111 protein-coding genes, 1 pseudogene and 1 other annotated feature are annotated in these 115,343 nt (G+C 39.9%); of the genes and pseudogenes, 108 read left to right on the top strand and 4 right to left on the bottom strand.

Features of this window, described 5'->3' with window-relative positions; translation table 11 throughout:
- Positions 1-346 precede the first annotated feature (346 nt).
- From sigG to pyrE, 20 genes are all read left to right on the top strand, one after another.
- Complete coding sequence (sigG, locus tag QYB95_RS11490) at positions 347-1,129, top strand: RNA polymerase sporulation sigma factor SigG (protein WP_036202775.1); 783 nt, start codon at positions 347-349, stop codon at positions 1,127-1,129.
- Positions 1,130-1,291: 162 nt separating this feature from the next.
- On the top strand, positions 1,292-1,528 hold the full coding sequence (locus tag QYB95_RS11495) for a PRC-barrel domain-containing protein (protein ID WP_301138473.1): 237 nt from the start codon (positions 1,292-1,294) through the stop codon (positions 1,526-1,528).
- A 79-nt stretch (positions 1,529-1,607) separates the two neighbouring features.
- Positions 1,608-2,276 carry a YggS family pyridoxal phosphate-dependent enzyme gene (locus QYB95_RS11500; RefSeq protein WP_301138474.1) on the top strand — a complete coding sequence of 223 codons (669 nt, stop codon included), beginning with the start codon at positions 1,608-1,610 and terminating at the stop codon, positions 2,274-2,276.
- A 15-nt stretch (positions 2,277-2,291) separates the two neighbouring features.
- Positions 2,292-2,768, top strand: coding sequence for a cell division protein SepF (locus QYB95_RS11505; RefSeq protein ID WP_301138475.1), 477 nt, complete (start codon positions 2,292-2,294; stop codon positions 2,766-2,768).
- 125 nt (positions 2,769-2,893) lie between these two features.
- The gene (locus tag QYB95_RS11510; RefSeq protein WP_301138476.1) at positions 2,894-3,169 is read left to right on the top strand and encodes a YggT family protein; all 276 of its coding nucleotides are present in this window, start codon (positions 2,894-2,896) and stop codon (positions 3,167-3,169) included.
- 130 nt (positions 3,170-3,299) lie between these two features.
- Entirely contained in the window at positions 3,300-4,085 is a 786-nt protein-coding gene (locus QYB95_RS11515; RefSeq protein ID WP_301138477.1) for a YlmH family RNA-binding protein, read from the top strand.
- A gap of 95 nt (positions 4,086-4,180) precedes the next feature.
- On the top strand, positions 4,181-4,732 hold the full coding sequence (locus QYB95_RS11520) for a DivIVA domain-containing protein (RefSeq protein ID WP_301138478.1): 552 nt from the start codon (positions 4,181-4,183) through the stop codon (positions 4,730-4,732).
- A 60-nt stretch (positions 4,733-4,792) separates the two neighbouring features.
- Positions 4,793-5,042: a binding site (T-box leader), on the top strand.
- Between the two features lie 349 nt (positions 5,043-5,391).
- Positions 5,392-8,151, top strand: coding sequence for an isoleucine--tRNA ligase (ileS, locus tag QYB95_RS11525; RefSeq protein WP_301138479.1), 2,760 nt, complete (start codon positions 5,392-5,394; stop codon positions 8,149-8,151).
- A 379-nt stretch (positions 8,152-8,530) separates the two neighbouring features.
- Positions 8,531-9,007 (top strand): signal peptidase II, encoded by a 477-nt coding sequence (gene lspA / locus QYB95_RS11530; RefSeq protein ID WP_301138480.1) that lies wholly within the window; start codon positions 8,531-8,533, stop codon positions 9,005-9,007.
- Complete coding sequence (locus QYB95_RS11535) at positions 9,007-9,918, top strand: RluA family pseudouridine synthase (RefSeq protein WP_301138481.1); 912 nt, start codon at positions 9,007-9,009, stop codon at positions 9,916-9,918. The genes lspA and QYB95_RS11535 overlap by 1 nt, the downstream gene beginning before the upstream one ends.
- A 464-nt stretch (positions 9,919-10,382) precedes the next feature.
- Positions 10,383-10,928: a bifunctional pyr operon transcriptional regulator/uracil phosphoribosyltransferase PyrR gene (gene pyrR, locus QYB95_RS11540; protein WP_301138482.1), complete on the top strand. Its 546-nt coding sequence runs from the start codon at positions 10,383-10,385 to the stop codon at positions 10,926-10,928.
- A 22-nt stretch (positions 10,929-10,950) separates the two neighbouring features.
- The gene (locus tag QYB95_RS11545; protein ID WP_301138483.1) at positions 10,951-12,243 is read left to right on the top strand and encodes a solute carrier family 23 protein; all 1,293 of its coding nucleotides are present in this window, start codon (positions 10,951-10,953) and stop codon (positions 12,241-12,243) included.
- Positions 12,244-12,434: 191 nt separating this feature from the next.
- Positions 12,435-13,310: an aspartate carbamoyltransferase catalytic subunit gene (locus tag QYB95_RS11550; protein WP_301138484.1), complete on the top strand. Its 876-nt coding sequence runs from the start codon at positions 12,435-12,437 to the stop codon at positions 13,308-13,310.
- Between the two features lie 2 nt (positions 13,311-13,312).
- The gene (locus QYB95_RS11555) at positions 13,313-14,587 is read left to right on the top strand and encodes a dihydroorotase (RefSeq protein ID WP_301138485.1); all 1,275 of its coding nucleotides are present in this window, start codon (positions 13,313-13,315) and stop codon (positions 14,585-14,587) included.
- On the top strand, positions 14,587-15,687 hold the full coding sequence (locus tag QYB95_RS11560) for a carbamoyl phosphate synthase small subunit (RefSeq protein ID WP_301138486.1): 1,101 nt from the start codon (positions 14,587-14,589) through the stop codon (positions 15,685-15,687). The genes QYB95_RS11555 and QYB95_RS11560 overlap by 1 nt, the downstream gene beginning before the upstream one ends.
- Positions 15,680-18,877: a carbamoyl-phosphate synthase large subunit gene (carB, locus tag QYB95_RS11565; protein WP_301138487.1), complete on the top strand. Its 3,198-nt coding sequence runs from the start codon at positions 15,680-15,682 to the stop codon at positions 18,875-18,877. The genes QYB95_RS11560 and carB overlap by 8 nt, the downstream gene beginning before the upstream one ends.
- Positions 18,877-19,650, top strand: coding sequence for a dihydroorotate dehydrogenase electron transfer subunit (locus tag QYB95_RS11570; protein WP_301138488.1), 774 nt, complete (start codon positions 18,877-18,879; stop codon positions 19,648-19,650). The genes carB and QYB95_RS11570 overlap by 1 nt, the downstream gene beginning before the upstream one ends.
- Positions 19,647-20,558 carry a dihydroorotate dehydrogenase gene (locus QYB95_RS11575; protein ID WP_301138489.1) on the top strand — a complete coding sequence of 304 codons (912 nt, stop codon included), beginning with the start codon at positions 19,647-19,649 and terminating at the stop codon, positions 20,556-20,558. Before QYB95_RS11570 ends, QYB95_RS11575 begins: the two co-directional genes overlap by 4 nt.
- A complete protein-coding gene (gene pyrF, locus QYB95_RS11580; RefSeq protein ID WP_301138490.1) occupies positions 20,559-21,266 on the top strand; it encodes an orotidine-5'-phosphate decarboxylase in 708 nt (235 codons plus the stop codon).
- Positions 21,267-21,908, top strand: a complete 642-nt coding sequence (gene pyrE, locus QYB95_RS11585) for an orotate phosphoribosyltransferase (RefSeq protein WP_301138491.1) — start codon at positions 21,267-21,269, stop codon at positions 21,906-21,908.
- Between the two features lie 486 nt (positions 21,909-22,394).
- On the opposite strand, the gene QYB95_RS11590 is transcribed toward pyrE, so the two are convergent.
- A complete protein-coding gene (locus QYB95_RS11590; protein WP_301138492.1) occupies positions 22,395-26,219 on the bottom strand; it encodes a S8 family serine peptidase in 3,825 nt (1,274 codons plus the stop codon).
- 590 nt (positions 26,220-26,809) lie between these two features.
- Positions 26,810-28,492 (bottom strand): Rqc2 family fibronectin-binding protein, encoded by a 1,683-nt coding sequence (locus tag QYB95_RS11595; RefSeq protein WP_301138493.1) that lies wholly within the window; start codon positions 28,490-28,492, stop codon positions 26,810-26,812.
- Between the two features lie 193 nt (positions 28,493-28,685).
- Between QYB95_RS11595 and QYB95_RS11600 the strand changes: the two genes are divergently transcribed.
- The 15 genes and pseudogenes from QYB95_RS11600 (at position 28,686) to spoVM (ending at position 42,933) form a co-directional block, all read left to right on the top strand.
- Entirely contained in the window at positions 28,686-29,567 is an 882-nt protein-coding gene (locus QYB95_RS11600) for a YicC/YloC family endoribonuclease (RefSeq protein WP_345783716.1), read from the top strand.
- Positions 29,568-29,785: 218 nt separating this feature from the next.
- Entirely contained in the window at positions 29,786-30,403 is a 618-nt protein-coding gene (gene gmk, locus QYB95_RS11605; protein WP_301138495.1) for a guanylate kinase, read from the top strand.
- Positions 30,404-30,409: 6 nt separating this feature from the next.
- Positions 30,410-30,634 (top strand): DNA-directed RNA polymerase subunit omega, encoded by a 225-nt coding sequence (gene rpoZ / locus QYB95_RS11610; protein ID WP_301138496.1) that lies wholly within the window; start codon positions 30,410-30,412, stop codon positions 30,632-30,634.
- Positions 30,635-30,880: 246 nt separating this feature from the next.
- Positions 30,881-31,426: pseudogene (coaBC, locus tag QYB95_RS11615) on the top strand (bifunctional phosphopantothenoylcysteine decarboxylase/phosphopantothenate--cysteine ligase CoaBC); the annotation flags it as partial.
- Between the two features lie 5 nt (positions 31,427-31,431).
- Entirely contained in the window at positions 31,432-33,846 is a 2,415-nt protein-coding gene (gene priA / locus QYB95_RS11620) for a primosomal protein N' (protein WP_301138497.1), read from the top strand.
- A 71-nt stretch (positions 33,847-33,917) separates the two neighbouring features.
- On the top strand, positions 33,918-34,409 hold the full coding sequence (gene def, locus QYB95_RS11625) for a peptide deformylase (RefSeq protein ID WP_301138498.1): 492 nt from the start codon (positions 33,918-33,920) through the stop codon (positions 34,407-34,409).
- 2 nt (positions 34,410-34,411) lie between these two features.
- A complete protein-coding gene (gene fmt, locus QYB95_RS11630; protein WP_301138499.1) occupies positions 34,412-35,353 on the top strand; it encodes a methionyl-tRNA formyltransferase in 942 nt (313 codons plus the stop codon).
- Positions 35,350-36,708: a 16S rRNA (cytosine(967)-C(5))-methyltransferase RsmB gene (gene rsmB / locus QYB95_RS11635; protein ID WP_301138500.1), complete on the top strand. Its 1,359-nt coding sequence runs from the start codon at positions 35,350-35,352 to the stop codon at positions 36,706-36,708. Before fmt ends, rsmB begins: the two co-directional genes overlap by 4 nt.
- 27 nt (positions 36,709-36,735) lie before the next feature.
- Positions 36,736-37,875, top strand: a complete 1,140-nt coding sequence (gene rlmN / locus QYB95_RS11640; protein WP_301138501.1) for a dual-specificity RNA methyltransferase RlmN — start codon at positions 36,736-36,738, stop codon at positions 37,873-37,875.
- 13 nt (positions 37,876-37,888) lie between these two features.
- Positions 37,889-38,635, top strand: coding sequence for a Stp1/IreP family PP2C-type Ser/Thr phosphatase (locus QYB95_RS11645; protein WP_301138502.1), 747 nt, complete (start codon positions 37,889-37,891; stop codon positions 38,633-38,635).
- A 2-nt stretch (positions 38,636-38,637) separates the two neighbouring features.
- A complete protein-coding gene (gene pknB, locus QYB95_RS11650; RefSeq protein WP_301138503.1) occupies positions 38,638-40,611 on the top strand; it encodes a Stk1 family PASTA domain-containing Ser/Thr kinase in 1,974 nt (657 codons plus the stop codon).
- Between the two features lie 4 nt (positions 40,612-40,615).
- Positions 40,616-41,497, top strand: coding sequence for a ribosome small subunit-dependent GTPase A (rsgA, locus tag QYB95_RS11655; RefSeq protein ID WP_301138504.1), 882 nt, complete (start codon positions 40,616-40,618; stop codon positions 41,495-41,497).
- Between the two features lie 2 nt (positions 41,498-41,499).
- The gene (gene rpe, locus QYB95_RS11660) at positions 41,500-42,165 is read left to right on the top strand and encodes a ribulose-phosphate 3-epimerase (RefSeq protein WP_301138505.1); all 666 of its coding nucleotides are present in this window, start codon (positions 41,500-41,502) and stop codon (positions 42,163-42,165) included.
- Positions 42,165-42,815: a thiamine diphosphokinase gene (locus QYB95_RS11665; protein WP_301138506.1), complete on the top strand. Its 651-nt coding sequence runs from the start codon at positions 42,165-42,167 to the stop codon at positions 42,813-42,815. Before rpe ends, QYB95_RS11665 begins: the two co-directional genes overlap by 1 nt.
- Before the next feature lie 16 nt (positions 42,816-42,831).
- Entirely contained in the window at positions 42,832-42,933 is a 102-nt protein-coding gene (spoVM, locus tag QYB95_RS11670) for a stage V sporulation protein SpoVM (protein WP_301138507.1), read from the top strand.
- A 496-nt stretch (positions 42,934-43,429) separates the two neighbouring features.
- Here spoVM and rpmB read toward each other — a convergent pair whose 3' ends face one another.
- Positions 43,430-43,618, bottom strand: coding sequence for a 50S ribosomal protein L28 (gene rpmB / locus QYB95_RS11675; RefSeq protein ID WP_036202868.1), 189 nt, complete (start codon positions 43,616-43,618; stop codon positions 43,430-43,432).
- Positions 43,619-44,350: 732 nt separating this feature from the next.
- Here rpmB and QYB95_RS11680 point away from each other — a divergent pair.
- The 23 genes from QYB95_RS11680 (at position 44,351) to ylqF (ending at position 69,078) form a co-directional block, all read left to right on the top strand.
- Positions 44,351-44,713 carry an Asp23/Gls24 family envelope stress response protein gene (locus QYB95_RS11680; protein ID WP_036202871.1) on the top strand — a complete coding sequence of 121 codons (363 nt, stop codon included), beginning with the start codon at positions 44,351-44,353 and terminating at the stop codon, positions 44,711-44,713.
- 18 nt (positions 44,714-44,731) lie between these two features.
- A complete protein-coding gene (locus tag QYB95_RS11685; RefSeq protein WP_301138508.1) occupies positions 44,732-46,384 on the top strand; it encodes a DAK2 domain-containing protein in 1,653 nt (550 codons plus the stop codon).
- A gap of 940 nt (positions 46,385-47,324) precedes the next feature.
- Entirely contained in the window at positions 47,325-47,987 is a 663-nt protein-coding gene (gene sdaAB, locus QYB95_RS11690; protein ID WP_301138509.1) for an L-serine ammonia-lyase, iron-sulfur-dependent subunit beta, read from the top strand.
- Positions 47,988-47,999: 12 nt separating this feature from the next.
- Positions 48,000-48,893 (top strand): L-serine ammonia-lyase, iron-sulfur-dependent, subunit alpha, encoded by an 894-nt coding sequence (gene sdaAA / locus QYB95_RS11695; protein WP_301138510.1) that lies wholly within the window; start codon positions 48,000-48,002, stop codon positions 48,891-48,893.
- The gene (gene recG, locus QYB95_RS11700; RefSeq protein ID WP_301138511.1) at positions 48,886-50,931 is read left to right on the top strand and encodes an ATP-dependent DNA helicase RecG; all 2,046 of its coding nucleotides are present in this window, start codon (positions 48,886-48,888) and stop codon (positions 50,929-50,931) included. Before sdaAA ends, recG begins: the two co-directional genes overlap by 8 nt.
- A gap of 306 nt (positions 50,932-51,237) precedes the next feature.
- Positions 51,238-51,828 (top strand): transcription factor FapR, encoded by a 591-nt coding sequence (gene fapR / locus QYB95_RS11705; protein WP_301138512.1) that lies wholly within the window; start codon positions 51,238-51,240, stop codon positions 51,826-51,828.
- The gene (gene plsX / locus QYB95_RS11710) at positions 51,812-52,804 is read left to right on the top strand and encodes a phosphate acyltransferase PlsX (protein WP_301138513.1); all 993 of its coding nucleotides are present in this window, start codon (positions 51,812-51,814) and stop codon (positions 52,802-52,804) included. The genes fapR and plsX overlap by 17 nt, the downstream gene beginning before the upstream one ends.
- Positions 52,805-52,855: 51 nt before the next feature.
- Positions 52,856-53,806 (top strand): ACP S-malonyltransferase, encoded by a 951-nt coding sequence (fabD, locus tag QYB95_RS11715; protein WP_301138514.1) that lies wholly within the window; start codon positions 52,856-52,858, stop codon positions 53,804-53,806.
- Positions 53,799-54,545, top strand: coding sequence for a 3-oxoacyl-[acyl-carrier-protein] reductase (gene fabG, locus QYB95_RS11720; protein WP_301138515.1), 747 nt, complete (start codon positions 53,799-53,801; stop codon positions 54,543-54,545). Before fabD ends, fabG begins: the two co-directional genes overlap by 8 nt.
- Positions 54,546-54,674: 129 nt before the next feature.
- Positions 54,675-54,911 (top strand): acyl carrier protein, encoded by a 237-nt coding sequence (gene acpP / locus QYB95_RS11725; protein ID WP_036202894.1) that lies wholly within the window; start codon positions 54,675-54,677, stop codon positions 54,909-54,911.
- A 267-nt stretch (positions 54,912-55,178) separates the two neighbouring features.
- Positions 55,179-55,940 carry a ribonuclease III gene (rnc, locus tag QYB95_RS11730; protein ID WP_425609202.1) on the top strand — a complete coding sequence of 254 codons (762 nt, stop codon included), beginning with the start codon at positions 55,179-55,181 and terminating at the stop codon, positions 55,938-55,940.
- A gap of 1 nt (position 55,941) precedes the next feature.
- Complete coding sequence (gene smc / locus QYB95_RS11735; protein WP_301138516.1) at positions 55,942-59,502, top strand: chromosome segregation protein SMC; 3,561 nt, start codon at positions 55,942-55,944, stop codon at positions 59,500-59,502.
- 89 nt (positions 59,503-59,591) lie between these two features.
- The gene (gene ftsY / locus QYB95_RS11740) at positions 59,592-60,833 is read left to right on the top strand and encodes a signal recognition particle-docking protein FtsY (RefSeq protein WP_301138517.1); all 1,242 of its coding nucleotides are present in this window, start codon (positions 59,592-59,594) and stop codon (positions 60,831-60,833) included.
- 880 nt (positions 60,834-61,713) lie between these two features.
- Positions 61,714-62,901 carry an MFS transporter gene (locus QYB95_RS11745; RefSeq protein WP_301138518.1) on the top strand — a complete coding sequence of 396 codons (1,188 nt, stop codon included), beginning with the start codon at positions 61,714-61,716 and terminating at the stop codon, positions 62,899-62,901.
- 133 nt (positions 62,902-63,034) lie between these two features.
- On the top strand, positions 63,035-63,370 hold the full coding sequence (locus tag QYB95_RS11750; RefSeq protein WP_301138519.1) for a putative DNA-binding protein: 336 nt from the start codon (positions 63,035-63,037) through the stop codon (positions 63,368-63,370).
- A 10-nt stretch (positions 63,371-63,380) separates the two neighbouring features.
- Positions 63,381-64,739 (top strand): signal recognition particle protein, encoded by a 1,359-nt coding sequence (gene ffh, locus QYB95_RS11755; RefSeq protein WP_301138520.1) that lies wholly within the window; start codon positions 63,381-63,383, stop codon positions 64,737-64,739.
- A gap of 107 nt (positions 64,740-64,846) precedes the next feature.
- The gene (rpsP, locus tag QYB95_RS11760; protein WP_036202915.1) at positions 64,847-65,119 is read left to right on the top strand and encodes a 30S ribosomal protein S16; all 273 of its coding nucleotides are present in this window, start codon (positions 64,847-64,849) and stop codon (positions 65,117-65,119) included.
- Between the two features lie 18 nt (positions 65,120-65,137).
- On the top strand, positions 65,138-65,371 hold the full coding sequence (locus tag QYB95_RS11765; RefSeq protein ID WP_282989821.1) for a KH domain-containing protein: 234 nt from the start codon (positions 65,138-65,140) through the stop codon (positions 65,369-65,371).
- A gap of 143 nt (positions 65,372-65,514) precedes the next feature.
- Complete coding sequence (gene rimM / locus QYB95_RS11770; protein WP_301138521.1) at positions 65,515-66,033, top strand: ribosome maturation factor RimM; 519 nt, start codon at positions 65,515-65,517, stop codon at positions 66,031-66,033.
- On the top strand, positions 66,033-66,758 hold the full coding sequence (gene trmD / locus QYB95_RS11775; protein WP_301138522.1) for a tRNA (guanosine(37)-N1)-methyltransferase TrmD: 726 nt from the start codon (positions 66,033-66,035) through the stop codon (positions 66,756-66,758). Before rimM ends, trmD begins: the two co-directional genes overlap by 1 nt.
- 208 nt (positions 66,759-66,966) lie before the next feature.
- Positions 66,967-67,311 carry a 50S ribosomal protein L19 gene (gene rplS / locus QYB95_RS11780; protein ID WP_036171707.1) on the top strand — a complete coding sequence of 115 codons (345 nt, stop codon included), beginning with the start codon at positions 66,967-66,969 and terminating at the stop codon, positions 67,309-67,311.
- 193 nt (positions 67,312-67,504) lie between these two features.
- Positions 67,505-68,068 (top strand): signal peptidase I, encoded by a 564-nt coding sequence (gene lepB / locus QYB95_RS11785; RefSeq protein WP_301138523.1) that lies wholly within the window; start codon positions 67,505-67,507, stop codon positions 68,066-68,068.
- Positions 68,069-68,199: 131 nt separating this feature from the next.
- Complete coding sequence (gene ylqF / locus QYB95_RS11790) at positions 68,200-69,078, top strand: ribosome biogenesis GTPase YlqF (RefSeq protein ID WP_301138524.1); 879 nt, start codon at positions 68,200-68,202, stop codon at positions 69,076-69,078.
- Between the two features lie 125 nt (positions 69,079-69,203).
- Here the strand turns inward: ylqF and QYB95_RS11795 are convergent, their stop codons facing one another.
- Positions 69,204-69,752 (bottom strand): PCYCGC motif-containing (lipo)protein, encoded by a 549-nt coding sequence (locus QYB95_RS11795; protein ID WP_301138525.1) that lies wholly within the window; start codon positions 69,750-69,752, stop codon positions 69,204-69,206.
- A gap of 174 nt (positions 69,753-69,926) precedes the next feature.
- Between QYB95_RS11795 and QYB95_RS11800 the strand changes: the two genes are divergently transcribed.
- The 50 genes from QYB95_RS11800 to frr all read left to right on the top strand — a co-directional run bounded on the left by QYB95_RS11800 (position 69,927) and on the right by frr (position 115,213).
- A complete protein-coding gene (locus QYB95_RS11800) occupies positions 69,927-70,715 on the top strand; it encodes a ribonuclease HII (protein WP_301138526.1) in 789 nt (262 codons plus the stop codon).
- Complete coding sequence (locus QYB95_RS11805) at positions 70,712-72,619, top strand: hypothetical protein (RefSeq protein WP_301138527.1); 1,908 nt, start codon at positions 70,712-70,714, stop codon at positions 72,617-72,619. The genes QYB95_RS11800 and QYB95_RS11805 overlap by 4 nt, the downstream gene beginning before the upstream one ends.
- Positions 72,616-72,903, top strand: coding sequence for an EscU/YscU/HrcU family type III secretion system export apparatus switch protein (locus QYB95_RS11810; RefSeq protein ID WP_301138528.1), 288 nt, complete (start codon positions 72,616-72,618; stop codon positions 72,901-72,903). Before QYB95_RS11805 ends, QYB95_RS11810 begins: the two co-directional genes overlap by 4 nt.
- 159 nt (positions 72,904-73,062) lie before the next feature.
- Positions 73,063-74,223 (top strand): ADP-forming succinate--CoA ligase subunit beta, encoded by a 1,161-nt coding sequence (sucC, locus tag QYB95_RS11815; protein ID WP_301138529.1) that lies wholly within the window; start codon positions 73,063-73,065, stop codon positions 74,221-74,223.
- Between the two features lie 18 nt (positions 74,224-74,241).
- A complete protein-coding gene (gene sucD / locus QYB95_RS11820; RefSeq protein ID WP_301138530.1) occupies positions 74,242-75,144 on the top strand; it encodes a succinate--CoA ligase subunit alpha in 903 nt (300 codons plus the stop codon).
- A 116-nt stretch (positions 75,145-75,260) separates the two neighbouring features.
- Complete coding sequence (gene dprA / locus QYB95_RS11825; protein WP_301138531.1) at positions 75,261-76,139, top strand: DNA-processing protein DprA; 879 nt, start codon at positions 75,261-75,263, stop codon at positions 76,137-76,139.
- Between the two features lie 135 nt (positions 76,140-76,274).
- On the top strand, positions 76,275-78,353 hold the full coding sequence (gene topA, locus QYB95_RS11830; RefSeq protein WP_301138532.1) for a type I DNA topoisomerase: 2,079 nt from the start codon (positions 76,275-76,277) through the stop codon (positions 78,351-78,353).
- Between the two features lie 409 nt (positions 78,354-78,762).
- Positions 78,763-79,659 (top strand): tyrosine recombinase XerC, encoded by an 897-nt coding sequence (gene xerC, locus QYB95_RS11835; protein ID WP_301138533.1) that lies wholly within the window; start codon positions 78,763-78,765, stop codon positions 79,657-79,659.
- A gap of 17 nt (positions 79,660-79,676) precedes the next feature.
- A complete protein-coding gene (hslV, locus tag QYB95_RS11840; RefSeq protein ID WP_301138534.1) occupies positions 79,677-80,225 on the top strand; it encodes an ATP-dependent protease subunit HslV in 549 nt (182 codons plus the stop codon).
- A complete protein-coding gene (hslU, locus tag QYB95_RS11845) occupies positions 80,222-81,616 on the top strand; it encodes an ATP-dependent protease ATPase subunit HslU (protein WP_301138535.1) in 1,395 nt (464 codons plus the stop codon). The genes hslV and hslU overlap by 4 nt, the downstream gene beginning before the upstream one ends.
- An 88-nt stretch (positions 81,617-81,704) precedes the next feature.
- Positions 81,705-82,484 carry a GTP-sensing pleiotropic transcriptional regulator CodY gene (gene codY, locus QYB95_RS11850; RefSeq protein WP_301138536.1) on the top strand — a complete coding sequence of 260 codons (780 nt, stop codon included), beginning with the start codon at positions 81,705-81,707 and terminating at the stop codon, positions 82,482-82,484.
- A 328-nt stretch (positions 82,485-82,812) separates the two neighbouring features.
- A complete protein-coding gene (gene flgB / locus QYB95_RS11855) occupies positions 82,813-83,205 on the top strand; it encodes a flagellar basal body rod protein FlgB (protein WP_301138537.1) in 393 nt (130 codons plus the stop codon).
- A 2-nt stretch (positions 83,206-83,207) separates the two neighbouring features.
- Entirely contained in the window at positions 83,208-83,663 is a 456-nt protein-coding gene (flgC, locus tag QYB95_RS11860; RefSeq protein WP_301138538.1) for a flagellar basal body rod protein FlgC, read from the top strand.
- 24 nt (positions 83,664-83,687) lie between these two features.
- Positions 83,688-84,002, top strand: a complete 315-nt coding sequence (gene fliE / locus QYB95_RS11865; RefSeq protein WP_301138539.1) for a flagellar hook-basal body complex protein FliE — start codon at positions 83,688-83,690, stop codon at positions 84,000-84,002.
- A gap of 102 nt (positions 84,003-84,104) precedes the next feature.
- Entirely contained in the window at positions 84,105-85,691 is a 1,587-nt protein-coding gene (gene fliF / locus QYB95_RS11870) for a flagellar basal-body MS-ring/collar protein FliF (protein ID WP_301138540.1), read from the top strand.
- Between the two features lie 15 nt (positions 85,692-85,706).
- The gene (gene fliG / locus QYB95_RS11875) at positions 85,707-86,720 is read left to right on the top strand and encodes a flagellar motor switch protein FliG (RefSeq protein ID WP_036202975.1); all 1,014 of its coding nucleotides are present in this window, start codon (positions 85,707-85,709) and stop codon (positions 86,718-86,720) included.
- Entirely contained in the window at positions 86,704-87,495 is a 792-nt protein-coding gene (gene fliH, locus QYB95_RS11880) for a flagellar assembly protein FliH (protein ID WP_345783717.1), read from the top strand. The genes fliG and fliH overlap by 17 nt, the downstream gene beginning before the upstream one ends.
- A gap of 4 nt (positions 87,496-87,499) precedes the next feature.
- Complete coding sequence (gene fliI / locus QYB95_RS11885; protein ID WP_301138542.1) at positions 87,500-88,825, top strand: flagellar protein export ATPase FliI; 1,326 nt, start codon at positions 87,500-87,502, stop codon at positions 88,823-88,825.
- The gene (gene fliJ / locus QYB95_RS11890) at positions 88,825-89,274 is read left to right on the top strand and encodes a flagellar export protein FliJ (protein ID WP_301138543.1); all 450 of its coding nucleotides are present in this window, start codon (positions 88,825-88,827) and stop codon (positions 89,272-89,274) included. Before fliI ends, fliJ begins: the two co-directional genes overlap by 1 nt.
- 4 nt (positions 89,275-89,278) lie before the next feature.
- Positions 89,279-89,869, top strand: a complete 591-nt coding sequence (locus tag QYB95_RS11895; RefSeq protein ID WP_301138544.1) for a MotE family protein — start codon at positions 89,279-89,281, stop codon at positions 89,867-89,869.
- A gap of 29 nt (positions 89,870-89,898) precedes the next feature.
- On the top strand, positions 89,899-91,224 hold the full coding sequence (locus tag QYB95_RS11900; RefSeq protein ID WP_301138545.1) for a flagellar hook-length control protein FliK: 1,326 nt from the start codon (positions 89,899-89,901) through the stop codon (positions 91,222-91,224).
- A gap of 3 nt (positions 91,225-91,227) precedes the next feature.
- Positions 91,228-91,893: a flagellar hook assembly protein FlgD gene (gene flgD, locus QYB95_RS11905; protein ID WP_301138546.1), complete on the top strand. Its 666-nt coding sequence runs from the start codon at positions 91,228-91,230 to the stop codon at positions 91,891-91,893.
- Positions 91,894-91,906: 13 nt separating this feature from the next.
- Complete coding sequence (locus tag QYB95_RS11910; RefSeq protein WP_301138547.1) at positions 91,907-92,284, top strand: TIGR02530 family flagellar biosynthesis protein; 378 nt, start codon at positions 91,907-91,909, stop codon at positions 92,282-92,284.
- A 125-nt stretch (positions 92,285-92,409) separates the two neighbouring features.
- Entirely contained in the window at positions 92,410-93,213 is an 804-nt protein-coding gene (flgG, locus tag QYB95_RS11915) for a flagellar basal body rod protein FlgG (protein WP_301138548.1), read from the top strand.
- Positions 93,214-93,288: 75 nt separating this feature from the next.
- Positions 93,289-93,513, top strand: a complete 225-nt coding sequence (locus tag QYB95_RS11920) for a flagellar FlbD family protein (protein ID WP_301138549.1) — start codon at positions 93,289-93,291, stop codon at positions 93,511-93,513.
- Positions 93,500-93,934: a flagellar basal body-associated protein FliL gene (gene fliL / locus QYB95_RS11925; protein ID WP_301138550.1), complete on the top strand. Its 435-nt coding sequence runs from the start codon at positions 93,500-93,502 to the stop codon at positions 93,932-93,934. Before QYB95_RS11920 ends, fliL begins: the two co-directional genes overlap by 14 nt.
- Before the next feature lie 36 nt (positions 93,935-93,970).
- Positions 93,971-94,966 carry a flagellar motor switch protein FliM gene (gene fliM, locus QYB95_RS11930; protein WP_301138551.1) on the top strand — a complete coding sequence of 332 codons (996 nt, stop codon included), beginning with the start codon at positions 93,971-93,973 and terminating at the stop codon, positions 94,964-94,966.
- Complete coding sequence (fliY, locus tag QYB95_RS11935; RefSeq protein WP_301138552.1) at positions 94,959-96,227, top strand: flagellar motor switch phosphatase FliY; 1,269 nt, start codon at positions 94,959-94,961, stop codon at positions 96,225-96,227. The genes fliM and fliY overlap by 8 nt, the downstream gene beginning before the upstream one ends.
- Positions 96,228-96,248: 21 nt before the next feature.
- Positions 96,249-96,611 (top strand): response regulator, encoded by a 363-nt coding sequence (locus QYB95_RS11940; protein ID WP_301138553.1) that lies wholly within the window; start codon positions 96,249-96,251, stop codon positions 96,609-96,611.
- Positions 96,612-96,615: 4 nt separating this feature from the next.
- On the top strand, positions 96,616-97,293 hold the full coding sequence (locus QYB95_RS11945) for a flagellar biosynthetic protein FliO (RefSeq protein ID WP_301138554.1): 678 nt from the start codon (positions 96,616-96,618) through the stop codon (positions 97,291-97,293).
- Positions 97,293-97,958, top strand: a complete 666-nt coding sequence (gene fliP, locus QYB95_RS11950; RefSeq protein ID WP_301138555.1) for a flagellar type III secretion system pore protein FliP — start codon at positions 97,293-97,295, stop codon at positions 97,956-97,958. Before QYB95_RS11945 ends, fliP begins: the two co-directional genes overlap by 1 nt.
- 12 nt (positions 97,959-97,970) lie before the next feature.
- Positions 97,971-98,240 carry a flagellar biosynthesis protein FliQ gene (gene fliQ, locus QYB95_RS11955; protein ID WP_301138556.1) on the top strand — a complete coding sequence of 90 codons (270 nt, stop codon included), beginning with the start codon at positions 97,971-97,973 and terminating at the stop codon, positions 98,238-98,240.
- Between the two features lie 4 nt (positions 98,241-98,244).
- Positions 98,245-99,021, top strand: coding sequence for a flagellar biosynthetic protein FliR (fliR, locus tag QYB95_RS11960; protein WP_301138557.1), 777 nt, complete (start codon positions 98,245-98,247; stop codon positions 99,019-99,021).
- A 3-nt stretch (positions 99,022-99,024) separates the two neighbouring features.
- Positions 99,025-100,113 carry a flagellar biosynthesis protein FlhB gene (gene flhB / locus QYB95_RS11965; protein WP_301138558.1) on the top strand — a complete coding sequence of 363 codons (1,089 nt, stop codon included), beginning with the start codon at positions 99,025-99,027 and terminating at the stop codon, positions 100,111-100,113.
- Between the two features lie 21 nt (positions 100,114-100,134).
- Positions 100,135-102,174: a flagellar biosynthesis protein FlhA gene (gene flhA / locus QYB95_RS11970; protein ID WP_301138559.1), complete on the top strand. Its 2,040-nt coding sequence runs from the start codon at positions 100,135-100,137 to the stop codon at positions 102,172-102,174.
- On the top strand, positions 102,171-103,316 hold the full coding sequence (gene flhF, locus QYB95_RS11975; protein WP_301138560.1) for a flagellar biosynthesis GTPase FlhF: 1,146 nt from the start codon (positions 102,171-102,173) through the stop codon (positions 103,314-103,316). The genes flhA and flhF overlap by 4 nt, the downstream gene beginning before the upstream one ends.
- A complete protein-coding gene (locus tag QYB95_RS11980; protein ID WP_301138561.1) occupies positions 103,313-104,185 on the top strand; it encodes a MinD/ParA family protein in 873 nt (290 codons plus the stop codon). The genes flhF and QYB95_RS11980 overlap by 4 nt, the downstream gene beginning before the upstream one ends.
- Positions 104,186-105,325, top strand: coding sequence for a protein-glutamate methylesterase/protein-glutamine glutaminase (locus QYB95_RS11985; RefSeq protein ID WP_301138562.1), 1,140 nt, complete (start codon positions 104,186-104,188; stop codon positions 105,323-105,325).
- 15 nt (positions 105,326-105,340) lie between these two features.
- The gene (locus QYB95_RS11990; RefSeq protein WP_301138563.1) at positions 105,341-107,410 is read left to right on the top strand and encodes a chemotaxis protein CheA; all 2,070 of its coding nucleotides are present in this window, start codon (positions 105,341-105,343) and stop codon (positions 107,408-107,410) included.
- Positions 107,411-107,436: 26 nt separating this feature from the next.
- The gene (locus tag QYB95_RS11995) at positions 107,437-107,874 is read left to right on the top strand and encodes a chemotaxis protein CheW (RefSeq protein ID WP_301138564.1); all 438 of its coding nucleotides are present in this window, start codon (positions 107,437-107,439) and stop codon (positions 107,872-107,874) included.
- Between the two features lie 45 nt (positions 107,875-107,919).
- Positions 107,920-108,552, top strand: a complete 633-nt coding sequence (locus QYB95_RS12000; protein ID WP_301138565.1) for a chemotaxis protein CheC — start codon at positions 107,920-107,922, stop codon at positions 108,550-108,552.
- A 1-nt stretch (position 108,553) separates the two neighbouring features.
- Positions 108,554-109,057 (top strand): chemotaxis protein CheD, encoded by a 504-nt coding sequence (locus QYB95_RS12005; protein ID WP_301138566.1) that lies wholly within the window; start codon positions 108,554-108,556, stop codon positions 109,055-109,057.
- Positions 109,057-109,431 (top strand): hypothetical protein, encoded by a 375-nt coding sequence (locus tag QYB95_RS12010; RefSeq protein WP_301138567.1) that lies wholly within the window; start codon positions 109,057-109,059, stop codon positions 109,429-109,431. The genes QYB95_RS12005 and QYB95_RS12010 overlap by 1 nt, the downstream gene beginning before the upstream one ends.
- 424 nt (positions 109,432-109,855) lie before the next feature.
- Complete coding sequence (locus tag QYB95_RS12015) at positions 109,856-110,623, top strand: FliA/WhiG family RNA polymerase sigma factor (protein ID WP_301138568.1); 768 nt, start codon at positions 109,856-109,858, stop codon at positions 110,621-110,623.
- A 27-nt stretch (positions 110,624-110,650) separates the two neighbouring features.
- Entirely contained in the window at positions 110,651-110,953 is a 303-nt protein-coding gene (locus QYB95_RS12020) for an RNA polymerase subunit sigma (protein ID WP_301138569.1), read from the top strand.
- A gap of 9 nt (positions 110,954-110,962) precedes the next feature.
- Positions 110,963-111,550 (top strand): hypothetical protein, encoded by a 588-nt coding sequence (locus tag QYB95_RS12025; RefSeq protein WP_301138570.1) that lies wholly within the window; start codon positions 110,963-110,965, stop codon positions 111,548-111,550.
- Between the two features lie 156 nt (positions 111,551-111,706).
- Complete coding sequence (rpsB, locus tag QYB95_RS12030) at positions 111,707-112,429, top strand: 30S ribosomal protein S2 (RefSeq protein WP_301138571.1); 723 nt, start codon at positions 111,707-111,709, stop codon at positions 112,427-112,429.
- Between the two features lie 379 nt (positions 112,430-112,808).
- Positions 112,809-113,693, top strand: a complete 885-nt coding sequence (gene tsf / locus QYB95_RS12035) for a translation elongation factor Ts (RefSeq protein ID WP_301138572.1) — start codon at positions 112,809-112,811, stop codon at positions 113,691-113,693.
- 237 nt (positions 113,694-113,930) lie between these two features.
- Positions 113,931-114,656 carry a UMP kinase gene (gene pyrH / locus QYB95_RS12040; protein ID WP_301138573.1) on the top strand — a complete coding sequence of 242 codons (726 nt, stop codon included), beginning with the start codon at positions 113,931-113,933 and terminating at the stop codon, positions 114,654-114,656.
- On the top strand, positions 114,656-115,213 hold the full coding sequence (frr, locus tag QYB95_RS12045) for a ribosome recycling factor (RefSeq protein ID WP_301138574.1): 558 nt from the start codon (positions 114,656-114,658) through the stop codon (positions 115,211-115,213). Before pyrH ends, frr begins: the two co-directional genes overlap by 1 nt.
- Positions 115,214-115,343 lie beyond the last annotated feature (130 nt).

The following is a 115,343-nucleotide window of genomic DNA, read 5'->3' on the forward strand; positions in this document are numbered from 1 at the left end:
AGTGCTGCCTAAAGGGCAAAGAGCACCCTTTTGTCAGCGCCTCCAGTTGTATTCGGAGCTAAGCGGGCGTTCTCCGCTTTTTTGGATGAAATTGGACGAAAAATTCGTGCATATTCTTTTTTATTCCGGACAAACTTAAAAAACAGTTCAGAGATAGATATGTGAAACTTTCTTCAAGACTCTTTGGAAAGTTGAAGACCACATATGTGGTTTCACGGAAGAGAGCCACACTTGCCTGTGCTCATTGACTGTTCACATAGAAATTCAAGCATTGCTACTGTTTAGTTCCTTTGGATTTTACAGCAGTCAATGCGGGGAAAAAAAAGACAGTTCGGAGGAAAAGAAGATGGTTCGTACTAAAGTAGAACTTTGTGGTGTAGATACTGCTTCTTTGCCAGTGCTAAAACATGAAGAGATGAGAGCGCTGTTCGTTCGCTTACAAGCAGGGGAAGAATGGGTAAGAGATGAACTGGTCATTTGTAATCTTAGACTTGTGCTAAGTATTGTCGGAAGGTTTTCATATCGGGGCGAACAAGCAGACGACCTATTCCAGGTAGGGTGCATCGGTTTGTTAAAAGCGATTGATCATTTTGATCTTAAGCATAATGTTCGATTTTCAACATATGCTGTACCAATGATTATTGGTGAAATTAGAAGACATTTGCGTGACCATCATGCATTACGTGTCTCAAGGTCCTTACGTGACATCGCTTATAAAGCAATGCAAGCAAAGGAAAAGTTTATTTCCGAGAATCTGCATGAGCCGACAATTGAACAATTGGCAGAAGCCATTGAAATGAAAAAGGAAGATGTATTGTATGCCTTGGATGCAATCCAAGATCCGCTATCACTGCAGGAACCAATCTATTCAGATGGCGGCGATGCCGTTTATATTATGGATCAATTAAGAGACGATGATGTATCCGAAGAACAATGGGTTGCGTATGTTAGCGTTAAAGAAAGTATGCAAAAGTTGGATGAAAGACAGCAAATGATCCTTTCTAAACGATTCTATTACGGCGAAACACAAACTGAAATTGCAAAATCACTCGGCATTTCTCAAGCACAAATTTCTCGATTAGAAAAGAATGCAATTGAGACGATGCAAAAAGACTATAAATTAGGATAAAACATGCAGCGCACTTATTTTTAAGTGCGTTTTTATTTGCAGATTAAATGGTAATAGAATTTATGCGGAAATTATTTCTTTGCGTATAAATTTCGCTTCAGTCAGCATAAGTGTTATTAAAGAGTAAAGCATGATGACTATGTATACGAAAGGAGAGCGGATTTGCGTTTTTCAGATGTCCAGCAAAAGGAAATCATCGAAGCAGGGAATGGTCGATTTATCGGGTATATCGTTGATGCGGAGGTCGATGAAAAAACAGGAAGCATCGTTGCATTTTTAGTTTCCGAACCCAAAAAGTTCATGTCCTTTATGCAAAATGAAGAACAAGTGAGAAAAGTACCAATTAGTGATGTACTCGTTGTAGGAAAAGATGTCATTTTGGTAAGAGAACTTGGTTGATGTAAGTCGCTTATGCATTGAAATATGGCATGTAGATTGATACAATGAAAGAAACTATTGATGTAAAGTTGGGTTTAAATTGGCAGAAATACTAAAAAACTTACAAACCATAAATGAAAAGATAGAGCAGGCAAGAAATCGCTCCGATGCGAATCAGGAAGTAACGGTAATTGCTGTTACTAAACAAGTATCTACAGAAAGAGCGATTGAAGCAATAGAAGCAGGGTTAATTCATCTTGGTGAAAACCGGCCAGAAGGATTATTAGGAAAAAAAGGCGAAATTAATAATAGAGCAAATTGGCACTACATTGGCTCACTGCAATCTAGAAAAGTTAAACAAATTATTAATGAAATAGACTATCTCCATTCTTTAGATCGTTTTAGTTTAGCCGAAGAAATAAATAAGCGAGCACAAAAAACGATTAATTGTTTTGTACAGGCAAATGTATCTGGTGAGGAATCAAAACATGGACTTAGCAAGAATGAAGTTATTTCTTTTATCGAGAGTCTAGAGCAATTTGAAAATATACGTATAGTTGGTTTAATGACGATGGCTCCAAATACAGAAGATGAAGCGATTATTCGTAATGTATTTCGTGAATTAAAAAATCTACAACAGGAAGTTGTTAATCTCAACTTGCCATTTGCACCTTGCCAGGAACTTTCAATGGGTATGTCGAATGACTACGAAATTGCAGTAGAAGAAGGTGCAACATTTGTAAGAATTGGAACGGCTCTTGTTGGATAGAAATGAGGGATACTGATGAGCATGAAAAATAAAATCAAAAATTTCTTTTACTTAGAGGAAGATGAAGAAACTGTTGAAGTGCAGACAGCAAATCCAGTAAATCTTCCAAAAGAGCAACCCATAGCCAAATCACGCATCAAAAAGGAAAGAAAAGTTCTGGAGGTAGAAACGCCTTCAGCACAACAACCTCGAAATGTTGTCAGTTTACAAGCAGCAAATTCGCTGAAAAATTCAAAGGTGGTAATTGCGGAGCCGCGTGTCTATGCAGAAGCACAGGATATTTCCGAACATTTAAAAAATAAACGTGCAATTATTGTGAATTTACAACGCATTGACCGTGAGGCTGGAATCCGAATTATTGATTTCTTAAGTGGGACAGTTTACGCACTGGGTGGAGATATTCAGCGGATCGGAACTGATATATTCTTGTGTACTCCGGAAAATGTAGAGGTCTCTGGTGAAATTTCTAATTATTTTTCTGAGGAATCCTAACTTCATTCCTTATCAGGGATGGAGTTATCCTTTGTTTTAAAGTACATAATTATCAGCTGCCTTGGGTATTTATTCTCCTTATATTTTATAGGGAAATCTAAATTTAGAGAGGGTTATCAATTTAAATGTACTCCATCATATCAGTGGTATCAATTGCATTTTCGATCTATTCGTTTATGCTCATTATCTATATTTTAATGTCTTGGGTCCCGGCTGCTCAAGAATCTTCATTTGGCAAGTTATTGGCTAAATTATGCGAACCGTATTTAGGCTTCTTTAGAAAGTTTATTCCACCAATTGGAATGATTGATTTTTCGCCAATTATCGGAATCTTATTATTAAACTTTATTGAACGCGGTGTTACAATCGTACTTCTTAATATCTCAAAGATGATTGCATAGGACAAACCCCTACGGAAAGTGGGGGTTTTTTTATCAGAGAAAAATGGTGAACTTGTACTATAAAAAACTAAGTGTTTGGCATAATAACAGCATATACAAGTATATTAAGTAAAGAGTGAGGCTTTTAGGGATGGAGCATTTAATACAGCACTTCAGGAAAGATGAACAAACGTTTATAGAAAAAGTGATTGGCTGGCAACGTGAAGTAGAGGATCGTTTTGCCCCAAAGCTAACGGATTTCCTTGATCCACGGGAACGATTTATTGTTTCATCTATTATCGGTCAGCAAAATGATTTGCAGATATGCACCTTTGGCGGATTTCAAGAAGCCGAGCGTCAACGTCTTTTTATTTGTCCAAGCTATTTTAAACCAACGATGGAAGATTTCCAAGTCTCGATATTTACAATTAACTATCCTGCTAAGTTTATGCAGCTTAGGCACCCGGATGTTTTAGGAGCACTATTATCTTTGGGTATTGGACGCAACAAATTTGGGGACATACGGATAGAGGGAGACACGATTCAATTTGCAGCAGTAGGGGAAGTGCAAGACTACATTGTAGCCAATCTGACGTCAATCGGGAAATCAAAAGTTAGACCCGAGAAGCTAAAAGCGAATGATCAGTTAATCACATTAACAGAAGAATGGTTTGAAAAATCCTATACCGTTTCCTCAATGAGGTTAGATGTGGTATTAGCAACAGTTGTGAATATATCGAGGCAAAAGTCTCAAAGTTTAATTAAAGCTGGAAAAGTAAAAGTGAATTGGACGATTAGGGAAGATACATCCTTTGAGGTACAAGAAGGCGATGTACTATCCGCAAGAGGGTATGGACGAATCAAAGTCATCATGACTGAAGGACGGACAAAAAAGGATAAAATACGACTGCAGGTAGGACGATTAGAGCAAAAATAGTAGAATCTAATGAAAACTTACGAAAACTTGATGTCAAGTGGCGAGTCGACCTGTATAATAGAGTAAGATATTTCAAACGAGAAGGAGTGTAGACCATGCCATTATCACCTCTTGATATACATAACAAGGAATTTACCAGAGGCTTCCGCGGTTACGCCGAGGATGAAGTGAATGAGTTTCTGGACCAGATTATTAAAGACTATGAAATTATTCTTCGTGAAAAGAAAGAGCTGGAAGAGAAGATTAAAACAATGACTGAACAAATGAGTCATTATAATACACTTGAAGAGACGCTGCAAAAATCGATTGTAGTTGCTCAGGAGGCAGCTGAAGAAGTGCGTCGCAATTCTCAGCAAGAGTCGAAGCTCATTATAAAAGAAGCAGAGAAAAATGCAGATCGTATCGTTAATGAAGCGTTGGGAAAAGCTCGTAAAATCGCAATTGAAATCGACGAGCTGAAAAAACAGTCAAAGGTATTCCGCAATCGTTTTAAAATGTTGGTCGAAGCTCAACTGGACTTGTTAAGTACGGATGATTGGGACCACTTAATGGAATATAATGTGGGCCTGACTGAGATTCAAAAACATGCAAGAAAAGAAACAGATGAAATGGAATTGACGCCTGAAGAGTTAAATAAACTTTTATAGGGCAGATTTACTTGACGAACATTATTTGTTTCCATATACTGATAACACGAGATTTAATAAATATGTGCATTGACGGAGACAGTATTTTTTGAAAGTGGCTATAGCGATTCGAGGATGGTGAAAGCTCGAACGAAACATCAAAAAAGAACATCACTCCTGAGCAAAATTACTGAACTTAAGACCTAAATTTGTCTTTTTTAAGTAAGTAATTTCGTATACACTTGCGTTAAAGTGTCTAAGAGGTAATCTAAACCTTGGTTTGGATTGCAAATTAGGGTGGTACCACGAGTTATAGCTTCTCGTCCCTTTACCGGGGATGAGAGGCTTTTTTTATTTGCAAATATTATTTAAAGCATTGCTGTAGATATACGTTCTTCCGTATTTTTTTCCGAAAAACATACAACTACAGAAGGCGCAGACTACTAAGTAAGCTGCGCTACAATTCCAGAAGTTACAGAAGAATACAATATAAGCGAGCCCTTTTTCAAAGGAGGGTGACAAAAACGCGACGTCCTGTCGCATTGTTACCATGACCAACTTCGTGTTGAATCTAGCCTTCTCGAGAATTTCTATTAGGATTTACTAACTTTGTGTATTCTTATTATCAAACATACTGGTCATTTTATAATTAAGAAATATTAACTTTAGGAGGACTTAAAATGGTGGAGTACAAAGATACGTTATTAATGCCGAAGACAGATTTTCCGATGCGCGGAAATCTACCTGCAAATGAACCAAAAATGCAAGAAAAATGGAACGAAATGGACATCTACAAAAAGGTGTTGGAGCACACAAAAGACCGCCCTCATTACGTATTACATGATGGCCCTCCATATGCTAATGGAGATATCCACATTGGGCATGCATTAAACAAAGTGCTAAAAGATATGATTACGCGCCACCGTTCAATGACTGGCTACCATGTACCTTATGTACCGGGTTGGGATACGCATGGTTTACCGATCGAGCAGGCCCTTACAAACAAGGGTGTAAAACGTAAAGAAATGACAGTAGCCGAGTTCCGTGAGCTATGTGAGAAATATGCGTACGAGCAAGTAGAAAACCAAAAATTACAATTCAGCCGTCTAGGAGTTCGCGGTGATTGGGAAAATCCTTATATCACGCTTAAACCGGAATTTGAATCACGTCAAATCGAAGTTTTCGGTAAAATGGCTGAAAAAGGCTATATCTACAAAGGCTTAAAACCGGTTTATTGGTCTCCTTCTTCAGAATCAGCCTTGGCAGAAGCGGAAATTGAATATAAAGATATTAAATCTCCTTCGATTTATGTAAGCTTTGGTATTAAAGATGCAAAAAGTGTTGTGCCGGAAGACGCAAAATTCATCATCTGGACGACAACTCCATGGACAATTCCAGCAAATCTGGGGATCTCATTAAATCCTGAAATCACTTATGCAGTCGTAGCTGTAAATGACAATAAATTTATCATTGCAAAAGATTTACTGCAAACTGTAACTGAAACACTTGAATGGGAAAACCCAGAGGTAATTCAAGAGGTTAAAGGTGCGGAACTAGAATATATCGTTGCAAAACACCCATTATATGATCGTGATTCACTAATTATGGTTGGAGATCATGTAACAACTGATGCAGGGACAGGATGCGTTCATACAGCTCCTGGTCACGGGGAAGATGACTTCAACGTAAGTAAGAAATATGGCCTGGAAGTTTTAAGCCCGATCAATGACCAAGGCTGCTATACTACTGAGGCGCCTGGATTTGAAGGTTTATTCTATGATGATGCCAATAAAGTAGTTACAGAAAAGTTAAAAGAAGCAGGTGCTCTAGAGAAGCTTTCCTTCTTCACACACTCATACCCACATGACTGGCGTACGAAAAAACCGGTTATTTACCGTGCAACACCGCAATGGTTCTGTTCAGTGGATGCGTTCCGTGACGAACTATTAAAAGCTGTTGAAGATACGACATTCACACCGGCCTGGGGTGAAACGCGACTTTATAATATGATTCGTGACCGTGGAGACTGGTGTATTTCCAGACAACGTGCATGGGGTGTTCCAATTCCAGTATTCTATACTGAAAATGGCGAAGAAATTATTACACCTGAAACAATCGCCCATGTTTCACAATTATTCCGTGAACACGGCTCGAATATTTGGTTCCAATGGGAAGCAAAAGATCTACTTCCAGAAGGATTTACACACCCAGGAAGTCCAAACGGAAAATTCTCAAAAGAGAATGACATCATGGACGTATGGTTCGATTCTGGTTCATCACACCAAGGAGTGCTTGTTGAACGCGGAATGAAATATCCTGCCGACCTATATTTGGAAGGTTCCGACCAACACCGTGGATGGTTCAACTCTTCATTAATTACATCTGTTGCAATTAATGGCTATGCACCATACAAAGGTCTTTTAACACATGGTTTCGTATTGGATGGCGAAGGCCGTAAGATGAGTAAGTCTTTAGGAAATGTCATCATTCCTGAAAAAGTAATGAATCAATATGGTGCAGATATCCTTCGTTTATGGGTAGCTTCAGTGGACTATACTGGGGATGTACGTATCTCGATGGATATGTTGAAGCAAATCTCGGAAGTATATCGTAAAATCCGTAACACACTTCGTTTCTTGCACGGAAATGTTTCTGATTTCAATCCAAAGACAGACCGTGTAGCGTACAACGATTTACGTGAAATGGATCAATACATGTATATGCGTCTGCAGGATGTATTGAAAGCGGTTCGTAATGCATATGATCGTTATGAATTTGTATCCGTTTACCATACAATCAACAATTTTGTTGCAGTGGAGCTTTCTGCTTTCTATTTGGATGTGGCAAAAGATGTTGTGTACATTGAAGGAAAAGATAACCATGACCGTCGTGCAATGCAAACAGTAATGTATGATACTCTTCAAACTTTATTAAAAGTGTTGACACCAATCTTGCCGCATACAACAGATGAATTATGGTCTTACCTAAACGAAGAGGCAGAGTCAGTACAGCTAACAGACTTCCCAGAGGTTGACGAGCATAGCAACTTCCCAGAGCTGCGTGCAAAATGGGAGAAAGTAATTGCCGTGCGTGACGAAGTATTAAAAGCTCTTGAAGAAGCCCGTAATGCAAAAACAATCGGAAAATCATTGGAAGCAAAACTTACAATCTTTGCAAATGAAGATGTTACCGCATTATTGAATGATCCAGCTGTTAACTTTGCACAAAGCTGCATCATCTCTCAACTTGAGGTAGTAACAGGTAAAGAAAATGCACCTGAAAGTGCCCTTGAGTTGGAGAAAACTTCAATTGTTGTTGAAAAAGCAAGCGGAGAAAAATGTGAACGTTGCTGGTCATACTCTGAAACAGTAGGGCAGAACGAGGCGCATTCCACTTTATGTACTCGCTGTGCTGAAGTTGTGGAAAAACACTACGTTTAATTTGCTATTCTTTTCGAGTTGCCGGATATTTTCGAAAAAGTGACAGAAATATTGAGTGAACTGTCGGATATAAGACAAAAAGTGGCTGATTTATCACCAATACCGGCGGATAAATGAAATCACTCCATTACACAAATATATAAGTCGAAGTTCTAAAAGCCTTATACGGTGCAAATAAATAACCGCTCTCGTTATCGGGAGCGGTTGTTTTTCGCACTGATCGAAAAACGCTTCAAATGTGTTAGTGTTTAGTTCCTACTACCAAGGCGTTCGTGTTAGGATAGTATAGGATAAATCTTTAATCTTTGATCTTTAATCTTTGCCTTTAGATATATTTGAAGAGAAAAAAGTAAAGATTATGGGCAAATGGGGGAATACTGTGTATAAATACTATGGTATCGCTGCAATCGTTGTAATATTAGATCAGTGGACGAAATGGCTGGTTGTGAAAAATATGGAGCTTGGAGACCGAATCGCTATTTGGGATCCATGGTTCGGGCTTCTTTCCCATCGCAATCGTGGGGCTGCCTGGGGAATGCTGGAAGGGCAAATGTGGATTTTTGCGATTGTCACATTGATCGTGATTGCGGGCATTATTTATTACTTCCATAAAGAAGCAAAAGATAAGCCAGCCTTTGGAATCAGCTTAATGATTCTGCTTGGTGGGGCTTTAGGTAATTTTATCGACCGGATTTTCAGAGGCGAGGTTGTTGACTTTGCCGATGTACTAATCCCAATTATCAATTATGATTTCCCTATTTTTAATATTGCTGATGCAGCTTTAACGATTTCAGTTATCATGCTTATTTTAGTAATGCTTAGAGAAGAACGGAATGAAAAGAAAAAGGTGAAATAATGACAGTTGTTACAATTACAATTGAGCAGGAAAATGCAGGAGAACGTATTGACAAAGCACTTTCGACAATACAGGAAGAATGGTCCAGATCTCAAATCGCTGCATGGATTGCAGACGAAATCATCAAAGTTAATGGTGAAGATGTAAAAGCGAAGTATAAAGTCAAAGAAGGCGATATCATTGAAGTGGACGTGCCGGAGCCGGAAAGCCTTGAAGTAATTCCCGAGAATCTAGATTTGGAAATTATTTATGAAGACAAAGATGTGTTGGTTGTGAATAAACCAAAAGGTATGGTGGTTCACCCGGCACCAGGACATATGACAGGCACATTGGTGAATGGCTTAATGCATCACTGTCAGGACTTATCAGGCATCAATGGTGTTTTAAGACCTGGGATTGTGCATCGTATCGATAAAGATACATCAGGACTTTTGATGGTTGCTAAAAATGATCATGCGCACCATTCACTTGTTGACCAACTTGTGAAAAAAACGGTTACTCGTAAATATACGGCTCTGGTTCATGGTCATATTGCCCATGATAAGGGTACAATTGATGCACCTATTGGACGAGACCCGAAAGACCGTCAAAAGCAAGCAGTAGTTGATAATGGAAAACATGCTGTTACTCACTTTACTGTCATGGAACGACTTGGCGATTTTACACTTGTAGAATGCCGTCTTGAAACAGGTCGTACACATCAAATCCGTGTCCATATGAATTATATTGGCTATCCACTTGTAGGGGATCCAAAATATGGTCCAAAGAAAACGATTGATTTTGGCGGCCAGGTTTTACATGCTGGTATATTAGGATTTGTACATCCAGCAACGGAAGAATACTTGGAGTTCGAAGTACCGCTTCCAAATGACTATGTGGCATTATTGGAAGAATTACGCCAAGGAAAATAATTGTTCATCGATATAGCAAAAGAAATCCTGTACCTCGACTGATTGATATTGGTCGAGGTATTTTTTTAATAATTTTCAAAATAAGGTTGACGAATAACTTTCGGAAGACTATACTAACAACAGTGAATAACCCACAGAGATGGGTAACTAAGATAAAATCGAATAATTCACCTTTAATGGCAGTCCAGAGAGGCTGAGAAGGTACTTGTAGAAATGTTATGGAATTTTTATGCACTTTTCTAAACGCATCGGAGAATAGTTATTGACTATTTAGTACGAGCAATGAAAAGGCAGTGTCACCATATGCTTATGGTGCAAAATTTGTCCAAACATGTAATTTCAACACGTATATCCAACCTCTTAAAGCCTATGCTTTAAGAGGTTTTTTAATTGGACTTTTGAAAACTACATCCCTCATGTGACTGTTTCGAGTAGCAAATGCAATTAGGGAAGGAGGAAAAAGGATGGGACAAATTACGGAACTATTAGATGGCCCTTCAATGAATCGTGCTTTAACAAGAATTGCTCATGAAATCATCGAGAAAAACAAAGGAATCGACGAATGTATTCTAGTGGGGATTAAGACACGCGGTGCTTTTCTGGCAAAAAGATTGGCAGAAAAAATCGAGAAAATCGAAGGCAAACCAATTCGTACAGGAGAACTTGACATCACTTTATACCGAGATGATCTTTCTGCAAAAAACGCAAATGGTGAAGCACTTGTTCAACAAGTTGATATTGATTATGTTGTAACAAATCAAAAAATAATCCTGGTAGACGATGTTTTATATACAGGTCGTACAGTACGCGCAGGATTAGATGCAGTAATGGATTTGGGACGTCCGTCAAATATTCAACTGGCGGTGCTGGTAGATAGAGGACATCGCGAACTGCCGATTCGTGCGGATTATGTTGGGAAAAACATTCCAACGTCCGGTACCGAGAAAATCGTCGTTCGTCTAACGGAAGTCGATCAAGAAGATAACGTAACACTTCATAAAGTAGATTAACAGATAAAAGAGGGAATAGAAAATGTCAAAAGCGGTTTTGGACATCAACGAAAAACCAACAGCTGGTCAACTCGTTACATTAAGTTTTCAACATATGTTTGCAATGTTTGGTTCAACAATTTTAGTTCCTCAATTAGTAGGATTAAGTCCTGCCATCGCATTACTGACAAGCGGGATTGCAACGATCATCTTTTTACTCATTACACAATTTAAGGTACCAGCCTATCTAGGTTCATCCTTTGCCTTCATAACACCCATTCTAATTGCTGCCGGCGGATTGGATGGGAATGGAGCAAGCGTGAATCCAGGAAATGCAATGATCGGCGCAATGGCGGTCGGGCTTGTATATGGAATCGTATCCTTATTAATCTGGAAAACGGGCTATAAATGGTTAATGCGCTTATTGCCACCAATCGTAGTAGCACCGGTTATCATCGTAATCGGACTTGGATTAGCTGGAACTGCCGTAGATATGGCAATGAACGTTAATGGAGAATATAGCTTCAAACATTTTACAGCAGCACTGGTTACTTTGTTTGCAGCCATCATTTTTAACGTATACTTCAAAAATATCTTAAGTACAATGCCGATCCTTTTAGGACTGATCGTCGGATATATTTACTCGGCAATCATCGGAATCGTGGATTTTACTCCAGTAACACAAGCAAACATGTTTTCTCTACCGGAGTTCTTGATTCCGGGAGTGGATTATGAATTTAAAATTACATCTACTATTTTACTAGCGATGGTACCTATTGTTATCGTAACCATTTCAGAACATATCGGTCACCAATTAGTATTAGGAAAAGTAGTAAACAGAAATTACATAAAAGACCCAGGATTACATCGATCACTGCTTGGTGATGGACTGGGGACATTTGTAAGTGCCCTGATTGGCGGACCTCCGAAAACAACATACGGAGAAAACATCGGAGTACTTGCAATCACAAGAGTATTTTCAGTGTATGTCATCTTCGGTGCAGCAGTATTGGCCATTTTATTCTCCTTCCTGGGAAAAGCAATGGCCCTGGTACAAACAATACCTACCGCAGTACTTGGAGGGATCTCCATCCTGCTCTTCGGGATAATTGCTTCAAGTGGTCTGCGTATGCTGGTTGAAAATAACATCGACTTTGGCAACAGCCGCAACATGGTAATCGCATCTGTCATCCTGGTTGTAGGAATAGGTGGAGCAGCCCTTCGTTTCAATGAGTCATTCTCAATCGAAGGAATGGCACTGGCAGCCATTGTCGGAGTGATACTAAACCTTGTATTACCAGGAAGAGATAAAAAAGATACATTATTAGATGAATAATATTACCTTTTAATGAATTGTCCAGAGAGGCAAAGAAGGGGAATCGGCAAGTGGGTACATCAATTTTGGGGTGCCTTGGCTTGTCATACCTCCTAGCCTCGCGAATCGACATTTGCGAGGCATTTTTTCTACTAAGAAGCATTTAGTAAACGTGTTTTCCTGGAAAATACGAGAATTAGGAGGAACAGTAAATGAGAAATTTATTATCAATGGAACACTTGTCAAATGAAGATGTGATGATGATTATAGAACGTGCCGCACAGTTTGAAGACGGTGAATTGTCCAGGTTAACAAAACCCTATCATGTAGCAAACCTTTTCTTTGAGCCAAGTACAAGAACGAAAACAAGCTTTGAAATGGCTGAAAGAAAAGTCGGCTGTACAGTAATCCCGTTTGATGCTGATTTTTCAAGTGCCTTAAAAGGCGAAACAATGTACGACACTGTTAAAACGCTTGAAATGATCGGCATGGATGCGGTCGTGATTCGTGCAAAAGAAGACGAATACTACAACGAACTTCTGGAAGGCATCAATGTAGCGGTAATCAATGCAGGAGACGGAGCAGGCCAGCATCCATCACAAAGTTTGCTTGATCTATACACGATACATAAAGAATTTGGTTCATTTGAAGGGCTAAATGTAACAATCGTAGGGGATATCTCTCATAGCCGTGTAGCAAAATCAAATGCAACAGCACTGAAACGTTTAGGTGTTAACGTTCGATTCTTGTGCCCACCGGAATGGGCAGGAGAATTTGAAGCCTATCACTCTTGGGATGGACTGATCGAAGACAGTGACGTGGTCATGCTTTTGCGTATCCAGCATGAACGCCATGTGGTCAATAAAAGCTTTTCAAAAGAGAGTTACCATGAACAATATGGACTTACTTTTGAACTGGAAGCAAAAATGAAGAAAAACGCGATTATTATGCATCCTGCCCCAGTCAATCGGGATGTGGAAATCGTATCGGAGCTGGTTGAGTGTAGACGCTCAAGAATATTTGATCAAGTTCGAAATGGTGTTTTTGTCAGAATGGCAATACTAGAAACCCTCCTGAAAGGAAGATAGACATGAAAAAATATATTAAAAACGTACAACTACTGAACGAACAAAGTGAATTGGTAAATACAACGGTAACAATCGTTGAAGGCCGAATTACTGAAATTGGTGGTGAACAACCGAACGTCGCAGAGATTATAGACGGAAACGGAAACCTACTAGCTCCAGGATTTGTGGATGTGCATGTCCATCTGCGTGAGCCCGGCTTTGAACATAAGGAAACAATCGCAACAGGCACGGCATCTGCTGCAAAAGGTGGGTTTACAACAATTTGTGCAATGCCTAATACGAAACCGGTGCCTGACTCGGTTGAAAATTTGGAATTAATAAATAGCTTAATCGAGCAAAGTGCAAAAGTACGCGTATTGCCATACGGATCACTAACGGTTGCACAATCTGGTGACGAACGAACTGACTTAGCTGCTCTTAAAGCGAGTGGTGCGGTAGCATTTTCAGATGATGGGGTTGGTGTCCAGCTTGCTTCAACAATGTACGAACAGATGCAGGATGCCGCTAAGCTTGACATGGTCGTTGTGGCTCACTGTGAAGATAACTCCTTAATCTATGACGGCGTTATGCATGAAGGGAAGCGAAATAAAGAGCTTGGTTTACCGGGCATCCCATCAATCTGCGAGTCGGTGCAAATTGCACGTGATGTCCTGCTGGCTGAAGCAGCAGGTGCACGCTACCATGTCTGTCACGTTTCGACGAAAGAATCGGTTAGAGCAGTAAGAGATGCGAAGGCTGCTGGTATACGCGTCACTGCCGAGGTTTGTCCGCACCATCTTTTATTGGAAGAGATGGACATTCCAAGCGATGATGCAAACTGGAAAATGAATCCACCGCTTCGCGCTGCTGACGATAAAGATTCATTGCATGCAGCATTACTTGATGGAACAATCGATTGTATCGCAACCGACCATGCACCTCACACAGTCGAGGAAAAATGCTGTGGAATGGTTGGGGCTCCATTTGGAATCGTCGGTTTTGAAACAGCATTCCCGCTTTTATATACAAGATTCGTAGAAACAGGGAAATGGACATTGAAGCAATTAATAGATTGGATGTCAGTAAAACCCGCACAAATCTTTGACCTTCCTTATGGAACGGTTGAAGTAGGGGCAGCAGCTGACCTAGTAATAATTGATTTAAATAAAGAACAAACGATCAATCCAGATGAATTTGCAACAAAAGGACGCAACACGCCATTTACTGGCTGGTCTGCAAAAGGCTGGCCGGTACTGACAATGGTAGAAGGCAACATCGTTTATGAGGAGGCAAAATAATGAAAAAGCGATTATTGATTTTAGAAGATGGAACAGTTTTCAACGGCTACGCATTCGGCAGCGAAAGAGCGTCACAAGGTGAAGTGGTATTTACGACAGGAATGACTGGTTATCAAGAAACTTTATCAGATCCTTCCTTTTACGGACAAATTGTTACGTTCACTTATCCATTAATCGGAAACTACGGCATTAATCGTGATGATTTTGAATCCATTACACCGGCAATTCGTGGGATGGTATGCCGCGAGCTTGCAAAGGAACCATCTAACTTCCGAAGCGACCTCTCACTAAATGATTATTTAGTATCGCAAGATATCCCGGGCATTGAGGGAATCGATACACGTAAATTAACAAGAATCATCCGTTCAAAAGGTGCTGTAAAAGCGATGCTGACAGCTGCTGATGAAGATGTGAATGTAGAAGAAGTGGTTGCAAAATTACAGGCAACACCACTGATCACAAATCATGTAAAAGAGGTTTCTCCAAAAGCGGCATATCCTAGTCCAGGGCGCGGAAAACGAGTTGTGTTAATGGATTTCGGTATGAAGCATGGTATTTTACGCGAGTTAAACAAACGTGATTGCGACGTACTTGTGGTACCTTACAACACGTCTGCACAACAAATTTTGGCATGGCATCCAGATGGCATCATGCTTTCAAACGGACCTGGGGACCCAGCAGATGTGACAGAGGGTATTGAAACAATCCGTAATTTAATCGGAAAAGTTCCAATCTTCGGCATTTGCTTAGGACACCAATTGTTTGCCTTAGCCAGCGGAGCGAAAAGCTTCAAACTTCCATTCGGACACCGTGGAGGAAACCACCCGGTAAAAGACTTGCGTACGGGTCGTACAGAGCTAACTTCGCAAAACCACGGTTATGCAGTAGATGAAAGCTCTTTGGAAGGCACGGATCTAGAAGTAACACATATCGCTTTAAATGACGGTACAGTCGAAGGATTACGCCATAAAAAACATCCAGTATTCACGGTGCAATACCACCCAGAAGCATCTCCTGGGCCAGAAGATTCCAATCACTTATTTGACGAATTTATTGAATTAATGGAATCACATGTAAAGGAAGGGAAACAACATGCCTAAACGTACAGATATTGAAACTATTTTAGTAATCGGATCAGGACCAATCGTAATTGGTCAAGCAGCAGAATTTGACTATGCAGGGACGCAAGCTTGTCTCTCTTTAAAAGAGGAAGGCTACAAAGTAATCTTGATTAACTCAAACCCTGCTACAATCATGACAGATACAGAAATTGCGGACAAAGTATATCTTGAACCAATTTCACTAGAATTTGTGTCACGTATTTTACGTAAGGAACGTCCAGATGCAATCCTTCCAACACTTGGAGGACAAACAGGCTTAAATATGGCCATCGAGTTAAATGACTCCGGCATTTTAGATGAGCTGGGAATTGAAATTCTAGGTACAAAACTGGATGCCATCCATAAAGCAGAAGACCGTGATTTATTCCGTAACTTAATGTATGAATTAGGTGCTCCTGTACCTGAATCGGATATCATCCACAACCTGGAGGAAGCGAAAAACTTTGTTGCGCGAATCGGCTACCCAGTAATCGTACGTCCTGCATTTACTCTTGGCGGTACAGGCGGTGGTATTTGCTCGAATGATCAAGAATTGGAAGAAATCGTAGCAAGCGGTCTAAAGTACAGTCCTGTAACGCAATGTTTACTTGAAAAATCGATTGCTGGCTATAAAGAAATTGAATATGAAGTAATGCGTGACTCAATCGATAACGCGATTGTTGTATGTAACATGGAAAATTTCGATCCAGTTGGGATTCATACGGGGGATTCTATCGTAGTTGCTCCTTCCCAAACATTATCGGACCGTGAATATCAAATGCTGCGCAATATTTCATTGGATATTATCCGAGCCCTAAAAATTGAAGGTGGCTGTAACGTACAGTTGGCGCTGGATCCACACAGCTTCAACTACTATGTAATCGAAGTAAACCCGCGTGTATCTCGTTCATCTGCATTAGCTTCTAAAGCAACAGGTTATCCAATTGCTAAGCTTGCAGCGAAAATAGCGGTTGGCTTAACTTTAGATGAAATCGTAAATCCTGTAACTGGTTCAACGTATGCAGATTTCGAGCCGGCTCTAGATTATATTGTTGCGAAAATCCCTCGTTGGCCATTCGATAAATTCGAATCAGCAAAACGTAACCTGGGGACGCAAATGAAGGCAACAGGCGAAGTAATGGCACTTGGCCGCAATTTTGAAGAAGCAATTCTAAAAGCTGTGCGTTCACTAGAAACAGGGCATACTCATATCGAGTTAAAGCATGCTGAAGAAAATAGTGATAACTGGATTGAAAAACGTATCCGCAAAGCTGGTGATGAGCGTTTATTCTTTATCGCAGAAGCGATGCGCCGCGGTGTAACTATAGAGAAAATCCATGAATGGTCAGAAATCGATCTTTGGTTCTTAAACAAATTGCAAAATATCGTCAAAATGGAAGCAACATTAGCGGACAACGTAAATAATGCAGAAATTTTACGCCAAGCTAAACGTATGGGCTTTGCTGATAAGAAGGTAGCTGAACTTTGGAATACCGACGAAAGTGCAATTTACGCTTATCGTAAAGAACAAAACATCATTCCTGTCTATAAAATGGTTGATACATGTGCAGCAGAATTCGAATCAACAACACCTTACTTCTATGGAACATATGAAGAAGAGAATGAATCAATCGTTACTGAGAAACCGTCTGTAATAGTGCTAGGTTCCGGTCCGATCCGCATCGGTCAAGGAGTTGAATTTGACTACGCAACAGTTCACTCCGTATGGGCAATTCAGGAAGCTGGTTATGAAGCAATTATCATTAACTCAAATCCAGAAACGGTTTCAACGGACTTCTCGATTTCCGACAAGCTTTACTTTGAACCACTTACAATCGAAGATGTAATGCATATCGTTGATTTAGAGAAACCAATCGGTGTAGTAGTTCAATTTGGTGGCCAAACTGCTATTAACTTAGCCGATAAATTAGCGGCAAATGGCGTGAAAATCTTGGGAACAAGCCTGGAAGATATTGACCGTGCAGAAAACCGCGATAAATTCGAGCAAGCATTGCGTGAATTGGAAATTCCGCAACCTGCCGGTGAAACGGCTGTATCAACGGAAGAAGCGATTGCAATCGGTAAAAAACTAGGCTTCCCAGTGTTGGTTCGTCCTTCTTATGTACTTGGTGGGCGTGCAATGGAAATCGTTTATAACGAGCAAGAATTGGAGCATTATATGGAAAATGCGGTAGAAGCTTCACCAGATCATCCGGTCCTTGTTGACCGTTACTTAACAGGTCAGGAAATTGAAGTAGATGCAATTTGCGATGGCGAAAATGTGTTGATTCCAGGTATCATGGAGCACGTTGAACGAGCAGGAGTCCACTCCGGTGACTCAATCTCTGTCTACCCACCACAAAAACTAACAGACGCACAAAAAGCAACAATAGTAGATTACACAACTCGTCTGGCTAAAGGATTAAATATTGTAGGGTTAATGAACATTCAGTACGTACTTTCAAAAGGTGAAATCTTTGTCATTGAAGTAAACCCACGTTCAAGTCGTACAGTACCGTTCCTAAGCAAAATTACAAACATTCCGATGGCCAACATCGCGACAAAAGCAATTCTTGGCCAATCAATTTTAGAGCAAGGGTATCCAACAGGCTTGGCAAAAGAGCAAAAAGGTGTGTTTGTAAAAGTGCCGGTATTCAGCTTTGCAAAACTTCGCCGTGTAGACATTACACTGGGACCTGAAATGAAATCAACAGGGGAAGTAATGGGGAAAGATGCGACTTTCGAAAAAGCATTGTACAAAGGCTTTGTTGCAGCCGGTATGGAAATTAAAACTCACGGAACTGTATTATTTACAGTATCGGATAAAGATAAAAAAGAAGCCATCGAGTTGGCAAAACGCTTCAACACAGTTGGCTACCGCATCATGGCTACAGAAGGTACGGCACAAAGCTTTGCGGAAGCTGGTGTTCATGCCGATGTAGTAGGAAAAATCGGATCAAAAGAAAAAACATTGCTTGAAGTAATTCAAAACGGCCAAGCACAGCTTGTTGTCAATACTTTAACAAAAGGAAAACAGCCTGCTCGTGATGGATTCCGAATTCGTCGTGAATCTGTAGAAAATGGTGTTCCATGTTTAACTTCATTGGATACAGCAGAGGCAATGTTAGAAGTGATTGAGTCAATGACATTTACAGCAGAAGAAATGCCCAAAGCGGAGGTAGTACATTAATGATTCAACAAGAGCGAATGATTGTCGTTCGTCAAAGTGAAATTGCTCATCATATTTTTGAACTTACATTACAAGGCAAAATTGTTCAGGACATGAATCCTGGACAATTTGTCCATATTCGTGTGTCAGATAGTTTTGAGCCACTTCTTCGACGACCAATAAGTATTGCAAATATTAACAAGGAAGCTAATGAGGCAACTGTTATCTATCGTGCAGAAGGAAGGGGTACACAAATACTCTCTCAAAAGCAAGTAGGAGATGAAGTTGATGTCCTTGGTCCACTAGGAAATGGCTTCCCGGTAGAGGCAGCACCTGAAGGCGGAACAGCGCTTCTAGTTGGTGGAGGCATTGGAGTACCACCACTTTATGAGCTATCGCAGGCATTAAACGCTCGTGGAATCCGTACGATTCATGTGTTCGGCTTTGCTACGGAAGATGTGTGCTTCTATGAAGATGAATTCTCTACTTTAGGCGACACTCATTTCGTGACAGTTGATGGGACAAAAGGGACAAAAGGCTTTGTTACGGATTTACTCGATGAGCTAAAGCCTGAATTTGACGTATTTTATGCTTGTGGGCCACTACCAATGCTGCGTGCTTTAGAAGGGTTTTATCCCGAAAAAAAAGGTTACCTTTCTTTTGAAGAACGGATGGGCTGCGGAATTGGTGCATGCTTTGCTTGTATTTGCAAAACAACCGATCAAACGGAAAAAGATTATGTAAAAGTTTGCTCAGACGGGCCAGTATTCCCGAAAGGAGTTGTAGAGCTATGAGTCGATTAAGTATCCAACTCCCAGGATTGGATTTGAAAAATCCAATCATGCCGGCTTCGGGCTGCTTCGGTTTTGGTAAAGAATTTGGAAATCTCTATGATTTATCAAAACTGGGTGCCATTATGATCAAAGCTACAACAGTGGAAACGCGTTTAGGCAATCCTACACCGCGTGTTGCGGAAACAGCAGCTGGAATGTTGAACGCAATTGGTCTGCAAAATCCTGGTTTAGAAAAAGTGATGAATAGTGAACTGCCATATTTGGAACGTTTTGATGTGCCCATTATTGCAAACGTTGCTGGTACAACGACTGAGGATTATGTTGAAGTGTCCGAAAAGATTTCAACTGCTCCAAATGTAAAGGCATTGGAATTAAATATCTCCTGCCCAAACGTAAAACATGGCGGCATCACCTTTGGAACAGATCCGGTTATCGCAAGGGAACTGGTTGAAGCTGTTAAAAAGGTTTCAAAGGTACCGGTTTATGTGAAACTTTCACCGAATGTGACGGATATCGTGGAAATTGCGAAAGCAGTTGAAGCAGGTGGAGCGGATGGCATTACGATGATTAATACATTGGTTGGTATGCGTTTGGATGAACGTACCGGAAAACCTGTAATTGCAAATGGAACTGGTGGATTATCAGGTCCTGCAGTAAAACCAGTAGCCATTCGTATGGTATATGAAGTGTACAAGGCCGTTAACATTCCGATTATCGGTATGGGTGGAGTGACAAATGCACAAGACGTAATCGACTTCATGTCTGCTGGTGCATCAGCGGTTGCTGTTGGAACTGCTAACTTTGTGGATCCTTTTGTTTGCCCGAATATTATCGAAGAACTTCCGGCGAAATTAGAAAAGCTGGGAGTAAAACGCATTAATGAAATTATCGGAAGGAGCCATCTGTAAATGAACACAAAACCAATCGTAGCACTGGATTTTCCCGGCGAAAAAGAAGTATTCCAGTTTTTGAAACATTTTAACGAATCAATCTTCGTAAAGATTGGAATGGAGTTATATTTGCAGGAAGGTCCGAGCATTGTTCAAAAAGTAAAGGAACAAGGGCATGATATTTTCTTAGATTTAAAGCTTCATGATATTCCCAATACTGTAAAGTCTGCCATGAAGGGACTGGCTCGCCTTGGTGTTGATCTAGTCAATGTTCATGCAGCAGGTGGTATCGAGATGATGAAAGGAGCTCTTGAAGGCTTGGAAGCTGGGACACCAGCCGGCAAAGAAAGAGCGAAACTAATTGCTGTCACGCAGTTAACTTCCACAACAGAAGAACAAATGAAACAACAACAAAAGATTAACCTATCTTTACTAGATTCTGTCTTGCATTATGCAAGTATTACCAAGGAAGCCGGATTAGATGGAGTTGTTTGCTCCGTGCACGAAGCGGGTCAAATCGGTGAAACTTGCGGCCAAGATTTTCTGAGAGTAACACCTGGCATTCGTTTGCCTGGTGGAGATTCTCATGACCAAAAACGTATTGCGACACCGGATGGAGCGCGTGTTGGTGGTTCATCATTAATCGTTGTAGGTCGTGCAATTACCGCGGCAAAAGATCCGGTAGCAGCATATAAAGAAGTTTGCGAATTATGGGAGGAAAATTAAATGTCAGTACAAAAAGAAATTGCACATGGAATGTTAAAAGTAGGAGCCGTTGAATTAAATCCAACTGATTTATTTACATGGGCATCAGGCATCAAGTCTCCGATCTACTGTGATATGCGTTTAACTATTTCTGATGTAACAGTTCGTAAACAAATTGCCCAAGGTCTAGCACAGAATATCAAAGAGTTTTTCCCTGAAACGCAAATTGTTGCCGGTACTGCAACAGCTGGTATTCCGCACGCTGCATGGGTAGCGGATGTATTGGAAAGTCCAATGGTTTATGTTCGCTCCAAAGCAAAGGAACATGGTCGAGGCAATCAAATCGAAGGAAAAATCGCACCAGGTCAAAAAGTGGTAGTAGTAGAGGACATCATCTCAACGGGTGGTTCATCGATAACGGCGGTGGAAGCCTTACGTGCTGCCGGGTGTGAAGTAGTAGGTGTTGTGAGTGTATATACATATAATTTGCCACTTGCGGAACAAGCATTTGAAGAAATAGGCGTGAAATATGTTTCATTAACAAACTTTGACTACCTAGTAGAAGCTGCCAGCGAAACAGGAGCAATCAAAGAACAAGATATTCCGTTTTTGAAGGAATGGCACGCGGATTTGAAGGCAGGAAAGTTATCAACTAATAAATAAACATTAGATGTGTTGCGGCTGCTTATTTGAAAATCAAGCTGCGCCGAAAGCTTGCGGCAGGCGCACTGCGAAGTTGAAAGCGGGAGAGTTATAATTCTTGAATTTTAATATAATCGAGAAGCTTCTATTAATTAGAAGAGAGCTGTGACGAAAGCCTGCGTCAGTCACACTGCGGATTTGAAGGCAGGAAAGTTATCAACTAATAAATAAACATTAGATGTGTTGCAAATGCTTATTTGAAAATCGAGCTGCGCCGAAAGCTTGCGACAGGCACATTACCGGTCTGAAGGCAGGGAAGTTACCACGATTATAAAGACCTCAAATTGATGAAAGTGGCAATTTGGGGTCTTCTATTTTTGCAAACCTTCCACGGGTAATCCATCCTTGGGAGAGGGCAGCCCTTTTGTGATCTTTCGTTAATTCACTAATAAAAGAAGGTAGACGTCGGAATTTAAAATTCGAACGTCTACCTTTTCAATTAATTTTCTATTGTAGTCTTTCGGATGCTGCGCCAGTTTCTTCACTTACATCAACAGCATCAGTCAATTCGCTATTTTCTTCCTCACCCACAGTATTTTCCTCTACACCACCGGGCTCGGTCTGAACGGGTACGTTTCCTTTACCAGGTTTTTCATTTGATTTCCCGGTCTTTTTAATTTGAATCGTTTGAGTTGTCATATTGCCGGCCAAGTCTTCGGCTTCAATAACAAATTCATTTGTACCGTCAGCCAATTGAAGTTCTAATTCAATTTGTTGTTCATAGCCGTTCATTGCAAATGGCTCAGAAAGTTCGTGCATAAATCTTTCATCACCGTTGACAGTTAATCTTAGCTCATCAAAGTTATCCTTCAATGTCACTACTACAGTTGCTGTATTTTCTTTTGTATTCTTAGGATACTTACCAACCTTAATAGTTGGTGCTTGCGTATCTACGAAGATTTTACGTGCGATTTGCATTTCGTTATCAAATTCATCAATTGCTTTCACGCGTATATCTTGAACCCCATCTTCCAGATTTAAAGTATGAGAGAATTTCACGCCGTCCATTGCTGCTTCTTCGTTGTTTACTGTAACAGACTTGATATTGGAACTATCTTCTATTGTTCCAAATACATCTACTTCATGTGTATTATAGACATCGAAGAATCCAGGTGCTTCGATATAAATTACAGGTGGTGTTGTTTCTTCTTCGCTATCAGCTTGAAGATCATATGCTGTTGTATTTAGCGCTGCATCTACTACGTGAACCGAAATTTTGTCTTTGTTTGTTATTTCGCCTTCAATTGTAAATGTAGAAGTTGTTGTTGGCAGCACTTCAGAGATGGCCTGGTCATTTACAAGCACCTGCCAGTAATCCACACCTGTTCCGTTCTTGGCATCCAGGAAGTTTTCTGCTGATACAGTTTTTGTTTCATTATCAAAAGTTACTTCTGCTGTCGGTGCAGCCGTGTCAACTTTTACAGGGAATTCAATTGATTGCCATTCCGCGCCTTCATAATCGATGACACCGCTTAGGCGAAGGATGTAATCTCCATCAGCAGCCGGGGCATTATTAATTTTCCCATCCCAGCCATAATCTAAATTGTACGTATAAGGTAGTACTGTAGCTGAAGATATATAATGCTTTGTTAGATTATTTGCAGTTCGAATTGTACGTAATACATTGCCTTCAGTATCTACAACTTCCACTTTAAATTGCTTTGCATTACGGAAGAGGGAGAATACAGGAATGGCTAAATCACGAACACCGTCCTCGTTTGGCGAGAATCCAAAGCGATCTGGATTAAATCCTTCTGTATCACCAGTAATAAACATTCCCTGTTCATCAGCTAAAGCTGTATAACCCCAGTAAGTTAAGCTGTCCCAAGCAAAATAGTCGAAAATAGGGGAATCTCCCCAGTTCCCGTTAAAGCCAAAGAATGGTATAGATAATGGAACATTATCGCTAATTTCTTCATTGGGATCAACTAAAGTAACAAAGCCATCTACAAAGAACCCGTTTGAATAAATCGCACGAATATCGGCTGGAATAGCTGAAACATCTGCCGAGATAGTAATTGTTGCTGTACCATTAGCAGGAACAGTAACGGATTCAGGAGCGTCAATAGTAGCTTCATCTTCAGTTAATACGTATGACCCGATTTCGTTTGGTGCTGTAACGTATAAACCACCGCCAACATCTGCAGGGTAGTCTATTTGAAGCTGTGTATTTACATCGTAGATAATGTCTTCACTTGAATAGTTTTTCGCTTGTAATGTAAAGGTGAATTGATCATTGGAAATTTCATTTAATGCAACTTTACCTTCATTTGAACTGCTATTTGTTACTACTACATCTGTGGAAAGTGCGTTTGCAAGCTGCATTAAACCAGCGCCTTGTCTACGAGGTGAAACATATTCACCATCTGCAAGTTCCACTGGAATGGCAGTATTCATCAACAGGTTTTTGGCAAGCTGAATTCTATCAAAACCGGATAGATTAAATTCGGAGTCAACCCGCTCTAAAACTAGGGCACCACCACCGGCAACATGTGGAGCTGCCATGGATGTACCGCTCATTAAACCGTATTGATCATCATTTAAAGTGGAGAAAATATTGCCTCCTGGTGCCGTAATTTCAGGTTTGAAATCCAGGTTTGGGGTTGGTCCCCAAGATGTAAAGCTGCTCATTTGACCGGCACTAGGATTTTGTATCTCGACAAAATTGCCTTCAAAGGAAACTGTAACTGCTTGACCACTATCAAGAGCTGCCTTTAATGCTAGTCCATCTGACTGTAAAGCGGACATAAATGGAATTGTAATGGCCGGATCAGATGCCATATTGATTGTGCCGGCAGCATTATTGTAGACAATCACAGCCACTGCTCCGGCATCTTGTGCATTTAATCCTTTTTCAACGAAAGAAATGCTTCCACGTGAAATCAGGGCTACTTTCCCTGTAAAGTCTTTGCCTTGGAAATCCTCCGGTGTCCCCAATCCTGCATCCATTACCTCAATCTGTCCTGATAATACAGTTTGTGGATCTGCACCGTTTGCTAGAAGATATAGTGCACCTCCCGCTTTTTCACCATCAAATTGATAATCAAAGCTATAGGCAGTAATCATGCTATTTTCTATCGATGCTACACTGATTGAATCATCAGAAATGCCAGGTGAGCCTGTTACACCATAATCTTGGTTTTCAGCATATGGGTAAAACGTACCTGACCCATACATATCAGAGTTTCCTGATGAAATGGCAACCATGATCCCGTTTTCAGTTGCTCTCGAAACGGCTTGTTGTTCAGGGCTATTCTCATCAACAAAGCCAGCTGGTGAACCTAAAGACATATTAAGTACATCAGCATCCAGTTTAATCGCGTCATCGATCGCCTTAATGTAAATATCTCCATAAGTAGAAGAGAATAGTGGATCATTCCCGAATACTTTAAGAGCCAGTAGCTGTGCTTCAGGAGCTACACCTTTAATGCCGTTGTTTTCCTCATCGCCGTTCGCTGCAACAGTTCCACCAACGTGCATTCCATGCATGGAGGCATCCGGACCTAAATCTAGAATAATATCATTGCCATCCATATAGTTATAGCCGAAAGGAACCTTTTCCGTATAGAATTGTCCACTCTCGATTGCTCCGCCTGCCAATAATGAGTTAACTTCACTTTGTGTTAGCTCAGCTGTGTTGTTATCTGATAGGATCATATCCTTATGGCTTGGGTCAATCCCTGTATCGATGATGCCGACAACCATTCCTTCGCCTTTGAAGCCATAATCATTCCATGCTTGCTGCGCTTGAACCAATTCTTTTGAATGCACCATATCCGGAGTGTATTCAGGTCTCTCATATTCCATAGCTTCATAGACAGCTTTGACACCTGAAGTGGAAGCTATTTCTTCGATATCTTTTGCCTCAACTTCAGCTGAGAATCCGTTGAAGACAACAGTGAAGTTTTTTAGGTACTTCATTGAAGGAGTTTTCGATTTTAATTTAGACTTAACATTTTTTTGTTCATTCTCTATTGTTGCTTCCAAAGACTTTTTTTCTGCTGCTTTTAATTCCTTGTATAAAAGGCCTCTATTTGTAGCTTTTTGAATGGCTGGTTCTCCCTCAAGCTCGACAACCACCCTGACTATTTCTTCAGGATTTTGCCGATCCAGCAGCGATTGCGAGATGTTAACATCTGGTTTTTCCTTTTTGACAGTAGGCAAGTTTTGTAAGCTTTTACCACTTGCACTTGCTGCACTAACATTGACCAGTGCTGTGCTTAGAGACAAAATAAAAATAATTGTCACCAGTAAGGTCTTCCTTAGCCTCATTAAATTTCCCCCTTGTTTCATATAAAAGTAATTTAGAATAAACATCTCTTAAATCTGGTAGTCTTAGTAAGATTTAAGAGAGTCGAATCTAACTTCTCTTATTGGATACATAGACAAAATATTCCTCTAATAGAAAATTAATTGATTCGAAAGAATGGGAGGCCCGAATATTTCTTATATCGAAATACTTAACGCTAAATGGATGTGCAAGAAATTTGGGGAGAAAGCTGTCGAAAAACCAGGGCTATAAAAATGAGTTTTGGCAGAAGACTAATTCTAATGAAGTACTTGTTTTCTAGAAAATAAAAGCAGAATGTTCGCAAACAAAAAAGAGGCTGGGACAGAAGTAAGAATTCTTTGAATGATGGAAGAATCTATATTAAGAAATTGATACTGTATAAATTGATTGAAGTGGAGGGGCGACTCCTGGGGGAACAGCACGAGGGAGAGACTACAGGCTCGAGCCGTGCCCGAGGATGCGCGTCCCCGCAACGGAAATCAATTTTAGCTATATCAAAAAAACATCATTTTCCTACTCGAGGAAAATGATGTTTTTGGGTTTTGTCCCAGCCTCAATGAAAATAAAGATGCTAGCTTTTCAATTTCATCACAAGCTCTTCATCCGGTGTTACATAAAGCGTTTTTTGCTCAAAGTAAATGACAAAACCGGGCTTAGCTCCGTTAGGCTTTTTCACTTGTCGAATTTCGGTATAGTCTACAGGGACCGAAGAAGAATCCCTTGCCTTACTGAAGTAGGCACTTAAGGCAGCTGCCTCAAGCAAAGTTGTTTCATCCGGTTCACTAGAATGAATGACTACATGGGAACCAGGGATATCTTTTGTATGTAGCCAGATATCCGTTTTTTTAGCCAGTTTAAAAGTTAGATAATCATTTTGCTTATTATTTTTACCGACGGATATAGCGACTCCGGTAGATGAAACGAAAGATTCCGGGGAAGGCTTGGTCGGTTTTTTCTTCTTTTTGCTTGCGCGCAGGCGAAGATAGCCTTGCTCTGCCAATTCCTCGCGTATTTCTTCGATATCGGCAGGGGAAGCCTGGTTCACCTGGGCCATTAGCATTTCAAAATATTGAATTTCACCTTCCGTTTTCTCGAGCTGGTCTTTTACCATTATTAGAGCATTTTTTGCTTTGTTGTATTTACTATAGTAGCTTTGGGCATTTTCGACAGGTGTTTTTCTTTCGCTTAATGGAATTGTAATTTGCTCACCAGTTTCGCTATAGTAATTTGTAACAGTAACCTCTTTCATCCCTTTTTCGAAAGAGTAAAGGCTGGCCATTAATAGTTCGCCATAGAGCTGGAATTTATCCAGTTTGGAAGCCTGTTCCAAATCTTTGTTTAGCTTTTTGATTTTAAGCTTTAGTTTATTTAGCTCATTTTGAAGCCAACGCTCCAAATCTCCTGCCTGCTGTTTTACTCGATCTCGTTCTGCCCGGGCATAGAATGTGCGGTCCAGCAGAATGCTTAAAGTTTCATAACTTGTAACAGTACCATCTAAATGGGTTAGTTTTGTAGGCGAAAAGTATATTTTTCGGTCCATCTCGATGTAGGTGGGACTCTCACTGTTGACAATCTCATCCAGGAAAGAACGGAAGGATTGTACCTCGTTTTCTCCTTGTAGCCGATATAATAATTCATTGGCATGTGTGGGTGAAAATCCCTTGAAATGTTCGACAATTTCCTTTGTTGTTTTCTCTTCATTGAAGAAGTTCTTGATTTCTTCATCACTGACAGTTAAGGGATTCACTTTATTTTGCTCAGGCGGAGTGATGTAGATTTGTCCTGGCAATACTGTACGATAGCTGTTAATCGATGGAGGCAAATGCTTTAAGCTATCGAGAATTTTATTGTTCTCACTATCAATCAGGACAATATTGCTGTGCCGTCCCATGATTTCGATTGTTAGCTTACGAAAAACTTGGTCCCCAATTTCATTTTTACTTTCAATATTTAATGTAATAATTCGTTCAAATGGATCTGTTTCAATTGTATGAATAAAGCCGCCTTCGATATGTTTGCGAAGGAGCATACAAAACATTGGTGGTTCAGAAGGATTATCAATCGAATGTTGAGTCAAATGTACTCGAGCGTATGAAGGGTGGATAGAGCTTAATAGTTTAAAGTTTCCACCTTTTGCACGAATATGAAGGACGATCTCAAGGGCATTCGGTTGATGAACTTTCGTAATCCGACCAGTTTCCAACTTTTTTAATTCATTTGCCATTGCAAATGTAAATAATCCATCAAAAGCCATGATTGTGTTCCTCTTTTCTAAAAAAAATCAATTTAAAAATAGTAATAGTTATTTTTATTTGAAGGTTAAAATCTATTTCACATTATACTATAGTTCAGACGGCTTTCCTCCAATATTTACTTTTTCTATTACTCAAAGATTAAAATTTTCCTCCGGTGTGTTATACTTGGAATAGTATGCAAAGAAAGGTGTGATGACCTTGGTGCGTAGTATGACCGGTTTTGGCAGGGGTGTCACAGCTACGAATAACTATCAGCTGACTGTTGAAGTTCGTTCGGTGAATCACCGGTTTCTGGAAATTTATACAAAGTTCCCTAAAGAGTGGTTTGAGGCTGAACTCGCTACAAAAAAACAGTTATCGCAGTATGTCAAACGTGGGAAAGTTGATGTTGCAATCAACTTAAAAGCAATCGGGAACGAAACTTTATCAGTCCAGATTAATTGGCCATTAATAGAAGCTTATAAAAATGCAAAGGAGCAGCTTCAAGGTGTTATACCATTAGATGAGAAGTGGTCGATGCAAGAAATTCTCTCATTGGAGAACGTTATCTCCTACGAAAAACAAGAGTTATCCCCTGAGGAGCTAATGGAAACCATAAGCCTCGCCGTGAAAGATGCAGCGGAAAAGTTGGTTGAAATGCGGATTCAAGAGGGGGAGCAGCTAAAGTATTCCTTATTAAGCTATAACGACCAGTTAAAAGAGCTCATCCAACTAATCCGTGGGCTGTCCGGGGAAGCGGTTAACAAGTTCCGTGACAGGTTAGTGGAACGGCTGAAAGAAGTTGGCAATTTAGAAGTGCTGGAAGATCGGATGTTGGCTGAGGTAGCTATTTTTGCTGAAAAGATAGATATATCGGAAGAACTCGATCGATTGGATAGCCACTTTAAACAATTGGAAAGTACAATGGAAGAGTCGGACTCCATTGGCCGTAAATTAGATTTCCTAATGCAGGAGATGCATCGCGAAATCAATACGATTGGTTCCAAAAATCAAAATTCCATCATCTCGGTTGCAGTTGTTCAATCTAAAACTATTTTGGAAAAAATGCGTGAACAAGTACAAAATATTGAATAATACGTGTATCCCACACTAAAACAGACAGTAAAACTCGAAGTGAAAGATGGGTGAAGGCACAATCTCTAAACAAGATTACTGCTTATCAAAGCCCGATTAGTAAACTTTATTCTTAGTCGGAAGAAAAAAATCCCCATTTGTTTAAGTTTTACTTTATACTGTAATAATCATTAAAAATATTGTTGTAAAAGCAGTAAGTAAGGGAGAAGTAGAGAACAATGAGAAAAGAACGAGGCTTATTGATTGTTCTATCTGGCCCATCAGGTGTCGGGAAGGGAACAGTGCGTAAAGAACTATTTTCAAAGGCCGGCACGAATTATGAATACTCGATTTCGATGACAACACGTTCACCTCGTGAAGGTGAGATTGATGGAGTCGACTATTTCTTTAAGTCGCGCAATGAATTTGAAGCGCTTATAGAAGAAGGCGGCTTACTGGAGCATGCTGAGTTTGTTGGAAACTATTATGGCACGCCGCTTGCTTATGTGAATGAGACATTGGATGCAGGTAGAGACGTGTTTTTAGAGATAGAAGTACAAGGAGCGGCACAAATTCGAGAAAAAGCTCCTGAAGCACTCTTCATCTTCCTGGCGCCGCCAAGTATATCAGAGTTGCAGAATCGTCTAATTGGACGCGGTACTGAAACAGAAGAAATCATCAAAAAGAGAATCGATACGGCACGCGATGAACTTGAAATGATGAGTTTATATGATTATGTAGTTGAAAATGATGAAATTCAGAACGCATGTGATAAAATAAACGCAATCATCGTAGCGGAGCATTGCCGCCGTGAACGTATTGAAAAAACCTATTTGTCTATGTTGAGAGGAGAATAAACCATTATGTTATACCCATCTATCGATGCTTTAAAAAATAAAATTGATTCAAAATATTCTTTAGTGAGCTTGGCTTCTAAACGTGCTCGCCAAATGCAAGAAGAAGGCGACGAGCAATTAGCGAAATACGTTTCATACAAGCCGGTAGGAAAAGCACTAGAAGAAGTAGCAGCAGGTGTGCTGAAAAAAGAAAAGCAAGACGAATCAACAATTTACGAAGACGAAGTGTAACAATATTATGTTACTGGTGATTACAGCAACTAAGGCTTAGCAATAATATTGAAAGTTGAATCGGAAGAACTTTTTAATAATTAATGCGAGTAAGCGCGCTCACCAGAGGTTTCATATAGGAATTCTATACCTAGAATCTGTAAGATACCCTTAAGGGACAGTATTATAAGTTTGTAGATATGTTGTGATTAGGTAGCTCCCGAAGAATTGTTCTTTGGGAGCTGTTCATTTGAAAGGAGATTAGTTATGCAAAAAAATATTTTGCTTTGTGTTTCAGGCGGGATTGCGGTTTATAAAGCGGTAGCACTTGTCAGTAATTTAACGAAAGCGAATTTCAATGTCAGAGTGATGATGACAGAATCTGCAAGACAATTTGTAACGCCCCTTAGTTTTCAAGTAATGTCAAAAAATGATGTATACTTTGATACTTTTGACGAGAAAGATTCAAGTAAAATTGCACATATTGATTTAGCGGACTGGGCTGACTTGATTCTCGTTGCTCCAGCGACGGCGAACGTCATCGGGAAACTTGCCAACGGTATTGCCGATGATATGGTAACAACTACCTTGCTTGCTGCCACATGTCCTGTTTGGCTAGCTCCTGCCATGAATGTACATATGTATGATCATCCTGCCGTAAAGCGAAATATCGCTCAGTTGGCGGCGGATGGCTGTTCCTTCATCGAACCGTCAGAAGGGTTCCTGGCCTGTGGGTATGTCGGGAAAGGTCGATTGGAAGAACCGGAAAAAATTACAAAAATTGTGGTCAATTTTTTTAATAAAGAAGCAAAAAGCAAATGATTACGGTCGCGCAAGTTATCGTTGATGTGGCCGCATATCCTGTCGATCGCCCCTTTGATTATCTGGTGCCAGCTGAAATGACACAAATCATCGAAATAGGGAGTCGAGTAAAAGTACCCTTTGGACCACGAAATGTACTTGGATTTGTTGTGGCTATTGCAAATGAAACCGATGTCCCAGTGGAAAAAATAAAACCTGTGACGCAGCTTCTGGACATCGAACCTGTTTTAACGCATGAAATGCTTGAGCTTGCAAAATGGTTAAAGAATGAAACCATCTGTTATGAGATAGATGCCCTGCAGGTTATGCTTCCGTCTGCCTTAAGGGCGAAGTATGAAAAAATCGTAAACTTGCAAACAGAGGTTGAACGCTTACCAGAATCATTACAGGAATTATTTAAGACAACTCAACATGTGAACGTGAATGTTTTTGAAAAAAACAACATGCTTAACGAGTTAAAGCAAGCATTAAAGAATAAACACGTCACGATTGAAAATATCGTAAAACAAAAAGGGAAAGTAAAGGAAGTCCGGAAAGTTCAGATTATTGAGAATGTGCAAAAGCTAACGGAGATCCACCAACAAATTTCGAATCGGGCCAAAAAGCAAAAGCAGCTTGTGGAATGGATGCAAAGTCATTCCGGTGAAATAATGGATCCGGAGGTCATCTATAAAGAAACAAATTCTTCGCCACAAGTATTAAATACACTCATTGAATTAGGAGCAGCATCCTTTGTTAAGCAAGAAATCTATCGAGATCCATTTGCAAAAGAAGTGCAGAAAACAGATTTTTTAAACTTAACAGAAGAACAATCGGTAGCACTAAATCAAATTACAAGGGCTATTGATCAAAAGCAGCCTGAAACGTTCCTGTTACATGGGGTAACAGGAAGTGGCAAAACGGAAGTGTATTTGCAAACTATCGCGAAGGTTTTAAGTGATGGGAAAGAGGCAATCGTTTTAGTCCCGGAAATCTCATTAACACCGCAAATGACAGAGCGTTTCCGATCCCGTTTCGGTGAACTGGTAGCAGTCATGCACAGTGGTTTATCTGTTGGCGAAAAATATGACGAGTGGAGAAAAATTCATCAAGGGAAGGTTAAGGTAGTAGTGGGTGCCCGCTCAGCTGTTTTTGCTCCTTTCGAAAACGTAGGGATTATTATCTTGGATGAAGAACATGAATCAACTTATAAACAAGAGGATTCGCCGAGATACCATGCGCGCGATGTAGCCATCCGGCGCGGTAAGCATCATCAATGCCCCGTGATACTTGGGAGTGCAACGCCTTCATTGGAATCCTTTGCTCGTGCAAAGAAAAACGTTTATACATTACTTAACTTGAAAGAACGTGCCCTAAAGCAATCGATGCCCAAAGTTGAAATCGTTGATATGCGGGAGGAACTAAAAAAAGGGAATCGCTCAATGTTTTCCCTAAATTTAGTTGAATCGATTCAACAACGTCTAGATAGAAAAGAGCAAATTGTTTTATTTTTAAATCGACGCGGCTATTCATCTTTTGTGCTATGTCGGGACTGTGGAACAGTCTTGCAGTGTGAAAACTGTGATATTTCCTTAACGTACCATCGTAAAAACGAGAAATGTAAATGTCACTATTGCGGGTATGAAATACATGTTCCTAAGACATGTCCACAATGTCAAAGCGACCATATTCGTTTTTTTGGTACAGGTACGCAAAAAGTGGAAGAAGAGCTGGCTAAATTCTTCCCAGGGGCCAGAGTACTGCGAATGGATGTTGATACAACAAGAACAAAGGGCTCGCATGAACAATTATTACAGGCATTTGGTGATGGCAAAGCAGATATTTTACTGGGAACTCAAATGATTGCTAAAGGTTTGGACTATCCAAATATTACATTGGTAGGGGTATTAAGTGCTGATACATCGCTTCATCTACCTGATTTTAGGGCAGCGGAAAAAACGTTCCAGCTATTAACACAAGTGAGTGGGCGTGCTGGAAGGCATGAAAAGCCAGGAGAAGTAGTCGTTCAAACGTATACACCCGAACATTATGCGATTCAATTATCCCAAGCCCAGGATTATGAACCGTTTTATGAACGTGAAATGTACATGCGGCACCAAGCCGGCTATCCCCCTTATTACTATTTAGCACTCATTCAGGTATCCCACGAAGACGTCTTGATGGCAGCGGATTATGCAGGAAAAGCAGCGGAGTGGTTACGGTCGCAGCTTTCCTATAATGTGTCAATCATTGGACCGACTGCTGCTGGAATCAGTCGTCTCCAAAATAGATATCGTTATCAATGTTTGTTAAAATACAAAGTAGAACCAGATTTAATTCCTACTTTGTTGCAGCTGATTAAAATCTACCGTTCAGACTGGATTAAAAAGGGCATTAACTTATCCATTGATTTAGATCCCAATATGATTTAAACATATATGAAGATTTAATATTATCTTAAAATCAATAAGCTTAGAGAAGTGTAGAAAGAGGTAAACTTATTATGGCAATTAAAGAAGTAGTAAAGCATCCGGCAAAGGTGCTTACAGACAAATGTAAAGAAGTTACGGAAATAAACGAAGAAATCATTACACTTCTTGATGATTTATATGACACGATGGTGGAGCATGATGGCGTTGGAATTGCAGCTCCTCAAATTAATGTACCACTACGCGTGGCAATTGTAGAACTAGGTGAAGAACGAGCCATTCTGGAAATGATTAATCCGACAGTACTTGAAACTTCCGGTGCAGAAGTTGATATAGAGGGATGTTTGAGTTTCCCGAATTTATTTGGTGAAGTAGAACGCCCAACATATGTCAAAATCGAGGCGTGTGACCGTGAAGGAAGAGTTTATGAATTGGAAGCGGGTGGTTTTGATGCCCGTGCCATTCTACATGAAATTGATCATTTAGATGGTATTTTATTTGATTCAAAATTAATTCGAGTTGTCACGGAAGAAGAGTTAGCTCAAATGTATGGCGAGGAGGAATAAGGATGACGTCAGTTGTTTTTATGGGGACACCGGATTATTCTGTCCCGATTTTACGAATGATCCACGAAGAAGGGTATGAAGTATTGGCGGTAGTTACTCAACCTGATCGTCCGGTCGGTCGTAAGAAAGTGTTAACACCACCTCCTGTGAAAGCGGAAGCTTTACGTTTGGGACTACCTGTCATTCAGCCTGAGAAATTACGCAACTCTGAAGAACTGGAAGAAATTTTAGCCTTGAATCCCGATATTGTAATTACAGCAGCCTTTGGGCAAATTTTGCCCAAAGGTCTACTGGATGCGCCTCGTTTTGGATGTATTAATGTCCATGCATCCTTACTCCCTAAATATCGCGGTGGAGCACCTATCCACCAAGCGATTATTGATGGTGAAGAAAAAACGGGTGTAACAATCATGTATATGGCTGAAAAACTGGATGCCGGCGACATTATTTCGCAGCGCGAGATTGCAATCGAGGATGAAGATAATACAGGTACTATGTTCGACAAATTAAGTGTAGTTGGCAGGGAACTATTAAAAGATACATTGCCTCTTATTATCCAAGGAAAGAATGAACGAATTCCTCAAGACGAAGAACAAGTAACATTTGCCCATAATATTTCGAGAGAACAAGAGCGCGTAAATTGGTCAAATAGTGCAAGAGATGTGTTCAACCAAGTTCGAGGACTCACACCATGGCCAACTGCCTATACGACTTTCCAAGGTGAAAATGTAAAACTATGGTCAGTCAGTGAAGGCGAAAGTCATAATAGTGAAACGCCCGGAAAAGTTGTAAAAATTAATAAAGACAGCTTTGAAGTAGCAACTGGTGATGGAAAGACTGTTGTTATCTTGGAATTGCAGCCTGCTGGAAAAAAACGAATGACTGCACAAGATTACCTGCGCGGCACAGGGTCTAAACTAGCGATAGGAGACCAATTCCAATGACGAAAAAGAAAGAACAAATTTGGGACGGCAATGTACGTGATGCAGCACTAACCATTCTTTTGGCAGTAGATAAACATCAAGCATATAGTAACCTTTTGCTAAATCAAACAATCAATAAATATAAAATTGAAGCAAAAGATCGTGCACTGCTTACCGAATTAACGTATGGTACGCTGCAGCATAAATATACTCTCGATTACTACTTAGAGCCGTTTATCAAAGGGAAAATGGACCTTTGGGTAAAGTGGCTTCTTCGACTTTCACTGTACCAAATCGAGTATCTGGATCGTGTTCCGGACCATGCAGCGGTAAATGAAGCAGTTGAAATTGCAAAACGCAGGGGGCATAAAGGAATAGCCTCTGTAGTTAATGGAGTATTACGTTCCATTTTACGGCAAGGTGTCCGCTCCACTGAAGAAATCAAAGATCCAACAAAACGATTAGCAATCGAAACAAGCCATCCGGAATGGTTGGTTGAACGCTTTGTCGAAGCTTATGGAATTTCAAAGACAACTGAAATGCTGCATGAAAATAATGTACCGCCGTTGCTTTCTGTTCGTGTAAATACAACAAAGGCAACGGTTGAAGAAGTGTTGGCGTTATTGGCAGAAGAAGGTGTAGAAGCCGAGCAAAGTAAAGTAATGCCTGAATGTCTTCACTTAAAGAGTGGACAAGCTTCAAGAACAAAAGCATTCAAAGACGGCTACATTACTATTCAAGATGAAAGCTCCATGATGCCGGCCAATGCCCTGAATCCACAACCAGGATGGCGCGTATTGGATATGTGTGCAGCCCCGGGTGGGAAAACAACACATATGGCTGAAAAGATGAACAACGAAGGCTCAATCCTTGCAACCGATATACATCCACATAAGTTGGATTTAATTGATGAGACAAGTACAAGATTAGGACTAGGAATCATCCAAACTGCTCCGGTGGATGGTCGGAAAGCCGCGCAATTTTTGGAAGCAGAATCTTTTGATGCCGTTTTGGTAGACGCTCCTTGTTCAGGTTTGGGTGTTATGAGGCGGAAGCCGGATATTAAATACACAAAACGCGAGGAAGACTTATCAAGACTTCATGATATCCAACTTGAGCTGCTGGACAATGCAGTGAAGGTTCTTAAGAAGGGCGGACGTCTAGTTTATAGTACATGTACTGTAAATAAGGAAGAAAATGAAGAAACTGTCCAAGCATTTTTAGCGGCTCACCCGGAAATGGAGCCCACTCAATTAGAAAATTTACCGAAAGAACTTTTAGAAAAAAGCCAGGGTGGCATGCTACAAGTATTCCCGCAAGATATTGGGAGTGATGGATTTTTTGTAGCCGCCTTTCAAAAAAGCGAACAAGATTAGACTTAAAAAGGAGAATCCGAAATACTAATGGATCAAAATAAATTTAATGAACGTATACAAGACTTGGTAGAAGAAGCTGAACAAAAGCCTGTCCGTCGTGAGAAAAAAGAAAAACCACAATTAAAAGAATCAATCTATTCACTGCGTCCCGACCAATTGGAAGAATGGTTGACAGCAAATGGCGAAAAAGCCTTCCGTGCTGGACAAATATATGAATGGCTATACGAAAAACGTGTTAAAACGTTTGAAGAGATGTCAAACTTATCAAAAGCTCTGCGTGAAAAGTTGGCAGAGAACTTCCTATTAACAACACTGTCGACGATTATTAAGCAAGAATCAAAAGATGGCACAATCAAGTTTTTATTCCAGCTTCAGGATGGCTATTCAATTGAAACGGTATTAATGCGACATGATTATGGAAATTCTGTTTGTGTTACCACACAAGTAGGCTGCCGTATTGGCTGTACTTTCTGTGCATCCACTCTGGGCGGTTTAAAACGTCACCTATTAGCTGGCGAAATTGTCGAACAGGTGGTTAAAGTACAACAAGAACTTGATGCAGCAGGTGAACGTGTATCACATATCGTAATTATGGGTATCGGCGAACCATTTGATAATTATGATGCAATGATGAACTTCCTGAAAGTCATCAATCATGATAAAGGCTTAAATATTGGTGCTCGACATATCACGGTCTCTACATCAGGAATTGTACCGAAAATCTACAAGTTTGCAGATGAGGAATTACAAATCAATTTTGCTGTTTCTCTTCATGCACCAAACCAGGAAGCACGCCAAAAATTAATGCCGATAGCCCGTGCCTATAAACTGGATGAATTATTGGAAGCTGTTCGCTACTATACGAAAAAGACTGGTCGTCGTGTGAGTTTTGAGTATGGTCTAATGTCAGGCGAGAATGATTCAGTTGAAGTTGCAGAAGAATTAGCGGACTTAATTAAAGGCATTAAATGTCACGTGAACCTAATCCCGATTAACTATGTTCCGGAACGTGATTATATCCGTACATCACGAAATAGTATTTTCGCCTTTGAAAAAACATTAAAAAAACGTGGAATAAATGTAACGATAAGACGTGAGCAAGGCGCTGATATAGCAGCAGCTTGCGGACAGTTGCGAGCGCAAGAACGCCAAGAAGAAACAAAGTAGGTAGGTGACTTTTGTGAAGTTTACAGTCGAAAGTGATATAGGACGTAAACGTATGGTTAATGAAGATCGGGTTGCTTTTTTTGAGCATCCCGATCGCTTTAAGCTCGCCATTTTGGCGGATGGTATGGGTGGTCATAATGCTGGAGATGTAGCCAGCGAAATGGCAATTGAAGAGATGAAATCTAACTTCCTGAACCTGGATGTCACAAAGCTGGATTCCAAGGAGACCCAAAGAAAATGGATGCTCGACACAATTCAATCCGCAAATGGAAAAATCTATAACCACTCTTTGTCACATGAGAGCTGTAAAGGGATGGGGACTACTTTAATAGCAATGCTGATTGACGACAGTGACTGTTTAATAGGGCATATCGGGGATAGTCGAGTGTATTATTTTACTCCCGATAGTGTCTCCTTAATTACAAGAGATCACTCTTATGTCAATATTCTGGTCGAGTACGGGGAAATAAGTGAAGAGGAAGCAGCAAACCATCCTCAAAAAAACTTTATTGTTAAATCCCTTGGCACAGAAAGTACAATCGAACCTGATTTTTATGAGCTTGAATTAGAGCCTGCCACGAATGTATTAATTTGTTCGGATGGCTTAAGCAATAAACTGTCCACTGAAGAGATGGCAGCAATCTTGACCTTGCCGCTATCAATCGATGAAAAAGGGAAGAAATTAATACAGCTGGCAAACGATTCTGGTGGAGAAGATAATATTTCGGTGATTTTATTATCTAACGATGAGGAGGTGTAGAGATGCTTGAGGGAAAACGAATAAATGATCGGTATAAGATTTTGGACCTTATTGGTGGAGGTGGAATGTCAAATGTGTATTTAGCGCATGACATGATTCTCAATCGCGATGTGGCCGTTAAAATCCTGCGGTATGATGCGACAAATGAAGAAGAATTCCATCGCCGTTTCCAAAGAGAAGCCTTATCGGCTACAAGCCTTACACATCCTAATATTGTAAGTATCTATGATGTTGGTGAAGATCAAGATATGCATTACATCGTGATGGAATATATAAAAGGCAAAACATTGAAACAATACATAAACGAGTTTTCGCCTTTGTCGCCTGCTAGAAGTGTACAAATCATGAAGCAATTAACATCGGCAATTGCCCATGCACATGAAAACCACATTATTCACCGTGATATTAAACCGCAAAACATATTAGTAGATCAAGAAGGAAATGTAAAGGTGACCGATTTTGGTATTGCAACTTCATTAACTGCAACGAGCTATACCAAAACAAATTCTGTAATCGGAACGGTTCACTATTTGTCACCGGAACAAGCCCGGGGAGGAACTGCAACAAGCCAGTCCGATATTTACGCACTTGGTATTGTGTTATATGAACTACTAACAGGCGAACTTCCATTTTCAGGAGAATCTGCCGTATCCATCGCTTTGAAGCATTTACAGACAGAAACGCCATCGGTTAGAGCGTTTGACGCTTCAATTCCGCAAAGCTTGGAGAATGTCGTGTTAAAGGCTACTGCCAAAAGCCCTTTGCATCGCTATTTGACTGTGGAAGATATGGAGGAAGATCTTCAAACCGTTTTATCGCCGAATCGCAGTAATGAAACGAAATTCGCTCCACCTGTCGATGATGATGAAACAAAAGCAATCCCGATCATTAAAGAGCCGCTGCCAATCGGAGAAATAGCAAATACGAAGATATTGAATGAAGAGACAGGCAAAATTGAAAAAGTAGAGCTGTCTAAATTGCAAAAAGAGCCAAAAGGTGAAAAGAAGAAAAAAAGCCGCGGCAAAATTTTGGGAATTATACTTGCTTCCATTCTGATTGTGATCTTAGCTGCAATTTTACTGTTTAACTTGTTAAGTCCCGAGCAGGTTGAAATACCGGATGTTGCAAATCTTGAAGTTGATGAGGCAATTGAAACGCTGGAAAGTGCCGGCTTTGTTATCGGTGAAACGAAAGAGAAAAACTCACCGGATGTTGAAGAAGGACTAATAGTCGAGACAAGTCCGAAAGCCGGTTTAAACCGTGTGGAAGGTACGGAAATCGACTTATTCGTTAGCTTGGGAACCGAAAAAGTGGAAATGGATGATTATGTCGGTAAGCAAATTGACCAGGTTACATCCATCCTTGAAAAAAGCGATTTTCTTGATGTTGAGGTAAATTGGATTGAATCAGAACAACCTGAAGGAACAATAATTGAGCAAGAGCCTAGTGCGGGCGAAGAGGTTGTTCCAAGTGAAACCGAGATTGTACTGACGGTTAGCGAAGGGAAAAGCTATGATACCGTCGAGGACCTTTCAGGCTATAATAAAGCCGCATTAAAAGCCTATGAACAAAGATCTGGTTTTAAGATAGAAATTGCGGAAGATTACTCAGATAGTGTTCCTGCCGGTGAAGTCATGGAGCAGACACCGAAAGCTAATGAAAGCCTGGAATTGGGCGGAGAAATTCATGTGGTTGTTTCTTTGGGACCAAAGGAAAAGGAATCAAAATTGTATATTAATAATACTATCATCCGGTATGAACCTGTTGAATTAGGTAATGAACAAGTAATTCGAATCTTCATTCAAGATAAAACCCATACAATGGTAGAACCTTTTGAGGAGTTCAAGATTACTGAGGATACACCTTATAAAATTGAATTAGAAATAACTGAAGATCAACCTGCAGCATATCGAATAGAACGTGATGCAATGATTATTGAAGAAAGAACGATTCCATATAACAGTGTTGAGGAGTGAAATAATGGCTGAAGGCCAAATCCGTAAAGCGTTAAGTGGTTATTATTATGTCTATCAAGATGGAGAATTGGTACAATGTCGTGGCCGCGGTGTATTCCGAAATAGAGGGGAATCACCGCTTGTTGGGGATCATGTTGATTTTACCAAAGAGGGCGATTCGGATGGAACAATCATGAAGATCCATCCAAGAACAAATGAGCTTGTCCGTCCGCCAATTGCCAATATTGATCAGGCATTATTAGTATTTTCAGTGAAGGAACCCGATTTTAATACAATTTTACTTGATCGCTTTTTAGTTGTTCTGGAATCTTTTAATGTAGAACCCATTATTTGTTTGACGAAAATGGATTTACTAACTGACGAGGAACAGGGAAGCTTGCAAAGCTATATTGAAGATTATAAGGAAATTGGCTATGAAATCATTGAAACATATAAAGAGGATGCGACGCTTTTAGAACGTTTACAGCCAGTACTGACAGGGAAAACATCTGTTTTGGCAGGTCAATCCGGTGTGGGTAAATCGACTTTATTAAATACTTTAGTGCCTGAATTGGAATTAGAAACAGGTGTGATTTCCCAAAGTTTGGGCCGAGGGAAGCATACAACACGTCATGTCGAGCTGATTGAAGTTTGTGATGGTCTTCTGGCTGATACACCGGGATTCAGTTCTTTTGATTTTGACACAATTGAAAAAGAAGAATTAACTGCATGTTTTCCTGAATTCAGCAGACTAAGTGAAGGCTGCAAATTCAGAGGGTGTCTACATATCAAAGAGCCAAAATGTGCAGTAAAAGAAGGCCTCCAATCAGGAGAAGTGAACGCTTATCGTTACGAGCACTATCAACAGTTTTTACAAGAAATTATTGATCGAAAGCCGAGGTATTAGTGATGATTAAAATTGCACCATCCATTTTGTCTGCTGATTTTTCCAAATTAGGACAAGAAGTGAAAGAAGTAGAAACAGCCGGGGCTGAGCTGATCCATATTGATGTCATGGACGGGCATTTTGTCCCAAATATTACAATGGGACCAATCGTTGTAGAAGCATTGCGTCCTATTACTCAATTACCGCTGGATGTTCATTTAATGATAGAAAACCCGGATAATTATATTGAACAATTTGCAAAAGCTGGAGCGGATTATATTTCCGTCCATGTCGAGGCATGCAGACATTTGCATCGTACTATTCAACTGATTCGTTCACTTAATGTGAAAGCAGGTGTTGTATTAAATCCACATACACCGATTGATACCATCCAGCATATATTGGAAGACATCGATTTTGTTTTATTTATGACAGTCAACCCAGGTTTTGGAGGGCAAAAGTTCATTTCTTCTGTTGTTCTTAAAATTGAGGCTCTTTCGAAAATCATTAAAGAACGCGGTTTAGCGATTGATATAGAAGTAGATGGCGGCATTACTGCCGAAACAATCGGTTCTTGTGCAAAAGCTGGAGCTACGATGTTTGTAGCAGGCTCTGCGATTTATAATCAGGAAAACCGTGCAAAAGCCCTGCAGGAAATTAAATCGGCTGGAGAGGCTGCAATACAATAATGAGATGTGTTGTAGTATGTTCAGGCGGGCCAAGGGATGAACTTTGCTCATTCGATGAACTTAAGTCCCAAAATGCACTCTTTATAGGGGCTGACAGAGGGGCTCTTTATTTAATAGAGGAAGGGATTGTACCCGTTGAAATTGTAGGTGATTTTGATTCCTTAACCGAAGAAGAATGGCAGCAAGTATCACAAATTGCACTAAGTGTCGAGAAGGTTCAAGCGGAAAAAGATGATACAGATACGGACTTGGCACTCTTGAAGGCGGTAGCCTACCATCCTTCCGAAATTTATTTGACGGGGGTAACGGGAGGAAGACTGGATCACTTTGAAGCAGCTCTTCGTTCCATGTACCGTATTCAAGTAGAGCATCCGCATATTCATATAAAAATTGTAAACTCTCATAATGAAATTCGCATACTATTGCCTGGGGAACATACTATAATACGAGATGAAAAGTTTCGATATATATCATTTTTTGCTTATCAAAATCAAGTAGAAGATGTGACAATCCGGGGCGTAAAATACGAGACTACAAACGATTGCATTGAAATTGGCACTTCTCGCTTTACTAGTAATGAATTGATTTCTAGCCTTGGGTATATCTCCTTTTCATCAGGCATATGTTTAATGATAAGAAGCAGTGACTAAAAAGGAGGGCCAGCATTTGAGAGTTTATACATTTCAATTGCCGAAATTTGTTAGTAGTCTTACACGTAGTTGCATCAATTTATTTACAGGCGGCGGAAAGAAGAAGAAAAAGGACTAGTGTGAATTTTATTTTTCCTGCAATTAATTGCAAGTCCGGCCCCCAGCCTATCTGCTAGATTATGAATTCTAAAAGATTAGGTGGGGGTAATCAAGTGTAATAGAAATACTGGTACGGCCAAAAAGAATATTGGGAACTAAGAATTGTCTGCAAGCAGCAATCATTGCCTAGTGGTCATACTGTGCGATGTGCAACGTTTCTAGAATTGTGAAGCTTTTATATTTCAATGGTGTAACCAATCAACGGGACCAAAAGCAAACCTAAATGTGACTTGTGTGTATTGTCCTTATTCTTTCATCCATGTGTTGCGCAGGAACCGCATTGATTGGAAATTCTTCTTATCACGTTAAAGTGGTTGAAATTAGTTGATAAAAACAAAAAAGAACTGCCCTCTATTTTCACTTTGAGGCAGTTCTTTTTTGACATAAGATTGAATAATAAAAAAACACCAATTTTTACAAATGTAAAAATCGATGTTTTACAGGTTAAAAACCGATTAAACGCGTTCAACTTTACCAGATTTAAGCGCACGAGCTGAAACCCATACACGTTTTGGTTTACCGTTCACTAAAATACGAACTTTTTGTAAGTTTGCACCCCAAGTACGTTTGTTAGCGTTCATTGCGTGTGAACGATTGTTGCCTGAACGAGTTTTTCGACCAGTTACTACACATTGTTTAGGCATGTATATTCCCTCCTTACAGATGAATCTGAAAGATTGTTTTTCAGTTCTTTATTTCACATACTTTAATAATTTAACATAGACAGGAATCCTATGCAATAGTTTTCACATAACCTTTCAAGAAAAAATCCTTTACAGTATGAAAAAGAGTGTTAAAAATGGAAATGCTATATCAAAACAACTATTATAGTTAGAAAAGCGGAAGGTGCTCGCCCAGCTCCGCGTCGACGAAAGCGCAACGTCGTGTTGCATTCTCGACATGACTCATGAACGCGCGCGCCCCAGCAATTGGCCGACAAAAGCGCAACGTCGTGTTGCAAGTCGGCACTTGCACATCCATGTGCGGCGGAAGAAATTGCAAAAGGACGCTCTTTGGCAGAATACGAATTGCTAAGCCCTTCCTATTCTGCATAAGGGCAACTTAGGCTGATTGCCAAATCATTTGCAATCAGCCAAGTTTTCTAATCCTTGCAGGCGATTCTTAACTGCGCGAGGAGCTAGCACCTGCAGCTGGACACAGGAAAAGCGGAAGGTGCTCGCCCAGGGATCTAAAAAGAAAGATGGTATGCAAGTTAGAAAAGTTGCCTTTAAAAAATAAGGTATAAAAGAATTGCGAAAATATAGATAAACATGAAAAAACAAGCAATATGTAGACGAATACCAAGGTTTTCTTTTATAATCAATTTTTGTGTAGTACAATAGAATTTAGCGAAAACTAGCCAAGGGGGCAAAGTCATGTCAGTAGAAATTAATAATGATTTCGGCCATATTGATATTTCAAATGATGTAATTGCACAAATTGCTGGTGGTGCAGCGATCGAGTGCTATGGTATTGTCGGAATGGCGTCTAAACATCAGATTCGTGATGGATTAACTGATATTTTACGAAAAGAGAACTTTGCAAAAGGTGTAATTATTCGACAAGAAGGACAAGACCTTCACATAGATATGTATATTATTGTTAGCTATGGAACGAAAATTTCTGAAGTGGCTTACCAAGTTCAGTCAAAAGTAAAATACACAGTAAATAAAACATTAGGTATGAGCGTTAAGTCGGTAAACATATTCGTTCAAGGCGTTCGTGTTATGAATGTGTAAGAGGAGGATTTTAATCGGATGAAGTCACTAGATGGAATCAAATTTGCAGAAATGGTGCAAATGGGTGCACATAATTTATCTCAGAATGCAAATTTTGTTGACTCTCTAAACGTATTCCCGGTTCCGGATGGAGATACAGGTACAAATATGAACCTGTCCATGACATCAGGTGCTAAAGAAACAGAAAGCAATGTTGGAAAGCATATTGGTAAAACAGCACAGAGCTTATCAAAAGGATTATTAATGGGTGCCCGTGGTAACTCGGGTGTAATCCTATCTCAATTATTCCGTGGTTTCGGTAAGGCAATCGAAAAAGATGGTGAAATTGATGCAATTCAATTTGCCAACGCATTTCAAGCTGGTGTCGACACTGCCTATAAAGCAGTTATGAAACCTGTTGAAGGAACAATTCTAACAGTTGCACGTGAAGCGGCCGCAAAAGCTGTGGAAGTTGCGCAGGAAGAGGACAGTATTATTGCTGTCATGGAAGCAGTAGTGAACGAAGGAAAAAACTCGCTGGACCGTACACCGGACCTTTTGCCTGTCTTAAAAGAGGTGGGCGTTGTCGATAGTGGGGGTCAGGGTTTATTATTCGTTTATGAAGGATTCCTTGCATCATTGAAAGGTGAAGCGCTTCCAGCTAAAAACGATGCATCATTGGATGATTTAATCAGTGCAGAGCATCACCGTGCACAAGATTTCATGAGTACAGAAGATATCGAATTCGGCTATTGTACAGAAATAATGGTTCGTTTTGAACAAGGCAAAGAGGCATTTGACGAAGCAAAATTCCGTGAAGAACTAAACGTAATGGGAGATTCATTACTTGTTGTATCGGATGATGAGATTGCAAAAGTACATATTCACTCTGAAACGCCAGGTGCGGTACTTGCTGCAGGTCAAAAATACGGAAGCTTAATCAAAATTAAGGTTGATAATATGCGTGAACAGCATTCTTCAATTGTGAACAGTCCATCGGAAACAGCTGCACCTGCACCGAAGAAACAAGAAAAACACCCTTATGCAGTCGTGACGATTGCCATGGGTGAAGGAGTTTCGGAGCTTCTGCGCAGCATTGGTGCATCGTATGTCATCGAAGGTGGTCAGACAATGAACCCTTCTACCGAGGACATTGTAAAAGCAGTTAAAGATGTAAACGCTGAACGCGTGTTAATCTTGCCGAACAACAAAAATATCGTTATGGCAGCAGAACAGGCTGTTGAATTGCTGGATATTGAAGCAGCGGTTGTACCAACGAAAACAATTCCTCAAGGAATGGCAGCCATCTTGGCATTTAACCCTGAAAGTTCTGTAGCAGACAATAAAGAAGGTATGACTGACGCATTTGCTCACGTCAAAACAGGTCAAGTGACTTTTGCAGTACGTGATACAACAATCGATGGTGTAGAAATTCATAAAGATGACTACATGGCGTTGGCTGAAGGTAAGATCATTCTATCAACGCCAAAAATGTTGGAGGCAGCAAAAAAAGTTGTCACTGAACTGGTTGACGAGGATTCCGAAATTATTACGATTCTTTATGGTGAAGATGCAACAGAAGAAGAAGCAAACGAATTATCCAGCTTCATCGAAGAAAAATATCCTGACGCAGAAGTTGAAATTGTAGAAGGAAAACAATCATTATATCCATTTATTTTGTCGATTGAATAATAATGAATGGTTGCGAGAAGTAACTTTCTTTGCTAAATAATAGGCTAACCAGAAAAGTTGTTAAGTGAGCAACTTTTAATGGTTGGCTTTTTTATTTTTGGGGAAAGTGGGGACTTCAGATTCTATAGCCATGACAAAAGTCAGGTAACGGTAAATAAAGAAAAATTCAGAAATGTCATAGTGAAGTTTTCAGTAGAAAGCGTCTATAGGACAAACCGGAGCTAAACCAGAAGGAAAGTGTCCGATAGAAAGCGTCTATAAGACAAATCAAAGCTAAAGCAGGAGGGAAGTGTCCAAGAGAGTGTGTCTATACGACAAAGCGGAGCTAAACCAGAAGGAAAGTGTCCAATAGAAAGCGTCTATAAGACAAATCAATGGTAAAGCAAGAGGGAAGTGTCCAAGAGAGTGTGTCTATAGGACAAACCGGAGTTAAACCAGAAGGAAAGTGTCCAATAGAAAGCGTCTATAAGACAAATTAAAACTAAAGCAAGAGGAAAGTGTGCAATAGAAAGTGTCTATAAGACAAATTAAAGCTAAAGCAGGAAGGAAGTGTCCAAGAGAGTGTGTCTATAGGACAAACCGGAGTTAAACCAGAAGGAAAGTGTGCAATAGAAAGCGTCTATAAGACAAATTAAAGCTTAAGCAGGAGGGAAGTGTCCAAAGGAAAACGTCATAAGACAAATTTGAGCTCAGCTCAGAGAGCACTGTCCTTTATAACACTCCCCCCAAAAAATAACCACCCCGATCCAGCACAACACCTATAGCAGCAACTCTTTTCCTACCTTAAATTCCATTTTCAGAAAAAAGAAGTATTCTAAAAAATATATATTTTGTGTCTCTATGAATCTTCGTGATAAACTAGGCTTAAAATAATAGAATTTATTTCTTATAACAAATGATTTCGGCTTTTAATATACTTTAAAGTAAAGGGGAGAGTAGGTTGAAATTCACTTCAGTTTTTGACATCATTGGTCCGGTTATGATTGGACCTTCGTCTTCTCATACAGCAGGGGCTGCACGGATCGGTCGAGTGGCCAGAGATCTATTTGGCCGGAAACCGAAATGGGCGAAAATTCACCTGTATGGTTCATTTGCTGAGACATTTAAGGGGCATGGAACAGATGTAGCCATCGTTGGGGGACTTTTGGATTTTGATACATTTGACGAACGCATTAAAACAGCATTTGAGCACGCGAAGAATGAAGGCTTGGAATTTGAAATGATACCGGAAACAGCGAATAAAGAACATCCCAATACAGCTCGAATTGTAATGGGTGACGAAATGGGTGAAATGTCGGTAGAAGGGATTTCCATCGGCGGTGGTAAAATTGAAATCAGTGAAGTGAACGGATTTAAATTACGGTTGACTGGTGGAATGCCGGCAATATTGGTGGTTCATGATGACCGAGCGGGTTGTATTGCCAATGTTGCGAATTGCTTGGCGATGCACCATGTGAATATCGGCCATATGGAAGTATCCCGAATTGAACGAGGTCAAACGGCTTTAATGGTAATTGAAGTCGATCAAAATATTGATGAGCGTATTTTGCAACAAATTTCATTGATACCAAATATTACGAAGGTATCTAAAATAAACAACTAGGGAGTGAGCTTTATGGACGTATTATTTCATAATGTAAGAGAATTAGTTGAACTTGCTGAGAAAGAAAATAAGCTCATTTCTGAAATCATGATTGAACAAGAAATGAAGATGACTGGCCGCACAAGAGAAGAAATTTTTGCGCAAATGGATAGAAATCTAATTGTCATGGAGCAAGCGGTTGAACGCGGGCTAAATGGTGTCCAGTCGGTTTCCGGTTTGACTGGCGGGGATGCGGTTCTGCTGCAAAATTATATTGCATCCGGCAAAAGTCTTTCAGGGGATTTATTGTTGGACGCTGTTAGTAAGGCGGTAGCAACAAATGAGGTAAATGCGGCAATGGGAACAATTTGTGCGACGCCCACAGCAGGTTCCGCAGGGGTAGTACCTGGAACATTATTTGCCGTGAAAAATAAGTTGAATCCTACTCGCGAGCAGATGATTCGTTTCTTATTTACATCCGGTGCATTTGGATTTGTCGTTGCAAACAATGCATTTATTTCAGGCGCTGCAGGCGGCTGTCAGGCAGAAGTAGGTTCCGCAGCTGGTATGGCGGCAGCGGCAATAGTAGAAATGGCTGGGGGTACACCTGCACAATGTTCGGAAGCGTTTGCAATCACATTAAAAAATATGCTGGGTCTTGTTTGTGATCCGGTTGCAGGTCTTGTAGAAGTTCCGTGTGTGAAACGTAATGCAATGGGGGCAGCAAATGCAATGGTAGCTGCAGATATGGCACTTGCTGGAATAACTAGCCGAATTCCTTGTGATGAAGTAATTGGTGCGATGTTCAGAATCGGTCAGACAATGCATCCGAGCTTGAAAGAAACAGCTCGTGGGGGGCTTGCTGCAACACCTACGGGTAAAGCGCTTGCTGCGAAAATCTTTGGAAGTGCAGTAGAAGTTGACTAAAAAATTAGAACCAATTACAGCACTAAAAGGAATTGGAAAAGAAACGGCTGAACACCTAAGTGAAATGGGTATCTATACAATCGACGATCTTATTTGGACGTTCCCCTATCGCCATGAAGATTTTCGTTTAAAAGATCTGGCAGAAACACCACATAATGAAAAAGTGACAATTGAAGCGAGAGTGGAAAGTGTTCCAGCCGTGCTTTATCTGGGTAAAAATAAATCTAGAATTCAAGTTACGGTATTAGCAGGAAGACATCTTGTGAAAGTTGTATTTTTCAATCAAAATTACTTAAGAACGAAGCTTGTTCCAGGTGAAATCGTCACGGTCTCAGGGAAATGGGACCGTGGGCGACAAGTCATCAATGGCACATCAATCAAATTTGGACCGAAAACGGACAATACAGATTTCGAGCCTGTTTATAGTTTGAAGGGCTCTATCCATCAAAATAAATTTCGAAAATACATGCGTCAGGCGCTTGATCTACTTGACGGTGAAATGGATGAAACACTTCCAAGTCAATTAATCGAACAATACCAATTGCCTAAATTATCCGATGCCTTGGAAGGCGTTCATTTCCCGAAAGATGCCGACCATGCCAAACAAGCAAGAAGACGTTTTGTTTATGAGGAATTATTGCAATTCCAATTACGCATTCAGTCGCTAAGGAAAATCAGAAAAGAAAATGAACAAGGAATCGCCATTCAATATGAACTGAAAAAAGTGCGTGAGTTTATTAAACGGATATCATTCGAACTGACAAGCGCTCAAAAACGAGTGGTCAATGAGATTAGTAAAGATTTGAAAGAGCCGCATCGCATGAACCGACTTTTACAGGGGGATGTAGGTTCCGGTAAGACGATTGTGGCTGCTATTGGATTATATTCCGCGGTTACAGCGGGGTTTCAGGGTGCGTTGATGGCGCCAACAGAGATCCTGGCTGAACAGCACGCAGAATCCTTGAAAGGCTGGTTCGATCCAATTGGGGTGAAAGTAGCCCTGCTTTCTGGTTCCACGAAAACAAAAGAAAGAAAAATGTTATTGGAACAACTACATAACGGCGAAATAGATATCTTGATTGGTACGCATGCCTTGATACAACCAGATGTCGTTTTCAAGAACCTGGGATTTGTTATAACTGATGAGCAGCACCGTTTTGGTGTGGAACAGCGTAGAATCTTGCGGGATAAGGGGATGAATCCGGATGTGCTGTTCATGACGGCGACACCTATTCCAAGAACGCTGGCAATCACTGCTTTCGGTGAAATGGATGTCTCCATTATTGACGAATTGCCGGCAGGGCGTAAGCAAATTGAAACGCATTGGCTGAAGAAGGAACAATTGAATTCGAGCATAGCCAAAATGGAATCGGAGCTGCGAAATGGCAGACAAGCCTATGTGATTTGTCCGCTGATTGAAGAATCGGATAAGTTGGATGTACAAAATGCCGTGGAAGTATATGAGCAGCTTTCAACCATCTTTAATGGACGCTATAAAGTTGGGTTAATGCATGGAAGACTCCATCCCGACGAAAAAGATGCTGTTATGCGGGAGTTTTCTGAAGGGAAAATTGATGTGCTAGTTTCGACAACCGTTGTAGAGGTTGGGGTTAACGTACCGAACGCAACATTTATGATGATCTACGACGCCGATCGCTTTGGGCTGGCCCAGCTCCATCAATTGCGTGGTCGGGTAGGCCGTGGGGAGCACCAATCCTATTGTGTGCTTCTGGCTGACCCCAAGTCAGAAGAGGGAAAAGAACGGATGATGTCCATGACCCAAACAAATGATGGCTTTAAGCTTGCAGAAAAGGACTTGGAACTCCGGGGACCAGGTGATTTCTTTGGAAAAAAACAAAGTGGTCTGCCCGATTTCAAAATGGCAGATTTGGTGCATGACTACCGAACACTGGAAGTAGCCAGACAAGATGCAGCCAAACTCATTTACGATGAGCAATTTTGGCAAGCCGAGGAATACCGTTATCTGCGTGAGATGTTGGAAGAGTCCGGCGCTTTAAATGGAGAACGAATTGATTAAAACGGGTAAGTTTTAAAAACGATTTTCGCTACTGAATGCGGGGATCGTTTTTTTATTAGCCGAAAGATTGAAGTGACTAGATAACAGTAAAAAGTGGCGAGATTTTTGAAAGTGATAGCCGCTTGTGTGCTTAGACCGCCCACCAAGGCCGTACATAATTAGAATTTTTATAAGGAAAACCAAACTTGCTCCTATTCCAGAAGAAACCATTCTCTTAATTTATTTATACTTGCGTTCTTTTTTATAGAAATGTATACTGGTATTAGTACCAAGTGCTAAAAAAACTGGAAGTAGGTGACGAATGTTTTGAAGCGTACAAAAAAAGAACGACAAAGATTGCTTACCGAAACAATTGAAGATAACCCATTCGTCACTGATGAACAATTAGCTTCCCAGTTCGGAGTCAGCGTTCAAACCATTCGCCTAGATCGCATGGAACTTTCGATTCCGGAATTACGCGAACGCATTAAAGGCGTTGCCGCACAAAATTACGAGAATGAAGTAAAATCTTTACCACTTGATGAAGTAATTGGTGAAATAATCGACATAGAATTAGATCAGCGAGCGCTTTCCATATTTGATGTGAAGGAAGAGCATGTTTTTCAACGCAATGGCATTGCAAGGGGGCATCATTTATTTGCCCAAGCTAACTCTTTAGCTGTTGCCGTTATAAATGATGAATTGGCACTTACCGTCAAATCGAATGTTGTCTTTGTTAAACCTGTAAAAGCGGGTGACCGTGTGATCACAAAAGCAACTGTTCGAGGGAAGAATAGTGAAAAAAATCGTACATATATAGAAGTAGTATCAACTGTTAATAATGAAACAGTATTCAAAGGTGAATTTGAAATGTATCACACGAAAGGTTCAGGTGATAATCATGAAGCTAGCAATTGATGGAATGGGTGGCGACAACGCACCAAAAGCAATCGTTGAGGGTGTGCTGCTGGCATTGGAAGACTTTCCGAACATAGAAATACAACTGTATGGAAAACAACAGGAATTACAGCCCTATTTAAAAGAACATGCGCGTCTTGAAGTGATTCATTGCGAGGAAGTCGTTGAAGCGGAAGATGATCCAGCCCGTGCTGTTCGTCGCAAAAAAGATTCATCGATGACAAAAATTTTGGAAGCCGTGACAGAAGGAAAAGCGGATGCCTGTTTATCGGCTGGGAACACTGGAGCTTTAATGGCAGGCGGCTTATTTAAGGTAGGCCGTATCGAAGGCGTTACCCGCCCTGCATTAGCCACGACTTTACCTACGGTTGACGGCAAAGGGTTCTTGATGCTTGATTTAGGAGCAAATGCCGATGCGAAAGCAGAAAATCTTTTGCAATATGCCATAATGGGCTATATTTATGCAAAAAAAGTTAGAGGTATCGACAATCCTCGAGTAGGACTATTAAATATCGGTACAGAAGATAAAAAGGGGAATGATTTAACAAAGCAAGCCTTTACTTTGTTAAAGGAATCCAACATTAATTTTATTGGCAATGTTGAAGCCCGTGACCTATTGGACAGTGTGGCTGATGTTGTTGTGACGGATGGTTTCACTGGAAACATGGTCCTAAAATCAATTGAAGGTACAGCAGGCAGCATGATGACAATGCTCAAAGAAGCATTTATGGCGTCAGCCAAAACAAAAATTGGTGCTGTACTCATGAAAAGCGAGTTGAAAAAGCTTAAAGGGAAATTAGATTATTCGGAGCACGGCGGCGCTGCACTTTTCGGCCTTAAGGCACCAGTAATCAAGGCACACGGCTCCTCAAACGCGAGAGCAATCTATAGTGCAATCCGGCAAGCATCCATTATGGTTGAACATAATGTAACTGATATAATCACTAAAACAATTGCAGAAAATCAAGTACAATAAATCCGTTTATTGTAGGGGATAAAGGGATGTAGTTAGAGAAGGGGATTGAAGATGACAAAAATAGCTTTTATTTTTCCGGGTCAAGGCTCCCAGCAAGTAGGCATGGGACAGGAGTTCATTCAAAATAGCAAAGAAAGTAAAGCGTTTTATGATAAAGCGGATGAAGTATTAGAATTCTCTTTATCTGATCTAATGCTAAATGGTCCAGCAGAGGAATTAACGCTGACTTACAATGCACAGCCTGCTTTGTTGACAACAGGGGTAATGGTTGCGCAAAAATTAATGGAAGCCGGGATTAAACCAGATTACACGGCAGGACACTCTTTAGGTGAGTATAGTGCGTTTGTTACTTCGGGTGCACTATCCTTTGAAGATGCCGTTTCAACAGTTCATAAACGTGGTTTATTCATGAATGAGGCAGTTCCGGCAGGTGAAGGGGCAATGGCTGCAATTCTAGGTCTGGATGCGGATAGCCTTAAAGCGGTTTGCGACCAAATCACTGCTGAAGGAAACGTGGTGCAGCTAGCCAATTTAAACTGCCCTGGTCAAATTGTTATCTCGGGTACGAAAGAGGGAGTAGAAAAGGCATCTGCTGCAGCGAAAGAAGCAGGAGCAAAACGCGCTATTCCTCTAGTTGTAAGTGGTCCTTTCCATTCGGAACTAATGCGTGAGGCGGCAGGAAAACTGCAGGAAGTAATTGATGGTATCGAGATCAAAGCACCTCATACGCCAATCATCAGCAATGTAGGTGCGGATCTTTTACAAGAGCCATCAGCTATTCGAAGTGAAATGATTGAGCAAGTCTATAGCCCGGTATTGTGGGAAGACGATGTTCGCAAATTGTTGGAGCTGGGTGTCACTACCTTTATCGAATGCGGACCAGGAAAAGTACTTTCAGGGTTAGTGAAAAAAGTCGATCGTTCTGTCAAAACATATTGCGTTTATGATGAAGCATCCTTGCAGGAAGTCATTGAAGCGATTGGAGTGAATCAAGTTGGGTAAATTAGATGGGAAAACTGCCGTTGTGACGGGAGCATCACGCGGAATTGGACGAGCTATTGCGTTGCAGCTGGCTGCAGAAGGTGCCAATGTGGTCGTGAACTTCAGCGGAAGTGAACAAAAAGCAAATGAAGTAGTAACAGAAGTACAAAATCTTGGTTCACAAGCGATTGCTGTTCAAGCGAATATTTCGGATAGCGAGTCGGTTCAACAGTTAATGAATGCTGCAATCGAACAGTTTGGGACTATCGATATTTTAGTCAATAATGCAGGAATTACCCGAGATAATCTTCTGATGCGTATGAAAGAAGATGAATGGGATGATGTTATCAATACCAATCTAAAAGGTGTATTCCTATGTACCAAAGCAGTTACTCGTCAAATGATGAAACAGCGTGCTGGGCGTATTATTAACATTTCTTCAATCGTTGGAGTAATGGGGAATGCCGGTCAGGCAAACTATGTTGCAGCTAAGGCCGGTGTGATCGGCTTAACGAAAACAACAGCTCGCGAGCTGGCTTCTAGAAACATTTTGGTCAATGCAATTGCACCAGGTTTCATTACAACTGAAATGACGGATGCATTGCCAGAAGACGTGAAAAGCACAATGTTATCACAGATACCGTTAGCAAAACTTGGTAGTTCCGAGGATGTGGCAAAAGCTGTAGTGTTCCTGGCATCAGATGATGCAAGCTACATGACAGGCCAAACGCTGCATATCGACGGCGGAATGTATATGTAAGATTGATTGACAATCAATCTATCAATAAACTATGTTAGTAATTGTTATTAATTGAATAATAATTTTGTCTGTTATTCTTTGACAAACTAATGTTTTTTTATTATTACTATTTGAGGGGAGGTGAACGATTTGGCTACAGTATTAGAACGTGTTACAAAAGTAGTCGTTGACCGTTTAGGTGTTGACGAAAGCGAAGTGAAAGTAGAAGCTTCTTTCCGTGAGGATTTAGGTGCAGACTCATTAGACGTTGTTGAGTTAGTAATGGAACTTGAAGATGAGTTTGATATGGAAATTTCAGACGAAGATGCTGAAAAAATCGCAACTGTTGGCGACGCTATCAGTTACATTGAAGGTAAAGTAAGCTAAGTTAACTTCATTCATCAGAATAAAGTTGGTTATGGCGAATGCTGCGGATTATTTATTGAGGCTATTCTTGACCTGCATCGTGCAGGCCTAGCCTCGGTGGAAATTCGTCGCATTTAATAAAGAGGCGCACAGTTTAGCATTCGGTTGAAAAGCGAAACTTTGTGCCTCTTTTTATATTAGTTTGGCGTATAATTAAAGAAATGTTGAATTTATCATGCTTAACAAGGTAAACTATACGTTAGAATCTATTAGGAAGGCCGATTGTTCATGACAATAAGAAAAAAAGGTAATAATCAAAAAGTTGGTGTATTACCTGAGAAAGTAAGACATCAATTTGAGTTTTTGCAAGAGGAATTAAATATTTTCTTTAGAAATAAAAGCTTGCTTTACCAAGCTTTTACGCATTCATCTTATGTGAATGAGCATCGTCGAAAATTATTTACCGACAATGAGAGACTAGAGTTTTTGGGAGACGCAGTACTTGAACTTTCAGTATCTAAATACCTTTTTGAAAGATATCCACATATGAGTGAAGGGGAACTTACAAAGCTGCGTGCTTCCATAGTGTGTGAACCATCACTCGTTATTTTTGCCAATGAGCTGAATTTTGGCAAATATGTTCTTTTAGGAAAAGGTGAGGAGCTTACAGGTGGTCGCGAACGTCCTGCACTTTTAGCGGATGTTTTTGAATCATTTATCGGCGCACTTTATTTAGATCAAGGTTTAGATAGCGTTGTAGAATTTTTGGAACGCATTGTTTTCCCGAAAGTAGAAGTCGGTGCTTTTTCGCATGTGATGGATTTCAAGAGCCAGCTGCAAGAAATGGTTCAGCAATCAAACAATGGCACACTGAATTATGAAATTGTTGATGAAAAGGGACCAGCACATAACCGTACATTCGTTTCCCGCGTTTTATTAAATGACAAGGAATTGGGTATTGGACGTGGAAAATCGAAGAAAGAGGCTGAACAACAAGCTGCGCAAAACGCGATGGTGACATTGAATCAGTCTAGCATTAAGGAGGAATAGTATGTTCCTTAAACGACTTGAAGTAATTGGCTTTAAATCGTTTGCTGATCGTATTGGTATTGATTTCGTCCCTGGTGTAACGGCTGTAGTAGGACCAAATGGCAGTGGTAAAAGTAATGTAACGGACGCGATACGATGGGTTTTAGGGGAACAATCCGCGAAATCTCTGCGTGGATCGAAAATGGAAGATGTTATTTTTGCTGGAAGTGATTCAAGAAAACCGCTAAATTTTGCCGAGGTAACACTAGTTTTAGATAATGAAGATGAACAAGTGTCGATGCCTTTTTCAGAAATTAGCGTAACGAGACGTGTGTATCGTTCAGGTGATAGCGAATATTTGCTAAACAATCAGCAATGTCGCCTGAAGGATATTACGGACTTGTTCATGGATTCCGGGTTAGGAAAAGAAGCATTCTCGATTATTTCACAAGGACGCGTAGATGAGATTTTAAATAGCCGACCAGATGATCGCAGAACGATTTTTGAAGAAGCAGCCGGTGTTTTGAAGTATAAAAACCGCAAGAAAAAAGCTGAACATAAATTAATTGAAACAGATGAAAATCTTCATCGCGTTTTGGACATCCTGCATGAATTGGATGGCCGTTTGGAACCGTTGCAAATCCAGGCCTCCAGTGCAAAGGATTATGTACGCATGACGGATGAGCTAAAAGAGTCCGATATTGCCCTAACGGTAAACGACTTAATCGTTCATGCCAATGACCTGCAGCAAATCAATACAGAATATCAGCAATTAAAGTCAACTGAACAGAAGCATGCAGCTGAAATTTCAAGAGATGAAGAAAAGCTGGATACCGTTCGTGCGAAACTAAAAGAAATTGATGAAGTACTCGATTCCGCAGGGGAACAGTTGGTGGAAGCCAGTTCGGAGGCTGAACGCTGGGAAGGCCGTAAAGCGCTTATGAAAGAAAAGCGCTCCAATGCCCAAAAGCAATTAAATCAGCTGCAGCAATCGCTGCAACTTTCAAAAGAAGAAGAACAATCACTGACAACAAACGAAGAAGAGAAAAAAGCGCAATTTGCCATCAAGCAAAAAGAAGTTCAAAAGCTTAAGATTGAAATAAAGCAATTAGAATTGACATTAAATTCTTCTGCTTCTGAAATAGAAAAAGAAATTGACCAATCAAAAGATCTGTATATTGATTTGTTGAATGAAGAAGCGACGATTAAAAATGAATTAAAGCATATTGAACAGCAACTGACGCAACAATTGGAATCAGCTGAGCGCATGAATGACCGTTCTACTGAAATGGTGAAAAAACTGGAAGAAATCACTTCCGTTAAATCCGAACTTGAAACGGTTCTTAAAAAGGTCGAATCTCAGCTGAAAGAAAAGCTGGAACAGCATGAAGTTATTCAAATGCAATTAAAGAAATCGGCTACTTCTTTCGAAGAGAAACAACAAATGCTATACCAAGCATACCAACATCAGCAACAACTAAGAGCTCGCAAAGAAACTTTGGCGGAGCTTGAAGCGGACTTCTCCGGTTTCTTCCAAGGCGTTAAGGAGATTCTGCTGGCACGTGAACGCGGAGAACTGTTGGGGATTGAAGGTGCCGTTGCAGAGTTGATTCAAGTTGAAGGGAAGTATTCAAAAGCAATTGAAACGGCTTTGGGTGCTGCCCTGCAACATATTGTGACGAATACTGAACAGGATGCACAAAAAGCAATTGGCTGGTTGAAAGCAAAACGGGCAGGAAGAGCAACGTTTTTACCAAAAACAGTAATGAAGTCTCGTAAGCTGACATCCTCCCAATTTGCCCCTGCAATCGATCATCCTGCTTTTGTAAGTCTTGCTGTAGATTTAGTCGAATTCCATGAATCGAACCGTACAATCGTAGAAAATCTGCTGGGAAATGTACTTGTCGCTTCGAATCTGGAAGGCGCAAGTCAAATAGCCAGAAGCTGCGGTTTTAGATTCCGCGTTGTCACGGTAGATGGGGATATTGTAAATGCCGGCGGTTCTTTAACGGGTGGTGCTTCCAAGCAGCAATCTTCGTTATTTTCCCGTAAAGCGGAGCTTGATCAATTATCTGGCAATCTTGAAAAAATGGAGCAATCGATTGCACAAGCTGAAAAATCAGTCGCACATGAGAAAGAAGAAGTGGCTGCTTTACGTGAAAAACTGGAAGCATTGAAGATGGAAGGGGAATCCCTTCGTGCGGAAGAAATGTCGCTTCGAGCACAGCTGCTTGAAATTGGAATGGAAGAGAGAAACTTAAAAGCAACGGTCAATGTTGCTTCGAGCGAACAATCTTCCATGTCAACAAGAAAAGCAACCTTACTGGAACAAAAAGAGCATGCCGCATTACGTTTGGAGCAACTAAAACACGAGCTTGAAGAAGTTAACCTAAAAGTAGCCCATTTAAGTGAATTAAAAACAAAAAGCGAAAGTGAAAAGGATTCCTTAAGGGAGTCATCTGCCCAGAAACGATCGGACCTTGCGGTTGTTCAGGAGCAGCTAAGTCAACTTCAAATCGCAACAGCGGAGCTTGCTTTACAGCGTTCCAAAGCCCAGCAGCAAGTTGCTACACTTTCACAAGAAATAAAATGGATTCAAAATGAAGATCACAACGGTCCTTCTGACGAAGAGATTGAAAAAACAGTCCAGGAATGGACATCGAAAAAAGAAGCTTTAACAGCACATATACAACAACATCGAGGTTTGCGTTTCGAGCACCAAGAAACATTGGCGCAATTGGAAGAACAGCTAAAAGAATTGCAGCGCATTCATAAAGGCTTCCTGGAAAGCTTGCGAACTGTTGAAGTAAAGGCTAGTCGTATTGACTTTGAAATGAATCGTCTGCATACGCTTCTGGAGGAGCAGTATGAACTTGATTTCGAAGAAGCACGTGAACAAGCGATTGAAATCGAAGACGTCGATCAAGTGCGACGTAAAGTTAAGCTGTTAAAACAATCCATTGAAGAGCTTGGACCAGTGAATCTAACAGCTATCGAAGAATACGAGCGGGTATTGGAGCGCCATACCTTCTTAACGGAGCAAAGAAATGATTTATTGGAAGCCCAGGAGACTTTACATGAAGCCATCCGTGAAATGGATGAAGAGATGTCCCTGCGTTTCAGAGAATCCTTCTCGATGATCCAAACACAGTTCAGACATGTTTTCCGTGAATTATTTGGTGGTGGACAAGCTGATTTAGTCTTGCTTGATCCTGAAAATCTGCTGGACACAGGAATCGAAATTGTGGCTCAACCACCAGGCAAGAAGCTTCAAAACTTAAGCCTCCTATCCGGTGGAGAAAGAGCACTAACTGCCATTGCGTTACTGTTTGCCATCTTAAATACCCGTCCGGTGCCGTTTGTCATTCTGGATGAAGTAGAAGCTGCCCTGGATGAAGCAAATGTCCAGCGCTACAGCGAATATCTAAAGAAACTAAGCAGTGAAACGCAATTCATTGTCATTACACACCGAAAAGGTACAATGGAAGGTGCAGACGTCCTTTATGGGATTACGATGCAGGAATCTGGCGTATCGAAACTGGTTTCGGTAAAACTTGAAGAAGAAGCAGCACTTGCCACATAGAAATTATTTGAATAAGTGTGAGGAAGGCTTATCGTTCTTTATTCGGCGATAAGCCCCATTTTCTAATAGCAAAAAGGAGCGAAAAGTTTATGAGCTTTTTTAAACGACTAAAAGAAAAGTTAACTGGCGGTACTGAAGAAGAAAAAGTGCAACAAGAACAGGCTGACCATGCCGAGGCTGAATCCGATCAAGACTTGGTCGATGGATCAGAAGCAGTTAAGGAAGATCCTACTGTCATTACAAATGAAGTAATTGAACAGGTAATTGATGAAATCGAAGAAGCGGCAGAGGAACCTGCCAAAGAACTGGCTCCAGAAGAAGAAACTCTACCTGCTGCTGTTGAAGCAGAAGAAGAGAAAAAGCCTTCTGCATGGTCCATTACACAAAAATTCAAAAATGGGCTAGCGAAAACACGTGATTCCTTTACTTCCAAAGTAAATGATTTAGTAGCACGTTATCGCAAAGTGGATGAAGATTTCTTTGAAGAGTTGGAAGAAGTCTTGCTTCAAGCGGACGTTGGGTTCGAAACTGTCATGGAGTTAATGGACAAATTACGCTTTGAAGTACAACGCAAAAACATCAAAGATACTGAAGGAATTCAAGCCATCATTTCTGAAAAGCTTGTTGAAATCTATGAAGCAGGCGAAGAGAATATTACGGACTTAAACATGCAACCGAATGGCGAACTAACAGTTATCCTATTTGTTGGGGTAAACGGCGTTGGGAAAACAACAACAATCGGTAAACTTGCTCATCGCTTATCAAAAGAAGGAAAATCTGTTCTACTCGCAGCAGGCGATACATTCCGTGCAGGGGCAATCGACCAGTTGCAGGTATGGGGAGACCGTGTTGGTTGTGAAGTAATAAAGCAATCAGAAGGGTCAGATCCAGCTGCAGTTATTTATGATGCAATTGCTGCCGCGAAAAAACGTGGTGCCGACGTATTGATCTGTGATACAGCTGGGCGACTGCAAAACAAAGTAAACTTAATGAAAGAGCTCGAAAAAGTGCACCGCGTAATTTCCCGTGAAATCCCGGACGCACCGCACGAAGTACTGCTTGCGCTTGATGCGACAACTGGACAGAACGCCCTGATTCAAGCACAAACATTCAAGGAAGCCACAAATGTAACAGGTATTGTGTTAACGAAACTGGACGGAACGGCCAAGGGTGGTATTGTACTGGCAATCCGCAACAAACTTCACATCCCGGTAAAATTCGTTGGACTTGGCGAAAAAATGGATGACCTTCAACCATTTGATGCAGAACGTTACGTTTACGGCCTGTTTGCGGAAGGCTTGGAAAAAGAGTTAGAGAAAATTGAAGACTAATTGACTGAGACTATTTCAGTATTCGCGGTAGCTTTGAGTTCGCGGATGCTGAGGTAGTTTTTTGTTTTTAGGGGATCTTTATTTGTCATCAGGTTGAATTTCTCGTGTAGAGGTGTAGGGGGTAGATGGATTAGGAATTTAGATTGAAGTGTTTCGATAAAGCTTGTAACGGGACAAATGGTTGGATAGTCCAAATTCAAATGTCACAATGGAGAAATTAACCAGGCAAATCGTTGCAGTCTTCAGATTAAAATGTCTCATTGCCTTAGTAAAAAGCATCATGGGCTAGAATTTGCATTTGTAAGTGTTTCATCACTCATATGAAACGCATCGTGAGCTTGAATCCGTCCCAGAACGCGTTATATACCTTAGATCAAACGTATCACGAGCTGGAATTCGCCCTGGTACGCGTTATATACCTTACATCAAAAGCATCATGAGCTGGAATCCGTCCTAGAACGCGTTACATGCCTTGTATCAAACTTATCATGAGCTGGAATTCCCTCCGGAACGCGTTATATCCCTTACATCAAACGCATCATGAGCTGGAATCCGTCCTAGAACGCGTTACATGCCTTGTATCAAACTTATCATGAGCTGGAATTCCCTCCGGAACGCGTTATATCCCTTACATCAAACGTATCATGAGGAGGAATCCGTCCCAGAACGCGTTTCATACCTAATATCAAACGTATCATGAGCTCATATTCACCCTAAATCACGTTATATCCCCCATTATGAAACGCACAGAGAATTGGATTCCCCCCTCAAAATGCGAACCAACCTCCCAACCCCAAAACTCCCCCTACTTAACTTACTGAATGTTTAGTATAATTTGCTATGTATACATAGGGGTTGTCTCTAGAAAGAAGGGTTATGAATGGATCGTCCGAAACTTTGGACCAAGAATTTTCTAATGGTTTGTGGAATCAACTTTTTCACACATCTTGTGTTTTATAGTTTGCTTGCAACCGTTACACAGTATGTGATCGGCCATTTTGGCAGAAGCCAAAGCGAGGCTGGATTGGCTGTAGGTATCTTTGTCATCATGGCACTTGTGGCACGCCTTTTTGCAGGGAAAATCGTGGATGTTATGGGGCGTAAAAAAATTCTCATCATCTCGGCAGTAATCTTCCTCTTGGCGGTAGTTGCCTACCAGTTTGCCACTACCTTTTCGTTATTTTTAATTGTTCGGGCAATTCACGGGTTAACGTTCGGATTCTTAATGACTGCTGCCAACGCCATTATGGCTGATGTTGTACCTGATGAGCGTCGGGGGGAAGGGACAGGCTATTATGCGACTGCAATGAATATCGCTATGGCAACAGGGCCGTTTATCGGGCTATTGATGCTGCGTATCGCAACGTTTGAATTATTTATATGGATTTTAGTTTTTGCAGCATTTTGCAACTTGCTCGGAATATTTATAAAGGTACCGACGCCACAGTTCTCACAAGGCGACCAAAAAGCGAAACTTCGCTTTTCATTAAACGATATGTTTGAGAAAAGGGCATTGCCTATAGCAATCTGTATGTTCGCATTAGCAGTGGGTTACTCCAGCTTATTGTCATTTCTGGCTTCTTATACAGAGGAGATTGGGCATGGAGAAGTTGCTACATATTTCTTTGTTGTCTACGCTCTCGCGTTAGTATGCACAAGACCTATTACAGGACGGTTATTTGATCGCTTGGGGGAAAATAAATTAACTTATCCGATGCTGATTTTATTAGTGATCGGCTACTTTATATTAAGTCAAGCCAGCAGTGGATGGATGATTTTACTTGCCAGTGCTTTCATCGGAATCGGCTACGGCACAGTGCAATCCAATTATTTAGCTATTGCCATTAAAGAGGCGTTAAAAAATAGGAAAGCAACCGCTACTTCAACTTTCTTTATTCTAATGGATTTAGCAATAGGTATCGGCCCCTATTTCTACGGTATTCTGTTAGGTTATATGAGCTATCAAACTATGTATAGCTGGACAGTAGGGTGGTTCGCAGTGGCCATTGGCATTTATTATTTTCTGCACGGCAAAAAAGTTGCTGCAAGAAAAGCCATTAGTCAGTAAATAGCTTAATTGAGCACTAAACAAATTAACGTCAAGGATTTTTAACCCTATTTGTGGACAAGGGAATTTCCTTGACACACCTAGTGAAAACGGATATGATACAGTAGACAAAATATGATTGGAGAGATATTTAATGCTACTTGAAAAAACAACACGCATGAACTTTCTCTTCGACTTTTATCAAGCATTATTAACGGATAAACAAAGAAGTTACATGGAACTTTACTACTTGGATGATCACTCTTTGGGAGAAATCGCAGAAAGTTATAAGGTTTCACGCCAAGCTGTATATGACAACATTCGTCGTACAGAGGCAATGCTTGAAGAATATGAAGATAAATTACGTTTATTTGAGAAATTTGGCGAGCGCCAAGAGGTTCTTGAAAAGTTAACCGAGGCAATAAAGGACGAGACTTCATCGATGGAAGACCGCCTTGCATTGGTTAATCAACTAAAAGAAACGGATTAGGAGGCTAAACATGGCATTTGAAGGGTTAGCAGAACGACTCCAAGGAACAATCCAAAAGATAAAAGGTAAAGGTTTAGTTACCGAACAAGACGTTAAAGCAATGATGCGGGAAGTTCGCCTTGCATTAATTGAAGCAGACGTTAACTTAAAGGTTGTTAAAGAGTTTGTCAAAAAAGTTAGCGAACGAGCTGTCGGCACGGAAGTAATGAAAAGTTTGACTCCTGGTCAGCAAGTAATCAAAATCGTTCAAGATGAGCTAACATCGCTGATGGGTGGCGAACAAAGCCCCATTAAATTTAATACGAAGCCGCCAACCGTCATTATGATGGTCGGATTGCAAGGTGCCGGTAAAACAACAACTACGGGTAAATTGGCGAACGTATTACGCAAAAAATACAATCGTAAGCCTTTACTGGTTGCTGCCGATATTTATCGTCCGGCTGCAATTCAACAGCTTGAAACGCTTGGGAAACAATTATCTATCCCTGTTTTCTCGCTTGGAAATGAAGTATCTCCAGTAGAGATTGCCCGCCAGGCTATAGAGCAGGCGAAGGAAGAGCATCACGACGTGGTTATTATCGATACAGCAGGTCGACTGCATATCGATGAGGAACTGATGGATGAGCTAAAAAATATTAAGGCTTTAAAAGAACCTGATGAAGTCTTTTTAGTTGTCGATGCGATGACGGGGCAGGATGCTGTAAATGTGGCGCAAAGCTTCAACGAAACAATCGGTATTACGGGGGTTGTGTTAACGAAGCTTGATGGCGATACACGTGGTGGTGCTGCATTATCAATTCGTGCCGTGACAGAAAAACCGATTAAGTTCGTCGGTATGGGTGAAAAAATGGATGCGCTTGAGACATTCCACCCAGAACGTATGGCCTCTCGTATTTTAGGGATGGGTGACGTACTATCCCTAATTGAGAAAGCACAAGCAAATGTCGATATGGAGAAAGCGAAAGAGCTTGAAGAGAAGTTCATGTCCCAAAGCTTTACTTTAGATGACTTTGTGGAACAGCTTCAAGCCGTGAAAAAAATGGGTCCACTCGAGGATATGCTTAAGATGTTGCCGGGTGCCAACAAGATTAAGGGCCTTGATAATGTGAAGGTGGATGAAAAGCAAATGGGGCGTGTGGAAGCGATTATTTATTCCATGACTCCTGCTGAAAAAACACATCCGGAAATCATGAACGGAAGCCGCAAAAAACGGATTGCACAAGGATCTGGTACATCTGTTCAGGAAGTAAACAGATTGCTTAAACAGTTTGAAGATATGAAAAAAATGATGAAGCAAATGACAGGGATGACGCAAGGAAAAGGCAAGAAAAAAATGAAATTACCTGGCCTGGATTCATTGTTTAAATAAAAAAAATTTGCTAAAATATTAGGTGTTAAGAAAAAACACTTTACAAACCAAAATAAACTTGATAATATACTATCTTGTGTGAAACTTATTCGGAGGTGCAATAAAAAATGGCAGTTAAAATTCGTTTAAAACGTATGGGAGCTAACAAATCTCCTTTCTATCGTATCGTAGTTGCTGATTCTCGTTCTCCACGTGACGGACGTCAAATCGAAACAGTTGGTACTTATAACCCACTAACTTCACCAGCTACAGTGAATATCGATGAAGAGAAAGCTCTTAAATGGTTAGCTGATGGTGCAAAACCATCTGATACTGTACGTAACCTGTTCTCAGAACAAGGTATCATGGAAAAATTCCACAACCAAAAATTCAGTAAATAATTCTAGAGGTGACACGCGATGCAGAAGCTGATTGAAACAATCGTAAAACCATTGGTCGATTTTCCAGAAGAAGTCCGTGTCGAAACGGACGAAAATTCAAGTCGAATTGTTTATAAACTTTTTGTTCATCCAGAAGATCGTGGGAAAGTAATAGGCAAGCAAGGTCGTGTTGCAAAGGCAATTCGTACAATTGTTTATTCAGCTGCTGGCAGTCATCACAAGAAAAAGACGTATGTCGATATATTGGATTAAAAGCGGAGAGTGCTCGGTAAAGCAGCGTTCAAAACTTACATAAAAGAAGGGGGCTAAATGCTATCCCTTCTTTTTTTTAAACTTTTTTAGTATGATAATGTCGATATAAGGAATTGTTTATAAAACTTAAGGTGGGCTTAAATATGGAATGGTTTAATGTAGGAAGAATCGTCAACACGCATGGAATTCGCGGAGAGGTACGCGTCCTTTCCTCGACAGATTTTGAAGACGTACGATTTGCAATCGGCAGTAAATTGGCGGTTTTTAAAAAAGACGATAAAAAACCGACTTGGGTAACAATAGAGAGTGTTCGTCGACATAAAAACTTCATCTTGTTAACCTTTGAAGGCTACAACAACATCAATTTAGTGGAACCTTTTAAAGAAGGGCTATTAAAAGTGACAAAGGATCAATTGGATGAAGATGTGTTGGAGGAAAACGAATACTATTATTTCGAAATTATGGGGTGTGAAGTGCTTTCGGAAGAAGGCGAACAAATTGGAACCATCACTGAAATTTTGGAAACGGGTGCAAATGATGTTTGGGAAGTCAAAGCACCAAATGGCAAAAAACACTACATTCCTTATATTGAGGATATTGTAAAAGAAATCGACGTAGAGGAAAAGAAAATCATTATTCACGTCATGGAAGGTTTATTGTAATGAATATTCATGTATTAAGTTTATTTCCAGATATGTTTACAGGCGTTTTCGGTTCGTCCATCTTAAAGAAGGCGCAAGAAAAAGAAGCGGTTTCATTATCTGTTTCGGATATCCGGGATTTCAGTAATAATAAGCATAAACAAGTAGACGATTACCCTTATGGGGGCGGTGCTGGAATGGTTCTGAAGCCGGAGCCGATGTTCCAGGCTGTTGAAACGATTACGGAGGGCAGAAGCCCCCGAATTATTCTTATGTGTCCTCAAGGCGAGCGTTTTACCCAGAAGAAAGCAGAGGAGCTTGCAAAGGAAGAGGAGCTTGTTTTCTTATGTGGACATTATGAGGGATATGATGAACGAATTCGTACAAACCTTGTAACTGATGAAATCTCGATTGGAGACTTTGTATTAACGGGTGGAGAATTAGCTGCCATGACTGTAATTGATGCCGTTGTTCGTCTTCTCCCGGGGGTGCTGGGCCAAGAAAATTCCCATATCCAGGATTCATTTTCAACGGGGCTTTTAGAGCACCCGCATTATACGCGTCCTGCTGATTTTAGAGGGATGAAAGTGCCGGATGTCTTATTATCGGGGAATCATGCAAATATCGATAAATGGCGTGAACAGGAGTCGCTTAGACGAACTTTAGAAAGACGCCCTGACCTTTTGGAGCATATGGAGTTAACACCGGAACAAAAAGCTTTTATCGAGCGTTTAAAGTCGGAGTAGAGCTATTGAAGATTGATTTAACTCCATCAAAATTGAATCCGCCATCCATGCTAAATTAAATTGCGATTGGTTCAATATAATACTTGCAAACAATAAAAAGTTTATGGTATTATTCAAGTTGTGCTTCTATATGAAGTACCAGAATTACGGTGTTCCGCTGAGGCCGATTAGAGGACTGTAAGAGCATCTGTCCAAGGAGAGAAAATTTATGTCAAACATTATTGCAGAAATTACAAAAGAACAACTTCGTTCTGATCTACCAACTTTCCGTCCAGGTGACACTGTTCGCGTACACGTGAAAGTAGTAGAGGGTACTCGTGAGCGTATCCAAGTATTCGAAGGTGTTGTTATTAAACGTCGTGGTGGCGGAATTAGCGAAACTTTCACAGTTCGTAAAATTTCTTACGGTGTTGGTGTTGAACGTACATTCCCTGTACACACTCCAAAAATCGCTAAATTAGAAGTTATCCGTCGTGGTAAAGTACGTCGTGCTAAACTTTACTACCTACGTAACCTACGTGGTAAAGCTGCTCGTATTAAAGAAATCCGATAATAACTTTTTGAGAGGGGGCTTGTTTGCAAGCTCCCTTTCTTTTTGGTAAAAAGAGACTAGGAACAGTAGATTTCTTTCCTGATCACGGCATTGAAAGCTCTATTGTCTCATAGAGTTGAAAGAAGTCGGGTTTTCAAACTTGTATACATAATTCATTTACCATAAAATGAAGTTAGATAGGGAGGAATCTTCCGTGGAGAATACAAAAAAAGAAAAAAATGAAATCTGGGAATGGATAAAGGCGCTAGTTATTGCATTTGTTATTGCAGTACTTATTCGCTACATATTATTTACACCAATCGTGGTGGATGGCGATTCAATGATGCCAACTCTGCAAAATGGCGACCGAATGATCGTTAATAAAATCGGCTACACAATCGGTGAACCAGATCGGTTTGATATCGTAGTATTCCATGCGCCAGAAGGAAAAGATTACATTAAACGTGTCATAGGTCTTCCAGGTGATACACTCGAATATAAGGACGATCAGCTTTATATAAATGGTAAAGCGTATGATGAGCCGTATTTGGATGAGTATAAATCACAGTTGACAGAGGGAACACTAACACAAGACTTCACACTGCAGGAAATTGACCCAACACTGGATGTAATTCCGGAAGGGTATGTTTTTGTGATGGGAGATAATCGCCGCTACAGTAAAGATAGCCGTCATATCGGGATTGTCAGTGAGGATGAGCTTATAGGGAACACGAGTCTTATCTTCTGGCCAATCGGTGATATCAAGATTGTAAAATAATACTTAAGGAGTGAAGGGGGTTCTTGGTAATCTCCTTTTCTTTTTGGCGGCTTATGAGCTCGAAACTTTTATAAAGTTACATAAAATATATAACGAAGAGTTTTTAAGTAAACATAAAGGAGGAAAACAACATGACAATACAATGGTTTCCAGGACATATGGCAAAGGCGCGACGAGAAGTCCAAGAAAAACTTAAACTGGTCGATATTATTTTTGAATTAATCGATGCCCGTTTGCCCCTTTCTTCAAGAAATCCAATGATTGACCAGGTGATTAACCAGAAACCGCGTCTTTTGATTTTAAACAAGGCCGATATGGCGGATGAAACAGAAACAAAAAAATGGGTGCAGTATTTTGCGAACCTTGGGCATACAGCGGTAGCAATCAACTCCTTGGAAGGAAAAGGTCTACAGAAGGTTACGAAAGCAGCGCAAGAAATCTTGGCTGAAAAATGGGAACGCATGAAGGCGAAAGGGATGAAACCTCGCGCAATACGTGCGATGATTGTAGGAATTCCAAATGTAGGGAAATCGACGCTTATCAACCGTTTAGCGAAAAAAAATATCGCAAAGACTGGAAACATGCCTGGAGTAACAAAGTCGCAGCAATGGATTAAAGTAGGAAAAGATATAGAGTTGCTGGACACACCAGGGATTTTATGGCCAAAATTTGAGGACCAGGAAGTCGGTTTGAAATTGGCTTTAACAGGTGCTATTAAAGACACGATTATCAATATGGAAGATCTTGCAGTGTACGGTCTCCAATTCCTATCAATCCACTATCCGAACCGAATGGAAGAGCGCTATGGTTTGACGGCTGTCCACGAGCAATTGGTCGATACCTTCGACCATATTGGAAAACAGCGTAAAGTGTTTGGACAAGGCGGCGAAATCGACTACGATCAAGTAGCCGAAATCATTGTTCGGGATATCCGGAATCAACACTTCGGTAAAATTACCTTTGATATTGTCGATGAACAACTGGAGAAAGAAGCGTTAGCAGAAGAATAGGGCAAATTATGGACCGGAAGACCCTCATCTACTCATGATGGGACAATTTATTTGAATTGCATATTATCACAAAAGTAAAAGGTGAAGAAAAAACAATTCTGTTTTTTCTCCACCTTTTTAATTGCTTAAGCAGGCATTTCTGTTGGTGTTGGTGCTGCATAACCTTCTTGATATTTCGCATCAATGGCGTTGCGGATTTCTTTTAGGGATTTTCCTTCTTGAGCCATTTGAACGGATTCTACCGCGATTTCTAGGCAGACTAGGCAGCGTGTGCCGTGGTCATCCCACAGAATAGAGCCATCTTCACGAGTTTCTGCTATAAAACAATTCAGGTTGCTGCGATGCCCCACTGATTCCCCGCACCCGCAGTAACAGGGAATCCACTGCAGTATGTCGGTCGCTTTTCCAGCAACTTGATAAACAAGCCGAATATCCTCATTCTGATCATCTAGAAATTTAGGAAGTTCATCTGCTGAAGCAGTTAATTCTTGTATGTCACCGGATGTATGGTTGTGTGTACTATGTGCATCCTCTGTACCAGCATTGTCAATTTGTACATCCGCGGAACTCTCGTGGTTTGCGTGTTCATCCTCGCTATGTTCATCCTTTGCGGAATTCCCGCATGCAGACAATATTAAGACGATACTTGCAAAAAGAGGGAATAGTTTTTTCATATAGATTCCTCCATTCATTTCACTCCCATTATAGACTGAAATTTACCTAATGAACAGGGAACTGTGTTAAGTTGTTAGTAGGGATAAAACATACAGAAGTTATTAAATTCTTCTTTGATATCATGAGAAAAAGCCGATATAAAAAGAGAGAGCATATAGGGAAGTGTCATACATATGGTAAAAACAATAAAAGAAATAACAGTCGCTTTAAACGAAGCGCTAAGGTACGAAGAGTGGATGCGGGCCATTGAAGAGGATGAACGTGCGGGTGTTCAAAAGGTATGGAAGCAATGGAATAATCGCATTGAAAAAGAAAAGAAGAAGCTTGAAGAGCATGAGCGTAAAGTGAAGTTTGATGCGAGCTTCTTATCATCTGCAGAAGATTTGCTAGCCGGCGTTGATGAAGCGGGAAGAGGTCCGCTGGCAGGCCCTGTCGTCACCGCAGCGGTAATATTGCCAAGAAATTATGACAAATTCTTGGGAATTAATGACTCAAAGCAGCTGCCGAAGAAGGCGAGAGAAGAATTTGCAAGCATCATCAAAGAACATGCATTAGCTTATTCCATTCATTTTCAGAGTGCGAAAGTGATAGACGAGCTCAATATTTACGAAGCAACAAGGCAATCCATGAAAAAAAGTGTTGAAAGCTTAAAGATTCGACCAGACTTTTGTATTGTGGATGCTATGAAATTACCGATTGATCTTCCGCAAAGTTCGATCATTAAGGGTGATGCGAAAAGCTTAACCATAGCGGCTGCGTCTATTTTGGCGAAAAATGCAAGGGATGAATATATGGAACAACTACATGGGAAATTCCCTGCTTACGGTTTTGACCAGAACGCTGGTTACGGGACAAAACAGCATTTAGGCGCACTCGAAGAATTCGGTTATATCGAAGAACACCGGAAAAGTTTTGAACCGATCAAATCAATGGTTGAAGCGAAGGGGCGGGTATTCACATGACATCTACATCATTTAACCCAATAGGAATCCAGCAAGGAGCCTTTGAACCGAATCAACCATTAACATTGAAACAAGGTCAAGTGTTTCATGGAACAATCAAGAAGCTCTACCCGGATCAGATGGCGGAAATTCAAGTCGGGCCAAACAAGTTATTTGCCAAGTTAGAAACGCCTTTAAAAGCCGGAGATTCACATTTCTTTCAAGTAACGAACATGAACCCCCAAGCTGAGCTGAAAGTTGTCACAGGGCCAATGCAGCAATCACAAACGACAATCGGCCAGCTTAATCAGTTACTGGAAACGATGAATCTTCCAAAAACTCCGGACATGCAGCAAATGCTTGGTCATTTTATCAAAAACCAACTGCCGCTTTCAAAAGAAGCTTTAATGCAAGCTGAAAACTGGCTGAACAAGTTACCGGAGTCCGTTACAAAACAAGAAGCGTTACACGTAATCCAAAAAATGGCGGAGATGAAACTGCCATTTACAAGCGAAGTATTTAAAGGCTTGATTTTTGGCAATAAAAACAATGGGATGTCTTCAGCAATATCCAATCTAACGACATTGTTAGCCCAGGATACAAGCATTGAACCATCCACGAAATCAAACATCCTGCAACAATTACAAATGATTGCCAAGCCGCTTGATCAAGAAACCGGGGGGATCATCCTATCAAAAACTGTCCAAAATTTGTTGGGCAGCACAGAGACGGATATTAATAAAACACAACTGCTCAATCTACTAAAGAGTGCGGATATCATGCCAAAAAATGCGACAGCAGAAAGTTGGTTATCCCAAAGCTTCAAGCAGCATCAAAACTTATCAAATGAAGCAATGAAACAACCTGTAAGCCAGCTTCTTCAAACCGTCATGACTTCAAAACCTGCAGATGCCAAACAAATGATCCAGCAGGTCCAAACCTGGATTGGCGATCAATCAAATTTATCACAGGAGCAAAAAACACAGTTGTTGCAGCTCGTAAGTCGATTTGAGGCATTGCCTAAAAGTCCGGCTACTATCGAATTGTTTGCCAAACAATTGCATGAACAACTTGTAAAAGCATTCGCAACTCAAACCCAACAGCAGCCAACTAATAATAGTACAGTAAATACGTCACATCATGAACAATTACTTTCCCTGATTAAGCCAGAAGCTGCAAACCCCCAAGTTGCTCAGTCAACTTTCATAAATTTGGCGCGTATAGCTGGAGAATCAAGCTCTTCTACCGTACAAACCATGCAACTGCAAGCAGATGCGGAAGTTATGTCGTCACTTGATGGGAAAATGATGGAACAGGCAATCAAAACAGTTTTAAAAGGCTTGGGAATGAGCTATGAAGCCGGCTTGAATAATAAAATGTCCGATATACAAGAGTTGGCGCAGTCTTTAAAACCGCAGCTTTTATCCCTTATTCAAGATGCCCAAACCCCTTCCACTGTCAGAGAAGCAGCAGATAATATTCTTGCAAGGTTAAACGGGATGCAATTATCGTCAGGAGAAAACGGGCATCAACACCAATTAGTCATGCAAATTCCGTTGCAGTTTTTGGGGAAGCAAACGGAAGCAACTCTGCAATGGAATGGCAGAATGAAGGAAAATGGCAAAATAGACGCAAATTATGCGCGTGTTCTGTTTTATTTAAATATGGAAGCCCTTGAAGAAACCATGGTGGATATGCAGGTCCAAAATCGCATTGTTACAATTCATTTGTATAATAACCAACCGCAGCTCGAAGCACTGGCCGGACCTCTAAAAGAAACTCTAAAAAAAGGACTATTGGACAAGAATTACCAGCTCTCGGGTTTATTTGTGAAAGCATTTGAAGAAACCTCGACTCCTTACGATCTCAAAAAGAAAAACTTTGATGAAACCAAATTGAAGAGTGGAGTTGATATTCGAATATGACCGAAAAGAAGTTTGTCAGAAAAGAAGCAATTGCATTAAATTACAATCCGGAGAGCAATAACAGCCCTACCGTCATTGCAAAAGGGAAGGGGAAAATTGCTGACAATATCATAGAAAAAGCCGCTTTGAATGATATACCTGTATATGAGGACAAAAACCTTGTTGAACTATTGGGAAATCTTGATTTAAACGAAGCGATCCCCGAAGAATTATATGAAGCAGTTGCAGAAGTTTTTGCATTTATCTACCGTCTTGATCGAAAATATGAAACTAAAACAAAATAAAACTTCATGAAACTATAGACGGCGTTGCATAAAATAGATAATATTGTAATAAAATAATCTATTTAAATACATAGGGTACAACGATAGACTTTGTCAGAATATTTGTATAGAATGGGTTATGGTAGAAAAAGTTCTAAAGGTTGGATTGGAGGATGTATCATGAATATCCATGAGTATCAAGGGAAAGAAATCCTTAGAAAGTATGGAGTAACTGTTCCGAATGGAAAAGTTGCATTTTCACCGGAAGAAGCAGTAAAGGTTGCAAAAGAGCTAGGTTCCAATGTAATCGTTGTTAAAGCTCAAATCCACGCTGGTGGACGTGGTAAAGCTGGGGGTGTAAAAATCGCGAAGAATTTGGAGGAAGTCCGAACTTACGCGAAAGAGTTATTGGGGAAAATCCTGGTAACTCACCAAACAGGTCCTGAAGGTAAGGAAGTTAAACGCCTTTACATTGAAGAAGGATCGGATATTAGTAAAGAATATTATTTGAGCTTTGTTCTGGATCGAGCAACTTCCCGAGTGACTCTAATGGGGTCGGAAGAAGGCGGAATGGATATCGAGGAAGTAGCGGAACAGACGCCGGAAAAAATCTTTAAAGAAGTGATCGATCCGGTAACAGGATTGCTTCCATTCCAGGCACGTCGAATGGCATTCAATATGAATATCCCACCAAAGCTTGTTAATAAAGCAGCAAAATTGATGCTGGGATTATATGAAGCATTTGTTGATAAAGATGCTTCGATTCTGGAGATTAACCCGCTTGTTGTTACTGGAAACGACGAGGTGGTAGCTCTTGATGCGAAATTTAACTTCGATGCCAACGGATTATACCGTCATAAAGATATTGTCGAGTTAAGAGATTATGATGAAGAAGATCCAAAAGAAATCGAAGCTTCCAAATACGACCTTAGCTATATCTCGCTGGACGGAAACATTGGCTGTATGGTAAATGGTGCCGGCCTTGCAATGGCTACGATGGATACAATTAGCTATTACGGCGGTAAACCAGCGAACTTCCTTGATGTTGGGGGCGGTGCTACTGCAGAGAAAGTAACGGAAGCATTTAAAATTATTTTATCGGATGCAAATGTAAAAGGAATATTCGTCAACATCTTCGGGGGCATCATGAAATGTGATGTTATAGCAGAAGGGGTAATTACGGCTGCGAAAGAAGTAGGGTTGGAAGTTCCTTTAGTTGTACGTTTGGAAGGAACAAACGTAGAACTGGGTAAAGAATTATTAAATGCGTCTGGTTTAAATATTGTAGCGGCTGACTCAATGGCGGATGGCGCTGAAAAAATTGTGGAGCTCGTAGGTTAAGGAGGCTAATGACAATTCATGAGTGTTTATATTAATGCGGATACAAAAGTAATTGTACAAGGTATTACTGGGGAAACGGCCCTATTCCATACGAAACAAATGCTTGAATATGGGACAAAGATTGTAGCAGGGGTAACACCCGGCAAAGGTGGACAAGTGATTGAAGGTGTCCCTGTATTCAATACAGTTGAAGATGCTGTTAAAGTAACTGGTGCGAATGTTTCGGTAATCTATGTTCCTGCGCCATTTGCAGCGGATGCAATTATGGAAGCGGTGGATGCTGATTTAGATCTAACTATTTGTATTACAGAACACATTCCTGTATTAGACATGGTCAAAGTGAAACGATACATGGAAGGCAAGAAAACACGCCTGGTTGGCCCAAACTGCCCGGGAGTGATCAGTGCGGATGAATGTAAGATCGGGATTATGCCAGGCTATATTCATACAAAGGGTCATGTAGGCGTTGTCTCTCGTTCAGGTACGTTAACATATGAAGCGGTTCATCAATTAACGCAAGCAGGAATTGGTCAATCAACAGCGGTCGGTATTGGTGGGGACCCTGTAAATGGCACGAATTTCATTGATGTACTAAGTGAATTCAATAATGATCCAGAGACTTACGCTGTCGTGATGATTGGTGAAATTGGCGGTACTGCTGAAGAAGAAGCAGCGCAGTGGATTAAAGAGAATATGACAAAGCCAGTGGTTGGATTTATTGGCGGTCAAACTGCACCTCCAGGTAAACGTATGGGACATGCTGGTGCCATCATTTCCGGTGGTAAAGGAACAGCATCAGATAAAATCAAGGCGATGAATGAAGCTGGTATTGAAGTTGCACCTACACCTTCGGTAATTGGTGAAACATTAATTAAGGTTATTAAAGAAAAAGGTCTATACGAACAATGTAAAACGCATTAAAATAAAGGGTGCAGCAATTTAATTTGCTGCACTCTTCCTTTTTATGCGGTCACTTTTTATACCAAGGCCCATGCCTTGTATGTCGAAGAAACTTTCTTCTATTAATAAGGAGTGATATGTTGAATAATTTACAAGAAATCCTCTCGTTTCATTACGTTTATCCTCTTCCCCTGAACAAATTCCACATCCTGATGAAATCAATCGAATCTACGCAAAATCTAATAGAAACTTCACCCGCACAATTAGCTAAAATTCTTGCGATTTCGACAAAAAACGCAGGCGACATACTATCGAAATATCAACAAGTATTAAAAATTAATCTTCTGGACGTATATAATTCATCCTCTATCAAAGCGATTCCCTACACTAGTGATTTCTACCCAAAAGATCTCTATGATTTAATCGACCCGCCAACAATCCTTTATGCAAAAGGGAACATTTCTTTACTCAAGGAACCCAGGAAAATTGCCATTATCGGTTCCAGAAAAGCAACAAATTATTCGAGCCTTGCTATGGAGTATATAGTCCCGCCACTAGTGGAACAAAAAATCGTGATAGTAAGTGGACTTGCAAAGGGGGCGGACAGTTTGGCTCACAGGGCAGCCATTCAGTACGGAGGCAAAACAATTGCGGTGCTGGGACATGGTTTTTCCCATATATATCCGAGGGAAAATAAAGAACTTGCTTGCGAAATAGCCCGGAATCATTTACTTTTAACAGAATATCCTCCATATGTTGGGGTCCAGAAATGGCAATTTCCAATGAGAAATCGTATTATAAGCGGTATCAGCAACGCAATAGTTGTAACAGAGGCTTCTTTAAAAAGTGGTACATTAATCACGACAGAGCATGCCCTAGAACATGGCAAGGATATTTTTGTGGTTCCAGGTCCTATACAAAAAGAACAGTCAAAAGGAACAAATAGTCTACTGCGAGAAGGGGCCATTCCAATTTCAGACGGATATCAAATCATAGAGGAATTAAAATTGTTTTGAAGGTAAATATTGAAAAAAAGTTGCATTCTTATAAAAACTGTTATACATTTTGCAACAGATACATTTTTAGGGTGGTTACCCTTAACGTGTTTAATCAAGATAAACAATTAACCTCTATAAGGGGGAAGAATATAGATGGCAGATTATTTAGTGATAGTAGAATCACCGGCAAAAGCAAAAACAATTGAAAGATATTTAGGGAAGAAATACAAAGTTAAAGCCTCCATTGGCCACGTTCGAGATTTACCGAAAAGCCAAACAGGGATTGATACAGAAAATAATTATGAGCCGAAGTACATTACGATTCGCGGGAAAGGGCCGGTTTTGCAGGATTTAAAGTCGGCAGCGAAAAAAGCAAAGAAAATCTATCTTGCAGCCGATCCCGATCGTGAAGGGGAAGCGATTGCATGGCATCTAGCACAAGCATTGAATATTGAAACAACTTCGGATTGCCGTGTCGTATTCAATGAAATTACCAAAGATGCAATTCTGGAGTCCTTTAAACATCCTCGTCCCATCAATATGGACTTAGTAGATGCACAGCAAGCCAGACGCATTTTGGACAGACTCGTAGGATATAACATTAGTCCAATCCTATGGAAAAAAGTAAAAAAAGGATTATCAGCAGGTCGCGTCCAATCGATTGCACTTCGCTTTATCATCGACCGGGAAGAAGAAATCAAAAACTTTGTACCTGAAGAATACTGGTCGATCGAGGCTAATTTTGAAAAAGGGAAGAAGCAATTTGATGCCTATTATTATGGCAATGGTGAAGAAAAGGTAAAATTGACAAATGAAGAACAAGTTAAGGGTATTTTAAAAGGACTAAAAGGCGATGAGTTCCAAGTCGCAAATGTCGTAAAAAAAGAACGCAAACGTAATGCAGCACCGGCCTTCACAACGTCTTCACTCCAACAGGAAGCGGCTCGAAAATTGAATTTCCGTGCAAAGAAAACAATGATGCTCGCGCAGCAATTATATGAGGGTATTGATATCGGGAAAAAAGAAGGAACTGTAGGGTTAATTACATACATGCGTACAGACTCTACCCGAATATCGGACAGTGCAAAAACGGAAGCGGTCAATTACATTAGCGAAAAATATGGAAAAGACTATGTAGTTGGGGAAACAAAGCAAGCCAAGAAATCTGCAAATGCACAGGATGCCCATGAAGCGATTCGTCCGACAAGTACGATGAGAACACCGGATGAACTGAAGGCTGTATTAAGTCGAGACCAGCTGCGCCTTTATCGACTCATTTGGGAACGTTTTATCGCTAGTCAAATGGCACCTGCGATTTTGGATACAGTTACAGTGGATTTAATAAACGGTGATGTTCAATTCCGTGCAAACGGTTCCCATGTAAAGTTCCCGGGGTTCATGAAGCTTTATATTGAAGGAACGGATGATCAAACAGATGAAACAACGAAACTTCTGCCAGAGATGGAAGTGGGCGATAGAGTTAAGTCACTCGAAATTGAACCGAAGCAGCACTTTACTCAGCCACCCCCACGTTTCACTGAAGCGCGTCTTGTAAAAGAACTTGAGGAAAGAGGCATTGGCCGCCCTTCTACTTACGCACCAACCCTGGATGTTATTCAAAGACGCGGCTATGTCCAAATGGATGCCAAACGATTTGTACCAACCGAGCTTGGAGAAATTGTTCATCAACTCGTATTGGAGTTTTTCCCGGAAATCATCAATATAGAATTTACCGCCAAAATGGAAGAAGATCTCGATCGGATTGAAGAAGGCCAGACCAACTGGGTAAAAATTATAGATGATTTCTACAAAGACTTCGAAAAGCATGTAAAATATGCTGATGAAGAAATGGAGAAAATTGAGATTAAAGACGAACCAGCTGGAGAAGATTGCGAAAATTGCGGTGCTCCCATGGTTTATAAGTTGGGTAGATACGGAAAGTTCATGGCTTGTTCGAATTTCCCTGAATGCCGTAACACAAAAGCGATTATGAAACCGATCGGGGTTAAATGCCCAAGTTGTGATACAGGGGAAATTGTAGAAAGAAAGAGTAAAACAAAACGTCTATTCTATGGATGCAACACTTATCCGGAGTGTGACTTTGTTTCTTGGGATAAGCCAATTAGCAGGCCTTGTCCAAAATGCAGTTCGCTATTAGTTGAGAAAAAAATCAAGAAAGGCGTTCAAATCCAATGTACAAAATGTGATTATGAAGAAGCGCCTTCTCAATGAGAACGATGACGGATATTAAATTGCTTTTAGCCTGCGATTTAACAATAATTCTAAATTTTGAGAATTCTCAAACGATATAATTGCTTAATGCCTCATTAAATTGTTATAATTTATGAGGCATTTTCTTTTTGCAGCACGGCAGGAGATCAATACATTGCCAAATAAGGGATAAATTGTATGGTTTTAAGCCGTTTGCGAATAAGGTATTAAGGGTTCACATAATTTTTACAATTTTTATTTACTAAATACTTGATATCTTTCCAAGATAGGTTTAGTGTCATAATGGATGTTTTCAATATTCTACATTAAATTTGAAATTTCGTGAAAATGAGAAAAGATTCATATGCCCTTAATGGCATTTATAAGTACACTACTTTTTTCATGTAATTCATTGGAGGTGTTTTGCGATTTGTTTCTAACATTTGCAGAAAGCCTGGATAAGTTTCTCAAGTATATCCAACTCGAAAAAAACTTCTCGGTACATACTGTAAGAGAATATGAGTTTGATTTAAAGGATTTTCTAAACTTTTTAGAATCTGAAGGTATCTCAAATCTCGAAGAAGTTGAATATATTCATGCAAGGGTATATGTAACAAAGCTTTATGATGAAAAGAAAGCAAGAAATTCAATTTCTAGAAAGATTTCTTCCATACGTTCTTTTTTCAAATACTTGAATCGTGAGTACAACTTAGATGATTCATCATTCCGTTCACTATACCACCCCAAAAAAGAGAAGCGATTGCCCAATTTCTTCTATGAAGAAGAGCTTTCACAATTATTTGAAAGAAATATTGGACAGGATGATAAGTCCGTTCGAAATATGGCGTTGTTGGAATTGCTGTACGCAACAGGGATTCGGGTAAGTGAGTGTACCTCAATCGAAGTGGAAGATGTCGACTTTCACTATTCAATTATTCGAGTAATGGGGAAGGGCAGAAAAGAGAGGATTATTCCTTTTGGACAGTATGCTCACGAGGCTTTAAGCAATTATATGGAAGTCCGTAAGAAGCTGATGAAAAATCAAAATCATAAAAAACTCTTTGTGAATATGCGCGGTGGAGAACTTACTTCCCGCGGTGTACGTTATATACTTGATGAAATGATCAAAAATGCATCAATGCACACGAAAATCTATCCACATATGTTGAGACATTCTTTTGCTACTCATCTATTAAACCAGGGAGCCGATCTAAGAACGGTTCAAGAACTTCTTGGCCATGCGAATTTGTCGTCAACGCAAGTCTACACACATGTTACGAAAGAACATCTTCGAAATACTTATATGAATACTCATCCGAGAGCGTGATTATAGGAGGAATGAAAATGGAACAATTCCATGCAACTACCATATTTGCTATTCACCACAAAGGAAAATGTGCGATGGCGGGTGATGGGCAAGTTACATTAGGAAATTCGGTTGTCATGAAACATACTGCTAGAAAGGTCAGACGTCTATTCAATGATAAAGTGCTAGCCGGATTTGCAGGATCGGTAGCTGACGCTTTCACGTTATTTGAAATGTTTGAATCGAAGCTCAATGAATTTGATGGAAACTTGCAGCGAGCGGCAGTAGAGGTTGCGAAACAATGGCGTGGAGATAAAATGCTCCGTCAGCTGGAAGCATTGCTTTTGGTGATGGACGAGTCCACACTATTGTTGGTATCTGGTACAGGGGAAGTCATTGAACCGGATGATGGCATTTTAGCGATAGGCTCGGGCGGTAATTATGCATTATCTGCAGGACGGGCACTAAAGCAATACTCCGGCGAGCATCTAACGGCAAGCCAAATTGCGAAAGCTGCTTTAACAATAGCTGCTGATATCTGTGTTTATACTAACCATAATATTGTAGTGGAGGCGCTTGAAGAATGACAAAACAAAATTTAACGCCAAGACAGATTACCGAACAGTTAAATCGTAACATTGTTGGACAGAATAATGCAAAGCGGGCAGTAGCTATTGCTTTGCGAAATAGATATCGACGCTCCCTGTTAAGCGAGGAGCTGCAAAACGAAATTATTCCAAAAAACATCCTGATGATTGGTCCAACAGGTGTTGGTAAAACGGAAATTGCTCGCAGGATTGCAAAGTTGACAAATGCACCATTCATTAAAGTGGAAGCTACTAAGTTTACTGAAGTAGGTTATGTTGGGCGCGATGTTGAATCGATGGTCCGTGATCTAGTTGAAAGCTCTAGAAGACTCGTTAAAGATGAAATGATGGAATCTGTAAAAGATACTGCAGAGCAAAATGCAAATGAGAAATTAGTGAAACTGCTTGTTCCATCTAAAGTCAAAACGAAAATGGCCCAAAACCCACTGGAAATGCTTTTTGGCCAAAATAACAACAACACGGAAGAAGAGAGAACGGAAGAAGAATCGGCAACCCGTTCAAAGCGTTCCCAAGTTTCTGAAGACTTAAAAGCGGGTAAACTTGAAGAAGAATGGGTGACGGTTGAGGTTACTGAACAAACGACTCCATTTCTAGATTTAATGCCTGGTATGGGTATGGATATGGGGTCAACTGGAATGCAGGATATGCTTTCGAGCCTGATGCCCAAGAAAACGAAGAAACGCAAAATGAAAGTCAAGGATGCACGACGTGTACTGATTATAGAAGAAGCAAATAAGTTAATTGATTCCGATGAATTAGCTCAGGAAGCCATCCGACGTGCAGAACAGTCCGGCATTATTTTTATTGATGAAATCGATAAAATTGCCAGCCGCGGCTCAAGTTCGGCAGATGTGTCGCGCGAAGGTGTACAAAGAGATATTTTACCGATTGTCGAAGGGTCGACTGTTACGACGAAATATGGCCCAGTTAAAACTGATTTTATGCTCTTTATCGCAGCAGGTGCATTCCATATGTCTAAACCAAGCGACTTAATTCCTGAGTTGCAGGGACGATTCCCGATTCGTGTCGAATTAGATAAGTTGACGAAAGAGGACTTTATACGAATTCTGAGAGAGCCGGATCAATCACTTATTTTGCAGTATAAAGCCTTGTTGGAAACAGAAGGTGTAACGATAGAATTTACGGATGATGCGATTGAAAGAATTGCTGAAATTGCTACGGAAGTAAATCAAGAGACGGACAATATCGGAGCAAGAAGGCTGCATACCATTCTTGAGCGCCTACTAGAGGAATTATCATTTGAAGCATCTGAAATTTCACCTGCACATATTGAAATTACACCTGTATATGTAGACAAAAAACTCGAAAAAATATCAAAAAACAAAGATTTGTCACAATTTATCTTATAATTCGAGTGGAATTAGTTACAATAAATTGTAGAAACCTTTAGAATATTAAGTGAATATTATAAGCACCCTTTAGGAGGATATTTTTAAAATGAATTTATTAGCAAAAACACGTAAGATTAACTCGATGCTCCAAGCGTCAGCGGGGAAGCCGGTTAACTTTAAAGAAATGGCAGACACTCTTGGTGATATTATAGATAGCAATACATTTATCGTAAGTCGTAAAGGAAAGCTGCTAGGCATTTCAATCCACCAGCAAATTGAAAACGCGCGTATTCAAAAAATGGTAGAAGAGCGCCAGTTCCCGGAAGATTATGCACAGCATCTGTTTGAAATTACTGAAACTTCACCTAATATTGACATCAACAGCGAACATACTATCTTCCCTACTGAAAACCGTGACCTATTCAAAAATGGTTTAACGACAATTGTTCCTATTATCGGTGGAGGAGAGCGTTTAGGTACTCTTATCCTGGGAAGATTAACAGAAAGCTTTGAAGATGATGATTTAATCTTGGCCGAGTATGGAGCAACTGTAGTAGGTATGGAAATCCTTCGCGAGAAATCGGAAGAAATCGAAGAAGAAGCTCGTAGCAAAGCTGTCGTGCAAATGGCGATCAATTCATTATCATATAGTGAGTTGGAAGCAATTGAGCATATTTTTGAAGAGCTGGACGGTAATGAGGGATTGCTTGTTGCGTCAAAAATTGCTGACCGTGTAGGAATAACTCGTTCTGTAATCGTAAATGCTTTACGTAAATTAGAGTCAGCTGGTGTCATTGAATCTAGATCTTTAGGGATGAAAGGTACTTACATTAAAGTATTGAATGATAAGTTCTTAACTGCGTTAGCTGAAATAAAGATGAAATAATTATGAAATAAAAATAATAGTTCTGTCATGTAGGGTGACGGAACTTTATTTTTTTTGTCTAAAATATTATACATAATTTACTGGTCGCAATTTACTAGTTAATAATAGATAATATCTTTAATTTGGAATTTTAATAGTTTCCTTTGTCGAAATAGTGGAAAATGTGAAGAATTGTGAATGGATATAAGACTAAATTACGAAAAAATAGGTCCTATTAACTATTAAAAAACTAAAAATGTTAATAGACACTTTGTAGTATTATAATTTAAAATTAAGTTATCGAAATGAAATATAATGTAATATAAAAATAGATTTTGAGGTGAAGAGCTTGAACCTTTTCGGAGGAACAATCAGTAAACTTGAAAGTGGACTGAATTATGCTTCGTTAAAAAATAAAACAATCGCTCAGAATATTGCGAATGTAGATACGCCTAATTATAAGGCGAAAAATGTCAGTTTTGAGAAAATGTTGTCAGATGCAAAAAAGTCGACAATTTCTGCGACGCGGACAGATATTCGACACTATGATTTTGAAATTACGCAATCTGCGCCAGGTGTATATAGTTACGAAAACTTTAACTACCGCAGTAATGGAAATGGTGTTGATATGGATACTGAACAAGCTAATTTAGCAGAAAATACAATCTACTATAATGCTTTGGTAGAACGCATTTCCAGTAAATTCAATTCTTTGAACACAGTCATTAAAGGAGGTAGATAAGTATGTCAATATTCTCAAGCATGAATACAACTGCCTCGGCATTAACAGCGCAACGTTTAAGAATGGATGTCATTTCTTCAAATATCGCAAACGTTGATACTACTCGAGCGAAACAGGTAGATGGCCAATGGGAACCGTATCGCCGCAAATCTGTAACATTGACGGAAGATAATGGACAATTCTCAAGTTTCCTGAACCAGGCAATGGGAAAAGAACAAAACGCCGGAAATGGTGTTAAGGTCACAAAGATTAACGATGATACACAGACACCTTTCAAATTGGTTTATAATCCCGCACATCCGGACGCGAACGAAGATGGGTATGTTGAAATGCCCAATGTAGATCTTCTAACAGAGATGGTGGATCTAGTCTCTGCAACCCGCTCTTATGAGGCAAATGTAACAGTATTGAATGCAAGTAAATCAATGCTCACAAAAGCACTGGAAATTGGTAAATAAGTTTAAATGAAAGGATGAGTCGATTTGGCAATTAATCCAGTATCTTTATCTGCTGCAAATACGCAGACAATAGATGAAACAAGTAAATTAAAGGCCGCTGCCACGCCGTTTGAGGCCCAGCAATCTTTTGCAAATACATTAAAAGATGCGATTGCTTCTGTTAACAATCAACAAGTTCAATCAGATGCAATGACACAAAAACTGATCAATGGTGAAGATGTTGATCTACATGAAGTCATGATTACTGCTCAAAAAGCGGGTGTAACTTTAAATGCAACATTGGAAGTTCGCAATAAGGCAATTGAAGCATACCAAGAAATAATGCGGATGAGTATTTAACTTCATTTAGCAACTCTTTATCTGCACCATCAACTTACGTGAGGTGAATAGTACTTATAGTAAGTGGAAAAGGGTGTATACACAAAAATCGGGGGATAGCTAATGAATGAACGTTTTACAAAAGTAAAGAGCGACTCAACTCAATTTTGGAAGAGTCGTACGAAGAAACAAAAGGTTGCAATTATTGGAACATTAATCGGTGTAATTGCACTTGCAACAATCCTTACATATTTCTCAACGAGAACAAAGATGGTACCTCTTTTTACAGAATTATCTGCAACAGAAGCTGGTGAAATAGCAGAGGTATTAACTGCCCAAGGCGTTACATATGAAATTGCTCCTGGCGGTACTAATATTCTAGTACCGGAAGAGCAAGTAGATACATTAACCGTATCACTTGCTGCACAAGGCTACCCTGAGTCTGGAGAGATCAACAATTCCTTCTTCACATCAAACGCGGGATTCGGGATGACTGACAATGAATTTAATGTCATCAAGCTTGCTGCTACACAAACTGAGTTGGCAAATTTGATCAAACAAATTGATGGTGTGAAAAATGCAAATGTCATGATCAATATGCCTGAACAAGGTGTATTTGTTAGTGATACCGGGATGGAGGCTAGTGTATCCATCGTTTTGGATACTGAACCCGGCCACCAGTTTTCAAGTGAACAAATTGCAACTTTATATAATTTGGTTTCTAAGAGTATTCCGAATTTAAGTCAGGATAACATTGTCATTACAAATCAATACTCGGAGTACTTCGATTTAGAATCTGCGTCAGCTTCTAACTCGGTTGAAACTGTCGAAGGACAAATGCAAGTAAAGAAAACGATTGAACGAGATTTGCAAAGACAAGTTCAACAAATGCTCGGCACCCTGATGGGAAATGATAAAGTTGTAGTTTCCGTGACAACAGATATCGACTTTAAACAAGAGACGCGTCAAGAAAAACTTGTCGAGCCTGTGAATGAAGAAAATATGGAAGGAATCGAGATCAGTGCCCAGCGGATTACTGAATCGTATTCCGGAGTAGATGCCGCATCCGGCGTGCCAGAGGCTGAAACCGGAACAGATAACATGACTTATAGAGGAGTTACGAGCGGTGATGGAGACTACGAGAGAGTAGAAGAGACGATTAACAAAGACGTGAATCGTATAACAAAGGATATTCAAGAAAGTCCATACAAAGTACGTGATATCGGAATTCAAGTTATGGTAGAGCCCCCAGTAGCTGATGATGCTGCCTCACTTTCTGATGACGTAAGAAACGACATTGAGCAGATTCTATCAACTATTGTTCGTACAACAATTGATAAAGAAGCTGCAGGGGACTTAACAGACGAGCAGATTGGCGAAAAAGTAGTTGTTTCAGTTCAGCCATTCTACGGTAATGATGCACCTACAGCTGAAGAAACACCAACCATTCCTTGGTGGGTTTGGGTAATTGGCGGAATTTTGGTAGCAGTCATTTTATTGCTTGTATTCTTTATTGTTCGTTCAAGAAAACAAAGAAAAAATGAAGAAGAGCTTACAATTATTGAAGAACAAGAAGAACTAAGAGTAAATGATATTAATGAAGAAAAAGAAACTGAAGGAACAATCCGCCGTAAACAGCTTGAAAAAATGGCGAAAGAAAAACCTGAAGACTTTGCAAAACTATTACGCAGTTGGATTACCGAAGATTAATGGGGGTGTTCGAGCATGTCCAAAAAAGAAAAAGAACTAACAGGAAAGCAAAAGGCAGCATTACTGTTAATTTCTTTAGGGCCAGAAGTTTCTGCTTCTGTATACAAACATTTAAATGAAGAGGAAATCGAACGTCTTACGTTGGAAATCTCAAGTGTCAAAAAGGTTGAACCCGGTATAAAGGAAGATATTATTGAAGAATTCCATCATATCGCACTAGCGCAAGACTATATTTCTCAAGGTGGAATAGGATACGCCAAAACGGTATTGGAAAAAGCTTTGGGACAAGATCAAGCACAGGCGATTATTAATCGCCTAACTTCCTCTTTGCAAGTACGTCCTTTTGATTTTGCAAGGAAAGCGGATCCTGGACAAATCTTTAACTTTATCCAGAATGAACACCCTCAGACGATTGCATTAATTTTATCTTATTTGGACCCTGGACAAGCGGGTGTCATTTTGTCGTCCTTGCCGCAGGAGGTTCAGGCAGACATAGCAAAACGTATTGCGGTGATGGATTCGACTTCTCCTGAAGTCATCAGTGAAATCGAATCGATACTTGAACGCAAATTATCATCTACAGTTACACAGGATTATACAGAAACTGGTGGGGTAGATGCAGTTGTCGATGTGTTAAATGGAGTAGACCGCCAAACAGAAAAAACAATTCTCGATGCGCTGGAAATCCAGGATCCTGAACTGGCTGAAGAAATTAAAAAGAGAATGTTCGTCTTCGAAGATATTGTTACATTGGACAACCGTTCAATTCAGCGAGTTATTCGCGATTGTGAAAATGAAGATTTACTTCTTTCCATGAAAGTAAGTAGTGAAGAAGTAAAAGATATATTATTCCGAAATATGTCGCAGCGTATGGCCGATACATTCAAAGAAGAGATGGAAATTATGGGTCCGGTTCGCTTACGGGATGTAGAGGAAGCGCAGTCAAGAATTGTGGGCGTTATTCGCCGCTTGGAAGATGCTGGAGAGATCATCATAGCCCGTGGTGGAGGAGATGACGTCATTGTCTAGAATCATCCGCTCAAGCAATACGGTTCAGCAGAATGAAAAGCAAGTGGAAATACAGCTTCGAAATTTGTTTAAAGTTGATTTTGATGGAGAAGAAAATGATCAAGATACAACTACAACAATGGATGAGATTTATGCAAAAAGAGACCAAATATTATCCGCTGCGGCATCGGAGATCGAATCACAAAGACAAGAATTTGAACAGTATCGACAAGAACAATTAGAAATGTTGGAACAGCTAAAAAAAATGTGGGAAGAAGAAAAACTTGTTTTGGAGCAAAATGCTTATGAACAAGGTTTTCAGCAAGGCTATGAAGAAGGTCTGAAAAAAGCCCATGGGGATATGGCAGAATCCTTATCTGTTGCTAACAAAGTAATTGAGGATTCCCGCTCTATGGCACAAAACTATATAGAGGAGCAAGAGCAAGTCATATTGGAACTTGCTCTTACGGCTTCTGAAAGAATTATTGGTGCATCGCTGGAGAGGGATGATGAGGTCTTCCTATCGATTGTGAAAAGAGGCCTCAAAGAAGCAAGAGAGATGAAAGAAATCAAAATCTATGTATCACCAACTTACCATCATTTAATTACGCAACATCGAAGCGAACTAGTGGAGATGTTCCCAACGGATGTACCACTATTGGTTTTTGTTGACGAGGACTTAAAACAGACAGAATGCTTTATAGAAACCAACCATGGCCGGATCGTGGTATCGATTGACGAACAATTAAGCGAACTTCGTTTAAAACTGAGTGAAATTTTAGACAGTAAGGAATGATAGGATGAAAGCGGCTCAATTAATACATACAATACCAGCTATTGAGACGTTCAAGAAGTTTGGTAAGGTCAGTCGTGTGGTCGGTTTAATGATTGAGTCACAGGGTCCTGAAAGTTCAATCGGTGATGTTTGTAGAATACATGTGAATTCACCGAAAAATGGTCATCAAATAATACTGGCAGAGGTCGTAGGATTCAATAATGAACTTGTAGTTTTAATGCCTTACACTTCAATACGGGAGATCTCCATTGGCTGTCTTGTAGAAGGGACAGGGAAGCCTCTTGAAGTGAAAGTAGGACCTGAATTGATTGGAAAGGTATTGGATTCAATGGGAAATCCTTTTGACGGTTCAGCACTGCCTAGAGGGTTAATGACGGTTCAAACAGAGCAAGAACCGCCCAATCCATTAAAAAGGCCACCTATCAAGGACCAGCTAGAAGTTGGAGTAAAGGCGATCGATGGCATGTTAACTGTCGGAAATGGACAACGGGTAGGAATATTTGCTGGTTCGGGTGTTGGAAAAAGTACACTACTTGGTATGATTGCCCGAAATACAAAAGCTGACATAAATGTTATTGCGTTGATTGGTGAACGTGGCCGAGAGGTACTTGAATTCATCGAACGTGATCTAGGGGAAGAAGGCTTAAAACGGTCGATCGTTATTGCAGCAACAGGGGATCAACCAGCATTAATGCGGATTAAAGGGGCTTTCACAGCAACTGCCATAGCAGAGTATTTCAGGGATCGTGGCTTAAATGTCATGCTAATGATGGATTCTGTAACCCGGGTAGCGATGGCACAAAGGGAAATAGGTCTAGCTACAGGTGAACCGCCGGCACAAAAAGGGTATACTCCTTCAGTGTTTTCGATCTTGCCTAAATTACTGGAACGAACGGGTACAAACCAACATGGCTCCATAACAGCCTTCTATACAGTATTAGTCGATGGGGACGATATGAATGAGCCGATCGCCGATACAGTTCGGGGAATACTTGATGGACATATCGTGCTGGATCGGACTTTGGCAAACAAAGGGCAATATCCAGCCATCAACGTACTTAAAAGTGTAAGTCGTTTAATGAACCATATCTCTTTACCTGAACATGTAAGAGCAGCTGAACGGCTTCGGGAGCTTTACTATACATATGCGAAATCAGAAGATCTCATTAATATAGGTGCCTATAAACGTGGGACATCCAAGGAAATTGATGAGGCGATTCAATACGAGCCGCTTATCACGAACTTTTTGAAACAAGGCTATAAAGACAAAGTATCATTGGAAAATACCGTGGACGAAATTATTGCATTATCAAATGGCGGGGGTAGGTAATGGTTCAATATACATACCGATTTGAGAAGATATTGACGATTCGTGAGCAGGAAAAACAACAAACAGAGCAAGCTTATAAAGAGTCCGTTCGTTCTTTTGAAGAAGTAGCAACAAAACTATATGATCTTCTGAAGAAAAAAGAAGATTTAATTACATATCAAAATGATCGATTGACAGTTGGCTCGTCCATCAATCAAATCCATCACTTTGCAACTTTTATCGATAGTTTGGAACGTACCATCTCGGAAGTTCAGCAAAAAGTTGTTCAAGCACGTGCCAAAATGAACTGGCACGAACAGAAACTATTAGAAAAAAACTTGGAAATACGTAAGTTTGAAAAAATACGGGAAAAAGATTTTGCAACATTTAAGAATGAGCAAGATAGAGTAGAAATGCTTTATTTGGACGAACTTTCATCTCTTATGTATACAAAGAAAGAAGTTAGGTGATTTCATGGCAAAAGGAAAAGCAAAACAAGAAAACATAGGCACTCATGAAGAAAATTCACCAGGAATTTTTCAAAAGCTTTTTTTTTGGTTTATCATTCCACTGCTGTTCATTCTGGCAATCCTGCTTGTAATAGCGACCGTTTTTAACTTTAATGTTTTTGAAAAGGCAGCAGAGTTTACAAATCTGAAAAGCACTGAAGAAGTATCCGTCAGCGATGTAACCGAACAGTACAACGAAAAAATTGTAGGTCTGGAAGCAGAAGTTAAAGAAAAAGAAGCTGAAATTGAAAAATTGCAATCAGAATTAGATAAAGCGCAGGCTGAAAACCAGGAAAGTCTTACCGTCCAGGAACAGCTCCAATATGAGATCGGTAAATTGCAGCGAGATCAGGACGCCGCAAAACAGGAATTTGAAAGTATATTACAATCCTTCGAGCAAATGTCGGCAAAATCCGCTGCCCCAATATTGGTTGAAATGAGCGATGATGAAGCAGTAAAAATTCTTGCAAGCATGCAACCTGATGTTTTATCAGACATATTAGCAAAAATGAGTCCCGCTGATGCTGCTCGTTACACTGAGCTATTATCGGAATAAGTACTTCTTTAGTTAAAGGAGGTGAAAAAGTGAACGTAGGACTAATGCAATTTTCGAATATAGCTATTAAGACAAAAACAGTAGTTAACAACCAATCGACAAAATCACCAAATCAATCAACTCAAAAAGTAGAGAAGTTTGGAGAGGTATTGAATCAAGCAGTTACTGCTTCCCGGAATGAACCTTCTAAAACGGTTGATGGAACGAAAGATTCTATAGATCTAGGGAAATTAGAGGATTTATTATCTGCTAATTCTATGGAAGAAGTTATTGATTTACTAGGAATTCCTCATGATGATGGTTTCTTGACAATAGATATTGGTGAAGAAGGCCAGGCATTGTCTCTAGATGAAATGATGAGCTTGGACAACTTGCTTTCGGTACTAGGCATCGAGCCTACGCAACTGACGGAGACAATAGAGCAACTTACAAGTGTTAAAGTCGAAGAAGAACAGACGGACGATCTATGGCAATTAATCAATTCTGTTTTAGGTGATGCCAGCCAAGATACACAAATTGTGCAACAATTAGTGGCTGCCTTACAAGGTGAACAAAAAGTAACACCGAAACAAGCGGAACAACTGGTTCAATTCCTGAAGTTAGCTCAAGTAACCGGGAAAAATACAGACCTGTTAACGAATCAATTATCAACTCTGCAACAAGTTGATTACATGCTGAAAAATGTTGCAAAACAGGTGAATTCGATGAGTACAATTCAAACGACTCAATTGCCTGAAAATCTAGCTGGGAAAGTTTCTTTACAAGGTTTTGAACAAATTGTTCAAAAAATAGTGAAAACTACTGAAACAGCAGAAAATACGGAAACAACCGAATCAGCCAAAACAGCTCAAAGTATAGTTTCTCTAACATCGAGCTTGGCAAATTCGCCAAAAACGATATCTATTATGCTTCCAGCTGAAAAGGGAGCACAATCCGAGGCTCTGGCAAAAGAAATTCAAAATTTGCTAAATCGCAGTCAAATATCGAACACACCTGGAACGACGAAGCTTTTGCTAAAGCTTTATCCGGAGAATCTAGGATCTATTCGTATTGAGATAATGCAGCAAGATGGTGTGCTATCTGCTCGATTGCTTACAACCACAGCAATGGGGAAAGAACTTTTGGATAATCAACTGCACCAATTGAAAAACGCATTTGCAAATGCAAATATTCAAATGGACAGAATTGATATCACGCAAAGTCTTCAAGAAACAGATCGTAACTTAAAAGACCAGGGGCAGTTTGGTCAGCAGTTCAAACAACAGTCAGGAAAAAATGACAAAGAACAAGATGAACCGGACGATGAATCAGAAAATATGTCCTTTAGTGATTACTTAATAAATGAGGAGGTGTAGAGGATGGCAACGACAGGGATTTCGAATGATTTTTATTTAGCTTCGACCAAGGGACCGAAAATCAGTAAAACGGGTGATAACTCCAGCCTCGGTAAAGATGCATTTTTAAACATCCTGATTACCCAATTACAAAACCAGGATCCAACGCAACCAATGGATGATAAAGAATTTATTGCCCAGATGGCTCAATTCTCTTCGTTGGAACAAATGCAAAATATGACAACAGCAATGCAAGATCTTCTTGCATCGCAAAATGAAACACAGCTGATGTCCTATACAACATTTATCGGAAAAGAAGTTAAATGGCATGAAATATCTGAAGAGGTTGATGAAGAAGGGGAAAATATTGTCAATGAGGGTACTGGTGTTATCAATGAATTGAAATTTAAAGATGGTGAACCTATTTTTGTTCTGGCAGATGGAAAAGAAATTTCACCAGGACATATCTCCTCTATATTGAATAATGGATCAACAACCGGTTCTGAAGCTGCTGAAAACCCATTGGTTACAGCTAGTAACTTAATTGGACAGATGGTCAGCTATCAATTGGATGGAGAAGAGCTATCAGCAAAAGTCGAATCAGTTACAACGAATGGCAGTTTAATTGAATACATTCTAACGAATGGAACACGTTTGAAAAAGGATCAATTCCAACTAATAACTGAGTAGGTTGGTGATGAAGATGAATCGAATTTCAATTCAGCACTTGCCATTGCAACCTACGATACAGGTACAAAAGAAAAAAACAACACCTGTTCAGTGTAAACAATCTTTTCTGAATCATTTGCAAGAAGCTGCCAGTAACCAACAGCTAAAAATCAGCAAGCATGCGAACGATAGAATGAAAGAAAGAAATATTTCAATTACTGAACAAGAGTGGCAGCGTGTGTCAGAAAAAGTAAGGGAAGCACGTTCAAAGGGCGTCAATCAACCACTAGTCCTGATGGATCAAGCAGCATTAATTGTCAGTGCCAAAAATGAAACGGTTATTACAGCGATGGAACGCTCCGAAACAAAAAATCAATTGTTTACCAATATCGATGGGACAATCATCCTATAGGCAGGACCAATATGAAGTCAAACAGAAGACTTTTTATGGATGCCTACGTGCCGCCGACTGACAGACGCAGCACAACTATTCAAAACATAAAAACTGATGGTTAAATGAGAGGAGAACGATTAACAATGTTACGTTCAATGTATTCAGGTATATCTGGTTTAAAAAACTTCCAAACGAAGCTTGATGTAATTGGGAACAACATTTCAAATGTCAATACATACGGATTCAAAAAAGGACGAGTAGTGTTCAAAGATTTAATCTCGCAAACAACTGCTGGTTCAACTGCTCCTTCTGCTACACGTGGTGGTGTTAACGCAAAGCAAGTTGGTTTAGGATCTCAAATTGCTGCAATCGATACAATTTCAACAACAGGGGCGCTACAATCTACAGGTCGTGTATTAGACTTGGCAGTTTCCGGTGATGGTTATTTCCGGGTAGCACCACAATCTGGATCAACTGATATTTCTTATACAAGAGCTGGGAATTTTTACATGGATGCTGCAGGAGATATCGTAACATCAGATGGTATGTATTTATTAGATACGGCTGGTAACAAAATTACAGTTCCTACTACTTCTCAAAGTATGTCAATAGGTCAAGATGGTACAGTAAATATAGTTGCTGCGGATGGAACATTAACTTCTAATCAGAAGTTAAGCTTAGCTAAATTTCCAAATAGCGAAGGGTTAGAAAAAGTAGGCTCTAACTATTTCAAACAATCTCCAGCATCCGGAGTTCCAGATCCTGACGTAACAGCTCAAGCAGGTGGTAAAGGTGCCATCCAATCCGGTTTCCTGGAAATGTCAAACGTAGACCTTTCTGAAGAATTTACAGATATGATTGTTGCACAACGTGGTTTCCAAGCAAACTCACGTATCATTACAACATCTGATGAGATCCTGCAAGAGCTGGTAAACTTAAAACGATAATTTATTAGATTGATCATAATTTCATTGTAAAGGAGGGTCGGGCCGGCTTCTCGCATGTGACCCGGCCCCATTTCAATGATCCAATTAACACGATTAAATGGAAAATCTTTTTCATTAAATGCTCTATACATAGAATTAGTTGAATCATTTCCGGACACAACCATTACCTTAACAAATGGCAGGAAATTTATTGTCATGGAAAGTGAAGAAGAAGTTCGAAAAAGAGTAGCACAATTTTATAATAGTATTCAAGTATTATCCAACCCGCATTTACGAGGTGATGACGATGAAAAACAATAAATTATTAACGGTAATGCTTATCATTTTAGTGTCCATTACCTTAATTGGGGTTGTAGTTTTTGTTCTATTAACACAATTTAATAAACAAACAGGCACTGAAACCCACGAACCGTCAATAGATGAGATTGTAGAAGCTTCTGTTGATGTAACTGAAATTACAACGAACTTGGCAGATAATAAAGTAATCATGCTTTCATTAAAAATACAGACCGACAGCAAGGAAGCGGCAGAAGAATTAACAAAACGTGATTTCCAAACAAAAAACCTTGTGATTACACAGCTTTCTGAAATGACGGAAGAGGATCTGAAAGGCAAAGAAGGCAAAACAACTTTCGAATCAACAATAAAGTCACAATTAAATGAACTGATGCAAGAGGGAGAAATACAACAAGTTTACATTACCTCCTACATCATACAGTAAAATTTATGTCAAACATCTTGAAATGGAGGTGGGCAAATGGCAGGAGATGTATTATCCCAATCCGAAATTGATGCGCTACTTTCTGCAATATCAACCGGTGAAATGTCAGCAGATGACATGAAAAAAGAAGAAGAAACAAAAAAGGTCAAGATTTATGACTTCAAGCGAGCTCTTCGTTTTTCCAAAGACCAGATCCGAAGTTTGACCCGTATACATGAAAACTTCGCTAGGTTATTAACAACATTTTTCTCGGCACAGTTAAGAACCTATGTCCAAATTACAGTGGCTTCGGTCGATCAAATACCATTTGAAGAGTTTGTTCGTTCGATTCCTAATATGACCCTAATAAATGTGTTTGAAGTGCCGCCTTTAGATGGTAATATCTTAATGGAGATCAATCCGAATATCGCGTACTCCATGCTAGACCGTTTAATGGGTGGCAGTGGCTCCAGCTATAGCAATGTGGCGAATTTAACGGAAATTGAACAGAAAATCATGACGAATCTATTCGAGCGCTCTTTCGATAATTTACGGGAAGCCTGGGATACAATCGCTGAAATCGACCCAATTCTGGTGGAACTGGAAGTAAATCCGCAATTCCTGCAAATGATTTCACCGAATGAAACGGTCATCGTGATTTCCCTGAACACTGTCATTGGCGAAACAACCGGGATGATCAACATCTGTATTCCGCATGTTGTATTGGAGCCGATTATTCAAAATTTATCTGTTCAATATTGGATGCAATCGAACACAAAAGAAGCTTCACCAGAACAAGCCCAAATGTTGGAAAGAAGAGTGAAGCAAGCAGAATTGCCGCTAATTGCAGAACTTGGAACAACCAATATCTCTATTGAAGATTTCCTTTATATGAATATAGGCGATGTCATCGAATTAGAGCAAAATATAGACGAGCCGCTTGTGTTAAAAGTAGGATCTATACCGAAATTCACGGCGCAGCCAGGAAAACGAAATAAAAAAATGGCAATCCAAATTATTGCACCCTTAGAAGGAGGAGACGAAGATGAGTGATGGAATGCTCTCCCAAGAAGAAATCGAAGCGCTATTAAGGGGCGAATCGTTAGACGATAAGCTTGACGACTTAGCATCTGAATCTTCTACAAATAATGAACCACTGCGTGTTGAAGACTATTTAAATCCAATGGAACAAGATGCTTTAGGCGAAGTTGGAAATATCTCATTTGGCAGCTCTGCAACGGCGCTTTCTACACTATTAGGTCAGAAAGTAGATATTACAACACCGGTAGTCTCAATTCTTAATCGAAACTATTTAGAGGAAGAATTTCCACATCCTTATGTAGCCGTTCAAGTGGAATATACAACTGGTTTATCCGGGGCAAACTTATTAGTTATTAAACAAGAAGATGCTGCAATTATTGCAGACTTAATGCTTGGTGGAGATGGTTTAAATCCAAGCATCGATTTAAGCGAAATTCAGCTAAGCGCTGTTCAAGAAGCAATGAACCAAATGATGGGTTCAGCTGCTACGTCAATGTCTACCGTATTTAATAAAAAGGTAGATATCTCGCCACCATCTATTGATTTAATGAATATCTCAAAAAATGAAGGAACGGACCAAATCCCTGAAGATGACTTATTGGTGAAAGTTTCATTCCGACTTAAAATTGGTAGTTTGATAGACTCCAATTTAATGCAATTATTTCCGCTTCAATTTGGGAAAAAACTTGTAAAGTCATTACTTGGCGAAGAGGAAGATCCGAGACCGGCTGAAGTACAGCAGCCTGCTGCTCCAGTACAACCGGTACAACAACCGGTTCAGCAGCAAATGCAGCAACCAATGCAACAACCGGTTCAGCAGCAAATGCAACAACCAATGCAGCAACAGCCTGTTTATCAGCAGCCACCTGTCTACCAACAGCAAGCTGCAACAACTTATCAAGAAATGCCAACAAGCTATGCGATGCCTACATATCAGCAACCGCAGCAGCCTGTAAATGTTCAGCAAGCTCAATTTGCATCGTTTGAGAACGCAAGTATTACACAGGATGAAGCTCGCAATCTCAACATGCTTCTCGATATTCCTTTACAGGTAACGGTTGAACTGGGGCGTACTAAACATTCGGTAAAAGAAATATTGCAATTGGCATCAGGTTCCATCATTGAATTGGACAAGCTGGCCGGAGAACCGGTTGATATTTTAGTGAATAGCCGTTTAATCGCAAAAGGGGAAGTAGTCGTTATTGATGAAAACTTCGGAGTAAGAATTACAGACATTATGAGTCAAGCAGAACGATTAAACAATTTGAAATAGGATTTTTTGGAGGGAATATATATGTCTAAAAAGATTTTAATAGTAGACGACGCGGCATTCATGCGCATGATGATTAAAGATATTTTAACTAAAAACGGTTATGAAGTAGTTGGAGAAGCAGCTGATGGACTTCAGGCTGTTGAAAAATACAATGAATTAAATCCGGATTTAGTCACAATGGATATTACAATGCCTGAAATGGACGGAATTGCGGCTTTAAAAGCGATTAAGTCAACAGACCCAAATGCGACAATCATCATGTGTTCTGCTATGGGACAACAAGCAATGGTAATCGATGCTATCCAAGCTGGTGCAAAAGACTTTATCGTAAAACCATTCCAAGCCGATCGTGTAATTGAAGCAATTCAAAAAGCTTTAGGTTGATAAAATGAACGGAAAAGTTTCTGCAATCGTTCGGCTTTGTTTAGCAATCGTAATCGCATTCACTTTTTTGGCACCCATGAATTTTGCTTATGCAGCACAAGGTAATCAATCGGTTACAGATTGTTGGCAAAACCCTGAAGCAGAAGGCTGTGAAGATCCAGACACGTCTGTTGAAGAAGATTCTACTTCCACAGACGTAGGTTTGGGGATTTGGGATTATATGAAAATGCTATTTTCCCTCGTATTCGTACTGGCACTTTTACTATTTGTTCTTAAGTTCCTGAATAAAAAAAGTGCAAACTATCAGCAAAATAGTATGGTACGCAATATTGGCGGCATATCTGTAGGTGCTCAAAAATCTGTTCAACTGCTTCATATCGGTGATAAATTATATATCGTCGGGGTCGGTGATGAGGTCCAACTCATTAAGGAAATCAATGATCCAGAAGAAGTGGAGCAATTACTGGAGTTTTATAATGAAAAACAAACCATTGCAAGCAGTACAACACCTTATATATTAGAGTTGATTAAAAAGGTAAAAGGCACTAAATCACAGGATGAAACTGAAGTTAAACAGGCTAATCAAAACTTTGGCGAGATGTTCAATAAACGGCTTACAGAACTTACAAAAGCCCGCAAAAGTGAATTGGACAAATGGAAGGAAAAGGAGAAGGATAAGTAATGGAAGATTTTATCTCACTCTTTTCTGAAAATGACCCGACGAATGTTTCTACTTCTGTACAATTGCTTTTACTACTGACTGTTTTATCTTTAGCCCCAAGTATCTTAATCCTGATGACATCTTTTGCAAGGATTATGATTGTGCTTTCTTTTACTAGAACAGCTTTAGCGACAAATACATCGCCGCCAAACCAAGTACTGATCGGATTGGCTTTATTCCTGACATTCTTCATTATGGCACCGACATTCCAGGAAGTGAATCAACAAGCACTTCAGCCATTATTTAATGAAGAGATAGGGTTGGAGGAGGCGTATGATCGTGCTGCTTTACCTTTCAAGGAGTTTATGGCACAGCATACGAGACAAAAGGACTTGGAGTTATTCCTGGATTACAATCAAGCAGAAAGACCAGCATCAGTGGAAGAGATTCCGTTGACTATGCTTGTTCCAGCTTTTGCTTTAAGTGAAATAAAAACAGCCTTTCAGATTGGCTTTATGATTTTTATTCCATTCTTGGTTATTGATATGGTTGTAGCGAGCGTCCTGATGTCCATGGGGATGATGATGCTGCCGCCAGTGATGATTTCATTGCCGTTTAAAATCTTATTATTTATTTTAGTGGACGGATGGTATTTAGTGATAAAATCTTTACTTCAGAGTTTTTAGGGGATGATATAAATGACGCAAGAGATGGTCATTGCAATTGCAGAGAGAGCGATATGGATTGTCCTCATTGTTTCCGGACCGCTGCTATTAATTGCACTTATAGTCGGTTTACTTGTCAGTATTTTTCAAGCAACCACTTCAATTCAAGAGCAAACCTTGGCATTCGTACCGAAAATAGTTGCTGTTTTCGTGGGGATTATCTTTTTTGGACCTTGGATGATTTCTCAAATGACTACCTATGTAGCTGATATATTAGATAATTTAACGCGGTATATAGGGTGATCCAATGACAGACATCATTCCTGAAATTTCCGTTTTATTGCTGATTATCGTCAGAGTCTCTGCATTCTTTGTATCAGTCCCTTTTTTTTCGTACAGCCGAATTCCCCCACAATTAAGGATTGCTTTATCTGTCGTCTTTGCATGGATGATGTATTACACGATTGATGTGGAAGCAATTCCGATTGATGGGAATTACCTATTATTGGTATTAAAAGAGGCAATCATCGGTGTGATCATAGGGCTTGTCGCATATATGATCATGACTGCTGTTCAGATAGCAGGTGGATTTATTGATTTTGAAATGGGTTTTGCAATGGCCAATGTAATCGATCCACAAACAGGGACTCAGACTCCACTGATGGGTCAGTTTTTTAATTTCTTGATCCTATTTGTTTTGTTGGCGATAAACGGCCATCATTTAATTTTGGATGGAATCTATTATAGTTATCAATTTTTGCCCATCGATCAGGTTTTTCCCGACTTTGGGAATGATAATATTGCTGAGTTTGTTATTAAAACCTTTGGGTCGGTCTTTGTCATTGCTTTTCAAATGTCGGCGCCAGTAGTGGCCACTTTATTTTTAGTTACAATGGCTTTAGGGATTACAGCGAAAACTGTACCTCAGCTCAATATATTCGTGGTTGGATTCCCTATCAAGATCGCAGTCGGGTTTCTTGTACTGATTGTTTCGATGGGTGTCATGATAGAAGTAATGGAAAAAGTAATAGAAATGATGATACTTTCAATGCGAGATTTCATGCAATTGTTGGGTGGTGCATAACGCTTGAAACTACTACTCTCTTTAGATTTACAGTTTTTTGCTGGGGATAAAACAGAAAAAGCGACACCGAAAAAGAGACAGGATGCCAGAAAAAAAGGACAGGTCTTAAAAAGTCAGGATGTTACAGCAGCAATTGTTTTGTTGTTGCTATTCTTATTTTTGTATTTTAGTGGGCCAATGATGATTGAGGGCATATTCGGCTTTTTACATCAAGCCTTTGAAAAAAATATTTTAATAGAATCTGTCACAGCAGATACAGTAATGCAAGTATATACGGATTCTTTAAAAGAAATGGCACTTATTCTCCTGCCTTTTATGGCAATTGCTGTTGTTGCCGGAATAGCGGCAAACTTCATGCAATTTGGTTTACTTTTTACTATGGAACCATTGAAGCTGGATTTAAAAAAGATGGATCCCATCAAAGGGATAAAAAAAATTATCTCTGTTCGGGCAATTGTAAACTTGATTAAATCTTTATTGAAAATATCATTTATCGGAACCGTGACAACGGTCATTGTGTGGATGAACCTGGAGGAAGTTTTATCACTATCATTCCAAAGTCCTTGGGATACATTGACAACAGTAGCAAAACTAACGGGGTTAATGGGAATCGCAGCTTCATTGACCCTTGTTGTAATTGCACTGATTGACTACATATATGAAAAATATGAATATGAAAAACAATTAAAAATGTCGAAGCAAGACATTAAAGATGAATACAAAAATGCTGAAGGCGACCCGAAGATCAAATCGAAAATCAAGCAGCGTCAAAGGGAAATGGCCATGCGCAGAATGATGCAGGAAATACCGAATGCAGATGTGGTCATTACCAATCCAACTCACTATGCGATTGCCCTGAAATACGACGATCAAAATATGGAAGCACCCAAGGTTGTGGCAAAAGGAACCGACTATGTGGCGCAGAAGATTAAATTGATCGCAAAAGAAAATGACGTTGTAATGGTAGAAAACCGGCCGTTAGCACGGGCGATGTACGACCAGGTAGAAATCGGCCAACAGGTCCCTGAAGAGTTTTTTAAAGCGATAGCAGAGATATTAGCTTATGTCTATCGTATAAAGCGTAAAATTTAGACCATAGTAGGAGGGAAAAACATGAAGATTCGTGACTTAGGTGTTTTAGCTGCAGTAATAATGATTGTAGCAATGCTTATTATCCCTCTACCGACATGGTTATTAAGCTTTTTAATCATTATCAATATTACATTGTCATTATTGGTTTTGTTAGTGGCGATGAATATGAGAGAAGCATTGGATTTCGCCATTTTCCCTTCAGTTATATTGTTATTGACATTATTCCGTCTGGGGTTAAGTATCTCCACAACTCGTGCAATTCTAGCACAGGGCGATGCGGGAGATGTTGTTGAAACATTTGGTGAATTCGTAACTGGTGGGAATATTTTAGTCGGTTTAGTAATTTTTATGTTATTAGTTATTATTAACTTTATCGTTATTACAAAAGGTTCTGAACGTGTAGCTGAAGTTGCGGCACGTTTTACATTAGATGCAATGCCAGGGAAACAAATGAGTATTGATGCAGATTTGAATGCCGGGATGATTTCCGAAAAGGAAGCAAGAGAGCGCCGTGACAAAGTTTCGAAAGAATCCGATTTTTATGGAGCAATGGACGGAGCCACAAAATTCGTAAAAGGTGACGCAATTGCCTCCATTATCATGGTATTCATTAACTTGCTCTTCGGGATTATTATCGGAATGGTACAGCTTGGATATGAAATGGCCGATGCAGCAACTCATTTCTCAACTTTAACAGTAGGGGATGGATTGGTTGCACAAATCCCGGCCCTTTTAATTTCAACTGCAACAGGGATAGTTGTTACTAGAGCTGCTTCAGAAGGCAACTTAGGTGAAGATATTGCAAGACAATTGTTTGCACAATCCAAACTGCTCTATATTGCAGGCGGAGCAATTCTCTTATTAGGTCTCTTCACGCCACTTCCAGAATGGATTACCATGCCAATTGCTGGCGTGCTGATTGGTGGAGCTTATTTAATCAATAGTAGGGAAAAGAAATCTGAAGGTCCTGAAGAACTACTCGAGATGGAAGAAGAAGTGGCAGCTGATACAATGAAAAGTCCCGAGAATGTTGTCAATCTGCTTAACGTGGATCCGATTGAATTTGAATTTGGCTATGGGTTAATTCCTCTAGTTGATGCCAGTCAAGGTGGAGACTTACTCGACCGAGTTGTCATGATTCGCAGACAATTGGCACTGGAACTAGGGATTGTCATACCGGTAGTTCGTATCAGGGACAATATTCAACTACAGCCAAATGAGTATCGAATTAAAATAAAGGGTAATGAGATGGCTAGGGGAGAGCTTCTTCTTGATCACTACTTGTCCATGAGTCCAGGAGATGATGATTCAATCGAGGGAATTGATACAATCGAGCCATCCTTTGGATTGCCTGCAAAATGGATTACGGAAAAAGTGAAAGAGGATGCGGAGATGCTTGGCTATACTGTCGTTGACCCGCCAAGTGTCGTTTCTACCCACTTAACCGAAATTATCCGAGCGAATGCCCATGATTTACTTGGCCGTCAGGAAACGAAACAATTAATAGATCACCTGCGGGAAAATTATCCAATTTTAGTGGAAGAATTAACACCGACACCTTTATCAATTGGTGAAATACAAAAAGTTTTGGCAAAACTATTAAAAGAAAATGTTTCAATACGCAACTTGCCTATTATCTTTGAGACTTTAGCGGATTATGCCAAACTAACAAGTGATACAGATGTTCTTGCAGAATATGTGCGTCAAGGATTAGCAAGACAAATTACTTCGCAGTATGTATCAGGCGGTGCTAGTTTAAAAGTAATCACGATTCCTGGAAAATTGGAGAAGCTTATAGCTGATAGTATCCAGCAAACTGATCATGGGAACTATCTTGCAATGGATCCTCAAGATTCCCAAAACGTACTGGAGGCCATTGCGAAGGAAGTGGAGAGAGTGTCCTTTATGGAACAATCTCCAATCATTCTCTGTTCGCCGGGAATACGAATGTATTTAAGACAATTAACCGAACGTTATTTCTCGCAAATCCCTATTTTATCCTATAACGAATTAGATGCAAATGTTGAAATTCAAAGTGTTGGAGTGGTGAATGTAGAATGAAAATGAAAAAATATACAGCACCTTCAATTTCAGAAGCAATGAAAATGGTTCGAACGGAATTAGGCGAAGATGCCGTTATTATTAATTCCAAAGTAATCGTGACTAAAAAGCTGTTCGGATTAATAAAACAAAAGAATTTTGAAGTACTTGCCGGAGTTGATGAAGTGGAGACTAAAACGATGTCTCCACATCTTCCGGATTTACCAGCAAACACAATTCTATACCATGAACAAAAAGAACAGATGAAACTACATATTGACGATACATTAACAAAAGAGTTGAAAAGTGAAATAGCCGACTTGAAGTTGATGATGAAATCGATGCAAAAGCATACAATTCAATCAGAATTGCCAGAGAATTTCTTGCCTTATATTGACTTCTTGAAACGTCAAGAACTTAGTGAAGAGCTCATCACGGCAATAAGTGATGAGCTTTTTGTGCATCAAAAACAAAAGGATGCTTCTTTGAGCGAAGGCGAGATGAAGGAAATTACAAAAGAAGTGCTTCGTAAATTCCTGCACGATCTACCGATGGGTGGACTTTCCTATCAGAAGAAGTATATCAATGTTTTGGGACCTACAGGTGTTGGAAAGACGACGACAATTGCCAAAATGGCGGCAAGATCGGTATTGGAGAAAAAGAAAAAGATTGGCTTCATTACGACAGATACGTATCGGATTGCAGCTATTGAACAGTTAAAAACTTATGCAAACCTTTTACAAGCTCCTGTTGAGATTGTCTATAATGCAAATGATTACAAGAAGGCGATCGATAATTTTGCACATCTCGATTTAGTTTTCATTGATACAGCGGGCCGTAATTATAAGGAAGCTAAATATGTAGATGATCTAAAGGAAATGATTAATTTCGATGAAGAAGCAGAATCGTACTTAGTATTGGCATTAACTGGCAAAGAAAAAGACATGGAATCAATAATTCAACAATTTGGTGAAATCCCTATGGGTAAATATATCTTTACGAAATTAGATGAAACAAATTCTATTGGCACTATGTTTAATTTAATGATTAAATATAATAAAGGACTTGCTTACTATACGAATGGACAAGAAGTACCAGAAGATATTGAAGAAGCCAATTTAGATGGAGTACTCGAACTGTTCTTTCAAGGAGAATATGAATGAGAGACCAAGCTGAAAACTTAAGAATGAAGATGCTGGAAAGTCAAGGTTCTTTGGGGAGATCAATTGCGATTGTTAGTGGCAAGGGTGGGGTAGGAAAGAGTAATTTTTCTACCAATTTTGCCATTAATCTTACTAAGTTAGGGAAAAAAGTGGTCGTGCTGGATATGGATATCGGCATGGGAAATGTTAATATACTAATAGGTAAAACGGCTCAGTACAATTTGAAGCATTATTTATTTGGTGAAGCCTCATTGGACGAAGTAATTTATGATGGCCCGCATAGCTTTAAATATATTTCCGGTGGTTCAGGCATGTCGTCTGTGGTCGAATGGTCAAAAGAAATGGTTGATGCATTATTTAATGCATTCGAACAATTGCAAAAGACTTATGATTATATTCTTTTTGATATGGGTGCCGGGGCTGCGAATTGGTCATTGGACTTAATTAGCGCTATTGATGAGATTATTGTCATCACAACCGAGGAACCAACCGCCATAACGGATGCTTATTCCATGATGAAATATATCCATGTACGAGATGAAAATAAAACAATTTACTTACTATGCAATCGCGCTTATTCAAAAGAAGATGGCCAGGATACATTAAACCGACTGGAAAGTACAATGAAGCACTTTCTAAAAAAAGATATTATCCTTCTTGGATCCCTACCGGAAGATTCGGCGGTAAGAAAAGCTGTCCGTGAACAGGTGCCTTTTTCAATTGCCTATCCAGACAGTAATATTTCGAAAACTTTGAAAGTAATGGTAGAGCAATTCATGAATCGCAACCAGGTTGAAATTCATGGTCGGTATAAACAAAATAACTTCCTATCTAAACTAAGAGGCATTTTTTCGAAAGGGCGTGATTGATTGGAACTCTCAAGTAAAAGCAAGCTTTTAGTGGTAGATGACTCTGCTTTTATGAGAAAGCTGATTAGCGACTTTTTTGTTGGCAACCCGAAAGTAGAAGTTGTTGGTACTGCCCGAAATGGTAAAGATGCGATTAAGAAAATTCAAAGTTTGAAGCCGGATGTCGTAACAATGGATGTCGAGATGCCCGAGCTAAACGGTTTGGATGCATTGAAGGAAATTATGACCGTATCTCCAGTTCCTGTCATCATGCTATCCAGTACGACTCTTCAAGGTGCAGAAAATGCACTGAAGGCGATGGAAAATGGTGCGGTTGATTTTGTTGCAAAACCAAGTGGGACAATCTCCCTTGATTTACACAGAATTAAAGAAGAATTAGTACATAAAGTGGAGCATGCGGCACATGTTTCAGTAACCAAGTTGAAAAAAGCGAGCTTTGCACCGGTTTCTGTATCGAAAAGCAGTCTTTTAAATGAAAATAGACAACTAATCAAAAATTCGTTGACTCAAGTCACTCAAACTGTAAGTAAAGAGTTGACTAAAAGGAAAGATTGGAATCAATTAACAAAAAAGATTGTGTTAATCGGCACCTCTACAGGAGGTCCCAGAGCTTTACAGGAAGTTATAGCGAAATTGCCCAGTAGGATTAAAGCACCTATCCTGATTGTCCAGCATATGCCTGCCGGTTTCACTAAATCCCTTTCAGATCGCTTGAATCAACTAAGTCAAATAAAGGTCAAGGAAGCACAACATGGTGATCTCCTGCAAAATGGGGTTGCCTATATAGCGCCAGGTGGCCATCATTTAAAGCTTGAGAAACGTGGAGCTTCCTATGAAATTGTTCTGGACCAGACCGAGCCTCCGAGAGCCGGGCACCGTCCGAGTGTAGACGTCATGTTTGAAAGTGCAAGTAAAATCAAAGACATGGATAAAGTAGCGGTCATTATGACAGGTATGGGATCTGATGGCTCAAAAGGTCTTATGCAATTAAAAGAGAATGGAAATGTAATGGCGATTGCAGAGTCGGAAAAAACGTGTATTGTTTATGGGATGCCAAAAGCAGCTGTAGAAACACAGCTTGTCAATGAGATTGTAGATGTTGACAATATTGCCGAAGCGATTATGAAATATTTGCCCTAAGAGGAGTGTTTTCTAGTGGAACTTAATCAATATTTAGAAATGTTCATTGAAGAAAGTAAAGAACATTTACAATCATGCAGCGACAATTTGCTGGAGCTTGAAAAAAATCCAGCAGACTTAGCGATAGTAAATGAAATATTCCGTTCGGCACATACATTAAAAGGTATGTCTGCAACAATGGGATACGAGGATTTAGCTGATTTGACTCATAAAATGGAAAATGTGCTTGATGCCATTCGCAATGAAAAAATTCAAGTAACTGCCGAAATTTTAGATGTAGTGTTTGAATCCGTGGATCACTTGGAAGCAATGGTCATGGATATTGCCGATGGCGGCGATGGGAAAAAAGATGTTTCTCAAACAGTAGAAAAATTAAAACGAATTGAATCAGGTGAAGCCATTCAACAAGAAACAGCTGTTTTGAATTCAAACGAGACTGCTGCAGAAGCTGCAGCTACAACTGTTGGTTTGGAAAACGCTCCCCAATTGGAATATGATGATTTTGAAAAGACAGTCTTGCTTCAATCCACAGAGCAAGGATTCAATGCATTTGAAATTGCCGTGACTTTAAATGATAGCTGCCTATTAAAAGCAGCACGTGTCTATATGGTATTTGATATTTTAGAGAAAAATGGAGATGTAGTGAAATCCTCTCCTACTGTAGATAAACTGGAAGAAGAACAGTTTGACCAAGAATTTAAAGTAGCTTTAATTTCTCAAACTAATGCGGAAGAATTGCGCAGCAAGATTCTAAAAGTTTCAGAGGTTGAAAAAGTTGCCATCACACAATTATCGAAAGATATATTTGTTCAATCAGCAACCGTTGAGACAGAAACAGTCGCAGAATCACAAACTGAAGAATTGACGCCAGTTGCACCTGTAGAAGTGAAAAAAGAAGAAGCCACTCAAAAATCTTCCGGGGCAAAGCATGCTGCAAGTAAAACGATTCGTGTAAGTATCGAACGATTGGATATTTTAATGAACCTGTTTGAAGAATTAGTGATTGATAGAGGTCGACTTCAATCGATTGCCACAGAAGTGAATCACTCTGAGCTAAATGAAACAGTCGAACGAATGAGCCGAACAATGGGCGACTTGCAAAATATTGTGTTAACAATGCGCATGATCCCAATTGAAACTGTTTTTAACCGATTCCCTAAAATGGTCCGTACATTATCCCGTGATTTAAAGAAAAAAATTAATCTTGAAATCATTGGTGCGGAAACTGAATTGGATCGTACAGTAATTGATGAAATTGGAGATCCGCTGGTTCATTTAATTCGCAACTCGGTTGACCATGGGATTGAAAGTCCGGAAATACGCCGCGCCAATGGGAAACCTGAAGAAGGTAATGTTACATTGCGTGCCTATCATAGTGGTAACTATGTATTTATCGAAATTGAGGACGATGGTGCGGGAATCAACCGTGAAAGAGTACTGAAAAAAGCAATTTCCAAAGGAATTGTAACAAAAGAATCTGCACTTTCAATGTCAGATAAACAAATTAATGAACTTATATTAGCATCCGGCTTCTCAACTGCAGAAGTAATTTCGGATATTTCAGGGCGTGGAGTAGGTCTCGATGTTGTGAAAACAACAATTGAATCGCTTGGCGGCAATATTTCAATCGAATCAACTGAAGGTGTGGGATCAATCTTCTCTATCCAGCTTCCTTTAACGTTATCCATTATCTCCGTTATGCTGGTTGAAATTGAACAAGAAATTTATGCGATACCGTTATCATCGATTATTGAAACATCTATTATTAAAAACAGCGATATTCTCAATGCACATAATCAAAAAGTAATTGATTTCCGCGGGAAAGTTGTTCCACTTATCTTCTTGGATGAAATATTTGATGTGCCAAGAACGGAACAGGCTGCAGACGGCTATCACTCCGTTGTCATTGTCCGAAAAGGAGACAAGCTTGCAGGTCTGGTAGTGGACACATTTATTGGCCAGCAAGAAATTGTACTGAAATCACTGGGGAATTACTTAACAAATATCTTCGCTATTTCCGGTGCAACGATTTTAGGGAACGGTAAAGTTGCTTTAATCGTGGACTGCAATGCGTTAATGAAGTAATGAATGGAATGAAAGAGGTGTAGGTTATGACTGCTGTTGAGCAAGAATATCTAAAAGTAATTGTTTTTCAACTTGCTGATAAAGAATATGCCATCCCGGTATCTAATGTACAAGGTATCGAAAAACTAATGCATATTACGCGAGTGCCAAAGACGAAAAGCTTTGTAAAAGGTGTTATTAATTTGCGTGGTGTCGTCACACCATTAATCGATTTGCGTGAACGATTTGGAATCCCGATATCTAATAATGAAGATACTACGAGAATTATTATTATCACCCTTGAAGAGATGGAAGTAGGCTTTATCGTTGACTCGGCAAACGATGTGCTGGATATTCCGGTAAGTGCGATTGAAGCGCAACCGGAAGTAGTTGGGTCGAATGAAGAAGAATTTATATCCGGTGTGGCAAAGTTAGAGAATCGCTTATTGATTTTATTGCATCTGGACAAAGTGTTAAATCCATAAATCATTGCTGGACAATCTGAAAGTAAAGTAGGGATGTGCGAGTTTATGAGCGAAGTACAAAAAATTACATCATTGCATTTGGATGTCTTGAAGGAAATTGGAAATATAGGTGCTGCCCATGCTGCGACAGCACTTTCCAGTTTGCTGTCCAGGAAAATCGATATGCATGTCCCAAAGGTGGAAATGGTGTCATTCAATGACATGATGGAACTAGCGGGGGGTGCTGAAACCGTTGTAGTAGGAATCTTTCTTCGAATTGAAGGGGACTCTGAAGGAAGCATGTTCTTTATATTGCCAATCGAACAGGCAAACCGTTTTATACAGAGTTTAATCAATGATGATCAATTTAGCTTTAGTGATAACAAGCTTTCCGAGCTAGGTGTTTCAGCAATGCAAGAAATGGGAAATATCCTCTCCGGGTCTTACTTATCTGCTTTGTCAGACTTTACAGGAATGAAAATTTATCCAACAGTTCCTGGATTAAGTGTTGATATGTTTGGCGCCATCATAAGTACGGGTCTAATCGAAATTTCAGAGGTTAGTGATCAGGTGATTGTCATCAATACATCCATCTTTGAAGAAGGTTTTGATAATCGTAATGAAGTTCATGGGCATTTCTTCTTACTACCAGATCCTGATTCTTTCACCTCTATTTTTAAGGCATTGGGTGTTGCATAAGATGATCCAGACACACACAAGCCAAGTTATCAAGGTTGGAATCGCACAATTGGATGTAGTAAAAATGCCGGATACAATACGTACATCAGGATTAGGTTCCTGTGTGGGTGTTGTATTATATGATGAAACAAAAAACATAGCCGGATTAGTTCACATTATGTTGCCTGACTCGAGTTTGGCAAGAACAGAAACGATTAATGCAGCAAAATTTGCTAATACCGGCATAAAGGCACTCATTGAAAAGCTGAAATTAGTTGGGGTCCAACCCTTTCGCTTGAAAGCGAAGATTGCCGGTGGTGCTCAAATGTTTAAATTTTCGTCAGAAAATGATTCGATGCGAATTGGGCCACGGAATGTAGAAGCTGTAAAAAGAGAGCTCATCAAAAATAACATACCACTGATCGCTGAAGATACGGGTGGCAATAGCGGGAGAACAATCGAGTTTAACCCTGTCACGTGTCGATTAAGTATTCGTACAGTAAATCAGGGAGTGAAAGATATATAATGTTTGGATCAATATTCTACAACTTTTGGGGGGCCATCATAGGCTTTACAATTTACTTTTTTAGTATTTTATCGGATTCTACTATTCCCTTAAATAGTCTGGTGGGATCTTTTATTGCTGCGGTTGTATCCTTTCTTATCATGTATGCTATCCGATTGCTTTTAGGGTATGTACTTTATACTCCGAATGACGAATTATTTGATAGCTTTAATATAGAAAATGAACAATTACGTCAGCAATTTGTGAATCGTGGGAGTAGTGCATCTGACTCCGGAGATAGTAAATCTACCGTTGAGTTTAAGGATCAGAATTCGGAAGATATTGCAAAAGTCGTTCAAACGATGATGCTTCAAGATGAATTGACGAAAAAATAATCATTAACCATCTTCAATCTTAAAAGAGTCGAGAAAGCGGCTCTTTTTTTGTTCTCCGGCACATAATCTACAACCACATACTGCATATCTCCATAATTTATGTCTAAAAAGTAATAAATTAAGTTTAATAGAAATCTGTGTTTTTTTTCTATTATTTGATATACTATTTGATAGTAAGGAACCTATAGTGAATTCTAAATAATAAGTTAAAAATACTATTGTATAATTAGAAAGTCCTTTAAAATACAATGAGAATGATTCGGTGTGATGTAGGATAAAAGTCTTGTGTTGTTTCGTTTCTTGAATGAATAGCAACTACCGTGGAATTTCGTCGTGGCAGCGATCAATTGGTAAGAGGGGCATCAAAAGGACAACATGGACGATTGCTTACGAAAGTAAATGATTTTAGTGTGAGGTGGATTTTATGGTACAACTTCGAGCAGATAATGAACAAACTCTTTGGAATTGCTGGATCAATGATCGAGATCCGGATGCTGGTAATATGCTTATAAAAAAATATCAACCACTAGTATCCTATCATGTACAGCGAATTGGTGCGAGTGTTCCTAAAAATGTATCACGTGATGATTTAATGAGTTTAGGGATGATGGGACTATTTGATGCATTAAATAAATTTGACATAAATAGAGACTTGAAATTTGATACATATGCTTCTTTCCGTGTGCGGGGAGCAATTATAGACGGGTTAAGAAAAGAGGATTGGCTGCCTCGTTCAGCGCGTGAAAAGGCAAAGAAGATGGAAGCCCAAATCGAAAAATTAGAGCAACAGCTAATGCGCAGTGTAACGCCGGATGAGCTTGCACAGCATATGGAGCTGCCGGTTGAAGAGATTTACCAGACTGTTCAGGAACATTTTTTCTCTAGTGTGTTATCCATCAATGAACAACAAGAACAGGAAGAGTCAGAGGGGATGTCTTTTGTTATCAGAGATGAAAGGACGAAAACTCCCGAGCAAGAAACTGTACATATGGAATTAATCAAGGACCTTTCGGAAAATATTAAAAACTTAAGTGAAAAAGAACAGCTTGTCCTAAGCTTGTTCTATACAGAAGAATTGACATTGACTGAAATTGGTGAAATGCTTAGTTTATCGACATCACGAATCTCACAAATCCATTCGAAAGCATTATTTAAATTAAGAAAGCTTCTTTCTAATGAGATGTTAAGCTAACTGGATTAAAAGCTGAGGTGAAAAGTATTGAGTCTAAAAGCGCTTGAACTTCAAATTGCCATTCCAAAGACCTTTGATGCGGGTAAAATGGCAGATCAGCATCAACAAAATGTAATTGGACAGCAAATCGATGCGAATGAAGCACTAAAAAAAGAGCTTAAGAAAAAACAATTGCAGGTCAGCGACACCGAAAAAACAGATAAAATTACTAATGAAAAAGAAAAGCAGCAAAATCACGAAGAAAATTTACCGGATGAAGATAAGCCTCATCAAGAAGAAAAGGAAGCACAACATCCCTTTAAAGGTAATTTTATTGATTTTAGTGGATAGGAGAACAGTATGGTCGTAAGTCTTGTAATCATATTGGTTATTTCGCAGCTCATTTGTTTTTATTTCCTTGTTATTTTAAATACAAGAATAGCCAAATTCAAAGATTTAGAAAAACGACAGGATCAGCTAATCCGTGAGATGGATGACGCGATTAGTTTATATCTAGTGGAAATGAAGGAAGAAAATGATCGACTCATCGCAGAGCTTTCATCCATTAAACAAATTGAGAACAAGAATAAAGAAATAAAAGATCAAAAAGCGGCAATGATGAATTTGGATGATGTTCAGGCAAATTCCGGCGAAGCCCAGGAGGAATCCTTAAGGAACTCACATCCAGCAGAAAATGGCGCGCCAAAAGTAACAATTCCAAAAAGGATGGCAACGAATGCTTATAAACAGCATAGTTTAGCAAATGAAAATTCAACACCGCGTAAACAGGCAGTGGAGGAAGAGGTGGAGAAGGATCTCCAAGCGCTGCCATCTTTCGAACAAAAGGTGCTCAACCTTCATAAACAGGGGAAAACGATTGACGAAATTGCGAAGTTAACGCAAAAAGGCAAAACAGAAATCGAACTATTAATTAAGTTCCATGCATAAAATTGTTGCATGAGAAAAGTTAGTGTGATATATTATCAATTGGTGTTAATTACACACGCATTTTGATGTAGTAAGTGGTGCTTTTTGAATAAAAAGTTGCTTGTTATAGATGAAAAATGCGGAGGAAAAAAACCAAAACATTAGGAGGAAACACACATGTCAGTAATTTCAATGAAACAATTACTTGAAGCTGGTGTACATTTCGGTCACCAAACTCGCCGTTGGAATCCAAAAATGAAAAAATACATTTTTGTTGAACGTAACGGTATCTACATTATCGATTTACAAAAAACGGTTAAAAAATTAGAAGAAGCTTACGACTTCATGCGCCAAGTTGGCCAAGATGGCGGTAAAGTACTTTTCGTAGGTACTAAAAAACAAGCTCAAGAAGCAATTAAAGACGAAGCTGAACGTTCTGGCAACTACTACATCAACCAACGTTGGTTAGGTGGTACTTTAACTAACTTCGGTACAATCCAAAAACGTGTTGCTCGTTTAAAAGCAATCGAAAAAATGGAAGAAGACGGTACTTTCGCAGTTCTTCCTAAAAAAGAAGTTATCCAACTTAAAAAAGAACACGAACGTCTAGTTAAATTCTTAGGCGGTATCCGTGATATGGCTGGCATCCCAGACGTTATGTTCGTGGTTGACCCACGTAAAGAGCGTATCGCTGTTGCTGAAGCTCGTAAATTAAATATTCCTATCGTAGGGATTGTTGATACAAACTGTGATCCAGATGAAATCGACTACGTAATCCCTGCTAACGATGACGCTATCCGCGCTGTTAAATTATTAACTGCTAAAATGGCTGATGCTCTAATCGAGTCAAAACAAGGTGAATCTGAAGCTCCAGCTGAAGAAGTAGCAGCTGCTGAGTAATTCACTATCAGAAAACTTGGCAAGCAGCTAAGCTTTTCTGATGATAAGCCTTAGTTGCTCTTAAGTGGCTAAGGAAGTGATAAACTTTCTTAGCTGCCTAAAAAGGTGATAAGTGGATGAACCCTCTTATCACCTTTTTTTAGAAAGAAAAGTGAATGCGGTTCGCTAAAGCTCTGACAGAAACTGGTCGACAAAAACGCCACATCATGTGGCATTGTCGGCACTTGCACATCCGTGTGCTGCGGAGACTTTTGACGAGCATGCTTGCATGCTTTGAAGAAAGTTGAAGATTCCGAGGAGCAAACCGCTGAAACTGGACATCATGTAAACAGATATACTAAAAAATTAAATAACCTAAAACCCAAGGAGGAAACTTCAAATGGCAATTACTGCACAATTAGTAAAAGAGCTTCGCGAAAAAACTGGCGCAGGTATGATGGATTGTAAAAAAGCTTTAGTACAAACAGATGGTGATATCGACGCAGCAGTTGATTTCTTACGTGAGAAAGGTCTTTCTTCAGCTGCTAAAAAAGCTGATCGTATCGCTGCTGAAGGTACAACTTATATCCTGGCTGAAGGAAACGAAGCTGTAATCTTAGAAGTTAACGCTGAAACTGACTTCGTAGCAAAAAATGAAAAATTCCAAGTACTTGTTTCTGAATTAGCGCAACAAATTTTAGCTGCAAAACCAGAATCAGTAGAAGCTGCATTAGAGCTTTCAAATGCTGAAGGTGTTAAAATCGCAGATCAAATTTCTACTGCTGTTGCAACTATCGGAGAAAAAATCACTCTTCGCCGTTTCGAAGTGAAAACTAAAACTGATGCAGATGCTTTCGGTTCTTACCTGCACATGGGTGGACGTATTGGTGTATTAGTAGTTCTTGAAGGTTCTACTGATGAATCAGCAGCTAAAGATGTCGCTATGCACATCGCTGCAATCAACCCTCAATATGTATCACGTGACGAAGTTTCTGAAGAAGTAGTAGACCGTGAACGTAAAGTGTTAACTGAACAAGCTCTTAACGAAGGTAAACCAGAAAATATCGTTGCTAAAATGGTAGAAGGTCGCCTTGGTAAATTCTTCGAAGACATTTGCTTACTTGATCAAACTTTCGTTAAAAACTCTGATCAAAAAGTACGTGATTTCGTAAAAGCAGCTGGTGGTAACATCACTTCATTCGTACGCTTCGCTGTTGGTGAAGGTATTGAAAAACGTGAAGACAACTTCGCTGAAGAAGTTATGAACCAAGTTAAAGGCAACTAATTTAAATAATAAGTATAATTAGGGGACACAAACCAGTGTTCCCTATTTTTCAAGGAAGAAAAGCGAAAAATGCCCATTAAGCCCGACAAGAGTTGTAGGGTCCCGACAAGTGTGCCTGCACCCTTAAGAAGGAACCGAAACGATTTCGAGGGACCGGGTAATCGTAGCTTGACAAAATACTAGTACAAATAGTTAGTTATGTTTCAGTAGTATAAAAACGAATTGCGGAGGTTTACTATGAGTGTGCCACAATATGAACGTGTAGTTATAAAAATTAGCGGTGAGGCATTGGCAGGAGAAGCTGGTTACGGTTTATCGCCAAAAATTATTAAGTCAGTTGCTGAAGATATTAAAGAAGTAGTGGAGCTTGGAGTCGAGGTTGCTGTAGTAGTAGGCGGCGGTAACATCTGGCGTGGAAAAGTAGGTAGCGAAATGGGGATGGACCGTGCCTCTGCGGATTACATGGGAATGCTTGCAACTGTTATGAATTCATTGGCATTGCAAGATGCCCTTGAAAAGTTGGAAATTGAAACACGTGTTCAATCTTCTATCGTTATGACACAAGTTGCAGAGCCTTACATACGCAGAAAAGCAGTGCGTCACCTTGAAAAGAAACGCGTTGTAATTTTTGCTGCGGGTACAGGTAACCCATTCTTCTCTACAGATACGACTGCTGCTTTACGTGCTGCAGAAATTGATGCAGATGCAATCTTGATGGCTAAAAATAATGTAGATGGTGTATATTCTGCTGATCCACAAACTGACTCAACTGCTGTTAAATATGACACACTCACATATTTAGACGTAATTCAACAAGGATTACAGGTAATGGATTCAACTGCTTCCACTTTATGTATGGACAACGATATCCCATTAATAGTATTCTCTATTATGAATAAAGGAAATATTAAACGAGCGGTACTCGGTGATAAAATCGGTACAGTGGTTAGGAGGAACTTTTAATGCCTAAACAAGTATTAGCACAAGCAAAAGAAAGAATGGACAAATCGATCTCTGCATTTTCCCGCGAATTGGCTTCGATTCGTGCAGGGCGTGCAAATGCGTCTCTTCTAGACAGAATTTCAGTTGATTATTACGGTGCGCCAACACCTGTAAATCAATTAGCTGGTATTTCCGTGCCTGAAGCACGACTTTTAGTCATTCAACCTTATGACAAATCAATCCTGGGTGAAATTGAAAAAGCGATCATGAAATCAGATATCGGAATTACTCCGACAAATGATGGAAATGTAATTCGTTTAACAATCCCTGCTTTAACGGAAGAACGTCGTAAAGAGCTTGTAAAAGTTGTGAGCAAAGAAGCGGAAAATGCAAAAGTAGCAATCCGAAACGTACGCCGTGACGCCAATGATGATCTGAAGAAATTAGAGAAAAACGGCGAAATTACAGAAGATGATTTACGCGGTTTTGGTGACGATATCCAAAAGTTAACGGATGATTACATCGTTAAAGTTGACCAATTAGCAAAAGATAAAGAAAAAGAAATCTTATCTGTATAAAAAACATGCTTGAATTGTGTTTAAATTTATCATTTGCAAAACTATTGTAAATCTAAATGAATGATGAACTAATTCAAGAGTAGGGCGTCCTATTAATTGGGACGTCTTTTTTCAATGTAGTACACTTATG

Origin of the sequence: Ureibacillus aquaedulcis (assembly GCF_030418165.1) — a bacterium.
Taxonomy (GTDB): Bacteria; Bacillota; Bacilli; order Bacillales_A; family Planococcaceae; genus Ureibacillus; species Ureibacillus aquaedulcis.

What these genes read in the sequence shown, in the direction of transcription:
- sigG (WP_036202775.1), top strand. Translation starts at nt 347, where the DNA reads ATGGTTCGTACTAAAGTAGAACTTTGTGGTGTAGATACTGCTTCTTTG.
- QYB95_RS11505 (WP_301138475.1), top strand. Translation starts at nt 2,292, where the DNA reads ATGAGCATGAAAAATAAAATCAAAAATTTCTTTTACTTAGAGGAAGAT.
- QYB95_RS11510 (WP_301138476.1), top strand. Translation starts at nt 2,894, where the DNA reads ATGTACTCCATCATATCAGTGGTATCAATTGCATTTTCGATCTATTCG.
- QYB95_RS11515 (WP_301138477.1), top strand. Translation starts at nt 3,300, where the DNA reads ATGGAGCATTTAATACAGCACTTCAGGAAAGATGAACAAACGTTTATA.
- QYB95_RS11520 (WP_301138478.1), top strand. Translation starts at nt 4,181, where the DNA reads ATGCCATTATCACCTCTTGATATACATAACAAGGAATTTACCAGAGGC.
- ileS (WP_301138479.1), top strand. Translation starts at nt 5,392, where the DNA reads ATGGTGGAGTACAAAGATACGTTATTAATGCCGAAGACAGATTTTCCG.
- QYB95_RS11535 (WP_301138481.1), top strand. Translation starts at nt 9,007, where the DNA reads ATGACAGTTGTTACAATTACAATTGAGCAGGAAAATGCAGGAGAACGT.
- pyrR (WP_301138482.1), top strand. Translation starts at nt 10,383, where the DNA reads ATGGGACAAATTACGGAACTATTAGATGGCCCTTCAATGAATCGTGCT.
- QYB95_RS11545 (WP_301138483.1), top strand. Translation starts at nt 10,951, where the DNA reads ATGTCAAAAGCGGTTTTGGACATCAACGAAAAACCAACAGCTGGTCAA.
- QYB95_RS11550 (WP_301138484.1), top strand. Translation starts at nt 12,435, where the DNA reads ATGAGAAATTTATTATCAATGGAACACTTGTCAAATGAAGATGTGATG.
- QYB95_RS11555 (WP_301138485.1), top strand. Translation starts at nt 13,313, where the DNA reads ATGAAAAAATATATTAAAAACGTACAACTACTGAACGAACAAAGTGAA.
- QYB95_RS11560 (WP_301138486.1), top strand. Translation starts at nt 14,587, where the DNA reads ATGAAAAAGCGATTATTGATTTTAGAAGATGGAACAGTTTTCAACGGC.
- carB (WP_301138487.1), top strand. Translation starts at nt 15,680, where the DNA reads ATGCCTAAACGTACAGATATTGAAACTATTTTAGTAATCGGATCAGGA.
- QYB95_RS11570 (WP_301138488.1), top strand. Translation starts at nt 18,877, where the DNA reads ATGATTCAACAAGAGCGAATGATTGTCGTTCGTCAAAGTGAAATTGCT.
- QYB95_RS11575 (WP_301138489.1), top strand. Translation starts at nt 19,647, where the DNA reads ATGAGTCGATTAAGTATCCAACTCCCAGGATTGGATTTGAAAAATCCA.
- pyrF (WP_301138490.1), top strand. Translation starts at nt 20,559, where the DNA reads ATGAACACAAAACCAATCGTAGCACTGGATTTTCCCGGCGAAAAAGAA.
- pyrE (WP_301138491.1), top strand. Translation starts at nt 21,267, where the DNA reads ATGTCAGTACAAAAAGAAATTGCACATGGAATGTTAAAAGTAGGAGCC.
- QYB95_RS11590 (WP_301138492.1), bottom strand. Translation starts at nt 26,219, where the DNA reads ATGAGGCTAAGGAAGACCTTACTGGTGACAATTATTTTTATTTTGTCT.
- QYB95_RS11595 (WP_301138493.1), bottom strand. Translation starts at nt 28,492, where the DNA reads ATGGCTTTTGATGGATTATTTACATTTGCAATGGCAAATGAATTAAAA.
- QYB95_RS11600 (WP_345783716.1), top strand. Translation starts at nt 28,686, where the DNA reads ATGACCTTGGTGCGTAGTATGACCGGTTTTGGCAGGGGTGTCACAGCT.
- gmk (WP_301138495.1), top strand. Translation starts at nt 29,786, where the DNA reads ATGAGAAAAGAACGAGGCTTATTGATTGTTCTATCTGGCCCATCAGGT.
- rpoZ (WP_301138496.1), top strand. Translation starts at nt 30,410, where the DNA reads ATGTTATACCCATCTATCGATGCTTTAAAAAATAAAATTGATTCAAAA.
- priA (WP_301138497.1), top strand. Translation starts at nt 31,432, where the DNA reads ATGATTACGGTCGCGCAAGTTATCGTTGATGTGGCCGCATATCCTGTC.
- def (WP_301138498.1), top strand. Translation starts at nt 33,918, where the DNA reads ATGGCAATTAAAGAAGTAGTAAAGCATCCGGCAAAGGTGCTTACAGAC.
- fmt (WP_301138499.1), top strand. Translation starts at nt 34,412, where the DNA reads ATGACGTCAGTTGTTTTTATGGGGACACCGGATTATTCTGTCCCGATT.
- rsmB (WP_301138500.1), top strand. Translation starts at nt 35,350, where the DNA reads ATGACGAAAAAGAAAGAACAAATTTGGGACGGCAATGTACGTGATGCA.
- rlmN (WP_301138501.1), top strand. Translation starts at nt 36,736, where the DNA reads ATGGATCAAAATAAATTTAATGAACGTATACAAGACTTGGTAGAAGAA.
- pknB (WP_301138503.1), top strand. Translation starts at nt 38,638, where the DNA reads ATGCTTGAGGGAAAACGAATAAATGATCGGTATAAGATTTTGGACCTT.
- rsgA (WP_301138504.1), top strand. Translation starts at nt 40,616, where the DNA reads ATGGCTGAAGGCCAAATCCGTAAAGCGTTAAGTGGTTATTATTATGTC.
- rpe (WP_301138505.1), top strand. Translation starts at nt 41,500, where the DNA reads ATGATTAAAATTGCACCATCCATTTTGTCTGCTGATTTTTCCAAATTA.
- QYB95_RS11665 (WP_301138506.1), top strand. Translation starts at nt 42,165, where the DNA reads ATGAGATGTGTTGTAGTATGTTCAGGCGGGCCAAGGGATGAACTTTGC.
- rpmB (WP_036202868.1), bottom strand. Translation starts at nt 43,618, where the DNA reads ATGCCTAAACAATGTGTAGTAACTGGTCGAAAAACTCGTTCAGGCAAC.
- QYB95_RS11680 (WP_036202871.1), top strand. Translation starts at nt 44,351, where the DNA reads ATGTCAGTAGAAATTAATAATGATTTCGGCCATATTGATATTTCAAAT.
- QYB95_RS11685 (WP_301138508.1), top strand. Translation starts at nt 44,732, where the DNA reads ATGAAGTCACTAGATGGAATCAAATTTGCAGAAATGGTGCAAATGGGT.
- sdaAA (WP_301138510.1), top strand. Translation starts at nt 48,000, where the DNA reads ATGGACGTATTATTTCATAATGTAAGAGAATTAGTTGAACTTGCTGAG.
- plsX (WP_301138513.1), top strand. Translation starts at nt 51,812, where the DNA reads ATGAAGCTAGCAATTGATGGAATGGGTGGCGACAACGCACCAAAAGCA.
- fabD (WP_301138514.1), top strand. Translation starts at nt 52,856, where the DNA reads ATGACAAAAATAGCTTTTATTTTTCCGGGTCAAGGCTCCCAGCAAGTA.
- rnc (WP_425609202.1), top strand. Translation starts at nt 55,179, where the DNA reads ATGACAATAAGAAAAAAAGGTAATAATCAAAAAGTTGGTGTATTACCT.
- smc (WP_301138516.1), top strand. Translation starts at nt 55,942, where the DNA reads ATGTTCCTTAAACGACTTGAAGTAATTGGCTTTAAATCGTTTGCTGAT.
- ftsY (WP_301138517.1), top strand. Translation starts at nt 59,592, where the DNA reads ATGAGCTTTTTTAAACGACTAAAAGAAAAGTTAACTGGCGGTACTGAA.
- QYB95_RS11745 (WP_301138518.1), top strand. Translation starts at nt 61,714, where the DNA reads ATGGATCGTCCGAAACTTTGGACCAAGAATTTTCTAATGGTTTGTGGA.
- QYB95_RS11750 (WP_301138519.1), top strand. Translation starts at nt 63,035, where the DNA reads ATGCTACTTGAAAAAACAACACGCATGAACTTTCTCTTCGACTTTTAT.
- ffh (WP_301138520.1), top strand. Translation starts at nt 63,381, where the DNA reads ATGGCATTTGAAGGGTTAGCAGAACGACTCCAAGGAACAATCCAAAAG.
- rpsP (WP_036202915.1), top strand. Translation starts at nt 64,847, where the DNA reads ATGGCAGTTAAAATTCGTTTAAAACGTATGGGAGCTAACAAATCTCCT.
- QYB95_RS11765 (WP_282989821.1), top strand. Translation starts at nt 65,138, where the DNA reads ATGCAGAAGCTGATTGAAACAATCGTAAAACCATTGGTCGATTTTCCA.
- rimM (WP_301138521.1), top strand. Translation starts at nt 65,515, where the DNA reads ATGGAATGGTTTAATGTAGGAAGAATCGTCAACACGCATGGAATTCGC.
- trmD (WP_301138522.1), top strand. Translation starts at nt 66,033, where the DNA reads ATGAATATTCATGTATTAAGTTTATTTCCAGATATGTTTACAGGCGTT.
- rplS (WP_036171707.1), top strand. Translation starts at nt 66,967, where the DNA reads ATGTCAAACATTATTGCAGAAATTACAAAAGAACAACTTCGTTCTGAT.
- ylqF (WP_301138524.1), top strand. Translation starts at nt 68,200, where the DNA reads ATGACAATACAATGGTTTCCAGGACATATGGCAAAGGCGCGACGAGAA.
- QYB95_RS11795 (WP_301138525.1), bottom strand. Translation starts at nt 69,752, where the DNA reads ATGAAAAAACTATTCCCTCTTTTTGCAAGTATCGTCTTAATATTGTCT.
- QYB95_RS11800 (WP_301138526.1), top strand. Translation starts at nt 69,927, where the DNA reads ATGGTAAAAACAATAAAAGAAATAACAGTCGCTTTAAACGAAGCGCTA.
- QYB95_RS11805 (WP_301138527.1), top strand. Translation starts at nt 70,712, where the DNA reads ATGACATCTACATCATTTAACCCAATAGGAATCCAGCAAGGAGCCTTT.
- QYB95_RS11810 (WP_301138528.1), top strand. Translation starts at nt 72,616, where the DNA reads ATGACCGAAAAGAAGTTTGTCAGAAAAGAAGCAATTGCATTAAATTAC.
- sucC (WP_301138529.1), top strand. Translation starts at nt 73,063, where the DNA reads ATGAATATCCATGAGTATCAAGGGAAAGAAATCCTTAGAAAGTATGGA.
- sucD (WP_301138530.1), top strand. Translation starts at nt 74,242, where the DNA reads ATGAGTGTTTATATTAATGCGGATACAAAAGTAATTGTACAAGGTATT.
- dprA (WP_301138531.1), top strand. Translation starts at nt 75,261, where the DNA reads ATGTTGAATAATTTACAAGAAATCCTCTCGTTTCATTACGTTTATCCT.
- topA (WP_301138532.1), top strand. Translation starts at nt 76,275, where the DNA reads ATGGCAGATTATTTAGTGATAGTAGAATCACCGGCAAAAGCAAAAACA.
- hslV (WP_301138534.1), top strand. Translation starts at nt 79,677, where the DNA reads ATGGAACAATTCCATGCAACTACCATATTTGCTATTCACCACAAAGGA.
- hslU (WP_301138535.1), top strand. Translation starts at nt 80,222, where the DNA reads ATGACAAAACAAAATTTAACGCCAAGACAGATTACCGAACAGTTAAAT.
- codY (WP_301138536.1), top strand. Translation starts at nt 81,705, where the DNA reads ATGAATTTATTAGCAAAAACACGTAAGATTAACTCGATGCTCCAAGCG.
- flgC (WP_301138538.1), top strand. Translation starts at nt 83,208, where the DNA reads ATGTCAATATTCTCAAGCATGAATACAACTGCCTCGGCATTAACAGCG.
- fliF (WP_301138540.1), top strand. Translation starts at nt 84,105, where the DNA reads ATGAATGAACGTTTTACAAAAGTAAAGAGCGACTCAACTCAATTTTGG.
- fliG (WP_036202975.1), top strand. Translation starts at nt 85,707, where the DNA reads ATGTCCAAAAAAGAAAAAGAACTAACAGGAAAGCAAAAGGCAGCATTA.
- fliH (WP_345783717.1), top strand. Translation starts at nt 86,704, where the DNA reads ATGACGTCATTGTCTAGAATCATCCGCTCAAGCAATACGGTTCAGCAG.
- fliI (WP_301138542.1), top strand. Translation starts at nt 87,500, where the DNA reads ATGAAAGCGGCTCAATTAATACATACAATACCAGCTATTGAGACGTTC.
- fliJ (WP_301138543.1), top strand. Translation starts at nt 88,825, where the DNA reads ATGGTTCAATATACATACCGATTTGAGAAGATATTGACGATTCGTGAG.
- QYB95_RS11895 (WP_301138544.1), top strand. Translation starts at nt 89,279, where the DNA reads ATGGCAAAAGGAAAAGCAAAACAAGAAAACATAGGCACTCATGAAGAA.
- flgD (WP_301138546.1), top strand. Translation starts at nt 91,228, where the DNA reads ATGGCAACGACAGGGATTTCGAATGATTTTTATTTAGCTTCGACCAAG.
- QYB95_RS11910 (WP_301138547.1), top strand. Translation starts at nt 91,907, where the DNA reads ATGAATCGAATTTCAATTCAGCACTTGCCATTGCAACCTACGATACAG.
- flgG (WP_301138548.1), top strand. Translation starts at nt 92,410, where the DNA reads ATGTTACGTTCAATGTATTCAGGTATATCTGGTTTAAAAAACTTCCAA.
- QYB95_RS11920 (WP_301138549.1), top strand. Translation starts at nt 93,289, where the DNA reads ATGATCCAATTAACACGATTAAATGGAAAATCTTTTTCATTAAATGCT.
- fliL (WP_301138550.1), top strand. Translation starts at nt 93,500, where the DNA reads ATGAAAAACAATAAATTATTAACGGTAATGCTTATCATTTTAGTGTCC.
- fliM (WP_301138551.1), top strand. Translation starts at nt 93,971, where the DNA reads ATGGCAGGAGATGTATTATCCCAATCCGAAATTGATGCGCTACTTTCT.
- fliY (WP_301138552.1), top strand. Translation starts at nt 94,959, where the DNA reads ATGAGTGATGGAATGCTCTCCCAAGAAGAAATCGAAGCGCTATTAAGG.
- QYB95_RS11940 (WP_301138553.1), top strand. Translation starts at nt 96,249, where the DNA reads ATGTCTAAAAAGATTTTAATAGTAGACGACGCGGCATTCATGCGCATG.
- QYB95_RS11945 (WP_301138554.1), top strand. Translation starts at nt 96,616, where the DNA reads ATGAACGGAAAAGTTTCTGCAATCGTTCGGCTTTGTTTAGCAATCGTA.
- fliP (WP_301138555.1), top strand. Translation starts at nt 97,293, where the DNA reads ATGGAAGATTTTATCTCACTCTTTTCTGAAAATGACCCGACGAATGTT.
- fliQ (WP_301138556.1), top strand. Translation starts at nt 97,971, where the DNA reads ATGACGCAAGAGATGGTCATTGCAATTGCAGAGAGAGCGATATGGATT.
- fliR (WP_301138557.1), top strand. Translation starts at nt 98,245, where the DNA reads ATGACAGACATCATTCCTGAAATTTCCGTTTTATTGCTGATTATCGTC.
- flhA (WP_301138559.1), top strand. Translation starts at nt 100,135, where the DNA reads ATGAAGATTCGTGACTTAGGTGTTTTAGCTGCAGTAATAATGATTGTA.
- flhF (WP_301138560.1), top strand. Translation starts at nt 102,171, where the DNA reads ATGAAAATGAAAAAATATACAGCACCTTCAATTTCAGAAGCAATGAAA.
- QYB95_RS11980 (WP_301138561.1), top strand. Translation starts at nt 103,313, where the DNA reads ATGAGAGACCAAGCTGAAAACTTAAGAATGAAGATGCTGGAAAGTCAA.
- QYB95_RS11995 (WP_301138564.1), top strand. Translation starts at nt 107,437, where the DNA reads ATGACTGCTGTTGAGCAAGAATATCTAAAAGTAATTGTTTTTCAACTT.
- QYB95_RS12000 (WP_301138565.1), top strand. Translation starts at nt 107,920, where the DNA reads ATGAGCGAAGTACAAAAAATTACATCATTGCATTTGGATGTCTTGAAG.
- QYB95_RS12005 (WP_301138566.1), top strand. Translation starts at nt 108,554, where the DNA reads ATGATCCAGACACACACAAGCCAAGTTATCAAGGTTGGAATCGCACAA.
- QYB95_RS12010 (WP_301138567.1), top strand. Translation starts at nt 109,057, where the DNA reads ATGTTTGGATCAATATTCTACAACTTTTGGGGGGCCATCATAGGCTTT.
- QYB95_RS12015 (WP_301138568.1), top strand. Translation starts at nt 109,856, where the DNA reads ATGGTACAACTTCGAGCAGATAATGAACAAACTCTTTGGAATTGCTGG.
- QYB95_RS12025 (WP_301138570.1), top strand. Translation starts at nt 110,963, where the DNA reads ATGGTCGTAAGTCTTGTAATCATATTGGTTATTTCGCAGCTCATTTGT.
- rpsB (WP_301138571.1), top strand. Translation starts at nt 111,707, where the DNA reads ATGTCAGTAATTTCAATGAAACAATTACTTGAAGCTGGTGTACATTTC.
- tsf (WP_301138572.1), top strand. Translation starts at nt 112,809, where the DNA reads ATGGCAATTACTGCACAATTAGTAAAAGAGCTTCGCGAAAAAACTGGC.
- pyrH (WP_301138573.1), top strand. Translation starts at nt 113,931, where the DNA reads ATGAGTGTGCCACAATATGAACGTGTAGTTATAAAAATTAGCGGTGAG.
- frr (WP_301138574.1), top strand. Translation starts at nt 114,656, where the DNA reads ATGCCTAAACAAGTATTAGCACAAGCAAAAGAAAGAATGGACAAATCG.